The following is a 97070-nucleotide window of genomic DNA, read 5'->3' on the forward strand; positions in this document are numbered from 1 at the left end:
AGTCAAAACTGAAATTACTCACGCAATCTCCTAGTTCCTTTGGTCGTCCACTTCGACGCCATTAGGAATCACAAAGGTAAATCGGTCGGCAGAAGGTTTGCCTACTTTAATGTTGTCAAACGCAAAGGTTCCTTTCTGACCATCTTGCTCAATAACATTAAAGCCATGCACAATACCTTTGCTATCAATATTAATCTGGAACTGCCCCTGTGTTGAATCAACAGCAGTAGGAATCAGAGTAAATACGTCGCCCTTTTGATTGACGTTGTAATTATCCCAGTCACTGGCGCGATTACGAGTTAATAATACAAACGGGGTTTGCTCGGTCGCTTGCTCCTGATTGTAAATACTGACTTGCTCTATAAATGGGCTGTAGTACCACAAGTTGTTGCCATCTGATACCAAGACATTTTCGTCAGGCATGGTTGTCACCCAGCGGAACATGCTAGGACGTGATATTTCAACATTGCCCTCGCCTTCCATCACGACCTCACCTTCAGGGCTAGTAACTTTTTGAGTGAAGGTAGCACTAAATCCGTCGTTTAACTGTAGTCTGTCGCTTAGCTCCTGCTGAGGCGTCGCAGTTGCTAGAGCAGAAAAACCTAGCGTGGAAAAGCTCAAAGCGGCGAGCGTTAACCATTTCTTCATGTAGTCTCCTCAGAGCTTATCAATCATCATTAATCTTTAGGTGGCGGCGGTGCGAGTACCTCGCGATTACCATTATGGCCTGGCGCACTAACAATGCCTTGCGCCTCAAGTTGCTCTACGATGCGAGCGGCACGGTTGTAGCCAATCTTAAATCGTCTTTGTACGCCTGATACCGAGCCTCGACGAGACTGAACAACATGCTCGACTACTTGGTCGAACAACGGATCCATCTCTTCATCACCTTCCATTTTTTCACCTGGAAGTAGAGTTTCTGGTGATTGTTCACCGCTGGTAATCTCTTCAATGTAGTTAGGTTTACCACGAGCTTTCCAGTTATTCACCACCGCATGCACATCATCATCTGATGCAAATGCGCCGTGAACACGCGTGGTATGACTTGAACCAGGAGGCAAATACAACATGTCACCCATACCTAATAGCGATTCCGCGCCGCCTTGATCGAGAATGGTTCGTGAGTCTGTTTTCGTCGATACCGTAAAGGCCACACGTGTTGGGATGTTCGCCTTAATAAGACCAGTGATAACATCAACAGAAGGTCGCTGCGTCGCAAGAATAAGGTGTACACCTGCCGCACGTGCTTTTTGCGCCAAACGAGCAATCAATTCTTCAACCTTCTTGCCAACTACCATCATCAAGTCAGCAAATTCATCGACGATAACGACGATGTAAGGCAGTTTCTCGAGTAATGGCGGCTCAGGATCCATACTGTCCCCAGCTTGCCACAATGGATCATGAATTGGATGTCCAGCCTCAGCAGCCATCTTAAGTTTGTCATTAAAGCCTTTAATGTTACGCACACCTAATGCCGACATTAACTTGTAGCGACGCTCCATTTCTCCTACACACCAACGTAGTGCATTGGAGGCGTCTTTCATATCCGTCACAACTTCAGATAATAGATGAGGGATACCCTCATAGACCGATAGCTCAAGCATTTTTGGGTCGATCATAATAAAGCGAACGTCTTCTGGTGTCGCTTTATATAGCATACTCAGAATCATAACGTTCACACCGACCGACTTACCCGAACCGGTTGTACCTGCCACCAGTACATGAGGCATCTTCGACAAGTCTGCAACGACGGCATCACCTGCGATGTCTTGACCAAGTACGACTGTAGTAGGAGATTTCGCTTCAATGAACGCTTGACTGCCCACTACGTCAGAGAAGAAGACAGTTTGACGAGACATGTTCGGCAGCTCTAGTCCAACATATGGTTTACCAGGGATAACCTCCACCACACGAACTGCCATTGCTGACAGTGAACGCGCTAAGTCCATCGACAGACCTGAAATACGACTCACTTTAACGCCCGGAGCAAGATCAAGCTCAAAACGGGTGATAACTGGACCTGGGAAGATGTCCACCACTTCGGCTTTTATCTTGTAGTCAGCCAATTTCGATTCAACCAAACGAGCGATGTTTTCTAATGCCTCGCGGTCAATGAAATTCTCACGCTTCTCTGGATGGTAAAGAAGTTCCAAGGTCGGCATTGGCTCTGCTGGCTTAGGAAGATTCTGCTCTTGCTGTACTAAGAACGGATTCATCTTAGCCACTTGTGCTTTTTGAGCATCTGCGACTAAGTTCTGGAACGCAGCGGAATCTGGGTCGACCGCTTCAGGTTCAGGCTCATTACTTTCTTGAGGCACTGAAGCGTGCGACGTTTCCTCTTGCTCGAGCGCATCAATATCGAATGTAGGCTCTACATGGGTACGAGACGGTTCAACTTCAAGTTCCTCAAAATTCCCCAACTCGCTACTTGCTTTAGGCACCGGCTCTGATGGAGTAATGTTAGTCGCCTCATCAACAAGATTTGTGTCCACCGATATAGCTTGCGTTGTCGGCTCACTCACTTCCCATGGCATGGTATCGATATTGACACTCTCAGTCGCAGTTTCAGCCTGAGCGGAGGTAGACGATAACGCTGCTGCTCCAATGGCCGTAGAGGTTAGTGGTATAGAGGCATCCAATTCCGGCTCATCATTATCTTGTGCAGCAAAGTCATCACTAGAGCGCGCCGCCATCTCGAGTTCTTCGATGGTAGCGCCCAATTGACGAGTTCGTTCAACCTGAGGTTCGTTGCTGGTCTCAGAATGAACCGATGGCTGCTCTTGTACTGGGGCGTCAAATACAGACGTGATCGGCTCAATAGTCGGTGCTGCATGATGATATTCTGGCTCTGTTTCAACTTCAGACTCAGGGATTGTCATCGTCGGCTCAACACGCTGTGTGTCCGTGTCTAGCTGTTGCCAATCCGAAGAGAACAGTGGGTCGAACTCTTCTTCTTTGTTTGATGCGGGTTGAGCCGCGACAGTGTTAACTGGTTCTGGTACATGGATGTTGTATTGTTTCTTCGCAACCGGCGCCGTATCTACTTGGTCGGTTTCAGACTCATTCGCTTCTGCGGAGAAGTGTGGCATATCCTCAGCCGGCTCTTCTCGCTCAGGCTGCGATAAAACAGGCTCATACACTTCTTCTTTGGTACCACGTGCTTTATTAACGACGTTGGAAGACATAGACAGCACAGAATCGCCAATCCATTCGACAATACTAAGCCATGAGACACCGGTTAGCAGCGTAAACCCAGCACCCCATAGAAATAATAGAACAATGGTTGTGCCAAGTACGTTAAGCGTAGGTAGAGAGAGGCTCGTCAGAACATCACCAATTACGCCGCCCGATGAAAAATACCAGATATCATCGAAGTTGATATCTGCAAGACCGCAACTGGTTAAGATGAGTATCACCAGACCGAGGATACGCGTTCCCCAGATCATCAAGTCAATTTCATCGTCTTCATCGCGATTGCGGAAAAAGACCCAGGCACTAAAAGCCACAATGAATGGTATTGGGTATGCCAAAGAACCAAAGACAAAAAATAAGGTATCCGCCAACCACGCTCCGACAATCCCCCCTGCATTTTGAATGTCTCCTCCCCATGAGGTCTGTGACCATGAAGGATCGGCAGGGTTAAAGGTGAATAGCGCTACAGCGAGTAGAATGGACGTAAGCACAGCCAAGATAAAGCAACACTCTCTCAGCCGTTGAAATCCGTTTAGGCGAAGCGCGTCTTGCTCTTCGCTCGTCTTGATAATCGTTTCGACTCTTTTTTTGTCCTGTTTGAACATAACCAACATCTAATTATTGAAAACAGCCCGAGCGGCAAAAGCCGCTCGGTGTATTCATTGATTTAACCACATCAAGGATTAAAACCCAATTTAGGTAGAGAATAAAGCATGGATTTTCATTACTTTAGTCAGCTTCCTGTAAGACTTACTGTAACTACAGTTTAGCGGGTTTTAATCACAAGTTGGTTGGTTTGCTTCACTTCTTCCATTACAACGTAGGTACGAGTGTCATTGACGCCCGGTAGACGAAGTAAGGTATCCCCAAGAAGCTTACGATAAGCACCCATATCCGACACCCTTGTTTTCAAAAGATAGTCGAAATCACCAGAAACTAGGTGACACTCTTGAATGTCATCCAGCTTTTGTACTGCAGTATTAAACTGCTCGAACACATCCGGCGCACCGCGGTTCAGTGTAATCTCCACGAAAACAAGTAGTGACGCATCTAAATATTGAGGGTTAAGAAGAGCAGTATAGCCCGTAATATATCCCTGTCTCTCAAGTCGACGTACACGCTCTAGACACGGAGTAGGAGAAAGCCCCACTCGTTTAGAGAGTTCGACGTTTGAGATTCGACCATCTTTCTGCAACTCATTTAGAATGTTGCGGTCAATTCGGTCTAGTTCCTTGGACGGCTTCTTATAGTTGTCTGCCATTTTTTATTCCACCTTGTTACTTCCTTGCAAAAAAATATACTACAACTCTGTAATATTCAGTATCAAATTTTGTTTATTAGCTTCTATACTAGTACGTAATTCGACAATAACACCCTACAAACAGTTAATACAACCACAATATAATGAGGAGTCAGGATGATAATTGGCGTACCTAAGGAAATTAAAAACCACGAATACCGTGTTGGTATGGTTCCAGCAAGCGTTCGAGAACTAATCTCAAACGGCCACGATGTTTACGTTGAAACTAACGCTGGCGTTGGTATCGGTTTTTCAGACGATGATTACATCGCTGTAGGCGCATCCATTCTTCCTACCGCTGCTGACGTTTTCGCGAAAGCAGAGATGATTGTAAAGGTCAAAGAACCTCAAGCTGTCGAGCGTGCTATGTTACGCGAAGGACAAATATTATTCACTTATCTTCACCTAGCACCAGATTTTCCACAAACTGAAGAGCTAATCAAGAGCAAAGCTGTCTGCATTGCTTATGAGACTGTAACAGATAATATGGGTCGCTTGCCACTATTAGCACCAATGTCTGAAGTCGCTGGGCGAATGTCTATACAGGCTGGTGCACAAACACTCGAAAAGTCCAATGGTGGACGTGGTCTACTCCTAGGTGGCGTACCTGGTGTAGAACCAGCGAAGGTCGTCGTCGTTGGCGGTGGCGTAGTGGGTTCTAACGCTGCACGCATGGCTGTTGGTATGCGTGCAGACGTCACAATCCTCGACCGCAATATTGATACATTACGCGTTTTGGACGAAGAATTCCAGGGTCGCGCAAAAGTCGTTTATTCTACTGAAGATGCTTTAGAGAAGCATGTTCTAGAAGCTGATCTTGTCATTGGTGCTGTTTTAGTACCTGGTGCTGCTGCACCTAAGCTAGTCACCAAAGAACATATCGCTAAGATGAAGCCTGGTGCGGCAGTCGTTGACGTTGCTATCGACCAAGGTGGTTGTTTCGAGACATCGCACGCAACCACTCATGCGGACCCAACTTACATTGTCGATGATGTGGTTCACTACTGTGTCGCAAACATGCCTGGCGCAGTTGCACGCACATCAACCTTCGCACTGAATAACGCAACTCTGCCTTACATCATCAAATTGGCGAACAAAGGCTATCAACAAGCGCTGACTGAAGACAAAGGCTTCCTAGATGGCTTGAACGTTATTCACGGTAAAGTGACTTGTAAAGAAGTAGCAGAGAGCTTCGATCTAGAATACGTAGAACCAGCAACTGCTATTGCGATGTTTAACTAATCGCAAATCTACTTTGAACGTTATGTTCTAAACCTCTAAAAGTTAAAAACGGGCGTCATGCCCGTTTTTTAATGCGCTCTCTTCGCGTGAATCAGAATATTTCTTGGCGTCACACTGGACTCACAAAATGTACTGAGCCCAACATTATACCCCTGCTCTTGTAAATATATGGCTTTGTCCAAAGCTAGCCACACTTCCAATGGTCGCCTGAAAACGCCTTGTACTACGCTTAATGCTTCCATTTGCCAATATCGTCGGTGGCCCATTTGTTCAAAATGGCCAAAATCAACATCAGGTAGGTCGAGTTGCTTATTACGAGCCGCCCATTCGCACAATGCTTTAAAACCACTCGATAGCTGCGATTTTTTTATGCTCGGTATAGGTAAGTAGCCTTCACTTAACTTATGACTCTGGCATAAAGCATCAAAGCCTAAACGAAACACCATCTCTTGTTCACGATGACGACGAACACGCTCTCCTCCTGTTACAGTTTCTTGAAGTGGGATTCGCAACTCATGTTTACTTAGTGATAGTTTTGCGGCCTTCCCCTCTTTGGACAATGGCGAGTAATTATCTCCTTGGATAAGGTGATAACAACACGGTGATATCGTCAGTGCGGATAAATGATGCTCTACGGCATGTTTAATAAGAGTAACGTGTAGATCGCCACATGCATGAAGCGCAACAGCATGTTGAGTTGGCTTAAAGACCAATTTAGATTGCGGAGAAAAAGCATCGCCTTGAACAAACCGCATGGGTAACGCGCGTTTATCGGCTTCTTCCTGCCCTACTTTGCAAAGTGCTGATTGAAACTCAAAGCTTGTAACGGACTGCTTCGACTCTGAAGCCAATAACCGCCCTAAAAATCCTTTCCCTGAGCACCACTCTAGCCATTCATTGCCAGCATGGTCATTCAAACACGCCGTTGTCATCTGCTTTATTTGTTCTAGTTTACGGCCAGGAATCCCGGCATCGAGACCTCTTGGCAACACAAGGTCCTCCGCCGAATGCATTGAGCGAAGTTCAATTGCGATATGAGCAGTTCGAACATCGGAAATATACGGCTCTAACGCTTCAATGGCGCACTCAGTCGATGATTTGAGTTTCAGTATCTCTTGCGGGGACAGTGTTTGGAGCCATTCAAACAATTGAGGCGCTGACTCTCGCCATAATACTTGTTCAGAGATCACTTGATGAAAAGGATCATAGCGCCAATAGTTTTGATGACGAAGAAGAAATGAAGTGATGTCTGCAAACGACTGATGCATTTGCGTCCCCCTATTCCCGGTGCAATGCGTTAATCGCACCGATTGTAGGAGGAAGTCTTCAACAACGAAAGGAGTTTATGCTATCGAACGGGTAAGTCGATATCTTTAAACATCTCTTCAATCTCCACATTGGACTTGAGAGAGATGGCTTGTTCAACAACTGGGCGAGTCAAATGAGGAGCAAAACGCTCCATGAAATCATACATATACGAACGCAGGAACGTGCCTTTTCTAAAGCCAATACTGGTAGTACTAGCACCAAATATATGGCTTGCATCAATGGCGACAAGATCGGTGTCTTGCGATTCGTCCATGGCCATACTAGCAATAACACCTACACCAATCCCCATTCTTACATACGTTTTAATGACATCAGCGTCAGTTGCAGTAAAGACTACTTTAGGCGTCAATCCAACCTTGTTAAAAGCAGTATCAAGCTCTGAACGACCCGTAAAGCCAAATACATATGTTACCAATGAATACGCAGCTAAATCTTCAATGGTGATCTGTTGTTTCAGTGCCAAAGGATGGTCTTTTGGTACCACGATAGAGCGATTCCAGTGGTAGCAAGGCAACATGATGGCGTCCTGATAAAGATGCAATGCTTCTGTCGCGATAGCAAAGTTAGCGGTGCCTTTGGCAATCGCCTCTGACATTTGTGACGGTGTACCTTGGTGCATGTGCAGAGACACTTTAGGATAACGAGCCGTAAATCCTTTAATGACTTCAGGAAGCGCATAACGAGCTTGCGTATGGGTAGTCGAGATATTAAGCGTTCCCATTTCAGGGTGAGTATGCTCACCGGCAACCGCTTTTATACTCTCAACTCGAGAAAGGATTTCTTGAGAGATACGAATGATGTCTTCACCAGCCGTAGTCACTTGCGTAAGATGTTTGCCGCTGCGCTCAAAAATCTGAATACCCAACTCGTCTTCTAGTAAGCGAACCTGCTTACTAATACCCGGTTGAGAGGTATAAAGACTCTCTGCCGTGGCAGACACATTCAGGTTATGGTTCACTACTTCGACAATGTATTTTAACTGCTGTAACTTCATCGGCTTCTCATCATCCTTGTTGATATTGCATTGAGCCCATCACAACTCAAAACAAGCATATAATTATTAGTTATAACGAATTACTAGAAAGATTAACAGTTTTTTTGACTACAAAATGCTCATTTGCATTTTTGCTGGATGAAAAGCTATCGAATTCCTTGCTTTATGACCGAATCGACAACTTAGCAGTGTTGATGCTTTTGTCTTTGGTGTATCCTGTTTATCGAATTGTAGGGAAACTCATTGTAGATACAAAACGTTATGAATATTGGTTTAATCATCGCACTGGTTGCACTGTTGCTTGTCCTGATCCTTGGGTACAACATCATGCTGCAGTACAAATTAAAGGCGGAAGCGACACGACGTCAAGAATCCGCTCGCTACGTAGCCTTAATTGATGCTACTGAAGAACTGATAAGCGGTGCTAGTTACCTCCCTTACAGCAAAGAATTGATGCTTTGCCTTCATAATCGCATTCTCGATGCTCTAATGAACATGTATGAGCTCGATCCTAAGAATAATCACCTTGCCCAAAGAGTTGAGTCTGCCAAAGGTCAAGTTCAGCAGATTCAAGACAGTTATGAAGGTAACGACGCTACATCGTTTAAAGTACCAACAAGCGATAAGCAAGCCATTATCATGCTTAAACTGGTTAAGCGCCTACGAGACACTGTTCGCACTGAACACAATAAAGGCCGGATGGATACCCAGTCGTATATGGTTGAGAATGCTCGACTCGAAACCATTCAGATTCGAATCAATATCGAAAATGTGGTTAAACGCGCTCACGAATCTATCGCAAAAGGTCAACCAGGTACCGCCGCTCAACTGCTTAAAAAAGGCATTGATGCGCTAAGCACAAAAAATGACAACTACTCGATGCAAGCCAAAGAGAAGCTGTCTGAAATGCTAGAGCAACTTCAAAATAGCCGACAAGCTAAAGCCGAAGAAAAACAACAACAAACCAACAGGGAGCGTGATGACGACATCAATGCACTGTTTGGTGAAAAGAAAAAATGGTAATCTTTACCGGTTCAAAAAAGGTCGCTTTGGCGGCCTTTTTCAATTAGTTCAACGAAAAATATTATGATTACTTCATCTCAAATAGACGCGATTCTTTCTCCGATTAATCAGTTCCTACAATGTTCAACGCCTCACGAGTGGGTTGAAGAAGCAAAAAAGCCCGACAACCTACCTACCATACTTATCGACCACTTACTGTGTGAGTTGAAAGCTGGTCAGTCAGCAATGTTCCTGATTCGCAAATACGCGGTAGATAAACAAAGCGCCGCTGTGTTGTTTGATTGGTTTAAGCCTTATGAAGAGTTTGCATATCGCCGTATTGGTAATATGGAATCACTGCGTGGTAAGAGCAATATTTCTAAGTCCATTATCGCCAAGTCCGACTCACCTTATAGCCAAGACTTAATTGATAAAATGGTGCTACTGATTAAGGAAGAGCTGCATCACTTCTATCAGGTATTGGAAATCATGGAACAGCGTGGTATCGCTTATGAACCAATACCCGCAAGCCGATATGCGAAAGGATTACTATCGAAAATGGCAACTTATGAGCCTAATACCTTAGTAGACAAGCTCATTATTGGTGCCTATATCGAAGCTCGATCGTGCGAACGTTTTGCTAAGTTGGCACCTCACATGGACGACGATATCGCAAAATTCTACATATCACTATTGCGTTCGGAAGCACGCCACTACCAAGACTACTTAACGTTGGCAGAGCAGGTAGCCGGCGAGGATATCAGTAAACGAGTAGCTTACTTTGGTAAGATCGAGGCGGAGCTAATTTCGTCTCCAGATAATGACTTTAAATTCCATAGTGGAATACCAGCTTAAGTCTATTTAGTAAGCAACATAAAAAAGAGCCAACATCTTATCGACATTGGCTCTTTTCTTTTTAATGGCTTAGCAATTTGGTTTAACGCAAAGACGCATTGATGTCTGCTAGAACCTGAGCTGGGTTTTCTGCTTGAGTAATTGGGCGACCAATCACAAGATAATCAGAGCCCGCCTGAATCGCCATATCTGGTGTCATGATACGTTTTTGGTCACCAACTGCAGCACCTGCTGGACGAATACCTGGAGTAACGAGTTTAAACTCTTTGCCAAGTTGTGCTTTTAGCATGCTAGACTCTTGAGCAGAACAAACCACCCCATCCAAACCAGCATCTTTGGTTAAGTTAGCCAAACGAAGAACGTGCTCCTGAGGCTCAACATTAATACCGATACCCGCGAGATCTGACTGCTCCATACTCGTCAGTACAGTCACACCAATAAGCAGCGGTCGGTCTTTACCATAAGGTTCTAGAATCTCACGAGATGCCGCCATCATACGCTCACCACCGCCAGCATGGACGTTTACCATCCAAACGCCCAACTCTGCTGCAGCTCGTACTGCTTTCGAGCAAGTATTAGGAATGTCATGAAACTTAAGATCTAGAAATACAGAGAAGCCTCGTTTATGAAGCTCTCGAACGAACTCAGGACCAAATAGTGTGAACATCTCTTTGCCCACTTTTAGTCGGCAAGAGCTTGGGTCAATTCTATCGACAAAAGCTAATGCATCGGCTTGGTTATCATAGTCCAGTGCAACAATCACTTTTTGGTCAATCATTTTCGCTCCTCGTTGAAAGTTGAGTTTTACTCAAAAAAAGCAGCACATAAGTGCTGCATTAAAAATTCTGTGTCGGAGGCTACTCGCCATCCAGTCCTCGTATAGGCTTGATCGTACCCCATCCTTTACATGAAGGACAATGCCAATATAACGAATGCGTTGAAAAGCCACATTTACGGCATCGATAGTGCGGCTTAGTTTTTAATTGCTCACCCACCAGTGATTGCAAGGTCGTTAAACTCTCCTTCGCTCGACCCTCTTCCGCATTCGCAAGATGATAGTCCATCAGGCGGTAGAAACCCTTCATGGTTGGGCTACGAACCAGCTGCCGAGTAAGCAACGCCTGTGCGGCCTCCGTTCCTTCGTGGTTTGCAACTAGCTGCGCCAACATCAACTCAGCAGAAACACCGGCACCTTTTTCAATACTGGCTCTCAGAAATTCAACCAAACCCTGTTCTTGCCCTAAGTGGTGATAACACTCAGCCAAGGTAGGGAGAACTTCACTGATAAAGTCTTTATCTTGTTCTAGCACTGACTCAAGGTAGGACACGGTTTTAGCGTAATCTTCATCTTCCAGATAAAGTTTACCTAATGAAATGCTGGCACGAGCACACCTAGGGTCAACGGCAAGGGCCTTTTTAAAGTTTTGGATCGCCTTATTGGTATTACCGTCGGCCTTTTCGATCATAGCCAACTCACACCAAAAATGAGCGATGCTGTTCTTCACTCGCTTCTTGCCCATCTTTTGTAATGCTGTAGCGTACTCAATCGCTTTATGCCACTCACTGGTTTGCTGATAGATTGCCAGTAATTGCGTTAGAGCAGCTTCACGATGTTCAGGTTCATCAACCAACTGAACAAAAATCTTTTCTGCACGATCAAGAAAACCTGACACCATATAGTCTTTGGCAAGCTGTTGCAGAGCGAGGTTTTTCTGATCGATGGTTAACCCAGAACGGGAGATAAGGTTTTGGTGAATTCGAATGGCTCGGTCTACTTCTCCGCGTGAACGAAATAAGTTACCCAAAGCTAGGTGAGTATCAATAGTCTCATTATCGACTTGTAGCAGTTCGATAAAATGATCAACCGCTTTATCCGATTGATCAGAAAGCAATAGGTTAAGGCCCGTCATATATTGACGAGATATCTGATGCGATTGCTCCTGTCGATCATGCTTCACGCTGCGCTGTCCCATGTACCAACCATAGGCCGCAGCTATCGGAAGAAGCAGGAATAATAGCTCAAGCATTTAGTAAATAGACCCTAACCCTTTTGTTTGATTAGCTATTCGCGCTAACCACTTCTTTAGATTCTGATGGTTTCTGTTTCGCTAACTGTTTCTTCAACTTGCGTACCGTCAATTGAGACTTAAGGTGTAAGCTGCCAAAAATAACCCAAGAGATAACAAAACCTATGACAAACACACTGCCCAGCAAGGTCGATAGATGGAAATCACCTTGGGCCAGCAAATAATTAAAAGTAACCACTTCTTGGTTCTGTGAGCCAAGAGCTAAAGTCACTAAAAAAAGTACTATCAGTAAAACTATTTTTATAATCTTCATGCGTTTTTACCACAGTTATTGGATAGCTACGATTATGCAGGAAATTGGATTCACACACCATGCCCTCTAACAATAATCTTGTTAATCGTGGCTAAAATTAGAGTATATAGACTATTCTGTATGCACCTTTGGTGATAATTAAACGACTATGCGCACTCGACCACAAAACAAAACGGCACACTAATAAGTATGCCGTTTTATCGATTAACGAGTATTTATAGACTGTCGTTCACGCGCTCACGTAACTCTTTACCTGGTTTGAAGTGTGGTACGTATTTACCATCAAGTTCCACTTTATCACCAGTTTTAGGGTTGCGACCTACACGAGGTTCACGGTAGTGAAGAGAAAAGCTACCAAAACCGCGGATTTCAATACGGTCACCGCTCTCTAACGTATTGGCCATATGTTCTAGAATATCTTTTACCGCATCTTCAATTTCCTTTGCGGACAAATGAGTTTGCTCCGCGCAGAGTCTTTCTATCAGTTCAGACTTAGTCATAGGTAGGTACCCTCGTTACTCTTTATCTTTAGTATCTTTATATTCAGTGAATAGTGGTCTATTTGTCATTTTACAACAACAGTGCACTAACTGCCTGTATAAATTGATAATAGTCTATATTTTGAAAAGATAAAAACAAAAAAAAGGAGCCTTACGGCTCCTTTTTCACTAATGGCGTAAATTATTCGCCTTTAGCAGCTTTGAATGCATCAGCCATAGCATTACCGAACGCGCCTTCTTCTTGCTTGTTCAGTGAAGCCATTGCTTCTTGCTCTTCAGCTTCATCTTTAGCTTTAACAGATAGGTTGATTACGCGGTTCTTACGGTCAACACCTGTGAACTTCGCTTCAACGCTGTCGCCAACGCTTAGGATTAGAGACGCATCTTCAACGCGGTCACGTGATACTTCAGAAGCACGGATGTAGCCTTCTACACCTTCTTCTAGTTCGATAGTAGCACCTTTAGCGTCAACTGCAGTAACAGTACCGTTTACTAGAGTACCTTTCTTAGTGTCTGCAACGTAAGCATTGAATGGGTCATTTTCCATTTGCTTAACGCCTAGAGAGATACGCTCACGCTCAGCGTCTACTGCTAGAACAACTGCAGAGATCTCGTCACCTTTCTTGTACTCACGAACTGCTTCTTCACCAGCAACATTCCAAGAAATGTCAGATAGGTGAACTAGACCGTCGATGCCGCCTTCTAGACCGATGAAGATACCAAAGTCAGTGATAGACTTGATCTTACCAGTAACTTTGTCGCCCTTAGCTTGCATTTCAGCGAATGACTGCCATGGGTTAGCTTTACACTGTTTCAGACCTAGAGAGATACGACGACGTTCTTCGTCGATATCAAGAACCATAACCTCAACTTCGTCGCCAACATTAACAACTTTAGATGGGTGAATGTTCTTGTTAGTCCAATCCATTTCTGAAACGTGTACTAGACCTTCAACGCCTTCTTCGATTTCAACGAAGCAGCCGTAGTCAGTTAGGTTAGTAACACGACCAGTTAGCTTGTGACCTTCTGGGTAACGCTTAGCGATTGCTACCCATGGATCTTCGCCTAGCTGCTTAAGACCTAGTGATACGCGAGTACGCTCACGGTCGAACTTAAGAACTTTAACTAGGATCTCGTCACCAACGTTAACGATCTCAGATGGGTGCTTAACACGCTTCCACGCCATATCAGTGATGTGTAGAAGACCGTCAACACCGCCAAGGTCAACGAATGCACCGTAGTCAGTAAGGTTCTTAACGATACCTTTAACTTCAGTACCTTCTTGTAGAGTCTCAAGAAGTTCGTCACGCTCAACGCTGTTTTCAGATTCGATAACAGCACGACGAGAAACAACAACGTTGTTACGCTTCTGGTCTAGCTTGATAACTTTGAACTCTAGCTCTTTGTTTTCTAGGTGAGCAGTGTCACGGATTGGACGCACGTCAACAAGAGAACCAGGAAGGAAAGCACGGATACCGTTTAGTTCAACAGTGAAACCGCCTTTAACTTTACCGTTGATGATACCAACAACAGTTTCAGCTTCTTCGTAAGCTTTCTCAAGAACGATCCAAGCTTCGTGACGCTTCGCTTTCTCACGAGAAAGTTGAGTTTCACCGAAACCGTCTTCAACAGCGTCTAGAGCTACGTCTACTTCAGCACCAACTTCAACTTCAAGTTCGCCAGCAGCGTTCTTGAACTGTTCAGCAGGGATAGCAGACTCAGACTTAAGGCCAGCGTCAACAAGAACGAAACCGTTCTCGATAGCAACTACAGTACCTTTAACGATACTACCTTGTTGGAATTCTGTTTCGTTTAGAAACTCTTCAAAGAGTTGAGCAAAAGATTCAGTCATTATTTAATCTTCAATAAGTAAACGTCCATGGGCATCCTACCGCATGGGGTTGATAATTTAGTCGGTCATCATCCTTGCAACCAACGGCTCAAAGCTCACCAAGTCTATGCCTAATAGAGGCTACTTCGTGAGTTTAGATTCGATATATTGTAGCGCTTTTTCCAACACTTGCTCGATGTTTAGCGAAGTTGAATCTAGCACTAGAGCGTCATCTGCAGGACGAAGAGGTGCAACCGCACGGTTACGATCTCGGTAGTCTCGTTCTTCGATCTCGCTCAAAAGGTCGTCAAATCTAACATCTAAACCCTTTAGTTGCAACTGCTTAAAACGCCTTTGCGCTCTTTCTTCTGCACTTGCATCTAGAAAGATTTTTACTGGTGCTTCAGGGAAAACAACAGTTCCCATATCACGACCATCGGCCACCAAACCAGGCTCGACATTAAATGCTCTCTGACGACGTAGCAGAGCTTCTCTTACGCGAGGCAGCGCTGCGATTTTTGATGCCGCATTGCCAGTTTCTTCTTTACGAAGTTCACCTGACACATCTTCACCTTCAAGGATCACTTTAACCAGTTCTCCTTCAGCGACAAACTGCACATCTAGGTGCATCGCCAATGGGACTAGCGCGTCTTCAGACTCAAGATCCACGCCATGATGAATTGCAGCTAACGCTAAAACGCGGTAAATCGCCCCAGAATCCAGTAAGTGATAGCCTAATTTCTCAGCTAGCAACATACACAGTGTGCCTTTGCCAGCACCACTTGGTCCATCCACAGTAATCACTGGTGTGTTTGAGGACATGTTTTACTCCACGTTGTTTTTTCATAAGCTCGACTTTGAAGGTCCAACTCATTTTTGTTCTTAATTTTACGGCGCAGAATTATATACCCAATAGCCTCAAGATGCCATTTTCTTTACCTTCAAACATAAAAAAGCGCCAACAAATAACCTTGTTGGCGCTCTATTCATTAAATGTATTTATACTATTGGTTTTTGGCCGCGGCTAATCAGTTTTAGTAGCACGTTATCGGCAGCCTCGCCCGCTACACCTGCCAGTTTATCGGTGATCTTCTTCTTTTGAACATAGTGGATAGACAACACGGTTTTGTCCTTACACGCTTCGATAACAATATCATCCGATGCTTTAATTTCATCCACTAGCCCTAGCTCTTTGGCTTGAGTACCAAACCAGTGCTCACCCGTCGCAACTTTATCCAAGTCGAGAGCCGGACGATGTTCGCGAATAAAGTCTTTAAACAGACCGTGCGTTTCTTCTAGTTCTTGTTTGAACTTGTCACGAGCTTTATCCGTGTTTTCGCCAAACATTGTCAGCGTGCGCTTGTACTCACCCGCTGTAAGCTGTTCAAATTCGATATCATTTTTCTTCAATAACTTATTGAAGTTCGGCAATTGTGCAATCACGCCAATAGAACCAACAACAGCAAATGGCGCTGAGACAATCTTGTCAGCAATACACGCCATCATATAACCACCACTTGCTGCCACCTTGTCTACAGCGATAGTCAAAGGTAATTTCGCCGCTTTAATACGGTCAAGCTGTGAAGATGCCAAACCATACGCATGAACCATACCGCCACCGGATTCAAGGCGTACTAGTACTTCGTCGCCATCACGCGCTACAGCCAGAATCGCGCTCACTTCTTCACGTAGCGATGCCACTTCTTTCGCATCAATGCTGCCATTAAAGTCGAGAACGAATAGGTGTGGTTCGCGTTTGCTATCAAGCTCACCATCTTTTGACGCTTTTTTAATCTCTTTCTCGCGCTGCTTGGTTTTCTCTTTTTCCGCTTTCTTTTCTGCTTTATCACGAGCTTTGATGAACGCGTCATCGTGTAAGTGGTGTTCTAATTGCTCTACTGTTTGTTTACGTTGTTCAGTTAAGTTAGTGATTTCAAGTTCGCCTTTTGCGCCACCAGAGCGTCCACCAACTGACTTAGCAATAACCAACAACGCGACAATCGCTACGACAACAGTCACGATCTTGGCTAAAAATAATCCGTAGTCTAATAAAAATTCCAATGTGTTAATCCCCTGTACGACGAATTAGTGTATTGTAACCATCTTGTCACGATTACCAAGAATTATTCAAAACTAAGGAAGTGTTCAGTGGAATATTCAACCGCTCCTGAGGCGCTAAAAGGTAAAGTTATTCTAGTCACAGGCGCTGGTGCCGGCATTGGTCGCCAAGCTGCTTTAAGTTATGCCGAACATGGCGCAACAGTCATTTTATTGGGTCGTAATGTTAAGAATTTAGAGTACCTCTACGACGAAATTGAGAATGCAGGCTACCCACAACCCGCTATCATCCCGTTAGATCTAAAGGGTGCAACTAAGCAGAATTACATCGATATGGCGGAAACGATTGAAGGACAATTTGGAAAACTCGATGGCATTCTCCACAACGCCAGCGTCTTGGGCACATTAAGCCCTTTCGATCAAATTGACGAAGAGACCTTCGACGACGTGATGAAAATTAACGTCAAGTCTGAGTTTCTGATGACGCAAGCCTTGCTGCCTGCACTGAAAAAAGCAGAGGCAGGACGAGTAATCTTCACTTCCTCTACCGTTGGCCATTCAGGTCGTGCTTTCTGGGGCACTTATGCGATTTCTAAGTTTGCAACAGAAGGCATGATGCAAATTTTAGCGGATGAACTTAGTGATACTGAAATCAGAGTCAATGCCATCAACCCAGGTGCTACACGTACTCGTATGCGTGAAAAAGCGTATCCAGGAGAAGACGCCAATACGCTCAAAACACCGAAAGATATTATGCCATTGTATCTACACCTGATGGACCCTAGTGTCACCGACGTTAATGGTCAGTGCATTGACGCTCAGCCAAAGCGAGTGGTTAGCTAATATTTTTCCATGAATCCGTCATTCTCAGTAGATCTAAGAATGACGGGTATTCACCATTTGCATCAACGACTCACATTATGATGCTCTGACAGAAACTCCCCTGCCATTGCAAAACCGTGCTCATAATCTTCCATTATTTGGTCTTTCTGGCTCAGCAACCCTTTTGACGATAATTCATGTTTCGGTTGAATGTGCCATAGGTTTACATCCTCCGGTGGTGATAACAGAAACTGCTCCACTTCCGCATGATTAGCATAGTGAGACACCAACATATCCAAATGACTTGTACCGCTGCGACTGAAAGGTACACGCTTGTTTTGAATGTCGATCAGTCGGCTAAGCTTTTCTTTGTCTTGGATCCAATTAGATAACTTAAGTTTATCGGCCGCTTTGAGTTTGTTCTGCTCTCGGTATGATTCCAAGCGTGGTCCTGTTAAGCGTTGATAATCCGCTTTAATGCTCTCTAACTTCTCAGAAAAGTTCTTATGGAATTCTGACAACTTTTCCTTAGTTCCAGAGATTTTTAAGTGGTTAATGTGAGTATCCAACCCTGCTTCAAGTTCTTTCTTCCACTTATCTAGTGAATCTTTTACTGACGCAGTCACCGCATGTTGCTGTTTCGGCTGCGGAATGGTACTGATGACCACCATGTTGTTTATCCCTCGACGGTAAGACTCTTCTACTGGGATAGTCGCTGAGACGCCACCATCGACCCATTTTTTGCCATCAAATTCAATGTCATGATAATAGAGCATTGGAATGGCACAGGTTGCTCTTAGTACATCAAACCAATTCTCCGCAAAAATCGGATAGTAGTAATCTTTAAGCTCTTCAACATCGGTAATACAAGCGAGTGCGATTCTATCCTCACCAAGGTACTGCTCACCCTTAGCAAGATCCAAAGGAAATTCACCACTGTTTACAAACTCAAACGCCCAGTCCAAATCCATTGGCTGCTGTTTTTGTAGGAACTTATTGAAGTCGAAAAATCGGTCTCGGGTGGTGTAATTCATAATGAAATCTAGCCCTAGACCACGTTGCTTAGTAACAAAAGAAGAGACATTCAATGCCCCTGCCGATGTGCCAATATAGAGTGAGAATGGGTCAAAATTCACATCGATAAATTTATCAAGTACACCCGCAGCAAACGCCCCTTTTTGGCCGCCTCCTTGTACAATCAACGAGTATTTTTCATTTTGTTTGAACACGACCACTTCTCCTATCCGAACCGACGATGGTGCAATCTTCCTTTGAGATTAAAATATTTGCTCTAGTCTGAACACTGCTTTTTTCGTGTTTTTTGTTACCACTAAATTCGGCTAACGCTTTGTTTATGTTAACTGTCTCCTAATATTCGTGTACCTCCCGATAATACAAGGCTTGCAGCCGTTAAGAATTATTATATACTGTACGTATATACAGGTATTTATTATGCATGAATTGATTAGCGAATTACAAAGTAAACAATTGATTTGGAAAGGGGCAAGAGCTGAGTCTTTCAGTGAGTGTCATTCAACAGGGTTTGCTGAATTAGATCATCGTTTAGGTGGAGGCTTCCCAATTTCTGGTGTTATTGATATTCAATCACCCCTTGGTATCGGTGAACTGAGACTATTGATGCCCTACGCACAAGCACAAACAACAGAACGACTTCTAGTGTTCATCAACCCGCCTGGTTATCTATGCGCGGAATACCTATACGCTCAAGGAATTGATCCTGCCAAGATCTTGCTGATTTACCCTGAGTCAGGGAAACACGCACTCTGGGCAGCAGAGCAATGCTTAAAGAGTGGCGCATGTTGTGGTGTCTGTTTATGGCAAGATGGGCTCGAAATCCATCAAGCAAAGCGCTTACAAGTAGCTAGTGAAGTCGGACACTGCTTACAGTTCTTATTTAAGCCAGCCTTATCCGGAAGCACATCACAAGTATTCTCACTACCCGTCTCCTTGAGTTTGAATTTGACTCCTCATGAAACAGGGCTTTCCATCTCTATCACTAAACGTAAAGGCGGCTTTGTTCGAGACAGTTTTGTTATTGATATGAGCACTTATTGGCCTGAGTTAACACTTTCTACAAAACCTCATACTTCTACCGTGATTCCTTTCCCAATGCAGCAACAAGGATAAGTGGAACAACGATGTTACTGTGGTTATATTTGCATTTCCCGACTCTGCAACTCGACACTCTATTTCATAATAAAGACAGCAACCATGATGCTGATGTCGCTGTTGCTATCGTCGATGGTCGCCGCCATGAAGTCATTCAAGCCAACCAGTATGCCCTTGAACAAGGTGTTAAATTAGGAATGGGGCTTGGTAGTGCAGCCGCACTTTGCCAGGATCTTCAAGTACACCCATACGACCCAGAAATGGAAGCCAATCGGTTGAGTGATATCGCTCAATGGTTGTATATGATCACCTCTGATATTTGCCTATTTCCGCCTAATGGATTGTTAATCAAAGTAACTAATATGCTTTCACTCTATGATGGCATCGACAATTATTGGTCGACTCTATACGCACACCTTAGCCATCTTGAGGTTCAAACGTTTTACTCTACAGGCCAGTCACCTTTCAGTGCGATGTTAATGGCAAAACAAGGTAAAAACTGGATTGAGCCACAGCTCACTCATCTGAAACAAGCCATCCTGAGCTACCCCTTAACATGTACTGAGCTACCGAATAAACAAGTAGAGAAATTACAACGAGTCGGCATTCAGACCATCGACGATTTACTAATACTACCTTTACCCGAAGTAGCAAAACGTTTTGATATCGACCTCGTCAACTATGTAGGAAGACTGACTGGTCAATTTAAGCACCCTGTGGAATTTTATCACCCTGCAGAACACTTCAGCCAATATCTGGAGTTGCTGTTTGATATTGAAAATATTGACTGGCTGCAAAAACCGTTGACGCGATTATTCAAGCAATTAGAGGTATTTTTGAAGCTTCGTGACAAGGTCGCGTTTGAATTACAGCTCACGTTACATCAACGAGATCATGGCGATCAGCCTGTGACTTTTCATTCAGCTCAAGGCGATTACCTTGCCACGAAATGGCAAGCACTTTCTAAGTTAACTTTGGAGAATATCCAGCTTGATGGTCCCGTAAATGGCTTAACGCTTTCTATCGTTCGAGCTGAAGAAACCCATGTAAATGAACACGATCTCTTTGACGGTGTGAAAGGAAGTCAAACTAGCCTTGAGCTCATATCGACCTTACAAGCCAAGCTTGGCTTACAAGCGGTCACATCCCTCAAGCTCACTGACGATCCAAGACCTGAATTTGCCACCCAACCTATGATGCCAACAGCCAATGATAAAGCCGAGGTAAATACCTACTTACTCAAAAAGCTTCGCCCTAGCTTGCTCTACCCTAAGCCAGTTTTATTAGAGCAGCGTGTTTCTGTCATTTTAGGGCCTGAGAGAATCATCAGCGGTTGGTGGGATGGTAATGACATTAAACGTGATTACTACGTTGCTCGTAACGAACAAGGACAATGGTTGTGGTTGTTTCGAACCGAAGATAAACAGTGGTTTATTCATGGGTTATTCAGTTAGTCCGGAAAAGTAAAACAGATATGAAATACGCCGAATTATTTTGCCAAAGCAACTTTTCGTTTTTAACCGGTGCTTCTCACGCCGAAGAACTAGTATTGCAAGCAGAGTTCTTACAGTATTCCGCTATTGCTATTACGGATGAATGCTCCATCGCAGGTGCAGTGCGGGCTCATACCGCCATTAAGCAGCATGGTCTATCGCTAAAACAAATCGTCGGTAGCATGTTTTGGCTCAATGATGAGTGTCAGTTCATTTTACTTAGTCCAACACGGGAAGCCTACGCTGAACTCTGCCGTATTATCACGAATGCTAGACGGCGCTGCGAGAAAGGTGATTACCAACTATCAGAATGGGACATCATGTCATTGCGTCATTGTCTTATTCTATGGCTACCGACAGGCAGAGAGTCTGATGTGAGATGGGGGCGTTGGTTGGTACAGTATCACCACCAGCGTCTTTGGATTGGCTTGCAACGTCACCTAACTTCCAATGAACATCGCTATATACAACATTGCGAGACACTGTCTGTTGATTTGCAGCTCCCCATTACCGCTTGTGGTGGCGTTTTGATGCACACCGCAACTCGGCTTCCGCTGCAACACACATTAACCGCGATAAAACTCAATACCTCTATCGAAAAAGTATGCAGTCACTTACTGGTTAATACCGAGCGAAGCTTAAGACCCAAAACTAAATTGGAGAAACTGTATCGCTCTGAGTGGTTAAACGAGAGTGTATATATTGCAAGCTTATGTGAGTTTAAGCTCAGCAAACTTCGTTACGAATATCCTAGTGAGCTTATCCCTAACGGCAAAACACCAATGGGGTATCTCAGAGAGTTAGTCGAGCGTGGTAAAGCACAGCGATTCCCCGAAGGACTGCCTTCACATGTGGAGCAAACCATTAATAAAGAATTAGCCTTGATTGAGGAACTGGATTATCCGTTTTTCTTTCTCACTATTCATGACATCGTCATGTTTGCCAAACAACAAGGCATTCTTTACCAAGGACGAGGTTCAGCCGCGAACTCTATCGTCTGTTACTGCTTAGAAATAACCGCCGTTGATCCGAGACAAATCTCGGTCCTGTTTGAGCGTTTCATTAGTAAAGAACGTAACGAGCCGCCCGATATCGACGTTGATTTTGAACATGAGCGCCGCGAGGAGGTAATACAGTACATCTATCAAAAGTATGGACGAGAGCGTGCTGCCCTTGCGGCGACCGTGATCTCTTATCGTTTTAAAAGTGCTGTGCGTGATGTAGGTAAAGCCTTAGGGGTTAGCGACACTCAACTCGATTATTTCATCAAGAACATCAACCGCCGTGATCGCTCACAAGGTTGGCAAGCTCAACTTATCGAGCTTGGGCTGAAGCCTGATTCACTGAAAGGTCAGCAGTTTATTGAGCTCGTCAATGAGATCACAGGTTTTCCACGACACCTCTCGCAACATGTGGGTGGATTTGTCATTTCATCAGGGCCACTTTATGAATTGGTTCCAGTAGAAAATGCTGCTATGGCTGAACGTACTGTCATTCAATGGGATAAGGATGATCTTGAGAGTCTTGGTTTACTCAAAGTCGATGTCCTTGCCTTGGGAATGCTAACCGCGATCCGCAAATGTTTTCAGCTGATCAATAAACACTACGGTCGAACACTGACCATTGCAGACATCACCCGCCGACAAGATGATCCTAATGTGTATGCCATGATTCAACGCGCCGACACTATTGGCGTATTCCAAATCGAATCACGAGCACAAATGAGCATGTTGCCACGTTTAAAGCCCGCTACGTATTACGATTTGGTCATTCAGATTGCCATTGTGAGGCCCGGGCCGATACAAGGGGATATGGTTCATCCCTTTTTGAAACGTAGAAACGGAGAAGAAGCCATCTCTTACCCTTCCAAAGAAGTCGAATCTGTCCTTTCTCGCACTCTAGGGGTGCCTATTTTTCAAGAACAGGTCATCAAGCTTGCGATGGTTGCAGCAGGGTTCACTGGCGGTGAAGCGGATCAACTACGCAGAGCCATGGCAGCTTGGAAGAAAAATGGCGATTTATTTAAGTTTCGCTCTAAATTGATTCAAGGTATGCAGGCCAAAGGCTATGAGACCGAATTTGCCGAGCGACTATTTGAGCAAATATGTGGATTCGGTGAGTATGGCTTTCCGGAAAGTCACTCGGCCTCTTTTGCCGTGCTTGCTTATTGCAGCGCTTGGCTTAAACACTATTACCCAGATGCTTTTTATACCGCGTTACTCAATAGTCTGCCTATGGGCTTTTACAGCTCATCACAACTGCTCCAAGACGCTAAACGGCATCATGTTTCTATTGCCCCGGTGTGCGTCAATTACTCGCAATACCATCACTATTTAAGATCGACACCACAAGGCTTAGTACTACAACTTGGCTTTAGACAAGTTAACGGGCTCAGTGAATCGAGTATGCAACGCTTGCTACAACATAGGCCTCGCGAGGGCTTCACGACAGCGACGCAAATTAAACAGCTTGGACTGAATCGTCGTGAGTTAGAAATACTCGCTTCAGCCAACGCTCTGAAAGCCATATCAGGGCATCGTTACGCTACACGATGGGCGATGATGGATAATTTACAGGATTTACCCTTGTTTAAAGCGGAGAAGAGTGATGATTCGTCACTCCCCCACCAGCCATCGCCAATTGAAGATATGTTAGAGGATTTCTCTGCAATGAACGTGTCCCTCAATCAACATCCCATCACCCTCTTGGACCAAGCTGGCAAGTTAGGACGCTTTACTCGTATGCGGGACCTTACTTTGAAGCCACACAAGTCTTTGGTCACCGTAGTGGGTACTGTCACTGGAAAACAGTCACCAGGCACCGCAGCAGGCGTGACCTTTTTTACACTCGAAGATGATACCGGCAATATTAATGTTGTTGTTTGGCAAGCCACCGCAAGAGCTCAGAAAAAACAGTACCTCACCGCTAAAATCCTTAAGGTGAAAGGGATTTTAGAACGTGAGGGGCAAGTCATCCACGTAATAGCTGGACGCTTGATCGATATGACCGAGCAACTTTCTGATCTTAAGATACAGTCAAGAGAGTTCCACTGATTGCAAATCATAAAACGAAAAAACGGGAGCTATTGCTCCCGTTTTAAATCATATTGAATCATAGATCCGCTTCGACTGCCGCTTCCGTACGTCTTTTCTTCCATTCCTTGAAAATGAGTAAACTTAACGTCATTAAGACCTTAGAAGTTAACCAAATCATTCTGATGGAACAACCTTTAGCTGGTAGTTAAAATTTATTTATGACTCTTATGGCTTTTGACCATAATACAACCAAATTATAGCTTATTTTTAACGTACAGCGTAATTTATTTTGCGATGCGAAACAATTACAATGTCTCTCGCATACGGTCTTGCACAACTTCAACCAGTAAATCAGGTTGAAACTTAGAAATAAAACGGTCACAACCGACTTTCTCTACCATCGCATCATTAAAGCTACCACTGAGCGAAGTATTTAAAGTAATAAACAAATCTCGCATTCTAGGATCACTTCTAACTTCATGCGTCAGTTTGTAGCCGTCCATTTCCGGCATTTCTGCATCTGTAATCATCATCAACAGTTCATTACATACATCAATCCCCTCATCACACCACTGCTTGAGAAGGTTGAAAGCCATCGCACCATCGAAGCACTCAATGATCTCGACGCCAAGCTGATCCAATGTGCCTTTCACTTGATTACGAGCCGTGGAAGAGTCATCAACGATAAGAATTTTTTTACCTGACAAGTGAGGTAATAAGCTGCGGTCAAGGGTATGCTCAGAAATCGACACATCGTAGTCGATGATCTCTGCTAGTACTTTTTCAACATCAATGATTTCAACTAGATTGACTTGCTGATTCTCTTCAACCTTAGTGATCGCAGTTAAGTAGTTTGCACGACCGACTGTACGAGGCGGAGGTTGAATCTCTGTCCAAGCAGTATTAACGATATTCTTCACTTCACCAACTAAAAAGCCCTGAACAGATCGATTGTACTCAGTGATAATCAGGTTTTGGTCACCATCGTCTTTAGCTGGTGGAAAACCGATAGCGCGACGTAAATCAATCACAGGAACGGACTCACCACGCAGAGAAGCTACACCGCGAATACTAGAATGAGAGCCAGGAAGTTGAGTTAATGCAGGAAGCTTTAGCACTTCCTTTACTTTGAATACGTTGATAGCGAAAGTTTGACGGCTGTTAAGCGTAAACATTAACAGCTCTAATCTATTTTCTCCCACTAACTGGGTACGCTGATCTACTGAACTTAAAACGCTCGACATGAGGCTTCCTTGGCAAAACACGAACTAAAACTCTTATCTCATGTAATCGGCAGGAAGCACAAGAAGTTTACTGACTTTGTATAGAAAAGTATGACCGTCTACAAAAATGGTGAAAAGCCTTATCCTTCAATCACTTTCATCAGCAGCAAGCCATCATATAGTGCTTGTTTCACCAAAGCGGCTCCCGGCATTGTTGCTTGTTTATAAAAACGAGACTCCACAAGTTGTAGATCTTGAGTATAAACAGGGAGGCTTTGCTCTGCGATACAACGCTCAATGGCGGGATATAAAATCGATTTCGCTTGGTTGATAACGCCACCAATCAGTACCTTTTCAGGATTGAAGAGGTTGATGACAATAGCAATTGCAGAACCTAAATGTTCACCTAGTTTCTCTATCACCCCGATCGCCAAAGCGTCACCATTCGCCGCCGCTTCACAAATAGCTTCGACTGTAATGTCTTCGCATTCAGAAAGAACCGACGCTTCGCCTTTCGCTAATCTCTTAGAGACTTCATCCCTGATAGCTTGTGAACTAGCAACAGTTTCAAGGCAGCCTCTGTTGCCACAGTGACAAGGTGCGCCGTTGCGATCGATCTGGATATGCCCTAACTCACCAATATTACCGTGACGACCTTGTAATACACGACCATCTAATATGATTCCGGCACCTAGCCCGTGGTGAATTGAGATTAACACTGAGTTATCACAATCTTGAGAATGCCCAAAGAGATTTTCCGCTAATGCCCACGCACGGGTATCATTCGCTACGAAAACAGGCAATCCTGTTGCTTTAAAAATTTCCTCGCCAATGTTTAAGTTCTTTACATTGTAATGAGGCATTTGCAACACAATGCCTTGATCGGAATTCACCAAACCGGGCAACGTCAACGCAATACTGGTGACACGATCAAGTTGCTCATTGTAACTTTCAAAGAAGTCATCAATTTCATAAAGCAGTCTCGCCAGTACATCTTCCTGATCCACTTCATGAATTTCTATTTTGGTATCGATAAGAACGTCGCCGCCAAGCTCGTGCAACGCGATAGATAGGTAGCCTCGCCCCAACCGCATGGAAAGGAACTGCCAACCTTGATTGTTGGTTTGCAATCCAACAGCTGGACGACCTCGACTGGTCGCCTCCTGAACGGTGGTTTCGTGTATTAGGTGTGCATCAATAAGTTCACGAGTGATTTTAGTAATACTAGCCGGAGCCAAACTACTGAGTTTTGATAAATCGATTCGCGAAATAGGCCCAAATTGGTCTATCAGTTTATACACACGACCAGCATTGATCTGCTTGATATGATCAATGTGCCCGGGTTGAGCCATGTACATTTTGCACTCCAAAAAACAACAACCTATTAATTTTTTTACTTTGCGAAGTAATTGTGAAGCAGTTTAATGGATTGCCGTGACAAATATCACGCATATAGATGAATCTTTGGGGCTCAAATCACCATACGACATTGATTGGCAAAGGCATCAATAAAATCTGACGTATAAAAAACAATCAATAGATGATTAAAGAGCTGTTAACAATATCAGCGCTTTTTTCACGACGAACAATAACTAACCTGTTTGAGATGGCAGCCAAAGGTCAGACGTTTCTGAAGCGTTTACTTGAGTGATACTTGCAAGATTATAACGCTCGACAAAACGGAATCCAGCATCGAGCCCAAGTTGATAGTCATGTAGAATATCTTCAGGATCACTCATTAAAGAAGCGGTTTTTAAAGCAACTTCTGGAGCAATTTGTAGCACGAAGCAGTCATCAGGAGGGGTTTTCAAGAACTCTTGAGTTAACGCATATGTTTGGTAATGCACCATGAGCATATCGGCTAACCCAGAATCAAACTTTTCTCCGAATAAATGACTGAGACGGTAAATATCTGCAGCGCCGAACAGCCATCGACCACCGTTAATTAGGTTGAGATGTTGTGCATGCTTACTTTCCTGAGCTTTTAATATTTGGTTATCAAAGAAGCCATTCCAATCATTAGACCAACTTTGTATTTTTTCTTGCCACTGTAGCTGTAAGCCGTTAAGTGACTCCCTGAACCAAGTTGGTGGTTCGGTGGCAACGGGTTGATCATCCACCACTGGAGTATCTTCACCTCCACACTCTTCTGTTCGAATTACGACGATCGTACGGTTCTCTTGTCGCCATGCTTCTTGAACGGGTATTGACGCAGACACCCCTCCATCGATGAATGCTTGTTGATTCAATGTTACCGAACCCTCAAATAAATTGGGAATCGCACTTGTGGCCATCAGCACTTGATACCAATTATCTTGCAACATTGGGAAATAGTGATCTTTGAGAGTCGAAACATCAGTGACCGCTGCGAATGCTCTTCGCTGACCAATGACCCTTCGCCCCATGTCGATATCTAGCTTATACGGATACTCACAAATTCTGTCGAGCGCCCATTCTAAGTTGAGATACTGTTTGCGACGAATAAAACTAAACAGATTAAAAAACTGTGGATCGGTGGTAAGGTCGAGAATAAAAGATTTGCCTAGGCCGGCTTGTCTAGAAAGGTAGGCGCAAATGTTTAAAGCGCCAGCTGAAGTCCCATAAAACTCATCAAATGGGTCAAAATTAGACAACAAAAAGGCGTCTAGCACACCGGATGTGAAGATACCTCGCTGGCCTCCTCCCTGTGCAACTAACGCCGTTTTACCGCCAATATATTTTTGTAACTGAGCATCATCTATGACGGTTCGGGTATTGGTAATTAACCCAAGATTCGCCATATAAATCTTATGCAGTTAGGATCGCGATAAGTCCAAACGCAACAATGGTGCTGAACGCAACCGTCGTGATCGTCAGAGCTAGTTTAAGATCGTATTCCATAACACCTCCAGTTGTAACATTTTAATTACTATTGTGACATACAATTACAATATACAGGTAACCACTTCAAATTTATGACGTTAATGTCACACTATAATTAAAACTAGTACATCCCAGACGTGAATTGTAGCCAATCAGTTCTTATTTATAGGAATGCAAAAATGACATACAGGTTCTTACTGCTCCCCCTTGCCACAACACTCTTAAGCTTTTCCAGTTGTGCCAATGTCATTGTGACACCGTTTATTGGTTACTCGATGGGAGGTGCTGCCGAAAACGGCAATGGTGAGAGTTATGATATTTCTCCATCGGCAAATGCAGCATTAGCAATTGAGTTTCCGTTCCGCAATGGACGAATGGGTGTCTTATACTCTCAGCAAGACTCTTCATTAGATACCTTAAACTTAGACTCTCGAATTCAATACCTCCAGTTTCAAAGTAGCGCCGAGTATCGAGTTAACGACCAAACCTCTACATATATCGGAGCAGGGCTTGGTGCCTCTCATACTTCTGGGGAGTGGGCTAAGTCACATACTGGATTTGCGGCAAGTATATTTGGTGGAATGGAGTACCATCTAACCAAGAACCTCGCTTTAAATGGGCAAATCCGTTGGCAAGGAACTGCGGTGAGCAACGAAACTATATCTATTTGTAACTTGCCGACAGAAGATCAAAGCTGTCTTATCGGTTTTAAAACCAAATGGATGAATCAGTTTCAAACTAACTTTGGCATCAGTTTCAGATTCTAACATTTCCGTTAACAACTTTAATACATTGCGAGAACTTTTATGCTACACAGCAACGTGTAACAAGATAAAATCACAGGAAATTATTAAGAATATTTCGCTGTATTTTATAAAAGATAAAAGAAGTAGAGAACGCAATATTCCCACTACTTTAGTATATAAAGCTAACATAACACCATTCCACAATACTAACCACCAAGAACTAATCCAAACCAGAACAGTGAAATCTATTGCGATCAAGTAATAACGGCGTTACTCTGATTTTAATTTGTAGCTAAATGTTTCACTAGCAAGCATTAGAAAGCACAAAATCCAGTCGTATCATCTATTTTAATTGGCATGTGCCGAGTAATATTCAAAATAAGAACCATATTATAAAATATATTGTTTGAATATTTATTAATAAGCAAAAATTTCCATTACAGAATAATAATTGGATTTGAGTATAGATGAGGCCATGTAGAAGATTCACTAAAAGGAGTTAATTATGAAACGTGAACAGTGGGGATCTCGAGCGGGATTCATACTTGCAGCGGTAGGTTCAGCCATTGGACTTGGTAATATCTGGCGTTTCCCTTATATGGCTTATGAAAATGGCGGTGGCGCGTTCTTTGTTCCCTATTTGTTCGCCATGATTACCGCCGGTATCCCCTTTATGATCTTAGAGTTCAGTATGGGTCAAAAGTATCGCGGCTCTGCGCCAGCAACCTTGGCTAAAATCAACAGCAAGTTTGAATGGCTAGGTTGGTTTCAAGTGGGTGTCGCCGCGACCATCGCCGTTTACTATGTGGCGGTTATTGGATGGGCTATTTCATACTTCGGTATGTCTTTCACGCAAAGTTGGGGAACTGATACCAATGCATTTTTCTTCAGTGAATACTTGCAGCTTGGTGACAACTCTCCGAGTAACCTTGGTGATATTCAATGGAAAATAGCAGGGTCGATGCTTATCGCTTGGGCCATTACATATGCGGCAATTGCAGGAGGCGTTAAATCTGGTATTGAGCGCGCAGCGAAAATCATGATGCCTGTACTGTTTATCATGGTATTACTGCTGATCGGTCGTATGATTTTCCTTCCAGGCGCGCTGGATGGTGTCAATTATATGTTTGAACCTGACTTCAGCAAGATTTGGGATGTAAAAGTTTGGGCTGCCGCCTATGGGCAGATCTTCTTCACGTTGAGCATTGGCTTTGCCATCATGCTCGCCTACTCCAGTTACTTACCCGAGAAGTCAGATATCACCAATAACGCATTTATGACAGTCCTTATTAATTGCGGCTTCTCAATACTAGCGGGTATCATGATTTTCTCTGTTTTGGGCTATATGGCACAAGAACAGGGTAAACCTTTGACTGAAGTCGTTACCGCAGGGGTTGGTCTTGCTTTTGTAACTTTACCAGCAGCGATTAACTTACTACCAGCTCCATATATCCTAGGGCCACTTTTCTTCTTCGCACTTGTCATTGCAGGTTTAAGCTCACACATTTCTATTATGGAAGCCGTGACATCTGCCGTCATCGACAAGCTAAAGTGGCGTAGAAATAAAGCGGCAAGCGTTATCTGTGGCGCAGGCTTAGTTATCTCTATGGCCTTTGCCACTAACGGAGGCTTACTACTACTTGACCTTGTCGACCATTTCGCAAATAACGTTGGTATCGTAGCAAGCTGCCTAATCGAAATTATACTTATGGCTTGGTTGCTAAAAATTGCTGATGTACGAGACTATGTCAATCAAATATCTGACTTCACTATTGGTACTTGGTTCGACGTATGTCTTCGATTCATTACTCCTGTCATCCTAGCAATTATCGTCGCCACGAAGTTTAAGACTCTCTTTACCGAAGGCTACGGTGGTTACGACCAATCGGATCTGCTTTTGTTAGGATGGGGGCTCATGGGGCTACTCGTTGTGGTCGGAATTGTGATTAATTTAACCAGTAAGAAAGAGGCTTAATATGACAGTCAGCGCAATCTTTATGATGGTTTTAGGGCTTGGTATCACATGGGGTGGTGCATCCTACTGCATTAAGAAAGCCATGGATAAATAACCCAAAATTTATTTTTAAACAAAAATGCCAGCATCTAAATGCTGGCATTTTTTATGAATCAATTTAGAAGCTGTACCTAACACCGATACCCGCCCCAATACCTAACTTCAAATCACTATTATCAAACATCAGATTTGGGGTTAATTGAGCGTAAGCGTCCCAACTACGTGCAAAAGGGAGTTCTACGCCAAGTGCCACGCGCGGTCCAAATTTATCAGAACGTTGAATTTGACCACCGACGCCAGCAAACCAGCTAAACGGTACGTCTCCACCAAATTGTCCACGACTAAAGATATAGTCAGCAGCAACGCCATCGTTACCCACGGCAAAGTTAACGGTATTATTGATTTGGCCAACAATACTTAATCCTTGATCCAACCCCATACCGATCTTGAAGCCAGAGTTACCGCTGCTGCGCGATGAGCTTCTAGACTGATTAGATTTTTGATTACTTTGAGCCGGTTTACTTGTCGCAGGAGTTGCAGTTTGATTTTCTTCAACAATTTGCCATTGCTCTTCACCGCCAGCAGTATTGCTTGCAAACGTTGCGAATGACGAAATGGTAGCCATAGTAAATACCACTACCAAAGGGAATTTTATTTTCATAGGTTTGCTCTCTGATTGATCATGCCTGCTCTTCTGTTTAACTGAGAGCTTGTGTCTTCTGGCATGTAAGTTGGAATAACGGCATTCTAGAGAGGCAAGTAGTCCGAATGTCATGACAAGGAAAACAGAGAGCAAGAATTTCCACTCCATACGATCAAAAAAAGGGAAGCAAATGCTTCCCTTTTCAATTTTTATTGGACGTGTTGATTAGCCGTGGTTACGAATCCACTCGTCCATATCTGTTTTCAGGTTATCTGACTTAGTACCGAAGATAGCTTGAACACCACCTGATACTACAACCACACCTGCTGCACCAAGTTGCTTAAGCTTGTCTTGGTCAACGATTTCAGTGTCAGCTACCGCTACACGTAGACGAGTAATACATGCGTCTAAGCCTGTGATGTTAGCTTTACCACCGAATGCCGCAACTAGTTCACCAGCCATTTCGTTACCAGAAACTGCTGCAGCTGCATCTTCAGACTCGTCTTCACGACCTGGAGTCTTAAGGTCCATTGCAGTGATAACGGTACGGAATACAAAGTAGTAGATTGCCGCGTAAACTAGACCAACACCAATCATCAGACCCATCTTCTGAGCGTGGCCAGAAAGAACTAGGAAGTCGATTAGACCGTGTGAGAATGAAGTACCGTGTACAAAGCCTAGAGTGTTAGCAACAACGTATGCAGAACCAGCTAGTAGAGCGTGGATTGCGTATAGTACTGGAGCAACGAATAGGAATGAGAATTCGATTGGCTCAGTAATACCTGTTAGGAACGATGTTAGTGCTGCAGAAGCCATGATACCCATAACTTTTGCGCGGTTCTCTGGTTTAGCACAGTGTGCAATAGCGATTGCAGCAGCTGGTAGACCGAACATCTTGAACATGTAACCACCCGCTAGCTGACCGAAGCCATTACCAGCAGCACGAGATGCATCGTCTGCAACTAGGTAACAAGTTAGTACGCCGTTTTGAGTTTCGCCCGCTGCGTTTACACAAGTACCTGCTTCGAAGAAGAATGGTACGTTCCAAACGTGGTGTAGACCGAATGGGATTAGAGAACGCTCAACAACACCGTAGATACCGAATGCTAGTTGTGGGTTTTGCTCAGCAGCCCAGTGAGAGAATGCACCGATTGCAGAGCCGATTGGTGGCCATACGATAGACAGTACGATACCTAGTGCGATTGCAGTGAAACCAGTGATGATTGGCACAGCACGCTTACCAGCGAAGAAGCCAAGGTATTCTGGAAGCTGAATTTTGAAGAAACGGTTAAATGCCCAAGCAGCCACACCACCGACAAGGATACCACCTAGTACACCTGTATCGATTTTTTCAACACCCATTACGCCAGCCATAACGCTTAACGTAGCAGTCATGATGCCGTAACCAACGATTGCAGCAAGACCTGCAACACCATCGTTGTTAGTGAAGCCTAGTGCAACACCCACAGCGAATAGAAGAGCCATTTGGCCAAATACCGAACCACCAGCTTGTTCCATAAGATTAGAAACAACATCTGGGATGAAGCCAAGGTTGGCAGCACCTACCCCAAGTAGAATACCTGCAACTGGTAGTACCGATACTGGTAGCATCAGAGACTTACCAACTTTTTGCAGGTTAGCAAAAAGGTTCTTAAACATGTTTATGCTCCTGATAAAGTTATTAGTTTATGGGCTCTAACGGCACACCCCCGTAGCCTTAAATGTTAGCACCCATAGAAAATGTAACCACGAATTGAATTATATTTTCTGCCTCTAAATATATATTGATGCTCCTCATGGTTTCTACACACTTACGAAATTTAGTTTCAAAACTACGCTTAGATCACAGTTCATCGGCCAAAATGTAATGCTTTACAACTGCCATAAGACATTGTTTTTATTGATATTAATATTAGCATCAATTAATTTTACGCAGTGAATAAAATACACACTTAAGTTATTTTACGTAACATAATTACAGTTTGTGCAGACTAACTACTTTTTTCTCAACAGATTTGGTGAACATTAACTTTTTTTGACTTTTTCAATTTTTGAAAACAAAAAAGACGCATATTGCGTCTTTTTTAATCACTCCTAGCAAGAAACTTAATTTTTATCGCAAAAATAGATCGTGATAGTTTTGGGTTGTTTTTTCACCGACTTCTTTAAGTGAAACCCCTTTTAGCTGTGCTATGTATGCTGCAACTTCAACTACATAAGCTGGTTGATTCTCTTTCCCTCGATGAGGAACTGGAGCTAGGTAAGGCGAATCCGTTTCAATAAGCAGTCGCTCTAAAGGTAGCTGTTTAACCACCTCTTTCAGCTCTTTGGCTTGTCTAAAAGTGACAATTCCAGAGATAGAGATGTAGAAGCCTAACTCCATCGCAGCCTGAGCAAATGGCAAATCTTCTGTAAAACAATGTATGACACCACCACACTTTTCAGCCGAACCATTTTTCAGAATAGCTAGAGTGTCTTCACGTGCGTTTCTAGTATGAATAATCAGAGGTTTATTAACCTCAACCGCTACCTCTACCTGTTGCTCAAACCGGGTTTTCTGAAGGGCGGCTGTTTCAGGTTGATAGTGGTAATCCAGCCCTGTTTCACCAATAGCAACCACTCGGTTATGCGAGGCATATTGCTTAAACAGTTCAAGAGAGAAGTCACTCTCAACGTCTAATGGATGGACACCACAAGAGGCCATAACCTCTGGATACGGTTCGATTAATTCCAACATCTTTGGAAATGAACCTAATGTCACACCCACTGATAACAACTTCTCGACATTCGCTGCTTTAGCTTTCTGAATAACATCTTGAATGTCCAAATGGACATCGTCATAGTCGAGTTTGTCTAAGTGGCAGTGGGAATCTACAAACATAATTTTCTAACTTAAATTTGATAATGATGAACGAACTTTAGCATTACCAACCCCGTTCAAAGTAATATAGCGCGATGACTAATTCTAGACTTAGTTCAACCCATAAAGCCAATCGGCCACGAGTAATTCAGTGTTAAGGCCAGGGAAAGAACGTAATTGCTCGCTTAGGGCCTGTAGAGACTGAGAATGCGTATATAGGCTTTCGTAACCGTATACTTCAGCAATTTGGCTCGCTTCAGGTAAAGACGTTCGAATATCAATACCTAAGGAAGATTTTTGAGCACAGCTGAGAAGTAGCCACAACCAATTGAGCTGGGTAGAGAGCTCGCTACTATTCTTCATTAGCGTTGTAATAAATTCATTAGTATCTAAACCATCACTACGAATAAAACCGATGAAGGCTCCAATTAACGCTTGATACTCTTTATCTTGTCCCGACTCTACAAACTGACGCGTTGAAATAGGTTCAAAATGGCAAAGTAGTGCCGAATGACGAGGAACGGACTTTCCTATCTCTTGGCTAACCCAGTCAATACACATTTGTTCGGAAGGCGATGAAACATGCCAAACTTCACAACGACTTCTGATCGTTGGCAGCAATAACTTGGTGTTCTCAGTCGACAAAATAAATAAACATTGCGCCGGTGGCTCTTCGAGTGTTTTTAACAACGCATTAGCGGCCGAGGCATTCATACGATCGGCTTGAGGAATAACAATAACTCGATAATGACCAAACTGAGAAGACTCTAATGCCCACTTGTTTGCTTGTCGTATCTGCTCAACGGATAATGATTTCTTATCTTTCTCGGGAAGCACATAGTGAACGTCAGGATGTCCACTAGCCTTAAGTAAATCGCAACAATGGCAGAAACCGCAAGGTTCAGACTTGTCGTTTTGACACATCAACCCTGCAACGTATCGTTCAATCATTGACTCCGGAGCTAAGCCTACCTTAGCTTGAATCAACATCGCTCCGGGCACTTGCTGTCGTTCAAGGTTATCCTTAAGCTTCGACCAAGTTGGTACTAACCATGGATAGACTTGCATAGATTACCCTTTTTGCTTTGCTAACCAAGTACGCACAGCTTGCTGGATCGAGTGCTGTACGTCTTCAATCTTCTGGCTTGCGTCAATAATGGCAACTGACTCATCATTGTTCGCCATTTCAAGATAGCGCTCACGGGTACGCTCAAAGAAACTAATGTCCATTTTTTCGATTCGGTCGAGTTCACCTCGTCCACGTGCACGCTCAAGACCTAGACGTGGGTCGATGTCCAGATACAAAGTAAAATCGGGCTTGAATTCACCAATGGCAATATGCTTTAGGGAAGTCATCACAGCCTGGTCAATTTCACGACCACCGCCTTGGTATGCTTGTGAAGACATGTCATGTCTATCACCAATTACCCAAGCACCTTTTGCTAACGCCGGCTTGATCACTGTCTCAACCAACTGAATACGTGATGCATACATCAACAGTAACTCAGCGCGGTCTTGCAGCGGCTCGCCTTCGTGTTCTTCTTTGACCAAGGCTCGCATTTTTTCTGCTAGGACAGTCCCTCCAGGTTCGCGTGTATTAACGATGTCCTGAATGCCAGCTGCATCCAACTCAGCTCGCAACGTACTGATCGCAGTGCTTTTCCCTGCACCTTCTAGTCCTTCAATAACGATAAATTTTGCTTGGCTCATTTTTTACTTCTTAATTGTCTTAAGTATTGTTGGACCGCTCTATTGTGGTCTCGTAGATTTTTAGAAAATACATGTCCACCTGTACCGCTCGCAACAAAGTACAAGTAATTACTATCTTCTGGATTTACTGCAGCTAAGATAGACGCTTTGCCTGGCATAGCAATTGGCGTAGGTGGCAAGCCATTGATGACATAAGTGTTATATGGCGTTGCTTCTCGGAGGTCTTTCTTTCTAATATTGCCATCATAACGATCGCCCATTCCGTAAATAACGGTAGGATCGGTTTGAAGTCGCATACGCTTATTGAGTCGATTCACGAAGACGGACGCCACTCGCTCTCTTTCTGATGGTACCGACGTTTCTTTTTCAATGATTGAAGCGAGTATTAGCGCCTCATAGCTATTCTTTAGGGGTAATTTTTCTTGTCGAGTGTCCCAACTCTGCTCTAGGATAACACTCAGCTTTCGATGAGCACGCTTCAAGATGTCTAAATCGCTATCACCAACAGAATAATGATAGGTCTCAGCGAGAAAAAGCCCTTCTAGCTTTTCACGTTCAATACCCAATTGCTGCGCAATTTCAGCTTCTGTTAACGTATCAGTCTTATGCTCAAGATATTCTGCTTGTTTGAACTGCTCTCGCCACTCTTTGAAAGTAGACCCTTCGATAAAAGTGATAGCGAGTTGATATTCTTTGCCATCAATGATCGCGTTGAGTGCTTGCTCAAAAGTCATCCCAGGTAGGACTTCGAAGGTACCCACTTTTATTTGAGTCAGGTTCGGATGAAAACGACGAACAAGAGATGAAAATTGAGTAGGCTTAATCCATTGGTCTTCTACAAATGTTGAGATGACCGTATTGAGATTATTACCACGCTCCACGGTAACAAGATGTGGTTGTTCAATATTCAACGGCTGAGCGATAAATTCGTTTACACTCTGTTTAATATATAAAAAGCCACCTAAAGCAATTGCTCCTAAGACAACCACTGCAAACAAAAACTTCTTTATCACTGACCTAACTTCTCCTGAATACGTCTTGTCATATTTCCAATAGGGAATTGAGCATCCTGAATTTTGGTTACGGGTGCAACCCCTAAAATACAATTGCTAACGAATATCTCATCTGCGGACATCAATGTGTTGAGCTTAAACGAGTCGATTAAGATTGGTAGCTCGTCTTGATTTGCAACTCGTAAAACTTCTTCACGCATAACACCTTCTACTCCGGCCATATCAAGACTTGGCGTGTGAAGCACACCATCCCTAAACCAAAAGATATTCGCCATTGTGGTTTCGATTACGTTACCGTTAATATCCAATACGATTCCGTCGAGACGGCCACTACGTTCAACTTCTTCCTTTGCAAGGATTTGCTCCAGACGATTGTTATGCTTTAATCCCGCCAGCAACGGGTTTAACCCCAATACGATATCGCAAAGTGACAGTTCAAGACCGACCTGACGTAATTCGATATAACCAACAGGGAAATCGAACTGGCTTAGAGTAATCAAGGGGCCTCGATTTACACTAGGGCTATAACCTCGCCCTCCTTCACCACGGCTTACATGTATTTTGATGCCGGCCAGTGCTTTGCGTGACACAACTCGCTCAAGTTCAACCTTCATCTGCTGCCAATCTACGGGTGCCATCTTCAGACGCAGTAGAGCCCGTTCCATTCGCTTCACATGCTGCTCCCACAACTGCAGTTTGCCTGACTTAGTCAGAATCGTTGTAAAGCAACCGTCACCATATTGAAAACTTCTGTCCGTAACTGAAACATGGTCGACTTGATTTCCATCACGCCAAAACATAGTTCTTCCTTTAAAAACAAAACGGCTTAATGCTAAGCATCAAGCCGTTTGAATACAAGTGTCTTGTACGATTACCGCGGGTTACATCTTTTTGAAAATCAATGAACCGTTAGTACCGCCAAATCCAAATGAGTTACAAAGTGCATATTCCATGTCAACTTTGCGTGCAGTATGTGGAACTAGGTCTACATCGCACTCAGGGTCTGGATTATCTAGGTTAATCGTTGGTGGGACAATTTGATCTACCAAAGACATTATAGTGATGATCGCTTCCGCTGAACCAGCTGCGCCTAGCAAGTGGCCTGTCATCGATTTTGTCGATGATACTAGCACTTTCTTCGCACCTTCTTCGCCAAGAGCACGTTTAATGCCTTTGATCTCAGCAACGTCACCAGCTGGTGTTGAGGTACCGTGAGCGTTCACATAACCGATTTGTTCACCAGTAATGCCTGCATCACGAAGTGCAGCTTCCATAGCCAAAGCGCCACCAGAACCATCTTCACTTGGTGAAGTCATATGGTAAGCGTCGCCACTCATACCAAAACCAACAAGCTCGGCATAAATTTTCGCACCACGTGCTTTAGCATGCTCATACTCTTCAAGAACGATCATGCCTGCACCGTCACCCAATACGAAGCCATCGCGGTCAACATCCCAAGGACGTGACGCTTTTTGTGGTTCATCGTTACGAGTAGATAGCGCTTTAGCTGCACCAAAGCCTGCCATACCAAGTGGAGTTGAAGCTTTTTCTGCACCACCAGCTACCATTGCTTCAGCGTCACCATATGCAATCATACGTGCAGCATGACCGATATTGTGAAGGCCAGTCGTACATGCAGTAGAGATTGCGATGTTAGGACCACGAAGACCAGCAAGAATAGAAAGTTGGCCAGCAACCATGTTTACGATAGTCGAAGGTACAAAGAAAGGGCTTACACGACGAGGGCCTTTAGTTACCAACGCTTGATGTCCCGCTTCGATTAGGTCAAGACCACCAATACCAGAACCAATAGCTACACCGACACGGTGTTGGTTTTCTGGTGTGACTTCTAGACCAGAGTCTTTGAGAGCGTGCATGCCTGCTACGATGCCGTATTGGATAAACAAATCCATTTTCTTAGCATCTTTTTTAGACACGTATTCACTACCATCAAAGTCTTTTACTAAGCCAGCGAAACGAGTTGAAAAATCGGTTGTATCGAAATGTTCAATATTTACGATACCACTCTTACCCTCCAAAAGGGCTTTCCATGAAGATTCTACGGTGTTGCCTACCGGTGACAACATACCCATGCCAGTGACAACAACACGACGCTTGGACACGATTTTATTCTCCGGGATATTTGTGATTCTATTTGAAAGGATAGAAGACGTTTAAAAAAACACAGGCGGCCAGAAGGCCGCCTGGAAAGAGATATTACTGAGCGCTGTTTACGTAGTCGATAGCAGCTTGAACAGTAGTGATCTTCTCAGCTTCTTCATCAGGAATCTCAGTGTCGAATTCCTCTTCTAGAGCCATTACTAGCTCAACTGTATCTAGAGAATCTGCACCTAGATCGTCAACGAAAGAAGCTTCGTTCTTAACTTCTGCTTCGTCTACACCTAGCTGTTCAACAATGATTTTCTTTACGCGTTCTTCGATGTTGCTCATTTTTCTTTTCCTTTACAGATTTCGCTTTATGCGATGTTTCCGTAGTTTATTCGAACTATTGAAAGTTGCAAGGGGGTCCTTGCTGGTCAAACCACAATTTTAGCGAATTTAACCGAAATTCAGCACATTTTTGACTTAAATCATGCACAAATGTTGCACAGATCAAACCATGTACATGCCACCATTTACGTGAAGTGTCTCACCTGTGATGTATGCCGCTTCTGGCGATGCAAGGAATGCAACAGCAGATGCAATTTCACGAGGGTCACCTAAACGACCAGCAGGTACGTTGGCTAGTGTAGCAGCTCGTTGCTCATCATTCAGTGCTTTTGTCATATCTGTTTCGATAAAACCTGGTGCAACTGTGTTCACGGTCACACCGCGAGATGCAACTTCACGTGCCATTGACTTAGTAAAACCAATTACGCCTGCTTTCGCTGCCGCGTAGTTCGTTTGACCTGCGTTACCCATAGTACCAACAACAGAACCTACGTTGATGATGCGACCTTGACGCTTCTTCATCATACCGCGTAGTACGGCTTTAGACAGACGGAAGATAGACGTTAGGTTAGTGTCCATGATATCTGTCCACTCGTCGTCCTTCATACGCATAAGAAGGTTGTCGCGTGTGATACCAGCGTTGTTTACAAGAATGTCGATCGCACCAAAATCAGCGTTGATCTGCTTTAGTACTGCTTCGATTGAGTCGGTATCTGTCACGTTTAGTGCCAAACCTTTACCATTCTCACCTAAATACTCGCTGATCGCCGCAGCACCACTTTCAGATGTTGCTGTACCGATTACTGTTGCACCGCGCTCTACCAATAGCTCAGCAATTGAGCGACCGATACCACGGCTAGCACCTGTTACTAAGGCAATTTTGCCTTCAAGGTTCATCATTATCGCGTTCCTTTTATTTTACCGCTTCAAGTGACGCAGCATCGTTAACTGCTGCAGCACTCAATGTCTTAACGATTCGCTTCGTTAGACCTGTTAGTACTTTACCAGGACCAAGTTCCAGCAATTTCTCTACGCCTTGTTCGCTCATTTTCTCAACACCTTCAGTCCAACGAACTGGGCTGTAAAGTTGACGAACTAATGCATCTTTGATTTTCGCAGGGTCAGTTTCAGCGGCAACATCAACATTGTTAATCACTGATATTTCTGGCGTATTAAATTCAAGCGAGTCTAGAGCAACTGCGAGTTTATCGGCAGCAGGCTTCATCAGTGCGCAGTGAGATGGTACTGACACAGGTAAAGGCAGAGCACGCTTTGCACCTGCTTCTTTACAAAGTGCACCAGCACGTTCTACTGCCGCTTTATTACCGGCGATAACTACTTGACCTGGAGAATTAAAGTTAACTGGAGAAACAACTTCACCTTGAGCAGCTTCTTCGCAAGCCTTCGCAATAGACTCATCATCAAGACCGATGATTGCATACATTGCACCAACACCTGCTGGTACTGCTTCTTGCATTAATTGACCACGAAGCTCAACCAATTTGATCGCTTCTTTAAAATCGATTACACCAGCACAAACTAATGCAGAGTACTCACCAAGACTGTGACCTGCCAAAAGAGCTGGCTGTTCTAGTCCTTGCTCCTGCCATACACGCCAAATAGCAACTGAAGAGGCTAACAATGCTGGCTGTGTACGGTGAGTTTGGTTTAGATCTTCAGCAGGGCCATTCTGAACAAGTGCCCATAAGTCATAACCTAGCGCCTCAGATGCTTCAGCAAATGTTGCTTTAACTACATCATATTGCTCGCCCAGTTCTGCAAGCATTCCAACTGTTTGTGAACCCTGACCAGGGAACACGATTGCAAAATTACTCATCGTTATTTCCTTAAACAACGCAATCTAAATTAGTATTGGTTTGGATTTTGCTGGGATTAGAAGCGAACAAGCGCCGATCCCCAAGTAAATCCACCACCAAAGGCTTCTAGCAACAGGTTTTGTCCACGTTTAATGCGACCATCGCGTACTGCTTCATCTAGTGCAGTAGGAACTGTTGCCGCAGAAGTATTACCGTGACGATCAAGGGTAACCACCACTTGATCCATCGACATACCAAGCTTTTTAGCTGTTGCTGAAATAATTCGATAGTTCGCTTGATGTGGAACTAGCCAGTCTAGTTCTGACTTATCCATATCATTTGCCGCTAATGTGTCTTTGACCAGCTTTGACAATTGTGTCACCGCAACCTTAAAGACTTCATTGCCTGACATATTTAGCCATTTATCAAGTTCACCACCGCGTACTGGCATCTCAAGACTTAACAAGTCTCCAAATCGACCATCAGCGTATAGGTGAGTAGAAATAATGCCAGGTTCTTCGCTAGCACCCAGTACGACTGCGCCTGCAGCGTCGCCGAACAGAATAATAGTAGAACGATCAATATCTTCAACTGTCTTCGATAAGCAATCAGAACCGATAACTAAAACATTTTTAGCCATACCAGAACGAATATGCTGATCGGCGACTGACAGTGCATAAACGAAACCAGTACATGCTGCCGCCATATCAAATGCGGGACAACCTTTAATACCAAGTTTTGCTTGAACTTGACATGCGGATGATGGGAAAGCATGGCTACTGCTGGTCGTTGCTACGATAATGAGATCAATGTCATCTTTATCGATACCAGCCATTTCGATAGCTTTTACCGAAGCTTCGTAGCCCATATCTGCAACAGTTTCGTCTTCTGCGGCAATTCGTCGCTCTTTGATACCTGTGCGAGTTACGATCCATTCATCTGTCGTATCTACCATTTTCTCTAGATCCGCGTTAGTACGAACCTGAGATGGCAGGTAGCTGCCTGTACCTAAAATTTTGCTATACATGAAGACTAATACTGCCTCTCGAGTAACACTGCTTCTAGACGATCGCTGATTTGGTTCGGGACTTGGCGTTTAACCTCGTGAACCGCTTCGCCTATTGCATGAACAAGTGCTGAAATATCAGCACTTCCGTGGCTTTTTATGACAATGCCGCGCAATCCTAACAAACTTGCCCCGTTATACTGGTCGGGGTTCAGTGTTTTCACCTCAGTTATGAGATCGGAAAACAATATTCTTGCTATCCATCCTTTCCATGTAGAGGCGGTTAGTTTTGCTTTTAGTTTATCTAAAATGAGTTGAGCCGTTCCTTCGCACGCTTTCAATGCTGTGTTTCCAACAAATCCATCGCAAACAACAACATCGGCAGCGTCGTGTAACAACTCGTTACCTTCGACGAAACCAATATAGTTTATAGATTGCGTTTGGGTAAGCATTTCAGCGCAACGTTTCACAAGATCGTTGCCTTTTATTTCTTCAGCGCCAATGTTTAGAATGGCAACTTTTGGTTTTCTGCCTAAATGCTGTTCTGCTAATGCACTGCCCATGACCGCAAACTGAAAGAGAGAATCTGCATCGACCGATGCATTGGCACCTAAGTCGAGCATCCACGTTTTGCTGCCCGATACCGTCGGCAACGCAGTGACTAAAGCAGGCCTATCAATACCTGGTAATAGTTTCAGTCTGAAGCGAGATAACGCCATTAATGCGCCAGTATTACCGCTGCTTACGCAAGCATCAGCGTTTTCTGACTCAACGAGATCAATCGCAATACGCATTGAGGTATCGTGACTGTTTCTAAGCGCAAAGGAAGGCTTTTCTGAGTTCGAGATGACTCGGTCACTATGCATTACCTCTAAACGGGTACTGCGTTGGTAACCTAGTTGATTGAGTTGTGTATTTATCGACGGTTCGTCGCCGACAAGAACCACTTTTAGCTCTGGGAAAAGCGACAGTGCCTGCACGGCGGCAGGCACTGTTACGGAAGGACCGAAATCCCCGCCCATTGCATCAAGTGCAACGGTTATATTATGCAAAGGTCAACCTTACTTGTTGATAACCTTTTTGCCACGGTAGTAACCGTCAGCAGTCACATTGTGACGTAGGTGAGTTTCACCTGAAGTTGCGTCTACAGATAGTGCAGCTGAAGTTAGCGCATCATGTGAACGACGCATGCCACGCATAGAACGTGACTTCTTGCTTTTTTGTACGGCCATGGACCCTACTCCTATGTTAGTAATTTAAACGTCAGTAACTGTGTTACTCACGCTTTAAGCTCTTTAAAACATCAAATGGATTTGGCTTATCTTCTGGAACCTCTTCCGGAATATCTCCAAAAACCATGTTGTTTGAGTCAACGCTACAATCTGCTATATCGTGCATTGCGACTTGAGGCAGGTTTAAGATGAACTCGTCTTCAACTAATTGTATGAGATCGACCTCACCGTACTCATTAAGATCTACCAAATCGTAATCTTCCGGTGCATCCTCTTCACTTTTCTCACTATAGTAAGGAGTGTAAGTGAATTGGACTTCACACAGGTGTGTGAAAATCTCATTACAACGCTGACATTCCAAATCAACTTCGATGTTAGCTTTACCAGAGATAACAACGAGTCGCTGTTCATCATGCCCAAAGGACAATGTCACTTCAGCATCGCGTTTTACGCTACTAACTGACTCGCTCAGACGCTTAAAAAGACTTACTTGGATGATGCCATCAAAGTCCAATCTTTTCTGTGCTGTCTTACCCGGGTCAACAGTTCGCGGTATTTTTACCTTTTGCATAGGGCGCGAATATTATCTTCCAAAACGGATTTAGTCAAAGAAAAAGGCTAAAAAGTTGTACTTTTTTTGCCTACAGATTAAGAATCTAACATTATGTCTAGAATCTGCAATTATGATAAGAAAAACTGTCCCAAAATGAAAACAATTCGACTCATTTTAGCCTCAACGTCTCCGTACCGTGCGGAGCTTCTATCCAAATTAGGTATCGACTTTGAAGCCATTGCCCCAAACGTTGAAGAAACTGCACAAGAGCACGAAACGGCAACAGAGCTCGTTCAGCGGCTTGCATTGGAAAAAGCGAGTGCACTAAGGAACGAAAAAGACGCCGTCATTATCGGCAGCGATCAAGTTTGCGTCATCGATGGCAATATCATCGGCAAACCGTTGACTCGCAGCAATGCGATACGCCAGCTCCAGCAGCAAAGTGGAAAAACTGTTCGATTCTATACTGGACTGGCAGTCTACAACACCAAGACTCAGCAATCGGAGTCCGTTATTGATACCTTTGATGTGACGTTTCGAAAGTTAACGACCACCCAAATCGAGCATTATGTCGATATGGAACAACCACTATACTGTGCCGGAAGTTTTAAGAGCGAAGGGCTCGGTATCACGTTATTTAGTCAACTCAATGGTAAAGATCCAAATACTTTAGTCGGACTACCTCTCATTGACCTTGTCACTCTCTTAGCGAAACAAGGCATTTCTCCACTAGCTTAAAAACAAAAACGGAGTGCATCTGGATCGAAGCACTCCGTTTTAGTTACAGCTGTCAAGCTACACGCCTGCTTTTAGTTTTTTAATCGCTTGCTGCAACTTTGGTTCCATCTCAGCATGTATTTCCATTTTTTCATCATTCGCTGGGTGCGTGAAGACAATGTTTGCCGCATGCAGGAACAAACGGTCTAGACCCACTTTCGCTGTATAAGCATCAAATCGGCGATCACCATAGCGATCATCCCATGCTATCGGATGGCCTGTGTACTGTGTATGGACTCGAATTTGATGAGTACGCCCAGTAATTGGGCTTGCTTGAATCAGTGTTGCCTGCTCAAACGACTCTAGTACCTTGAAGCGAGTTTCTGAAGGTTTACCATTAGGGTTAACCCTAACAATACTATTCACTTCATTCTTTAGCAGCGGCGCTTTTACTACTCGACAACTAGGCTTCCATTTGCCCATTACTAGGGCAAAGTAATACTTCTGTACCGTTTTCTCACGAAACTGAGCTTGCAAATGACGCAAAGCAGATCGCTTCTTCGCAACTAAAAGAATACCTGAAGTATCGCGATCTATACGGTGAACTAATTCTAAGAAGCGTGCTTGTGGCCGTAATGCTCTTAGAGCTTCAATCGCACCAAACTTCAAACCACTACCACCATGAACCGCTATTCCAGATGGCTTATTTAAGATCAGCATGTGGTCGTCTTCATAGATAATTTGTGACTCAAGCTCTACCACTTTATTCAATTTTGTGCTGATTGGTGCTTCTTCTTGCTTCTCTTCTATTGTAACAGGAGGTATACGTACGCTATCCCCTGCTTGAAGCTTGTATTCCGCTTTGACACGCTTTTTGTTTACACGTACCTCACCCTTGCGCACGATTCGGTACACAACACTCTTAGGGATGTTTTTCAATTGGTTGCGCAAAAAGTTATCGATGCGCTGACCAGCCATATCGTCGTCAATATCGACAAATTGGACTTTAGTTCTAATTTCACTCATTTCGCTATTATAACATTCAAAGCTGCAAGAAAATAACGCTTTCTATTGGTAATTTTGTCGATGAGATAGTGGAAAAACCATCAACAACACGCTCTTAGCCATTGTCTGAACAAGCTGTGGATAGAAATCAACCAGTTTGAACCAGCTTTTACACGCCCTGAGATATTATTGCTTAAAATCAGCACATTAAACGTACATTGACTAGGCATAATCAGAATTTTTTCTGTGGTTTATACTAAAGCTGATTGCTGATAATTCGCTGCGCTGCTATAGTTCACAGCTGCAATAGGTAATTAAAATCGATTTATGATTTGTCGATATTATCTTTGAGCAATTTTAACTATGAGTAGAACGCTTAGTTTTGAGACGCAGCAACTGGCATAAGACGTTGATCGCTAAGACTTCCTTGTCACCTACTCACGTAATCGTGTTGAGTATCACCGCCACATATGCGGAGCACACAGCGAAAGTTCTGTGTGAAGACTGTAGTGCCCAAGAGCATCCCTTCCAGCCGGGAGGCTGCATTTTACAAAGCCATGGGATCCGGCACCACGACTTACGAAAACTGTGACAAGAGCAATGATGAAAACAAAGAAAATACAACGAGAATTTCTGTAATGAAAAGAATGTTAATCAACGCAACTCAAAAAGAAGAGTTGCGTGTCGCTTTGGTCGATGGCCAGCGACTATTCGATCTTGATATCGAAAGTCCAGGTCACGAATCTAAAAAAGCGAATATCTACAAAGGACGTATCACTCGAGTTGAGCCTAGCCTAGAGGCCGCTTTTGTTGACTACGGTGCCGAACGCCACGGTTTCCTCCCTCTCAAAGAAATTGCACGCGAATACTTCCCTGAAGGCTACACCTACCAAGGTCGCCCAAGCATCAAAGATGTCTTGAGCGAAGGCCAAGAAGTGATCGTGCAAGTTGAGAAAGAAGAACGCGGTAGCAAAGGTGCTGCATTGACAACCTTTATCTCTCTAGCAGGTAGCTACTTAGTACTAATGCCTAACAACCCTCGCGCTGGCGGTATTTCTCGCCGCATTGAAGGTGAAGAGCGTACAGAACTAAAAGCCGCGCTGAGCACTCTAGAACTACCGCAAGGTATGGGCCTAATCGTTCGTACTGCGGGCGTAGGCAAAAGTGCCGAAGAGCTTGAGTGGGATTTGCGTTTCCTCCTAAACAACTGGGAAAACATTAAGGGTGCAGCAGACCAAAACCCTGCCCCGTTCTTAATCCATCAAGAAAGTAACGTTATCGTTCGTGCACTTCGTGACTACCTACGTCGCGATATCGGCGAGATCTTGATTGATAGCAACACCATCTACGAGCGTGCTCGCCAGCACATTCAATTGGTTCGCCCAGACTTTGTGAACCGAGTGAAGAAATACGAAGGTGAAGTACCGCTATTTAGTCACTATCAGATTGAAAGCCAGATCGAGTCAGCGTTCCAGCGAGAAGTGAGGCTTCCATCTGGTGGATCTATCGTTATTGACCCAACTGAAGCACTTACTTCTATCGATATCAACTCTGCCCGCGCTACCAAAGGCAGCGATATCGAAGAAACTGCACTGAATACTAACCTTGAAGCAGCAGATGAAATTGCTCGTCAGCTGCGTCTTCGCGACCTAGGTGGCTTAGTTGTTATCGACTTTATTGATATGACTCCTGTACGTCACCAACGTGAGGTTGAGAACCGTCTGCGCGAGGCAGTACGAATTGATCGCGCCCGTGTCCAAATAGGTCGTATTTCTCGTTTTGGTCTACTAGAAATGTCTCGTCAACGCTTGAGCCCATCTTTGGCTGAAGCAAGTCATCACATTTGCCCGCGTTGTACTGGTACTGGTGTGGTGCGTGATAACGAGTCATTAGCGCTATCAGTACTTCGTCTCATCGAAGAAGAAGCCTTAAAAGACAACACGTCTCAAGCTCTTGCCATCGTGCCAGTGCCAATTGCTTCTTACCTACTAAACGAAAAGCGTCGCTCCATTAACCACATTGAGCGCGTACAAGAAGTTAAGATCACTATTGTTCCTGATTCTGATATGGAAACGCCTCATTTTGAGGTAATTCGTGTTCGTGAAGGTGAGGAACAAGACCTGTTGTCATACTTGCTACCTAAAAAGCTAGAAGCACTCAAAGAGGCTGAAGCTAAGGAAGCCGAAGTCGAAGCTAAGCCGCGTAAGATTGAGCAACCTGCACTGCAAGGTTTTGCGACACCTACTCAAAACGCCCCGACTCCAGCGCCTAAGCCTAGTAAGCCTGCCAAGGTAGAAGTGAAAAAAGAAGAGAAGCAGCCTGGTCTGATTTCTCGCATCCTTTCTGCTATTGGTTCACTTTTCTCTTCAAATGAAGAGCCTAAGAAAGAACCAGAGAAGAAAGAAGAAGCACCTAAGAATCGCAACGGCAGACAGCGTCGTAATCGAAACAACGACCAACGTCGCCGTAATAGTAAAGATTCTCGCGATAATGATCGTAACAAGAATCGCCGTAACAAACCTGCTCGTGACGAAGAGAAAGAGTCTAAAGACAATACTCAAGAATCGCGCAAACAGCAGAATCGTCGCGGTAAGCAGCAAGACCGTCGTAATAAAAAACGCGATGAAGAAAGCGGCAAATCAAAAGTAGAAGAGCAAGGTCAACAAATCGCAGCTGATGTTCAAGCTGAGAAAAAAGCACCTCGTTCTGAAGAAAAAGCGGCGAAAGTTAAAGAGCGTCGTCAGCGTCGTAAGCTTTCTAAGCAAGTGCGCGTAAAAGATCAAAAAGCACAACAAGAAGAGCAAGCAACTCAGGTTGCGTCTGTTGAGACAGCTCAAACTGCAGTAGAAAAGCCTCAAGCACCTGAAGCAGCAACAGAAGCTCCAGCGAAAGAGGAAGGCAAACAACGTCGTAACCGTCGCTCTCCTCGTCACTTACGTGCAAGTGGTCAACGTCGTCGTCGTGGTCGCGATCGTCGCCCTAACCCATTCCGCCTACGCAAGGGTGGTGTAGCTTCTCCTGAAATGGCAATGGGTAAAGTAATGCCGAGCTATGGCATTGTGAAACCTAAGGCGAAAGCGAAACCTGAAGCGGAAGTTAAAGAGCTAGTCACAACCACAGGTGTTGCTATGCCGGAGATGGCAATGGGTAAGGTTATCGTAATGCGTAAGCCAGAAGCTATTGAAGCACCTGTTGTAACAGAACCAAAGGTTGAGCAAACGGTCGTTGAAGCTGTAGTTGAGCCAGTTCAAGTTGTTGCAGAACTAGTTGCAGAAGTTGCAGAACCAGTTGCAGAAGTTGCAACAGCAATCGTTGAGCCAGCTACAGAAGCCGTTGTTGAAACCGAGCCTATGGTTGAAATCTCAGTAGCTGAAAATGCAGTGGTTGAAGAGCAACCTACTATCGTGGAACCTACTCCAGTAACCCCTGTTGTAGAGAAAGCGGTTGTTAGCTTCAAAGGCCACGCGAGTGCACCAATGGCTAAAGCTGAGGGCAAGCAAGAACTTGGTGAAATTATCATCAACGCTGCGCCTGTTAAAGCTGAGCGCTACCAACAGAAAGGTGCGGGCAGCCAAGTTGCCACTAACTCTGCGTCAGCAGTAATGACAAAACCTAACTACTAATACGTAGAAAGGAAAACTTTAAAAGGCTGCGAATATCGCAGCCTTTTTTATTATTAGAGAATCGTTGGCGAAAATCGTAGGCATAAAGATGCCACTTAGTATCGAAACACTTTCTTTCAATATTGAAGTTTTGTTCACATTTCGGTAGCATGCCGAGCTTTGATTATTTCATCAACAATGCGCCATATCTATGTCATATAGAAAATGGATAATGACGACGAATCATTTTCACCTATGCTATTCATATAGTAATTCTACACTTTGAACGTCTCAATTTGCGCTGAATGAAATCCATATAAATCCAACAACATAAGTAAGCACAATTACATGTTTGAATTTCCACAGTTTTCCAAGCACTCGGTAAAAAACGATGTTCTATCCGGCCTTACAGTTGCATTGGCATTAGTGCCAGAAGCGGTTGCTTTTGCGTTCGTTGCCGGTGTTGACCCAATGGTTGGCCTATACGCCGCCTTTATCGTCGGTTTAGTCACTTCTATCTTCGGTGGCCGTCCTGGCATGATCTCTGGCGCTACAGGCGCAATGGCTGTAGTAATGGTCAGTCTGGTAGCGACTCACGGAGTACAATATCTCTTTGCCGCTATTATGCTTGCAGGCCTGTTACAAATCAGTGCAGGTTTATTTAAATTGGGGAAATTCATTCGCATGGTACCCCACCCTGTTATGATCGGCTTCGTTAACGGCCTTGCGATCGTTATCTTCTTAGCACAGCTTGGACAATTTAAAGCCCCTGACCTTTCAGGTGCCTTAACTTGGCTACCCCAAGATCAAATGATACTGATGCTTGGATTAGTTGCGTTGACTATGGGTATTATTCACTTTCTACCTAAACTAACTACCGCTGTTCCATCATCGTTAGTTGCTATCGTGACTGTTACCTTATTGGTTCAGGGTCTTGGTTTGGATACACGCACTGTTGTCGATTTTCTGCGCTCTATGTCAGGTGATATGAACGCAACGTTGGCGGGCTCTCTACCAGAGTTCTCCATCCCAGCGGTTCCATTGACGCTTGAAACCCTACAGATCATTCTGCCATACGCTATTATTTTGGCCGCAATCGGCTTAATCGAGTCACTATTAACACTGACCGTACTTGATGAAATGACCAATACACGTGGTCAATCTAACCGTGAATGTGTAGGTCAAGGTCTAGCAAACGTAACCTGTTCGGTGTTTGGCGCGATGGGTGGCTGTGCCATGATCGGCCAGTCAATGATCAACGTGAACTCTGGTGGTCGTGGCCGCTTGTCAGGTATCGTTGCAGCCGTTGCACTACTAATGTTTATTCTTTTTGCAGCAGCACTTATCGAAATGATTCCGTTAGCCGCACTAGTAGGCGTAATGTTTATGGTTGTGATTGGGACGTTCGAATGGGCGACCTTTAAGCTTGCACGCCGTGTACCTAAACAAGATTTCTTTGTCATTGTGCTGGTTACGGTAGTTACCGTTCTTACTGACCTTGCTGTAGCGGTTGCTGTGGGTGTTGTAGTCTCTGCGCTTATGTTCGCTTGGGAACACGCGAAACACATCTACGCAAGTAGCAGCGTTAATGCTGAAGGCTCTAAAGAGTACCAAGTTAACGGACCTATCTTCTTCGGCTCTGCTGCGAACTTCCTAGAGTTGTTTGATGCGAAGAACGACCCAGCCGATGTCATCGTTGATTTTGCCAACTCGCGCGTTACAGACCACTCAGCTATAGAAGCTATCGAGACGTTAGCGGAACGTTATGCAGCAGTGGGTAAAACGCTTCACTTGAGACACTTAAGTCCTGACTGCCGCGCACTATTACAAAAGGCGGGCAGCTTAGTCGAAATCAATGTGAAAGAAGATCCGAGCTACAAAGTTGCAACTGACGTACTTGCTGGATAACAGAAAGCAAAATAAAAAGGGGCTCATCGCCCCTTTTTTTATTCGTTGCTCACTTTAACTCTCATTATGTCTTGCTGTTCTGCACTGAACTGTTTTTTTAGCTCTGCTTTGCTTTTGAAGCTAATTTCGCCCCCTGCGGCGACCGACATATGCTGAGGGTCTACGTTATGCTTCGATTGATAAAGCATTACCGCTTGCATACAAGAGTCTCTTTGATCTTGAGATAATCTACTACCTTCTGGCCAGCGACCAGTTTCAGTGGCATACAGAAGTCTCTCATAAACATCCGGAGTCATGGCTTCTAAGAGTTGTTCTACGTCCATAATGAACCTTCTTTTTGCTTGAACTTTCAGACCTGCTAAATTTCGGTTCTGAGAGGTTAATTCGTTACTCGAACCATAACGTGATGATACACTGAGTCAAGTTGAGTACGACAAATCAGTGTAATTGATCACAAGTAGTAGAATGAAATTACCTTATCTCCTATCCGCCTTAGTAGCCACTTCACTTTTATCCGGCTGTTTTGAAACTCGCAAGAACACAGATCAGCTCTGCGAAAGCGAACCCAGTTTGAACTGTTCTTCATTAAACATAAACGATGGTCAATGCCGAATCGCGAGAACAGACCTTATTTGGCATCGCTATGAGATGCTTGACGACCCTAGTGAAAAGAATCAAGTCAAAGACTATCACCTGCTCAAGGAATATCGAAAGTGTCTAGAGTTAGCATCGCAAATTCAGCCAATTGAACAGGCCGACCTCAAAACAAAAAGATTTAATGCTCTAATGTATTCGATAGAAGAACAAGAACGAATCACTCGAGATTTAGCGAGCTCTACTTCGCCAGAAACGCTCTATTTTCTATGGAGCGAAACGGGAAGCCAAGCAGCAAAACGTCGCTTTTTAGCCATGGAAAATACCGGCGTACTTGACACCTCTTCCATGCAATATGCTCTCGCCACCTATTATATTTCACGGGATAAGCAAAAAACCTATCAACTATTAAATCGCTCTCTAGAGCTTTCGGCAGGTGGAAAATACGTCAACAAAGAAGTGATTAAGTCTTTAGCAAGCGTGACTCAAAACCTAGACCTCCCAAAGCAATCCTATCTTTGGGCGATGGTTGGCAAAGAGTTTGACGTCCCCATCGCTTCAGACAACGAACTTAGATTGCTTTTTGGGTTAGCAGAAGAAGACTATCGCTCTCTCAACGAGCAAGCAAAAATTGTCGCGAAAGCCATTGATAACGGAAGCTATACGAGAGACTTGGTGCTTCAATAGTTTACTAAATTATTGAAAATAAAAACGGGCTCCACAATGGCGCCCGTTTTTATCTCTACAAAATGAAAGAATGGTACATAGAATCAGTCAGATACATCACTACTTTCACTTTTGTTGAAAATTAACGACACAGAATTGACACAATACCTTTGCCCCGTTGTTTTAGGACCATCTTCAAAAACATGGCCTAAATGGCTATCACATGCCTTACATCTAATCTCTATTCGCTGCATACCATGACTTAGATCTTCTAAAAATCGAATGGCTTCTTGATCGACCGGTGCATCAAAACTAGGCCATCCACAGCCTGAATCATACTTGCTTTCAGAATGAAAAAGTGGCGCTGAACAGCAAGTACAATGGTATAAGCCAGTATCACGGTTGTGTAGTAGAGTACCACTAAAAGGCGCTTCAGTACCCTGCTGTCGGCACACACGGTACTGTTCATCATTTAGGGTCTCACGCCAGTAATCATCGGGCTTCATCGCGTTTTTATTTTCACCACTCACGACCTTTACACTCCCTTTTTTATTGTCTACATTTTATACACGCTATATATCATACGTATAGCAAACTTGGTTGTAGCACATTGTTGTCAATTTCCAACCAAGCTGTATCAGTTATGTTAACTTACCTTGCTTACAAGGTTAAATACATAACTAAAACTATTACAGAGTCTCTATCAAAGTTCAAAAAAACGTCATTTAATACCGAATGTTAAGAAAAGCGACACTTTTTTTTGACTTTAAACAAATTAATTCCGATTATCTATTGAAGTTAGTGACTGGATTCTGTAATTTTACTACCAGTTATCTTTAAACAGAAATTAAGTTGTGGAGCAACTATAATGACTATCAAAGTAGGTATTAACGGTTTTGGCCGTATCGGTCGTTTCGTATTTCGTGCAGCGCAAGAGCGCAACGACATCGAAGTAGTAGGTATCAACGATCTAATCGACGTTGAGTACATGGCATACATGCTTAAGTACGATTCAACTCACGGCCGTTTCAACGGTACTGTTGAAGTTGAAGGCGGTAACCTAATCGTTAACGGCAAAACTGTACGTGTAACTGCAGAGCGCAACCCAGAAGATCTAAAATGGGATGCTATCGATGTTGACGTAGTAGCAGAAGCAACTGGTCTTTTCCTAACTGACGAGACTGCACGTAAGCACATCACTGCTGGCGCGAAGAAAGTTGTTCTAACTGGTCCTTCTAAAGACGCTACTCCAATGTTCGTAATGGGTGTTAACCAAGACACTTACGCTGGTCAAGACATCGTTTCTAACGCTTCTTGTACTACTAACTGTCTAGCGCCTATCGCTAAAGTTCTTAACGACGAGTTCGGTATCGAATCTGGTCTTATGACTACAGTTCACGCTACTACAGCTACTCAAAAAACTGTAGACGGTCCTTCTGCTAAAGACTGGCGCGGTGGTCGTGGTGCTTCTCAGAACATCATCCCATCTTCAACTGGTGCTGCTAAAGCTGTAGGCGTTGTTCTTCCAGAACTAAACGGCAAACTAACTGGTATGGCTTTCCGCGTACCAACTGCTAACGTTTCTGTAGTTGACCTAACTGTTAACCTTAAGAACGGTGCATCTTACGAAGCTATCTGTGCAGCTATGAAAGCAGCATCTGAAGGCGCTCTTAAAGGTGTTCTAGGTTACACTGAAGACCAAGTTGTTTCTCAAGACTTCATCGGTGAAGTTCAAACTTCAGTATTCGATGCTAAAGCTGGTATCGCTCTAACTGACAACTTCGTTAAAGTAGTATCTTGGTACGACAACGAAATCGGTTACTCAAACAAAGTTCTAGACCTAATCGCTCACATCTCTAAGTAATGTAAGTTTTTAGCTGAATATTTGTATTAAGGCGACTCATTGGGTCGCCTTTTTTGTATCTGTTTCTGGGTTCAATATCACCTGGGAATGTCAAACATTACCCTCCCCTAGGAACCAGAAACTCTCACCTAGGAGTTACAATCTATGGACTTGTCTACGCTACCAGCTTTAACTGTACTTTCTGACTACGTAACGACTGCTAAGCTAGGCGACAATACGATCGTTCGCATCAACCACCCTAAAGCAAATGCTGCGATTTCCCTTCATGGCGGTCATATCATCTCGTTTAAGCCCTCCAATCAAGAAGAGTTGATTTGGATGAGCAAAGACGCAGTCTACGATAACAAAGCTGCACTGCGAGGTGGTATACCTATTTGCTGGCCCTGGTTTGGCCGTGTTGCCACCCCTGCTCATGGCTTTGCGCGCAACAGCACTTGGACGCTAATCGAGCACCGAGAAAACGACGCTGGTGTTATTGTTAGCTTGGGGCTATCTGACAACGACCAAACACGAGAAATTTGGCCACACCGCTTCCAACTCGTTTTAAACGTAGAAGTATCTGAAACACTCACTGCTACTCTCAATGTTACCAACACCGACTCGGCTGCATGGAAGTTCTCAGGTGCACTGCATACTTACCTAAACATCGGTGACATTCATAACATGGAAGTCACTGGGATGGGTCCAACTTATATTGACGGCCTACAAGAAGGTAAAGTGTGTCAGGGTGGCGAAATCCTGTCTCTAACCGACACTATCGATCGTGTTTACACCGAGCCAAACAAAGAAATTGTGCTTCACGATAATGCATTCAATCGACAACTCTCCATCGTTAATGACGGTGACAATTCTGCAGTCCTTTGGAATCCTTGGGAAGCAGGTGCGAAGTCGATGGGCGACATGAACGATGATGGCTACTTAACTATGTTCTGTATAGAGTCCACATTACACGCTAAGACACTAGAAGCAGGACAGGAACTTAACCCTGGTGACACTTACCAGCTCGCAACCACTCTTTCGGTAAAGTAAATCGCCCGAGCTAATTGCTTCCAACCCATGATATGGTTAGACTTACGAAAATTTTCGTCGAGTCTAACCTATGTCCTATCAATGCCCGCTCTGTCAGCAATCGTTATCCCTTAATGAGCGTAGTTTTCGCTGCGAAAACAACCACCAGTTCGACTTGGCAAAAGAAGGTTATGTCAATCTCATGCCTGTGCAGCACAAACGCTCAAAAGATCCTGGCGACAATAAAGAAATGATGCAGGCACGACGTACTTTTCTTGAGCACGATTTATACGCACCTATGCGTCAACAAGTTGCGGAGACTCTAGCCAATCTCGTAAACCAAGGCACAGTTCTCGATATCGGCTGTGGAGAAGGTTATTACACTAGCTTTTTTCAGCAATACCTAGCAGAAAAGAACAAAAAGTTAGATTTTCATGGACTGGATATTTCCAAAGTAGCGGTTCGATACGGCGCAAAACGCTATCCAAACGTCAACTTTTGTGTTGCCTCAAGCCATAAGCTGCCCTTCTCTGAAAACAGTCTAGCTGCGGTGATTCGAATTTACGCACCTTGTAAACACGATGAGTTACTTCGCTGTATTGAAGATCAAGGGATCATGCTAACCGTAACGCCAGGCAGTCACCATCTATATGAACTTAGAGCGTTGATCTATCAAGATGTTCGTTTACATGATGAAACGGCAGAGCAAATTGAAGGCTTCGAACTTTTGTCTGAATCTAAACTAGACTATGAAATGAACCTTAGTGGCCAACAAGCGTATGACTTGTTGCAAATGACACCATTTGCTTGGAAAGCGACAGACGAAGTAAGGTCGAACCTCAAGTCACAACAAGAGTTTCAATGTAACGCCGACTTCTTGATTCGAGCCTACCGTAAAATGTAATGAGATTTATTTTCAATTAGATCGAGTCCACGTTCAATCTCTATTACCATTACGGTTCCAAGATAGCCTTCCGATGAAGGCTATTTTTATAGAGAGAACAGACTATGAAAGCATTACCCATTCTCATATCACTCGCCCTTCTATCGGGTTGTGCCACGACAAAAAACTCACCTGAATACCAAGCTTCGAAACCAGAAAGTATCGCTTCATTTTACGATTACCAATTGGCCAGCCCTACTGGTGAATCAATCAGCCTAAGCGCTTTACCTAAGGCGATATTGGACGCCGATGTTATCTTAGTTGGGGAATGGCATACCCATGCGGGCATTCATCGATTTCAAACCGATCTTCTGAAAGAACTCATTAACAAAAATCCGGACACTGCGCTTTCTATGGAACAGTTTACCCGTGACAAACAGCCTGTGGTTGATGCCTATCTCGCTTCACAAATTGGTGAGCAGATCTTAATTAAACAAGGAGGAGCTTGGCCAAATTACGAAAGCGACTACCGCCCACTCGTTGAGTTAGCCAAGAATTCAGATATCGACATTATTGCCAGCAACGCACCAAAATCAATCGTCCGCTGTATTGGGCGTCAAGGGGTTGGCTACTTAGATAAACTGGATGAGCAAGAACGTTCTCTGGTCGCAGCAACGATAGACACATCAGGTTCGCCATACAAAGAAAAATTCATGGCCTCCATGCATCACGGTGACATTGAACAAACGAAGAAACAATACGCTGCTCAACTCGCCTGGGATGCGACTATGGCAGAAAGTATTGTTAACTATATGGCAGCACACCCTGACTCTCAGGTCATGCACATCGCAGGTAAATTTCATACCGAGCAAGCATTAGGAACCGCTGCGCAGATCCAGCAATTGAACCCGGACTTGAGTATCGTCGTGATTACGCCAGTGAGTGACATTGTTAGTGCGAGTGATGACTACCAATTGGAAGTGCTACCACCACCAAAACGTTACGTTAAAAATGAGAACCGAATGAAGGCGTATAAGAGCTTAAAAATGCGTAACGACTCACTGGTTTGTAAATAACTCATCAACACAAGTTATGATTGGCGCACAAATTGCTTAGTCCATGTTAATAGCATCGATCAATCTCTCATTTATAGAAGCTTTTATAAAGTTTTTGCCACATTGGACGATGTATTGATTGATAGCGCTAATGGAGATAGTTATGCAAAGCGTCAATTCAAACCTAATGAGCCATACAAACGCGCCTGTTGCGACGGCCACTAAGACAGTAGCAGAAGGTGCCACTGCTAACGGCAACACTTTGCCTACAGGCAATGGAGATAGTGTATCCATCTCACCTCAAGCTAAAGCAATGCTAGAAAAGGAAGTGAGCAAAGACGCCAATAAAGAGAATATCTCAAAAGACGATGATGATAGTTTGGGTAAATCTGTCACCTCCTTTGCTCATGGCGCATTAGGTATGGATCATCCAGATGACTTAGAGAAACAAGAAGATAGTTCTTACTCTGCGGGTCAGTATGTCTCCGCAGCAGTGACCATTGGTGCTTTGATATTAGCCTTGGCATAACGGTATTTATCCTAACGACAAATAATCCTGTTTGAGGTGGAAACCGCATTCACTTGATAATCGATCATCTTTAACTGCATGATCACAATTTATGAATCGACACTTCAAGCTGATTGATAAGCCAACTTTCTTTGGCGCAATCACATTGCTCCTGAGCGTTATCATTCCCTTGATAATGTTCCCTGAACAAGGTGCAAAAATCATCGGGCAAGCCAAGCTCATTATGACCGACAAGTTTGGCTTCCTATACCTCGCCCTTGGCCTCGCTGCCCTCTTTTTTATGATATTCATCATTTTTAGCGATATCGGCCAGATTAAACTAGGCGAACCTGACGAAGCGCCAGAGTTTGCAACGTCTTCTTGGGCCGCTATGCTGTTTTGCGGCGGTATCGGTGCCAGTATTCTCTACTGGGGGTGTATTGAGTGGGCTTATTATTATCAAGCGCCACCATTTCAGCTAGAAGCAGGAAGTGAAGAAGCGGTTCGCTGGGCGGCAACATATGGCATTTTCCACTGGGGACCGATTGCATGGGCCATCTATCTGATCCCTGCATTACCTATCGCTTATTTCTTCTACGTACGTAAGCAACCTGCACTGAAAGTATCCAGCGCATTGATTCCAGTCATCGGCGAGAAACACACAAATGGTGCTCTCGGAAAACTGATTGATGTACTTTTCATCTTCGGCCTATTAGGTGGTGCAGCGACGACATTAGGACTTGCAGCCCCGCTTATCAGCGAGGGCTTGAGCGTCTTATTCGGGCTACCACAAAACACCTATTCACAAATCGGAGTATTGGCCATCTGTACTGCGATTTTCGCCTACTCTTCATTTGCGGGGATGGAAAAAGGCATTAAGATCCTCAGTAACATCAACTTCTGGGGGGCGATGCTACTTCTTGCTCTAGTGTTAGTTTTGGGTCCAACTATTTTTATACTGGAGACGGGTCTAGATTCCATCGGTCGAATGATGTCTAATTTCTTTGTGATGGCGACATGGGCGGAACCATTCGGTGGCTACGGTACATTTGACAACACTCACTTCCCACAAGATTGGACCATTTTCTACTGGGCGTGGTGGTTAGTGTTCGCGCCAAGTATGGGCTTGTTTGTTGCACGCATTTCTCGCGGTCGCACAATTAAACAGATGGTCGCAGGTTCATTGTTCTTTGGTTCATGTGGTTGCTTCCTGTTTTTTATCATCTTAGGAAACTACGGTCTATCACTACAACTATCTGGGCAGCTTGATATTGTCGCAATTTTGAACGAGTTTGGTGCAACAAAAGCCATCTTCTCTATGTTGTCAGAGCTACCATTTGCTTGGTTTATCATTCTTTTGTTTACATTGCTGTGTATCATCTTTACAGCAACAACATTCGACTCAATTTCCTACATCTTGGCGTCTGTGGTTCAAAAAGACGTAACGCAGGAACCAATGCGCTGGAACCGCTTATTTTGGGCCTTCACTTTGAGCTTTATGCCTGCTGTTCTCATGTTCTTAGGTGGTTTGAGTACACTACAAACAGCCGCAATCGTTGGCGGTCTACCCCTACTCGGTATCGCAGTTATGCTGATGATTTCCGCGGTCAAAGCCACCACGCTGGATATTCGTCACCAAGAAGATTATGTAGAGCCAACCATTAACATTGAAGAACTTCCAGAGTTTGATCCTTGGTCAAATGAAGGGGTTGCACTAGCTAATTTTGAAAAGTGTCGTGACGCTGCGCAAATTGCCGCAGATGAAGAACGTACCGCGCTGCATGCCCTGTTCAAAGTTAAGAAAAAGATTCGCGCTTATGCGTTAGAGCATGCCGATGACACCAGTAAAGCGATTCCACAAGAATTGTTGGATGATTTAGAGGCGAAGCTTCAATTACTCACAGATGCTCAGAACGCGAAAGAGCAGTCCTCACAAGCTGCACAAGATGCGAGAATAAGGTTTACTGAGGTTTGTTCCGCAAGCTAATAGCATCAAAAAAGCAGGCTCTAAGCCTGCTTTTTTGTTAACGATTCGGATGGTTGATGATGTGATCTTCCCAATCCACCACATTAATTTCATACACAACTTTATTGCGAACACTTTCCCCTGCAGCGTGCATAGCGGACTTAGAGCCCGTGATCAATGGATGCCATTCTGGAAGGGGTTTGCCTTCTGATAGAACACGGTATGAGCACGTTTCTGGGAGCCAATTAAACTCGTGGATTTTTTCACGGGTTAGCTTTAAACATTCTTCACCCGATTGGAATCGATTTGGATAATCCTTACACGAACAAGTTTTGCTGTTCAGCCAACTACAAGCCACATTGGTGTAATAAACCTCATCCGAGTCCTCATCCATAAGTTTGTGTAGGCAACATTTACCACAACCATCACACAATGATTCCCATTGCTGTTCACTCATTTGCTCTAATGGTGTTGTTTCCCAAAATGGACTGGTCATGTGGCATTACCTTCTAAATCTGTGGAGGCGTTTTATACCGCTAGTCGATACAAACTGCAAGTACTCTGTTCTTTCTGGATGCTGTAGCTGTGATTCAATTATGTACAACACCTTTATTTTTGGTAAACTCAGCGCCCTTCAATTTTAAGGCTGCAAAAGATGGATTGTCGATTAGGTTGTGGGGCATGTTGTATCGCCCCAAGTATTTCTTCCCCTATTCCTGGAATGCCAAACGGCAAACCCAGCGGCGTTCGCTGCATACAGCTTGATGAGCGCAATCTTTGTAAGTTGTTTGGTCAGCCAGAGCGACCTAAAGTGTGCCATGCCTTTAAAGCCTGTCCAGACGTGTGTGGCGATACTAATGCTAAAGCACTGGCAAACATCCTAGAGCTTGAACGAATTACCTAACATCTAACGCTAAACTGGCAGTATCAAACCAATAAGCTATGTTGTTAAGACGCACAACTTTAAGAATGGTGTTTCTTATGAACAGATATTTGGCTGAGGTATTTGGTACATTCTGGCTTGTACTCGGAGGTTGCGGTTCCGCTGTGTTAGCTGCAGCATTTCCAGATGTAGGTATTGGCTTATTAGGTGTGGCGTTTGCCTTTGGTTTGACTGTGCTCACAATGGCATTTGCTATTGGCCACATTTCTGGGTGCCATTTAAATCCAGCCGTTAGTATCGGCCTTTGGGCCGGTGGTCGCTTCGACGCCAAAGAGCTACTTCCTTATATTGTTGCTCAAGTCATCGGTGGCTTACTTGCTGGTGGCGTGCTCTATATTATAGCCTCCGGACAAGCCGGGTTTGACGCCGCCGCGTCTGGCTTTGCCTCTAATGGTTATGGAGAACACTCCCCTGGGAAGTACTCGTTAACCGCGGCCTTGGTCTGCGAAGTCGTCATGACAGCAATGTTTTTACTGGTCATCATGGGAGCCACTGACAAAAGAGCACCTCAAGGCTTCGCTCCTATAGCGATCGGCTTGTGTTTGACTTTGATTCACCTAATCAGTATTCCTGTAACCAACACGTCAGTAAATCCAGCACGCAGTACAGGGGTCGCGCTCTACGTTGGCGATTGGGCTGTCGCACAATTGTGGTTGTTCTGGTTGGCACCTATTATTGGTGCAATCATTGGGGCTTGGGTGTATCGCTCATTGCTAAGCAGTGATAGTGACTAAAGCTAATTTTGAACATAAAAAAGGCGCTAAATGCGCCTTTTCACTATCAATCTTATTTAGCAATCTACTTTAGATTTTTTGTCTGCCCAACAGAGAGTGAGACAACGTCGTTCCATCGACCAGTTCTAACTCACCGCCCACCGGAACGCCATGAGCGATACGACTTGCTGATACCTTGTGCTCATGACACAGTTCAGCTATGTAGTGCGCGGTTGCTTCACCTTCCACTGTTGGGTTAGTCGCTAGAATGACTTCACCGATGTCGCCTTGGCGCAGTCTATAATCGAGAACATCCAATCCAATATCGCTAGGACCGATGCCATCTAATGGCGACAAGTGCCCCATTAGAACAAAATAGCGACCCGAGAATTGCCCCGTAGCTTCTACAGCAGCAATATCAGCAGGACTCTCTACCACACAAAGTTGGCCATTCTCTTTGCGCTTAGGATTGCTACAGATATGACAAACTTCTTCTTCGGTAAAGGTACGGCATTCCTGACAGTGACCAATTTCAGTCATTGCACTTGAAAGTGCATCCGCCAGCTGAATACCGCCTTTTCTATCGCGCTGTAACAGATGAAAGGCCATGCGTTGTGCTGACTTGGGACCAACCCCAGGTAGACATCGCAAGGCCTCCATCAAATGCTCCAGCATATGGCTAGTACGCATTAATTGTTCTCTAATCCTTCAATTAGAAAGGCATTTTCATGCCTGGTGGTAGCTGCATTCCACCAGTTACTGACGCCATTTTCTCTTTTTGAGTTTCCTCTACACGACGAGCCGCGTCATTGAACGCCGCTGCAATCAAGTCTTCTAGCATCTCTTTGTCGTCTTCCATAAGGCTTTCATCGATTTCAACACGACGAGTGCTGTGGCTACCTGTGATGGTTACTTTAACAAGGCCAGCACCAGACTCACCTGTTACTTCCATGTTAGCGATTTCTTCTTGAAGCTTTTGCATCTGCTCTTGCATTTGCTGGGCTTGCTTCATCAGGTTGCCCATACCACCTTTACCAAACATAGGGTTCTCTCGGTTTATTCATGTTTCAACTAATAACATGGGGACGCATTCAAAGATTGCAACCCCGCTTCCTAGCTGTTTACCTCGAGCAAACAACCGGGAAAGTAACTTTATAAAGGTCGAATACTCTCTTCGTCTAGCTCTGCCGCAAACCTTGTAACAATAAACTGAATGTTAGGATCCGCTTGCAAGCTCTTGGCCGCATCAGAAAGCTTGCCTTGATATAACTGCTCACGAAGTTCGAGCGGTGTCGTCCCCTCCTCGGAGAGCTCTACCGTCAAATGACACTCTTCTCCCAATAAGACATTAAGCCCTGCAAGTAGTTCTGACTGATTTTTGTCAGAATTTAGATGCGCATGTGTAGCACGCAGTCCCAGTTGAATGGATGATCCATCTTTTTTGAAGACTGAATTAAGCGCTAATTGTTGCACCAGTTTGCCAATATCAAGACGTTCAATCAGTTCAGCCCATGTGTCTTGCTGAGCAGCTTCTTGCGTCAGTCGCTGCGCCATTTCTGGCGTTTTGATATGTTCAAGAGCCTTTTTAAGCGTAGACGGTTTGACGACTGGCTTCACTTCTTGAGCGACAACATTACCTGTTGGCCGCCATCGATAAGGCTCGTTATCTTTAACCTGCTCGGTATTTGATTTAGCGGCATCTAAACCATTTGACGCACTTGGCGTGCGACCTTGGGTTCTCTGAGCAACGCGCTCTAATACAGAGGCAGATTCAGATGACGCTTTAGGCTTTTTTACAGGAGAGTTTCCTGAATTCGCTTGATCTTGAGAAGCCGATTGTCGTTTCGAACGCAATTGATGACGTAAACCACCCGCAGGTCTTGCTGGCTCGCTGGCAGGAACTGAGCGCTGTGCCTCACCGCGAACGACATCATTAGATCCGCTATTTGGAACGGGCTGAATTTGCGAAGGCGGTGTTTGCGAATACTGCTCTTGATTTGATGGAGGTGCTTGCCATTCACTTTGCGCATTTGGCCGATGTTCGGCCTGTACTGGTTGGTTACCCATCGGTATAGCAGAGGTATCAATATACGGTTCACGCGTACTATCAAATTGTGGCGTCGGCGTGGCATAAGTTTGAGCATTAGTATCACTCGATACCTGCTGTGTTGCCATGCTTTGTGACGATGACAACGTAGGCTTAGCCACTGCACTTTGATTCGCGACAGTGATTTCATTAGCGCTGAGCTGAGTGCTTGGTCTAAATGCCAACATACGCAGTAGCGTCATCTCAACGGCGACACGTTGCGATGGAGCGAAGGGCAGATCTTGTCGGCCTTTCAGAGCAATTTGATAGTACAGCTGTACATCCGTTGCTTGTAGTGTACGCGCAAGGTGCTGGATTTTTTCGCTGTCGGCAATTGCGGCATCGATACTAGATGGTAATGCTTGAGTCATCGCTATTCTATGTAACTGCAATGCGAGCTCAGAAAGCAATGTATCCCAATCCACACCATTTTCCGCCAAGTGCTCAAGCTTGGTCATAACTTGATGTGCATCACCCGTAGTCAATGATTCCAGTATTTGAATCGCTTGAGCCGTATCTAGCGTACCCAACATCTGACTGACGACTGGTGTCGATACATTGCCATTTCCAAGCGCGATCGCTTGATCGGTCAAGCTCAATGCATCACGCATACTGCCGTCAGCAGCATGAGCAAGCAGAGCAAGCGCTCGGCTTTCAGACTGAACTTGTTCCTTCTCAAGAATATGATCTAGCTGTTGCTGGATATTCTCGACAGTGATCGGCTTGAGGTGGAACTGCAAGCAGCGCGACAGAATGGTCATCGGCAGCTTTTGAGGATCCGTCGTCGCCAGTAAGAACTTCACATACTCTGGTGGCTCTTCAAGCGTTTTAAGCAACGCATTGAAGCTATGACGCGAGAGCATATGTACTTCATCGATCAGGTAAACCTTAAAGCGGTTTCTCGCTGGCTTATATTGAACGTTATCTAGAAGCTCGCGAGTATCTTCAACCTTTGTACGAGACGCCGCATCAATCTCAAGTAAGTCAACGCTTCGGCCTTCATCAATCTCGATACAAGTCGAACATGTACCACAAGGTGTCGAGGTGATGCCCGTTTCACAGTTTAAACCTTTTGCGAACAAGCGACCGATGGACGTCTTACCCACACCACGTGTTCCACTGAACAAATAAGCATGATGCAATCTGTTCTGGTCTAGTGCATTCTCAAGTGCAGTTAGGACATGGGTTTGTCCAACTACCTCTGAAAATTTTCTTGGTCGCCATTTCCTAGCTAACGCGAGATAACTCATTAAGGTGTCCTGATTAGTGACCTTCAAATTCACACAAGCTATATACTTCAATACCCAGTGCTTCTAAGCGCTTATCTCCACCAATTTCTGGCAGATTGATTACAAATGCAGCGTGAGATACTTCACCACCTAGTTGGCGAATAAGTTTCGTTGTGGCTTCAATCGTACCTCCAGTTGCTAACAGGTCATCAACCATCAGTACTTTATCACCTTCCACAATAGCATCTGTGTGGATTTCTAGAGTATCAGTGCCATATTCAAGTTCATATGATTGTGCGACAGTTTCACGTGGCAGCTTACCTGGTTTACGAACTGGAACAAATCCCAGACCTAGCTCAAGTGCTAGAGGTGCACCAAACAAAAAGCCACGAGCTTCAGTACCAACAATTTTAGTGAAGCCCTGATCTTTGTATTTGTCTACAAGCATCTCTATCGTTGCTTTGTAAGCTGCTGCGTCTTCCATAAGACTCGTTACATCACGAAATAGAATGCCTGGCTTTGGGTAATCTGGAATGCTTTTGATGCTTGCTTTGATCTGGGAGATTTTATCGATTGTCATAGTATTGGTCTCTGGAAAGGTCTTTATACGCCTGACGATCAGAGTACGCTGTCGCGAATAGTCACGAGTACGTTCATTCTGTAGGTATAAATTAAAACGCCCACATTAAGCGTGGGCACACAACCTTCACATGTTAGTGATTTTCATCGTGGTCGGCAACGGGCTGTTTCACAGGAATTCGCAAAAAGAAGGTAAAAACGCCGATAAACAGAATAAATAGCACAACTTTTAACCATGCTGGTTGGACAATCAATATGGAAATGGCAAAACTCAAAACAATGAAGATTGCGCCTTTGGTTCTGACCGAACGTTTAATGCAGCGATCGTTTTCCCAGTCAGAGATGATGGGACCAAGTTTATGATGAGAAAGTAACCAATCATGAAACTGAGGGCTACCTCGAAAAAAACTCGCACTAGCAAGAAGTAGGAAAGGTGTGGTGGGTAGAAGCGGAAGTACGATGCCTACCACACCCAGTATTACTGAAATAACGCCTAACGTATTCCAAAAGAAACGTTTAACTGGACTTATTGTATTGGTCAAAAACCCGCATATCCGTTCATTACTCTAATCCACGTCAGAGTAGCGGGAAGCGTTGGAATTAGCAATGCGGCAATGAAGCCTAAAAAGTAAAAAATGTTGTATGGTTCTTTGAATTCTGTATCAGACATGACTTTGCTCTTGGGTATAGTTGTTTTAGACATCAAAATGGGAAGCTTTCGCCTCCCATTTTTGTTAACACTTTGACTATATCTCAATTACATTCAATCAAAAACAGACTAATTGTGTGGTTATTTTTGAAGAGCGCTTCAGCAACGCTGTTTTAGCCAGGCAGAGCAAGTTTTACCTCCCAGCTGAAGCTACTTGAACCGACTCGACTTAAGGACAACTTACCCCCTTCTAAAACAGCAAGGTCTTTAGTCATAAAATTACTTAAACAGTTCTCACCCAAACGATTTGACCCAGAGATGTTGAAATGAGCTTGAGAATTCTCCCAGCGACAATCCAATCCCGCCGGCAAGACAGATATGGTCCCCTCCGATAAGTCAATCACTCCAAACACAGCCTCGACAGGATATGCAGCGCACGAGCATTGCATGCCTTTTTCTATATTTCTCGCAAGATCTTTAAGGTCTACACTGTTGTGATGCAAACGGCGTACATAATCATCAAACAGTGTCCGTACCAACAACGTACTAGCCACGCCACCATGGTCACTTGATGAAGCATCGACCAGATAAAATGCCATCTGACCGCTCATAAGCCATGTGTAATCGAACACGAGAGGTAATGTGTTGGCCGATTGCAAAAGCCGGTAACTACTTCTCCACGCCCCTAACGCAGAATCTTTTTCAGGTAACAGTGCCGTAAGTAACTCTCTCGCTGCGTTAGGATTTTGCTGAAGATATTGTAGGTGCCAATGCAATTCTTGTTCTTCTTGCGAACCGTCTTCTTCTGACTCTTCAATACGAAACCATCGACTAACAAAGTCAGATTGTTCACAACTGCTTGAACTCTCTTCTAAGACGACATTAATAGATTCCGTAAGATGTTTATAGTCACCAATAGGTTTGGTTAAGAAGTCTTTCACTCCCATACGTAACGCTTTAGCAACGTCCGCCATGTCACCCGTCGCCGAAATTACAATAACCGGTAGTGACGGGTACTCTACGCGCACCTCTTCGGTAAACTCCATGCCTGTAAGAAGTGGCATAGCTAAATCACAAAGCACTAAGTCAGGCTCTGTGATACTCAGTAGTTTTAAAGCCTCTAATCCATCCCCAGCTTCTGTTACTTGGTGGCCCGTTGCCTCAAGAAAGTTTCGGGTAACGGTTCGAAATACGGGATCATCATCAACAACCATAATCCGCGCACTGTGTTGCTGATGAGGTATAGCCACAGCAGCCTGACTGTCGGTATTAGACATAAAATTACGCCTCACAAAATTGATTGAGCTTGTTGTTATTATTTTTTGGTTTACATTAAACGTCGTACCGTAGGACACGTTACAATAATGCATTTATATGTATATGCAGGCAGCAGAACAAACTGCTCCTGAGTATTTTAACTGTAGGCAGAAATTCGTTTTTATACAAATGTACCCTTGGGAGAGTTTTTTTAATACAATAGCTAAAGTTGAAAAAATCAAACAACCCTTTGATATCAAGTTAGTTTGCTTGAGAGCACTTGTGTTATTTAGCAACAACGCTTGAAATTAACCACGCCAGCTTGACAAGGTGTAAGCTATACTAAAAGCCAATTAATACAAATAGTTGAATATATGAAACTTGACGATTTAAATCTGTTCCGACTTGTTGTGGAAAATGGGAGTTATACAGCAACTTCTCGTAAGACAATGATCCCTGTTGCAACAATTACTCGACGTATACAGGCTCTAGAGGATTCTTTGAATCTTCGTTTACTGAATCGTCACGCGCGAAAACTGTCTTTAACTGAAGCGGGTGAACGCTTCTATAATGAGTGCTCTCCTCTTCTCCAGCGTCTTACTAGCACTACCGAAGATATCGCAGATGAATGCAAAGGTGCGTCTGGTAAACTAAAAATATCGTCACCTTCTAATTTGACTAAGCGCATGATGATGCCGATGTTCAACGACTTTATGTCTAAATACCCTGACATCAGTCTTGAGCTAACGATGAGCAATCATGCCGATCAACTAGACCCAACGGAATGGGACGTTATTTTCCGCGTCGGTCCTCAACGCGATTCAAGTTTAATCGCTCGTAAGATCAGTACAGTCAAAGATATCCTTGTTGCGCATCCTGACTATCTGTCATTAAACGGCGAGCCTAAGCATGCTGAAGAATTATCAACACACCGCCTATTAAAAGGCGCACCGTTAATTAAATGGCAACTGAAAAATACCAGTGGCGAGTCCATTATTAACAACACGAAAGGCCGTTTCGAAGCCAATAGCTTAAATGTGGTTCGCAGAGCATGTTCTGCGGGTTTGGGTATTACCTTGATGCCCGATGTCATGCTAAAAGAGTACATAAACAACGGCGAACTAGTTCGAGTGCTACCAGAGTGGAGTGCCAACCCTCGCGATATTTATATGCTTTATAACCATAAAGATCATCTTCCTGAAAAAGTCCGTCTGTTCATCGACTTTGTTATCGATTACTCACTTCATTGATATTTCAGTAGCAACGGCTTCAAAATTTAGACACAAAAAAACCAGAGCTTGCTCTGGTTTTTTCTTTTCATCGTTCGCTTATTCGTTATGCAGTTCTAGATTTGCTAGATCCGCTTGAATATCACGTTGCGTCTTTGCATCATCGCTACGTAGCGAGTCAAGGAAGTCAAGATACGTTTGGTCAATATCGCCAGTTACATATTCACCGTTGAATACAGACGCCTCAAACAATTTCACATCGGGGTTTCCAAGACCAACAGCTTCTATTAAGTCAGGAATGGTTTGATAAATCAGTGCGTCCGCACCAATTTGCTTACAGATAGCATCGTTGTCACGGCCGTGAGCAATAAGTTCATTGGCACTCGGCATATCAATACCGTAAACGTTAGGGAAGCGAACTTCCGGCGCAGCAGAGACCATAAATACTTTGTTAGCACCTGAGTCGCGTGCCATCTCAATGATTTGCTCTGACGTTGTACCTCGAACAATAGAATCATCCACCAACAGAACGTTCTTACCTTTAAACTCTGAGCGAATGGCGTTCAGTTTACGGCGAACCGACTTCTTACGCTGCTGCTGCCCTGGCATAATGAAGGTACGACCTACATAACGGTTTTTAACAAAACCTTGGCGGTATGGCTTATCGATAGCCTGAGCGATTTGCAATGCGATATCGCATGACGTTTCAGGGATTGGGATAACCACATCAATGTCTAGATCTGAGTATTCTTGCTGAATGCGCTCACCCAACTTCTTACCCATTTCAACACGCGCGCTGTAAACAGAAATCTTGTCGATGAATGAATCAGGACGAGCAAAGTAAACAAACTCAAAAATACAAGGGTTTAGGCTTGGGTTGTCAGCACATTGACGAGTGAATAGCTCACCGTCAAACGTTACATAAATCGCTTCACCAGGAGCAACATCGCGAACAAAGTCAAAACCCACTGCATCAAGAGCTACTGACTCAGAGGCCACCATGTACTCGGTTTTGCCTTCAACATCACGTTTGCCTAAACATAGCGGTCGGATACCGTTAGGGTCACGAAATGCAATCATACCGTGACCGATAATCATAGCAGCTACTGCGTAAGCCCCTTTGATAGTGCGATGCACATTAGTAACAGCTCTGAAGACATCATCCGATGTTACATTGCCTTTTACAGTATCAATTTCATGAGCTAACACATTCAGCAATACTTCAGAATCGGACGTAGTGTTCACATGACGACGGTCTTTTTCAAACAACTTCTCACGAACTTCGTGAGCGTTAGTCAAGTTACCATTGTGAGCCAGTGTGATACCGAACGGTGAGTTTACGTAGAAAGGTTGAGCTTCTGAAGCGCTTGAGCTGCCTGCTGTAGGGTAACGAACATGTCCAATACCAACACAACCCTGGAGGCGTTGCATATGCTTCGCTTCAAATACGTCTTTTACTAGACCATTCGCCTTACGCAGACGAAAACGATTGCTTTCTATGGTAACAATACCAGCGGCATCTTGGCCACGGTGCTGTAAAACGGTCAAAGCGTCATAGATAGACTGATTCACAGGCGTTGAGCCAACGATTCCAACAATACCACACATGTCCTAATCCTCGATTTGCGACATTAGCTGGCGCCATTAGGCGCCAGACAGGAAACTAGAAGTTGCTTCGATGTGTTCAAAAAACGGCTGTATCACAAGTTTAAATTGCGGAACAAGTTGGGAAGACTCCCACCACTCACTGCTATTTAGTGTCGTGAAGGTATCAACAAAGAACAATACCGCAGAAACAATTAACACACCTCTAAGCGCGCCAAATACGATACCTAATACTCTGTCAGTACCCGATAGACCCGTTTTTTGCACTAACTGCCCTAAAACATAATTAATTAACGCCCCAACAATCAGTGTGGCAACAAATAGGGCAGCAATTGCGGCACCATTTCGGAACATCTCATCTTCGATATTGGTAAAGTACACCGCAAGTTTTGCGTAGTACTGGCTGGCAATAAAAAATGCGCCGAACCATATCACTAAAGACATTGCCTCTTTGGCAAATCCGCGAACTAAACTGATTAAAGCTGAAAGCCCAATCACACCCAAAATGACAAAATCTAACCAATTCATGAATTCTTCATCTCAAGTTGGCGCGCATTTTAACAGAAAAATCCGCGACGCAAACGTTTTCTTATGGATTTAGTGGTTTAAATTTGAGCAATTGACCTTTTGAACCGGTAATTTTCTCCAATTCTAGCAATTGCTTCTCAAGTTTACTTTTTGAAACATCTGGACCTATGATGACACGCGTAAAGGTGGCTTCCTGTTTTACATGTGCTTGATAGCCGCGTTTTTGTAGGTCGGCAACAAGACCGCGAGCATTATCTGCATTCTTAAGAGCCATAAGCTGAATAATCCATGCACTATCAGCATACTCATTACGCTCAGGCACTTCTTTCACTGCAACATCCACGACATCACGCTTATCTTGTTCGGCCTGCTGCTCAGGTGTTGCAGCCAGCTCTTCCCCTACTGTTGCTTGAACAGGCGAGTCAGGTAACACCGATGTGTCTTCTTCTGGCTCTAGTACCTCAAAGCTTTCTACTTGAGCGCTGATTTCAGGCTTAAGCGGAATACTGGCAAACTCTTCTTTGTAATGAAGCTTTTTACCATCAAGTAGGTCAGGCAAAATGATGACACCAACTGCGACCAATACTATGGTACCCACCAAGCGGCTTTGAAATTTACTCGCCATTGATACTCCTTAATTACTTTATTGCTCTTGAGCGTCTAACTTTTCACAATGCTCAAGAACTTCGCCAACGGTATGGAAGGATCCTACGACCAAAATCATATCGTCTGACTTTGCTTCACTTTTCGCGGCTTGATATGCACTTACTGGGTTGTCATATCGATTTAGAGCATTGCCAGACATTAAATGCTGGCACAGTTCGTCTGCACTCGCCGCTCTTGGCCCTGATAATGACGCCGGATACCAATCTTCAGTTAATGGGTTTAACACTCGAATGGTCTCTTCGATATCCTTATCATGCAACATGCCAATCACGACTTTAAATCTGCGATTTGGGTAATGCTTAGAAAGCTGTGCAACCAGATACTCTGCTGAATGAGGGTTATGAGCTACATCGAGAATGGTTACTGGCGATCCGGTTAGCATCTGCATACGACCCGGAAGACGCGCTTGCTTAAGTCCATTCACGATATTGACGTCGGAAATGTCTAATTCAGCCGCCCCTAAAGCCATCAACGCAGTGTTGGCGTTCATTAGCGGCAAAACTGGTACGGGCAAATCCTCGAGCATGAAGGTGCCATGTTGCCATGCCCATGTATGTTCTGACGTCAGTTTGTAGTCAAATTGAATACCCGTTTGGTAGAAATTTGCCTTAATATCATCAGCATGCGCAGGTACAGTTGCAGGAGGTTTGGGCTGACCACATATCGCAGGTTTTCCAGCTCTAAAGATTCCTGCTTTCTCGAACCCAATGACATTGATGTCGTCACCCAGCCAATCAACATGATCTACTGCAAGGCTAGTAATGACCGAAACGTCGTGATCAACCACATTGGTTGCATCAAGACGCCCACCCAGGCCCACTTCCAGTAGAACCACTTCCACTTTGTTTTCCTGAAACTGTCGCAATGCGGCAAGCGTCGCGTACTCGAAAAAGCTAAGGCTGACTTCGCCGCGTAGCTTTTCGATATAGTCAAACGCACGAGTGTGTGATTCATCAGGAAGATCGCTACCATTAACGCGAACACGTTCGTTGTAACGGATAAGGTGTGGGGAACTATAAACGCCGACTGAATAACCTGCATCTAGCAAGATTGCTTCCATAAGCGCGCAGGTGGAGCCTTTACCGTTAGTGCCAGCGACGGTAATGACTGTTGGGGCAGGTTTGGTCAATTGACCTTTTTGGGCGACTACCGAAACTCGATCTAAACCTAGGTCGATAGCACTAGTATGAATACTATTTAAGTAATCAAGCCACACCTGTAAAGAAGATGTGGCTTGTGGAATGGATTGTGAACTCATTTAGCCGTCAATATCTTAACGTTTGATAACTTAGTGAGTACTTTACCCTTTTTCGTCCGCTTCTGGTACTTCATATGTAGGTTCTTCTGGAGAATCTTCAACAGAGACCACTAAAGGAGACGCTTTATTTGTCATTTTAGCAAGCAGGCTACCTACGCGTTGACGCATTTCACGGCGGTCAACAATCATATCAATCGCACCGTGCTCAAGTAAGAACTCACTACGTTGGAAGCCTTCTGGTAAGTCTTCACGAACCGTTTGCTCGATAACACGACGACCAGCAAAACCGATCAGTGCCTTTGGTTCACCGATATTGATATCACCCAGCATTGCTAAACTCGCCGATACACCACCCATAGTTGGGTCAGTCATAACAGAAACGAACGGTAGACCTTTTTGAGATAGGCGCTCAAGTGCAGCACTGGTTTTCGCCATTTGCATTAGAGACATTAGTGCCTCTTGCATACGTGCACCGCCACTGGCAGAGAAACACACTAAACCACAGTTGTTTTCTATAGCGGCTTCTACTGCACGAACAAAACGAGCACCAACCACAGAGCCCATAGAGCCCCCCATGAAGGAGAACTCAAATGCACATGCGATGACTGGGTTACCTAGTAGTTCACCTTGCATGACAACGAGTGCATCTTTCTCACCACTGTTTTTTTGAGCAGCAGAGATGCGCTCTTTATAGCGCTTTGAATCTTTAAACTTCAGCTTGTCCTGTGGCTCAAGCTCTGTACCAAGTTCAACACGATTGCCTTCATCTAGGAATGTTTCTAGACGACGACGCGCTTTCATTCGCATGTGGTGGTCACACTTAGGACACACCTCTAGATTACGCTCTAATTCAGCATGATAAAGTACTTGCTCACAGGAAGTACATTTAGTCCAGATACCTTCTGGGATAGACGCTTTGCGCGAGCTAACGATGTTGCTTTTTTCTAAAATTTTTTCAAGCCAACTCATGGAAGACCTTTTCTCTTGTGACCCCCGCCTAATGGCGAGAGATTGAAATTCTAATTAATGCCGTTGGATTAAACCATATTACAGGCTAACTGTAGATAAAAAACTGGTTGTACCTATCCTTGTGACATTGCCATAAATATTTGTAACACCGAAAGTCTCTACTAATTTTCGAGTACAATTACCAACCAGAGTTCAAATCATTCGGCAAAAATAGTGGACCAATTGGTGCTTCTGGGAGCTGGTACTCACTTGGGTAATCCACATCTACCAAATACAGGCCTTCGGCTTTAGCCGTTGCGCCAGCTAGCTTGCGATCTTTCTGCTGCAATAGCCATTCAATCCACTCTGGTGGCTGATCTCCTTTACCCACCACAATCAAGCTGCCAGTGATATTACGCACCATATGATGAACAAAGGCATTCGCTTTGATATCAATTACCACATACGGTCCATGGCGAGAAACATTGAGGTGCATGATGTTACGCCATGGGCTTCGAGACTGACAGTGAACCGCTCTAAATGAGGTAAAGTCGTTTTCGCCCAGCAAATATTGACCTGCCTGGTGCATTTTTTCTGCATCAATTTCGCCATGATAATGACTAATACCAGAAGACAAAATGCCAGGTCGCAACGCGTGGTTAAAGATCACATAACGATAGCGTCGAGCGGTCGCTGAAAAACGAGCATGAAACTCTTCAGGGACTTCTTTTGCCCAACGCACAGCGATATCCTTAGGAAGATTCGCATTCACGCCCATGGTCCAGGCAGCTGGCTTACGAATGACAGAAGACTCAAAATGAACCACTTGCCCAGTGCCATGTACACCAGCATCTGTTCGACCAGCACACTGTACTTCTACCGGTTGATTTGCAACGATCGATAGCGCTTTCTCCAGTTCTTCTTGCACACTAGAGACGTCTCTTTGTCTTTGCCAACCGTAGTAGTTTGCACCGTTATATTCGATACCTAATGCAACTTTCATCGTTTTCTCTGTCTATCTGTCAATTTTCAAAGGGGGCAAAGTATATACCCAACTCATAAAGGTATAAACCCGCGTGTGGTGAATCCTTTGTCATCAAAGCGTAAAAGCAAAAACGGCGGTCATTCAACCGCCGTTTTACATCACTTTTACTTACTGGTATTCGGAAAGCTTAGCCAGCAAGGCCTTTGCTTCTGATTGAATATTGCCACTACCTTCTAGTAGCGCTTTCTCAAGTAATTTCACCGCACCTTCAAAATCGTTCATTTCGATATAGATCTTAGCAAGGTCAAGGTTACCTGCGGCTTCGGAATCCGAATCAACATCGACTTCAGTAATAGGACCAATGACATCAGGGAACTCATCCAATCCCACATCTAATTTCAACTCTTCTTCCTCATCAGCGGAAGCATTGTCGTCGACCTGTGCCATCAGCTCATCAATCGTCATAAATTGATCTGCGCTGTCCTCAAAGTCGGCAACAGGGTCTTGGGAAGCCCAGTCCTCTTCACTGGCATCAACTAAAGATCCAGCATGAGTATTGTTCCAAATTTCCTGTTCTTCATCTGGGATTTGGTGATCGATCGATGCTCGCTGCTCATCAGTCAATGAGAAACCATTCCAGTCTTCTCCACCTTCTTGGTCTGGAGAGTCTTGCAGCATCACACCTAAATCCATCCCAGCACTATCCGCCGTGGTTTGGTCAACAGGGCTAATATTTGAGAACGCTTGCTCGCCCTCTTGCAGCAGCTCCCCAAGCTGACCTTCTTGCTCTATAGCTGACATGTCTACCATAGAGAAAGCATCTGCTAGAGCATCAATTTCTGAGTGATCTAATGTTTCACCTACCATGTCTTGCTCAACTGCAAAACTCGGCTCGCGTTCAGAAGCGGACGACTCCATATCCGCCGCAGCTTGTGACTCATCGTATTCCGGTAGATCCTCTAACGAAATAGCGCCATCGGTGATCTCATCCTGAACCAAAGGCTCATGAACAAGCTCAGGCTCTGCTTGCTCACTATCCGCATACGCGTCCTCTTCGGTGTAATCAGGAAAATCAAACTCTTCGATCGGTTCTCGTTCCGGCACCGTTTGAGTAGCATCTGATTGAGGGGCAGTTTCAATGTCACTCTCTGTGTTGTGGGCAACTTCTACCTCTTCTGGCAATTCAATGTCATGAAGTACAGCTTCAATCTCCGCTTCGCTAACATCGCTAGGCTCAGACGCCTCTTGCTCTATTGGTTGTCCTGCCAACACATCAGCAAGCGCATCTTCTTCGCTATACTCAGGCAGTTCATCATCGGCCATAGCAAAATCGGCAGCCAGTTCCGAATCCGGCTGTAATGTATCCTCAGCGTCACCCTCTGCATCGGCGAAAGCATTTTCTTCGTTATATTCACTTTGCAAAGCTTTGGCTAAAAAGTCATCGTCAGACTCTTGCTCTTGAGATGATTCCGCCACTTCGGCTTCTAGTGCAGTTGATGGAGTATTTTCATCATCTATCAACCAATCATCATCTTGAGGAATTCCAAACTCATTCGCCATCAAAGCTTCAAGTTCTTTCTGTTCTTGCGAATCATCACGCGGCACTGTGTCCGACTCTCCTACCCCTTCAATTTCAGGAGAGAAGTCGAACTCATCTTCAAATGCAGTACTCGCATTGTCACTGGCTGACGTTTGTTGCTGATGCGCCTCGTGATGTCGCTCGTTCTCTTGCGAAACTTCGCTTTCAAAACTTGACGGTAACGACGGTTCAGCAATGCCTTGTTCATCTGAAATAGAATCAACGTCAGGAACATTATTATCTAAGTCATCTAATGTTGATGGCTCTTCCACTTGAGATTGTGCTTCGCCGGCAGGAGCTTGCGAAGATGAAGACACATCCATCGAATCTAGCTCTTCGATATTGACTTGCTCAGCCTCAGCAGTAGCTGGTAGCAACTCAGCATCTAATGCCAGATCGAGGTCATCCTCTAAGCGCTGCTCTTCAGTTACATTTTGCGCTGCGGCAGCCGTGCTCTCTTCGACCAACTTATCTACATCTGCACGTTCTTCTACATCAGTACTTTCTGCCACAGCCATTACGTCGTCATTCTCAGGCTGTTGTGCTAGTGGAGATTCGGCTTCTACTGTTGAAGGCTCAAGGTTTGATGGCTCAAGGTCAGAAAGTTCAAGTTTGCTGTCTTCGATCTCACTATCTAAATCAATATCTGCGCCGATTAGGTCGTCAGAGGCAAACGGGTCAAGATCAACAGCTTGTTTCTCATCAGAGGTTGAATCGCCTAACGTACTTTCAAACAGTAACTCATCAAGTAAGTCGGTATTGTTTTCATCAAGCTCTAAGTCTTCATCTGCCAGTAAAGTGACGTCATCTAGGCCTAAATTCTCGGAAGATTCAAACTCCTTGTCAGTGGCTTCTTTCTCATCAGCATCGACTATTTCATCGAGCATTAGATCAGAATCATCCAAATCAGACAGCTCAAAATCCTCGTCCAGCATATCGTCTAGAAGTGTGATTTCTTCGTCTTGTGCCAGTTCAGAGGTATTAGACTGTGGCGCTTCAGGCGTTGCGTCTATTTGTGAGAACTGGGCAAAAAGGTCATCAATATCGGCATTGTCAACAGGTTCATCTGCTTGCTCTGGCGTCATCTCTAATGCGGTTTTGTTATCCGTCTCAATATCTAGATCATCCAGATTGAAGTCACCATCACTTTCTAGATCAAAGCTATCACCCGCAAGTAACTCGTCCATATCCGCTTGATTTAGTGAGTTTTCAGGTTCCTCCGAATCAAGGTCAGCCATTTCAGTACTAGACGTGCCGTTAAAATCAGCGAATAGATCGTCGAGCTCTTGTTGAGAAACAGGCTCTGAATCTGTATCAGACAAGTTTAAATCGAGGTCATCTTCTGCATCTGGAACAGCAACATCGTTGAGTGCACGCTCCATTTCTTCAAGACCTAATGCTTTTTCTCCATCTTTAACGCTGATACCGTTATTACTCGCGTCAAGATCAACAAAACCGATATCCAGTTCACCATCTTCATCGATACTGGCAAACGGGTCTTCATCATCATCGTCTAAATTGAAATCAAGATCGCTATCATTCAAATCGGCGAAAATATCATCTTCTGGCTGTTGCTCTACCTCTAATTGGCTACTGTCATCATCTTCCTCAATCCCGGCAAGCAGGTCATCCGAGAACGGGTTATCATCATCCAGAGCATCAACCGCAACAGCTGCAGTAGCAACACCAGCAGTCGCTGCTGCAACATCAGACGACGGGTTTGAGGTATTGGCTTCTTGATTACTAGCAATCTGCGTCTTTTGCTTACGAGATCGTAAAACCATCATTACCAACAAGCCGATCAGCAATGCAGGAACAAATGCTAATAAAGCAACAAACCAAGGCTTAGCTAACCAAGTATCCAACTTGCTCGGCGCAAGCCTTGCCATCTCTGCTTGCTTACGTTTCTCTTCACTGAGCTGTCGCTCAACCTCTGTGCGAATGCGCTCTTCGTTGCTGACTTCAGTTTTTAGAACTTCCACTTCATTTTGGACTTCTGACAGCATCAACCTCAATTGATGATTACGCTCTTCTAGGGAAAGCAATTCACTTTCTGAACGCGTCAACTCTTCCTGAAGCTTTTGAGTTAGCTCTTGTGCTGGCGGCTTAATCTCACCCGACTCAATTAAGCCTTTCGCCGCTGGGATAACTTGCTCTAAACCTGTTTGAGGTTTGATGTCCGAAACTTTTTCTTGCGTGACTTGCGAAGGAACCGATTTGGTTGTCGCCGAAGTTTCAACCGTTGGTTTCACATCAGCAGGTTTTACCTCAGGTTTTGATTCAGCGACCACCTTGGCCTGTCTCTGTGTCGCTGCTGAATTGAGTTTATTTTGATGGGCAGCAAGTACGGCTAAGGCTTCTTGTAAATCGACACGATTGATTTGAGCGTCAGATGGGATGCGTAGCTCGCTGTTAGGTACCAGCTTATGAATATTATTTTGCTCAAATACAGCAGGGTTGAGTTGATAAAAGGCGTAAATCGTTTGTTGTACGGTAGCGTCTGCTGGTTTAAATCGACTTGCAATCGACCAAAGAGTTTCGTTGACTTTAGTGGGCCCATAATAGCGAGCAGGCGTGTCAGAATCTGGAGTAACTTGATTACGAATTGGCTGTGAAAACTGTGGCGCAGCCAGAGCTTCACCGTTAGGACCAGTTAATCGAATAGTATCAGCGCTGATAGAAAAAGAAGTCGTCGCTCCTGCTAGTGCAAGTGTCACCAGCAAAGGCTTTAAAAAATGATGCATGGAAGGCTCAGCTGTCTGCGATAAAAAATACAAATCTAATCTTGGTACTATATCGGATAATCACTGCAAAACTATAGCTCAGCCTTGAAAAAACATGATTCAAGCATGATATTCGTACCAATTTTGTCACACTATACAGAACAAAGGCCTCTAACAAGAGGCCTTTAATTATCAACTTAAATCGAACGTAACGCGTTTAGAAGTAATCACGAATTAACACTTCTGCAATTTGCACCGCATTCGTCGCTGCGCCTTTACGCACGTTGTCTGCCACTACCCATAGGTTGATACCACTGTGGTGACTGATGTCATTGCGAATACGACCAACCATAACGTGGTCTTTGCCACCCGCATCACGAACTTGAGTTGGCATATCTTCACCATGGAATACTTCAATACCGTCCGTTTGTTCTAACAGTTGCGTCACTTCTTCCGCTGAAATTGGTGCACGAGTTTCTAAGTGTACCGCCTCAGCATGTCCGTAGAATACTGGAACTCGAACACACGTTGGGTTCACCATGATGCTCGCATCATTGAAAATCTTCTGAGTTTCCCACACCATTTTCATTTCTTCTTTGGTGTAGCCGTTGTCCATAAACTGGTCAATCTGTGGAATACAGTTAAATGCGATTTGCTGGCTAAATGCTTTATTTTCAACTGGTTTGCCATTTAGTAGCATTGCCGTTTGACCCGCTAGCTCATCAATACCTGTTTTACCCGCGCCAGACACTGACTGATACGTCGTGACATTAATACGGTCAATGCCTACTGCGTCATGAATAGGCTTCAATGCAACCAACATTTGAATAGTTGAACAGTTTGGGTTAGCGATAATGTTACGGTTACGGAACTCAGCAATCGCTTCTGGATTAACTTCCGGAACAACCAAAGGAACATCATACTCATAGCGGAAGTTTGAGGAGTTATCGATAACAACTACACCTTCATCGGCCGCAATTGGTGCCCACTTAGCTGATTGCTCACCACCAGCAGAAAACAGTGCGATGTGAACCTGAGACCAGTCAAAGTTTTCTACATTCTCTACTCGAACGGTTTTGCCATTAATGCGATAAGTTTTACCTTCACTACGCTCGCTAGCCAGCAAGTAAATGTCACCCATTGGAAATTCGCGTTCTTGAAGCACTTCCACCATAGTTTCACCTACAGCGCCGGTTGCTCCAAATACAGCAATATTAAATTGTTGGCTCATTGGTTACCTCGATTTGAAATCCTAGTTCTGCTAAAGGTGCTAAATTGCATGAATCGCTACCCTTAACAAGGATGGCGCCATATTCACGCCTATCCCAATAATTTTTGCGCATTTTATCAAAGCCGCCTTCATTGTGAATTTCACGGCGGAAAATTGCGTCGTCTTTGCGTACATCATAGATGATTTGAGTCATGCTATGCAGTGTCGCTTCATCCCACTCTCTATCTAATGCAATTTGTGGAATGGGTGCAATAGGTAATAAAGCATCTGGGTTAGCACGTTCAGATAGCTGCAAAAATTCGCAATAGCTATTGAAGATCATCGTGGTACCGCGAGCTTTACCCTCTAAACCATAGCCTGCAATATGAGGGGTCGCGAACGTTAACAGAGGAAGTAGGTCGAAATCAACTACTGGTTCAAACTCAAACACATCAAGAACAGCAGTAAACCCATCATTCTTAAGTAGTCGCTGCTTTAGAGCAGCATTATCCACCACAGGACCTCGTGCTGCATTTATTAAGATTTGGTCAGATCTAAAATTGTTTAAACGCGCTTCATCGATTAAATGATGAGTCGGAAATTCACCATCTCGTGTGATTGGCGTGTGCATAGTGATGACATCAGATTGCTCCAACAGTACATCTAGATCGGTAAATTCACGGCTATCGCCTTGCTGCTGCTTAAGAGGGTCGTTGAGCAGAACCTTAATACCAATACCTTGTAAACATTTTTGGAGATAGCTTCCAACTTGACCACAACCAACAATGCCCACTGTTTTATCAAAAATAGAGAAGCCTTGTTGCTGAGCAATAACCATCAAGCTACTGATCACGTATTCCGCAACGCCAACCTTATTGCAACCTGGCGCAGCAGTGAAAAAGATACCACGCTGTTGCAACAATGCTTGATCAACATGATCCATGCCTGCTGTCGCTGTACCGACAAATTTCAATTTGTTCGCTTTTTCTAACAACGATTCATTCACTTTTGTGATCGAACGTATCATCAGCGCGTCAACGTCATAAAGGTCGTCAGCAGTTAGCTCACGTCCTGGTTTCGCTATCACTTCACCTAGCTGCTCGAACAATTCGACAGCATAAGGCATTGCTTCATCAACAATAATCTTCATTGTTTTGTCCAAAGGGTGTTGTCCTTACCTAGGCATGAATTGTGCAAGATCTTCACCACAGTGTCGAGAGAACTCTTTTCAAATTCCCTAGATAGAAAAATGCCCAGCCAATAATGGCTGGGCAATATCCAGAACAAAAGGATTTTAACCCGCTCTCCAGGGGTTAAAACTTGCGTCTGCGACCAATTTTCACTGGTCAGCTCTGGAAATCATAATAACTGATTATCCAGTCTTAGCCTTGATACTTTTTCAATACTAACGTTGCGTTAGTACCGCCAAAGCCAAAGCTGTTTGACATCACTGTATTCAGTTCTTGTTCACGAGTTTCAGTAACAATATCTAGGCCTTGGGCTGCTTCATCCAGTTCTTCAACGTTGATGCTTGGTGCAATAAAGCTGTGATGTAGCATTAGCGCAGAATAAATTGCTTCATGAACACCAGCTGCTCCCAATGCGTGACCTGTCATTGCTTTTGTCGCTGAGATTGCAGGGCTATTGCCACCGAATACTTCTTGAATAGCGCCCAGTTCTTTTACGTCGCCAACAGGAGTTGATGTTCCGTGAGTGTTTACATAATCAATCACTTCTACATCTTGCATCGCCATCTTCATACAACGAACCGCACCTTCGCCAGATGGTGCTACCATGTCGTAGCCATCAGAAGTTGCACCGTAACCTACGATTTCACCGTAGATAGTCGCGCCACGAGCTAGAGCGTGCTCAAGTTCCTCGACAACAACCATACCGCCACCACCAGAGATAACAAAACCGTCACGGTTTGCATCGTAAGTGCGAGAGGCTTTTTCTGGTGTTTCGTTGTATTTAGTAGATAGTGCGCCCATAGCATCAAACATCATAGTTTGAGTCCAATCAAGCTCTTCACCACCACCAGCAAATACGATGTCCTGTTTACCAAGTTGAATCAGTTCCATCGCATGGCCAATACAGTGTGCCGACGTCGCACATGCAGAACTCATCGTGTAGTTCACACCACGGATTTTAAATGGAGTAGCCAAACATGCAGAAACAGTTGAAGACATAGTACGAGGTACCATGTAAGGACCAACACGCTTCACGCCTTTCTCGCGAATAGTGTCTACCGCAAGTGTTTGGTTTAGTGCTGAAGCACCACCAGAACCAGCAACAATACCCGTACGGTCATTTGACACTTGGTCTTCTGTTAGACCCGCATCAGCAATGGCTTGTTCCATAGATAGATAAGCGTATGCCGCAGCATCACCCATAAAGCGCATTTTTTTACGATCAATGTGCTCAGCAGGGTTGATTTTCAGGTCGCCCCACACTTGAGAACGAAGGCCCATCTCTTTGAACTGCTCAGAGGCGTTAATACCAGAACGGCCTGCTTTTAGAGACGCTAAAACTTCTTCTACGTTGTTACCGATGCTCGAAACAATACCCATACCGGTAATTACGACTCGTTTCATGTGACTTTCCTATAAATTCAAAAACTGCTAAATGATAACGAAGATACAGGATATAAGTGGTCAGCTTTCCCATAAATTCGTACAATCCGCACCAATAAATGCTATCGATGCCCTAATAACTGTAGTTGTGATAACTTTCTAGTAACGGGTATAACACAAGTTAAGTGTCAATATTATGACTTCCATCACTCACGCTCAACTCGACTGGAATGAGTCGGGTACTCCAGTTTCAGACCAATTTGACGATGTTTACTTCTCTAATGTCAATGGGTTAGAAGAAACACGTTACGTTTTTTTGAAACAAAATCGCCTTCCGGAGCGTTGGCAGGATTTCGAACAACGACGTTTTGTCATTGCTGAAACCGGATTTGGTACCGGCCTCAATTTCCTCGCAGTATGGCAATGGTTCGAACAGTTCCGAATGAGCAACCCGGATTCGACACTTCAAGAACTGCATTTTATTAGCTTTGAGAAATACCCTCTCTCAAAAACCGATCTAGAAAAAGCGCATCAAGCATGGCCGGAGTTAGCGCCTTATGCCGAACAGTTGCAAGCACATTACCCTATGGCTGTACCGGAATGTCATCGCATTGTCTTAGCGGATGGCGCGATAACGCTGGATCTCTGGTTTGGCGATATAAAAGACTGCATGCCGCTAGTACCCACACCAAACGAAGGTATAGTAGATTGTTGGTTCTTAGATGGTTTTGCGCCAAGTAAGAACCCAGAGATGTGGAATCAAGAGCTGTTTAACGGCATGGTTAAGCTCGGTAAACAAGATTGTACTTGTGCAACGTTCACGGCAGCAGGTTTTGTTCGAAGAGGTTTAATCGAAGCTGGTTTCGATATGCGTAAAGCCAAAGGTTTTGGCACAAAGCGTGACATGATTGTCGGTCAAATCGCGCAGAAAATGCCATTCACAAACTATCACTCACTGTATTATCGACCAAATCTAAATACACCAGAACAAGTAGCCATCATTGGTGGTGGTATTGCCAGTGCTTGCCTAACAAAAGCGTTAGCAAATCGAGGAATTCACAGTCAACTATTTTGCAAAGACAGTGAACCTGCTCAAGGTGCATCCGGAAACAAACAAGGTGCGGTTTACCCACTTCTTAACGGCGAACACAAAGGCGTATCCAGAGTGTTTGCTCCAGCATTTATTTATGCCCGCCAGTTTGCGGAGCAAGCAGCAACCACAATCCCTTACGACCACGACTGGTGCGGTGTCACGCAACTGATGTGGGACGAAAAATCTGCTACTAAACTCGAACGTATGTTGTCAGGAGGCTTTCCGACAGCGCTTATCCATAAGTTGGATGCAGAACAAACCTCAGAGACCATCGGCCTCCCTTCGCCGCATGCGAGCATTCACTACCCTCTTGGAGGTTGGTTATGTCCATTCCAGCTCACTCAAGGTCTAATCCAAAGTAGTGTAAACAATGGAAAAAGTAGTGCTTACTTTAATTTAGAAGTAGCTGAGCTAAAACAAGCGCAGGACGGAAAGTGGCAAGTCATCCTCGTTGACGGCACTATCCATCAAACTAACTTCGACACAGTTATCGTTGCTAATGGCCATAAATTCAGTGCTATAAAACAAACAGAGAAACTTCATCTTACGGCGGTAAAAGGACAAGTCAGCCATATTCAGACGACAGATAAACTCAAATCACTAAAGTCGGTGTTATGTTATGACGGTTACATGACGCCAAACAATCCACAAACAGGCACCCATTGCATCGGCGCAAGCTACGATCGAAAACACATCGATAACCAATTTGATCAACAAGCTCAGTTCGAAAATGCAGAAAAACTCAGACACTGTATTCGAGACGTCGAATGGGTAAATGAGGTAGACACCTCAGATAACCAGTCACGACAGGGGATTCGCACCGTAAGTCGAGATCACTTACCCTTCGTTGGTCAAGTGTGTGATTTTGATAAGCTGGATGCCTCTTATTCCGAGGACGACAACACGTTAAGTGAACTTCCGAATTATGGCGGCTTATATTGTATGCTCGGTTTAGGCTCTAGAGGACTGAGTTCTGCGCCACTTTTGGCTGAGCTATTAGCCTCTGAGATTTGCGGTGATCCTCTTCCGCTACCCGTGGATGTTTTATCACAACTGCATCCCGCAAGGGCTTGGGCAAAACGAATCATAAAATCAAAACCTTTATCCCTATAAGCAAACCCACATCAGCCACGCCCTACCTCGTGGCTGATGTCTTTCATTTCTGCTATCTCAAAACCAAAAAAGCGTTCAAGAAATGAGAAACTCGAATAATCTGCAACAAATTCAAACCAATCCATTCGACTTAATGTGATCTAAATCCCATAATTTTCTCTAACACAGGGAGTGTTAGTATGATTTGGAGATCCATTTGGTTGATATGCTGCTTGCTTATCATTCATAGTCCGTTCGCGTTGAGTGCGAACCAGAACATGACGACAAGAGTTCTATTCGTTAACCCAGGCTTCGCCGATGAGAGCTTCTGGGGAGACGTTGACGGCTACGCTCAAGCAGCGGCATCCTCGCTTGGCTTAACCTTGGAGATACTTCACGGCAATAGAGACCACATTCTGACACAACAGTTGCTTGCAGAACGGATGCAAGTTTTACCCAAGCCCGACTATGTAGTTCTCGTTAACGAAAAAAGCAACGGCCTTGCATTATTGAACATGCTATCTGAATCAAATTGCTTTGTTTCCTTCGTACTTAACGACCTCTCCCCTTCAAGCAAACAAACGCTGCGAACCGATCCAATATGGAATACGCGACTTATGCCTGGCGTATTTCCCAATAACTTTAATATCGGATATCTCACTGCCAAAGATCTGTATCAAAAAGGAAAGGATAAACAAGGCGCCTTCTTAATCCTGTCAGGAGATAAAAACACTCCAGCCTCAAACAATCGCGAAGCAGGTGCTATGGCGTTTGTGATGCAGCAAGAACACACTACGGTTGCGCAGCGAGTTTACGGAGACTGGCGAGAGGATCTGGCTTATGAACAAACCAAAGTCCTGCTTAAACGCCATTCAAAAGTCCGTTACATCTGGACCGCCAACGATCACATGGCATTTGGTGCTCAAAAAGCAATTAGCGAAGCGGGACGCAGTATCGGCAACGACATCTTTATTAGCACGATCAACACCTCACAGTCGGTATTATCGGAACTGAAAGACGGACACATTACTTCTTTGGGCGGTGGACACTTCACAGCAGTCGGCTTGCAAATGGTTAAGATTCATCATCACCAGAAAGACCAGCGTTGGCCACAAAGAACCAAATTCAATCTATTTCAAATCATTCGTTACCCCTCTGAGCTTTTCTCTACGCTTGAGGACAAAGCATGGAGCAACATAGACTTCGAAAATATCGACATTTTTGCCAACCCAATCGACCCTTTTGTTGTCAAAAGTGAGTGAACGATAGATGCAGCGCTTCAATGCTATGTCCATCCGCAACAAAATTATCACTATTTTGATTATCGTCACTGGTACGTTGACACTCTTCAACATCGCTATTCAAGCCTACATTGATTATCGACAAGAAATACACAAAGTGAACAAACATGCTCGAGCGCATGTACATTCGCTCACCTATCCCATTGCAGAATCATTGTGGGATCTAGACCTCTCTCAACTTCAGCAACTTATGCTGAGCATTAGTGAAGATGATTACATTCGTAATATTCGATTAACTGGTGTCGATGGCACCTATTTAGACGCCAATTTATCACCAAACATCAAAACCAGCCCCTCGATATTGGAACTGCGATATAACGGCCGCTACCTAGGCAACATCTCCTACATGATTGACGACAGCATTATCCAAGAAGAGGTGATATCTAAGCTTGCATTGGGGTTGCTACTTAATATTATCGAAGCTGTTATTATTCTTGTCGTTATTCTCTTTATTGTTCGTAAGCTGATCACGACGCCACTCTTAGAACTCTATCGTCTTTCGAAAGATATTAGTCCAAGAACTTCAAGCAAAGTTAAACTGCCCCACAGCTTAACTGAGCGTAAAGATGAGTTAACTTACGTTGCTCACGCCTTGCAAAACCTAAACAACACTTCTCGAAATGCGATTGCGGCACAGAAAAAAACTGAACGCCAGCTATTGCAGCATCAGAGTCAACTTAAACATTCTATTGAACAGCAAACGGAAGCATACAAAACGCAAAGTAAGTTACATCGCATTTTGGCAGATATGTCATTAAACATTCTCACATGTAACGAAGATAATGTTACCGAAGTGATGTATAGCGCGTTTGAACCGATAGGACGAGTTTTAGAAATTGATCGTATTAGCATACTCTCAATCCAAGAACAGATGGCCACGTTTAGCTATTCATGGCGGGCTGATGGTTCAAAAAATCCTTTAGGTGAAGGTTTTAATATCGAAGCCATGACATTACTGCAAAGGCGTTTACTGTCTCTCGACCCCATCATTATTGATGACATCGAATCGATTAAAGACAGTGCACAAACTGAATACGCACTACTCAGAGCCCAGAATGTCAGCTCTATTGCTCTATTTCCTCTTATTGATGGTCAGTCTGTCTTCGGCATATTGAGTGCGTCTAACTTGCATCATCACCAGCAATGGACAGAAACACAGAAAACCATTTTAAGTCGATTATCAACCACCGTTAGTGAACTGCATATTCGCTTGAAAAATCATAACGAGATGACTGCCTTACAAGATGAGCTCATCGAAACAAATCGCAGGTTACATATCGCTGCCGAAACAGATGAACTAACTGGCCTACCCAACCGCCGTCCCTTTATGTCTGAGCTCGCCCACAACACCGAAAGCCTCTTTGTTAGTACCATTACGACTATGATGATAGATGTCGACCACTTTAAGCAATACAACGACACCTATGGTCATGTCCAAGGAGACTTTGCCCTTCGTTATGTGGCGCAAGCACTCAAGCAGGTGTTGTCTCCCTGTGGTCATATGGTGGCAAGAATTGGGGGAGAAGAGTTTTGTGCACTTCTCGTCAATACCTCACAAGAAGAGAGTGTCGTGCTGGCACAGCAAATGCGACAAGAAGTAGAGAAACTCAACATCACGCATTCCGGTAACGACCCTTATGACATTGTGACCATTTCCATTGGTGTCGCGTTTCAGCACTTAGGTGACCATCCAATTACTCCACAAAACATGCTTGAAAATGCGGATGAAGCCCTCTACGCCGCCAAAAAGCGAGGTAGAAACCACGTAGAAATCGCAGCTGGCACGAAATGGTAAACCTCATCAATTCATTGATTTATTATCGTCACCATAAATTCTTGCATTTTTTTGACAAAGCAAGGCTGTGTAAACTGCACACTTTGCCGTTTTTTTGTTCCACATACTGATTTTTGGTTGATTATGAGAAGAATATTATTACTACTTAGTTTAGCTTTTACGTTTGTTCAGCCTAGTTTTGCGGACGTAAACACTGTACCAGTAGGGATAAGACCATGTTGCGCCTTTGGAACAGGCCTAAAAGCAGAGCTAGGAAGCGTTCCCGTCCCTTTCTACTCCATTAAAAACGTACTTAATGTCGAAGACGTTGATGCTCATGTGTTTAATGATGGTTCTTCGAGTGTCATAGGCAGTCTTATCGGCACGTCAGACGAAGTTAACGGTCTGATATTCTCAAATAAAGGTGGCTTCATCGATACCGCGCATGTGAGAGATACTGCAGACTTCACCTTATACCTATATCACAGCATCAAAAATCGCGACAGTGACGAATTTGAATTGGCTCTGACGCCAGAACTTCGTGCTCGAAGAATCGTGTTCAATAATTTAGACCAGCTTGACTCAGCTAACAACGAAGAGGCAAAGCTCGCAGGTTTATTGGCGTTTCGCCTTGCACAGTGGCATGAAATTGCTCAATGGTATGGGTTAGTGTCTGTCGGCGGGTTTAAAGAGTATCCTTCCGCCTTCTCTCCAGAAGATTTGTACTCAAATATGCTAGGTGCGCTAATCGCGATGGAGATCATTAAGATCAACCCTGACATCACTCAAGATGCCTTTGTCGTGTTATTTCCACAATACTTCAGAAAACACCTAAAGATGTTAGATGCCCAAGACGAAGACACCACCATCGCACAGCTTAAAAAGCTGGATGGTATCTGGTGGGATAGTAGCAAACGCTTACCAAATAAATGGGTAGTTAAGACTCGCGATTACCACTACAGCCTAGATTTGGTCCCAAATGGAGTCACTAAAGGTACACCACTTTCCTTGTCATCATTGAACGAGCTTGAACAGTTTGGTCAATTACAGCTCGTTGCTGCTGACAAGATCGCTTCGTTTGATATACTGCCGTCCGCATTAAATGAGAAAGAGATCTGGACTCATGAAGAGTTCCAAATGATCGCCAATATTTCTAAATCGGTCGATGATCAAGATGCGAACAATCGCAACGATGCCCTAATAATGAAGTTGAATTAACACTATGAGTGAAATACAAAAAAACACCGGAATTAAACGTATTATCTATGCCGCCCGATATTCTTGGTCGGGGCTAATAGCAGCATGGAAGAACGAGGCAGCCTTTCGTCAAGAAGTGGTCGCACTGATTGCCGCTGTTATTATTGCTTTGCTCATCGATGTTTCTCTTTTTCAGAAAGTGGCTCTGGTCGGTAGTGTTGTATTTGTCATGATAGTCGAACTGATGAACTCAGCGGTTGAAGCCGTTGTTGATCGAATCGGTTTAGAACGTCATGAGCTTTCAGGCCGCGCAAAAGACCTCGGCTCTGCCGCTGTGTTTCTGGCAATTGGTTTAGCACTTATGATCTGGTCATCCATATTTTGGTCGCATTTCATCGGCTAATTCCGCCACAGCCGTCTAACTTCTAATTTCAACTCAAGGCTTGAACCTAACCTAGGTTCGAGCCTTTGTTTTATCTAGTCCTCATGTTTTGAGCCGCCTTTTGGCACCTCTGATATTGAATTGAACTTCAACAAATTCTTTGCGAAACAACTTATTACCCGATGAGCGAAACCTTGTTTCCCCGAGGTTGCCGAGGCAGCACCGCAAGTTGCGCGCTTTAGCACACACTATGAGGTTCAGCCGAAACAAACTCTGCGTATTGGTGGAAAACTAAAAGCCGCCGACAGTGTGTCTGATCACGACCATTTCCACGGAGATTTTGACCAAGACAGGCAATAAGCCAACTTAGGCTTAATAAATAAGGGTTTCATCAGTTTTCTGATAGAGTCCTTATCGCGTCAAAATCGGTCATTCTCTTCAGGCGCAAGATCCATTACAGTTACAGCGAGCCAGTATGGGAATGGAGTATTTGTGAACTTACGTCAACTAGAAGTGTTTTATGCGATTATGCAAACGGGAACCGTCTCTGGCGCGGCGAAAAACCTCCATGTATCGCAACCTAATGTGACCCGTGTACTCGCTCATACGGAGCTACAGCTTGGCTTTTCTCTGTTCGAGCGCGTCAAAGGTCGTCTGGTTCCCACTCAAGAAGCCAGAACCCTGTTACCAGAAGTAGAGAAAATCTATCTACAACTCGGCCAATTTAAAACCCTCACCAACAAGGTTAAAAAAGGGCATCAACATATTCGAATAGGTGCGCCACCAGTATTAGCTACAAAATTCCTGACACCGGTGATTGCACAGTTTCATCAAGCACATCAATGCTCAATAGAACTGGTCACCGGTAATCGCAGTGAACTGTGCGACGCATTACTCGACAATGCGCTCGATATTGCTGTCGCGTTTGGTGAAGACACTCCTGCCGGTATTTCTCACCAACTTCTGGCCAAGAAATCAATGCAAGTTCTAGTACCAACCTCTGGTTTCACTCGATTGAGCGAAGGCGAGAATAACCCCCCTGTAGTGACGTTAGAAGCTCTGTTGGACGATGAATTAAACATCATCGCCCTAGACAGGCGCGATCCTTTAGGGCAGAAACTCACGCTCGCCCTTGAGCAAATACAGCCTGATTTTGTTCCGTCCCTTACAGTTAGGAATTACAGTTCAGGTGCAGAACTGGCCGCTCTTGGAGCTGGTATTGCGATTGTTGACCCTTGGACTGCCAGCCAATATGCGGCAAGTGAGAACTTACATAGCCTCCAGCTATCCGACGTTATTGACTGTTCCGTCTCACTACTTACCAGCGACTTACATCCTTTTTCGATTGCGACGAGATCTTTTCTTTCGATGTTGAAGAATCACGCGAGCGCTTAGTTACAACATATAGCCACCTATAACCTAATGTTATAGGCGACCAACAAACGAGCATTCGCTATCAGAGTGTTCCCTCCCTATCTTAGATAGCATTAGCCTCGCTGCTAGGAATTTACCTAGCTGTAAAGCGGGCTACTTGTGAATCTCGCTACTTGTGAATAAAGGGACACTATGAACATTTCTCAGCCTTACTTGCTTTTCCTCGGTGACGTCACTGATCCTCTCTCAGCAAAAACCGCGCGCGGTATTGTCAAATGGCGCCCAGATGCCTGTTTAGGGCAACTCAGGCTAACCGAGGATACCGTCTCTTTAGGGCTTACTGAATTAACACTTGAGCAGGCTAAAAAACAAGGCGTAAAAACGCTGGTCATAGGCACCGCCAATGCGGGCGGCTTTATTCCTAGAAACTGGGTAGAGACACTCATTGCTGCAGCAAAGCTAGGGTTAGATATTGCATCGGGAATGCATCAAAGACTGACAGACATCCCAGAGTTAGCCCAAATGGCAGATCAAGGCTTAATCCAGTTGTTTGATGTTAGACACTATGACGAACGCCTTGCAGTAGGTAACGGTAAAAAGCGCTCGGGGAAACGACTACTCACTGTTGGAACAGATTGCTCAGTAGGGAAAATGTTCAGTGCCCTCGCCATCGAACAAACCCTCAAGCAGCTCAATGTTGACGCTAGATTCAAAGCCACAGGGCAAACCGGCATATTAATCGACGGTCAAGGCATTTCAGTGGATGCGGTCGTAGCAGACTTCATTTCTGGTGCCGTAGAAGCTTTAAGTCCTGAGTTTAACGATCATGATTGGGATATCATTGAAGGACAAGGCTCTCTTTTCAACCCATCCTTTGCTGGCGTAAGCTTGGGACTATTGCACGGAGCTCAGCCAGATGCACTTGTTCTTTGTCACGAAGTTGGACGTCAGCACATTCGCCATCTCCCCCACGCGCAATTGCCCACGATTGAGCAAACAATTAACGCTAACCTTTTGGCAGCACGTGTGACTAACCCCAAAGTCCAATTTGCAGGTATCTGTTTAAATACTTCCATATTGGATGAGTCTGACGCCAGAGAACTCTGTCAACAATGGAGTGAACAGTTTGACCTTCCCGTAACGGACCCTGTTCGTTTTGGGGTAGACTCAATCGCTAACAAGCTAAAAACGTTGTGAGAATCTTATGAAGATTGAAGCGCACCATCACTCAATTAAACTCGCGAAGCCCTTCACGATATCCAGAGGCACACGTACTCACTGTGAAGTAGTTCGTGTGTCCATCGAATACCAAGGACAACTTGGACAAGGGGAGTGTACGCCTTATCCGAGATATGGTGAGTCGGTGGAATCAGTCATGGCACAAATCAATGAGTTTAGTGCCGACCTAGTGACCCAAGACCCCTTTGAAGCGCGACTCGCCTTGCAAAACTATCCGGCTGGCGCTGCTCGAAATGCTATTGATTGCGCGTTATGGTCGCTTGAAAGTCAGCTCTCTGATAGCCAGTTCCCATCACCCTATTTTGCGATTGCACCCAGTATCGAAACTGCGATGACGGTGTCTGTTGCTGACCTCAACACCATGACAAGCCAAGCAAAGCAGTATATTGATGAAGGTGCAACGCTGCTGAAGGTCAAACTCGATAACGAGGATATCGTTGAGAAAATAGCCGCTATTCGAGCATTATCGTCTGAAGTGAAGATCGTCATTGACGCTAATGAAGCGTGGGCGTCACTTGATCTTGAGTCCTTGTTCGATCAATTAGCACCGCTAGACATCACCATGATTGAGCAACCCGTTCCTAGTGGCCAAGATGACTTACTCAAGGGTATTCCCCACCCTATCCCACTGTGCGCTGATGAGAGTTGCCATACCAGAGCCGAGCTAGATGAACTCGTCGATTGTTATGAGATGATCAACATTAAGCTTGATAAAACTGGCGGATTAACAGAAGCCTTAGCATTAGAGGGAAGAGCTCGTGAACTGGGACTTAAAATCATGAGCGGTTGTATGCTGGGAACGTCAATGGCAATGAAAGCAGCATTGCCTATAGCTACTAAAGCAGAAGTGGTGGATCTTGATGGTCCAGTGCTACTCGGCAGCGATGTCGAGAATGGCCTTGGCTATAAAAACGGACGATTACTGCTCTAGCAGCTAACGAATAATCAAAAAGCGCGTGACCCTTTCTCAGGTATCACGCGCTTTTACTATTAGCGAGTAGTCATTCCATCAGAAGCTCTATCAGAAGTAATAGGCGGACGCTTTTTAATTACGTGAAGTAAACGCAGCAACATCAATATCGCAGCCACAGTCAGTCCCGTAAGAATGCCGATCCAAAAACCTTTTTCACCCATAGCTGGCACAATATGATCTGTCAGCCCTAGCACTATGCCAAGCGGCAATGCCAATCCCCAATAAGAAGCAATCGCCAACAACATCGGCACTTTCGTGTCTTTATACCCACGGAGCGCACCGTTCGAAGAGGTTTGCAGCGCATCACTAAACTGGTACATGGCTGTAAACACAAGTAGCGTTGCCGCTGTCGCACTCACTGCTGGGTCTGTAGTGTAAAGTCGAATAATCCAATCCGGGAACAACAAGAAAACTGTCACCGATATTAACGACATCAATCCTGCAACCAAGATTCCGATTTTACTGCGTTCAATCGCGCCTATCTCGTCTTTAGCACCTAATGCGTGGCCCACACGAATAGTGATACCAAACGAAATGCTCATTGGAATCACGTAAGTCATGCTGGAGATATTCAAGGCGATCTGCGCAGCCGCAACATTTTCCGCTCCAATACGACCAATCAACAAGGCGATGACAGCAAAAATACTGCCGCAAACCGCAATGTTCATACCGATCGGTAGACCTAACCTAAGCAAATGAATCATCTCTTTTGCTCTTGGTTTAATATCAGTAAACCGAATGATCGTTTTGTAGTGATGATGACCTTTAATGTAGGAATACAATAGTCCCGACATTAACCAATACACCAAACTGGTTGCCCAACCACAACCTACCGCACCGAGTTCAGGAAACCCAAACTTGCCGTAAATTAAGATGTAGTTAACCGGAATGTTTACCAGCAAGCCAATAACTGAAATGATCATCGGCGCTTTAGTATTGTTCATCCCTTCGCAGAAACCATTTAAGGTATAGAACAAAGCAATACCCGGCACACCAAACGCCAAGGCAAACGCATAATCACTAGCAATAGGAATAATTTCTGATGCAACCCCTATCCACTCTAAGATAGGTTTCGCGCTGACCAAGTAAGCCACCAGCAGCGCACTAGAAATCAATGCGAGCCAAACCATTTGAAAGAACTCGACAGAGATGCTCTCAAAGTCACGCGCACCACGGTGATATGCCACTACCGGAGTAAGCGCCATAATCACGCCGCGAAGCAGCAATAAAACTGGAATCCACAGACTAGCACCCAAGGCGATCGCTGCGAGATCGGCAGCACTCACTTGACCAGCCATTGTGGTATCCACAAAACCCATCGCTTGAGTGGCAAGCTGAGTCAGAATAATAGGTATCGACAGATGCATTAATGCACCCGATTCACGAGTAAAACGAGAAAAAGGACGAGTAGTCGTTTGCATGAAAGTTCTAAAACACCAATATAAATGCACCAGTGATGGCAGGATGGCGAATGTGCATTTTAGGGTGTGCCCGTTAGGCGGCGACAATATAAACACCTTACCTACAAATTTCAATAGCGCAAATCGACGAGAATTGTATTGAAGTTCGTCACAAAAGCACGCAGAATAGCGCGCCTTACCCTATCCTTGGGTTTACGGCCTTTTATAACGATAGATTTGCTCTATCCCATGACTGCCACTTTTCTCACTCCACCGACGAGTACCACTATGAGTTTTGAATCTTTAGGTCTTTCGACTCCTATTCTTCGTGCTATCCAAGATCTAGGTTACGAAAAGGCATCACCAATTCAAGAGCAAGCCATTCCTGCAATTATCGAAGGCAAGGATGTTATGGCTGCAGCACAAACCGGCACAGGTAAAACCGCTGGCTTTGCGCTACCGTTACTTGAAAGATTAAACTCAGGTCAGCGAGTGAAAGGCAATCATATTCGCGCGCTTATCCTTACCCCAACGCGTGAGCTTGCTGCACAGGTTCATGAGAGCGTGTTCAAATACAGCACTAACCTTCCACTAACCTCACAGTGCGTGTTCGGTGGCGTGAAGATCAACCCACAAATGCTGAAGCTGCGTAAGGGCTGTGACGTGATGGTTGCTACACCAGGTCGTCTACTTGATCTTTACCAGCAAAACGCCATTAAGTTCTCTCAACTTGAAGTGCTCGTACTTGATGAAGCCGACCGTATGTTAGATATGGGGTTCTTCCGCGATATTAAGAAAATCCTCGATTTATTGCCGAAAAACCGCCAAAACCTACTATTTTCAGCCACTTTCTCCAACGAGATTCGTGATCTGGCTAAAGGGTTGGTGAATAACCCTATTGAAGTATCAGTCACACCGCCAAACTCAACCACAAAACTCGTAGAGCAAAGCTTATACGTGGCAGATAAGAAGCAAAAACCAGCTATGCTGGCCAAGCTAATAGACGATGGTAGCTGGAAGCAAGTCTTAGTCTTTTGTAAGACTAAACACGGCGCAAACCGTCTCGCCCGTTTCCTTGAAGGTAAGAAAATCACAGCACTCGCGATTCATGGTAACAAGAGCCAAGGCGCGCGAACTAAAGCACTTGAGCACTTTAAAACCGGGCAAATTCGCGTACTAGTGGCAACTGACATCGCGGCTCGTGGACTCGATATCCCACAGCTACCTCAAGTGGTCAACTTCGATCTTCCTCATGTCTCTGAAGACTACGTTCACCGAATTGGTCGTACAGGCCGCGCTGGTGAAACTGGTAAAGCGTACTCTTTAGTATGTGCTGATGAAGCAAAAGAGCTATTCGGTATTGAAAGACTGATCGGTAAACTTATTGACCGATTCGAGTTAGAGGGATTCAAACCAGTAAACGCCGTTCCTGAGTCAAAGCTGGACACGCGCCCAATTAAACCGAAGAAGCCGAAGAAACCAAAAAAGCCTAAACAAGAAGGCCAAGAGAAATCGACTGCATCCGGACATGGTCGTGCAGATAAGCCTCGTTCTGAAAAGCCTCGTAAACCAAGAAAGTTCAATACTAAGCGTAATAGCGACGGTGAGTCAGGTAACGCTAATCATCGTAACAGTACGAATAATGCAAACAACGGTGCGAACAAGAAGCGTAAGCCTAGACCAAGCAAACCTCGTGCTAGTAAACCAAAGCAAAACGCTTAGCTAGACAGCAAAAAGCCCACTATTCATAGTGGGCTTTTTAATTTAAAAATCAGATAATTATTCATTAAGAGCTAGCGTAAATAACACTGCCGCCTTTAATCGTATCAATAATTTCTTTAGACAGCTTTTCCGGCAAGGCTGGGCAACCCCAACTACGACCAAGATAGCCGTTTTTCTTCATGAAAGATTCGTTAGCGTAATCTGCTCCATGAACAACAATATATCGGTCACGAGCATTATCATTAACGCCTTTTGTTAGTCCATCCAATCTTAGTGAATAACCATTAGAGCCGTAATAAGTTGTGTCCGTTAAAAATGTCCCCAGTGATGTCTTGCGAGAATTTATAATATTTGAAAACTTAGTCGCCGTCTTTTTACCACTATTAACACCATGAGCTACATACGTATTAAAAACCAAAGACTTTTTCGCCATATCTATGACATAAAAGCGTTTTTCTGTAGAGGGCTTCGAATAATCAATAATAGTTAATAGTGATTTACTGCGATTGGTAGTACTTTCATATGCATTATAGGCATCTTTAAACAACTGAAAGTCGACGATCCCATACAGCTTAGCGCTGTTGTATATGCCTTTAGCCGATGTTGGACTAATCTCCGCTTCACTGCGAGCGCTGTGGGAAAACAGGAAAGCAACAGAAAGCGCTAACACCCACAACGGTGAAAAAATCTTTTTTACCATTATTACAACAAGTTATTCTAATCAGGTTGATAAA

The 97070-nt window shown here is 44.3% G+C and carries 87 protein-coding genes; 32 read left to right on the plus strand and 55 right to left on the minus strand.

The genetic code is table 11. From position 1 onward, the window contains the following. Positions 1-30: 30 nt before the first annotated feature. The 3 genes from lolA to lrp form a co-directional block, all read right to left on the minus strand. Positions 31-648, minus strand: coding sequence for an outer membrane lipoprotein chaperone LolA (gene lolA, locus OH456_RS08965; RefSeq protein ID WP_006074059.1), 618 nt, complete (start codon positions 646-648; stop codon positions 31-33). Positions 649-677: 29 nt separating this feature from the next. Further along, entirely contained in the window at positions 678-3797 is a 3120-nt protein-coding gene (locus tag OH456_RS08970) for a DNA translocase FtsK 4TM domain-containing protein (protein ID WP_270033297.1), read from the minus strand. Between the two features lie 161 nt (positions 3798-3958). Next, on the minus strand, positions 3959-4453 hold the full coding sequence (lrp, locus tag OH456_RS08975) for a leucine-responsive transcriptional regulator Lrp (RefSeq protein ID WP_004734558.1): 495 nt from the start codon (positions 4451-4453) through the stop codon (positions 3959-3961). 156 nt (positions 4454-4609) lie between these two features. Between lrp and ald the strand changes: the two genes are divergently transcribed. Further along, positions 4610-5734, plus strand: coding sequence for an alanine dehydrogenase (gene ald, locus OH456_RS08980; RefSeq protein ID WP_006075567.1), 1125 nt, complete (start codon positions 4610-4612; stop codon positions 5732-5734). A gap of 68 nt (positions 5735-5802) precedes the next feature. On the opposite strand, the gene OH456_RS08985 is transcribed toward ald, so the two are convergent. Further along, positions 5803-7002: a methyltransferase gene (locus tag OH456_RS08985; protein WP_270033298.1), complete on the minus strand. Its 1200-nt coding sequence runs from the start codon at positions 7000-7002 to the stop codon at positions 5803-5805. An 80-nt stretch (positions 7003-7082) separates the two neighbouring features. After that, entirely contained in the window at positions 7083-8057 is a 975-nt protein-coding gene (gene cysB / locus OH456_RS08990; protein ID WP_031496747.1) for an HTH-type transcriptional regulator CysB, read from the minus strand. A gap of 261 nt (positions 8058-8318) precedes the next feature. On the opposite strand from cysB, the gene OH456_RS08995 reads away from it, so the two are divergent. Together OH456_RS08995 and miaE are read left to right on the plus strand one after the other, a co-directional pair. Then, positions 8319-9080 (plus strand): DNA repair protein, encoded by a 762-nt coding sequence (locus OH456_RS08995; RefSeq protein WP_270033299.1) that lies wholly within the window; start codon positions 8319-8321, stop codon positions 9078-9080. A 63-nt stretch (positions 9081-9143) separates the two neighbouring features. Then, a complete protein-coding gene (gene miaE, locus OH456_RS09000) occupies positions 9144-9914 on the plus strand; it encodes a tRNA isopentenyl-2-thiomethyl-A-37 hydroxylase MiaE (RefSeq protein WP_270033300.1) in 771 nt (256 codons plus the stop codon). A gap of 82 nt (positions 9915-9996) precedes the next feature. On the opposite strand, the gene pyrF is transcribed toward miaE, so the two are convergent. The 7 genes from pyrF to sohB all read right to left on the minus strand — a co-directional run bounded on the left by pyrF (position 9997) and on the right by sohB (position 16646). Further along, the gene (gene pyrF / locus OH456_RS09005; RefSeq protein ID WP_006075561.1) at positions 9997-10692 is read right to left on the minus strand and encodes an orotidine-5'-phosphate decarboxylase; all 696 of its coding nucleotides are present in this window, start codon (positions 10690-10692) and stop codon (positions 9997-9999) included. A 79-nt stretch (positions 10693-10771) separates the two neighbouring features. After that, complete coding sequence (lapB, locus tag OH456_RS09010) at positions 10772-11941, minus strand: lipopolysaccharide assembly protein LapB (RefSeq protein ID WP_006075560.1); 1170 nt, start codon at positions 11939-11941, stop codon at positions 10772-10774. A 31-nt stretch (positions 11942-11972) separates the two neighbouring features. Next, complete coding sequence (locus tag OH456_RS09015; RefSeq protein WP_252038844.1) at positions 11973-12254, minus strand: LapA family protein; 282 nt, start codon at positions 12252-12254, stop codon at positions 11973-11975. A 215-nt stretch (positions 12255-12469) separates the two neighbouring features. Further along, positions 12470-12754, minus strand: coding sequence for an integration host factor subunit beta (gene ihfB / locus OH456_RS09020; RefSeq protein WP_088876954.1), 285 nt, complete (start codon positions 12752-12754; stop codon positions 12470-12472). A 181-nt stretch (positions 12755-12935) separates the two neighbouring features. Beyond that, complete coding sequence (gene rpsA, locus OH456_RS09025; RefSeq protein WP_038230008.1) at positions 12936-14606, minus strand: 30S ribosomal protein S1; 1671 nt, start codon at positions 14604-14606, stop codon at positions 12936-12938. 120 nt (positions 14607-14726) lie between these two features. After that, complete coding sequence (gene cmk, locus OH456_RS09030; RefSeq protein ID WP_031496510.1) at positions 14727-15407, minus strand: (d)CMP kinase; 681 nt, start codon at positions 15405-15407, stop codon at positions 14727-14729. A gap of 177 nt (positions 15408-15584) precedes the next feature. After that, entirely contained in the window at positions 15585-16646 is a 1062-nt protein-coding gene (gene sohB / locus OH456_RS09035; RefSeq protein WP_038230006.1) for a protease SohB, read from the minus strand. A gap of 87 nt (positions 16647-16733) precedes the next feature. On the opposite strand from sohB, the gene OH456_RS09040 reads away from it, so the two are divergent. Continuing rightward, a complete protein-coding gene (locus OH456_RS09040) occupies positions 16734-17486 on the plus strand; it encodes a YciK family oxidoreductase (protein WP_006075070.1) in 753 nt (250 codons plus the stop codon). A gap of 62 nt (positions 17487-17548) precedes the next feature. Here the strand turns inward: OH456_RS09040 and OH456_RS09045 are convergent, their stop codons facing one another. Further along, positions 17549-18694 carry a patatin-like phospholipase family protein gene (locus OH456_RS09045; protein WP_006075071.1) on the minus strand — a complete coding sequence of 382 codons (1146 nt, stop codon included), beginning with the start codon at positions 18692-18694 and terminating at the stop codon, positions 17549-17551. Positions 18695-18917: 223 nt separating this feature from the next. On the opposite strand from OH456_RS09045, the gene imuA reads away from it, so the two are divergent. The 3 genes from imuA to OH456_RS09060 are packed head-to-tail and all read left to right on the plus strand — an operon-like array spanning position 18918 to position 24141. After that, positions 18918-19613, plus strand: a complete 696-nt coding sequence (gene imuA, locus OH456_RS09050; RefSeq protein ID WP_239913986.1) for a translesion DNA synthesis-associated protein ImuA — start codon at positions 18918-18920, stop codon at positions 19611-19613. Positions 19614-19624: 11 nt separating this feature from the next. Beyond that, positions 19625-21049 carry a Y-family DNA polymerase gene (locus OH456_RS09055; RefSeq protein WP_270033301.1) on the plus strand — a complete coding sequence of 475 codons (1425 nt, stop codon included), beginning with the start codon at positions 19625-19627 and terminating at the stop codon, positions 21047-21049. 20 nt (positions 21050-21069) lie between these two features. After that, a complete protein-coding gene (locus OH456_RS09060; protein ID WP_198557557.1) occupies positions 21070-24141 on the plus strand; it encodes an error-prone DNA polymerase in 3072 nt (1023 codons plus the stop codon). A gap of 287 nt (positions 24142-24428) precedes the next feature. Here OH456_RS09060 and OH456_RS09065 read toward each other — a convergent pair whose 3' ends face one another. From OH456_RS09065 to cydH, 4 genes are all read right to left on the minus strand, one after another. Further along, a complete protein-coding gene (locus tag OH456_RS09065; RefSeq protein WP_006075075.1) occupies positions 24429-25367 on the minus strand; it encodes a chemotaxis protein CheV in 939 nt (312 codons plus the stop codon). A 119-nt stretch (positions 25368-25486) separates the two neighbouring features. Beyond that, positions 25487-26704 (minus strand): sugar metabolism global transcriptional regulator Mlc, encoded by a 1218-nt coding sequence (gene mlc / locus OH456_RS09070; protein WP_006075076.1) that lies wholly within the window; start codon positions 26702-26704, stop codon positions 25487-25489. A 234-nt stretch (positions 26705-26938) separates the two neighbouring features. Next, positions 26939-28126 carry a patatin-like phospholipase family protein gene (locus tag OH456_RS09075; RefSeq protein WP_062460370.1) on the minus strand — a complete coding sequence of 396 codons (1188 nt, stop codon included), beginning with the start codon at positions 28124-28126 and terminating at the stop codon, positions 26939-26941. Positions 28127-28133: 7 nt separating this feature from the next. Then, positions 28134-28226, minus strand: coding sequence for a cytochrome bd-I oxidase subunit CydH (gene cydH / locus OH456_RS09080; RefSeq protein ID WP_096441502.1), 93 nt, complete (start codon positions 28224-28226; stop codon positions 28134-28136). A 161-nt stretch (positions 28227-28387) separates the two neighbouring features. Between cydH and OH456_RS09085 the strand changes: the two genes are divergently transcribed. The 3 genes from OH456_RS09085 (at position 28388) to OH456_RS09095 (ending at position 31023) form a co-directional block, all read left to right on the plus strand. Next, positions 28388-28975: an outer membrane protein gene (locus OH456_RS09085; RefSeq protein ID WP_270033302.1), complete on the plus strand. Its 588-nt coding sequence runs from the start codon at positions 28388-28390 to the stop codon at positions 28973-28975. A gap of 484 nt (positions 28976-29459) precedes the next feature. Then, positions 29460-30929, plus strand: a complete 1470-nt coding sequence (locus OH456_RS09090) for a sodium-dependent transporter (RefSeq protein WP_270033303.1) — start codon at positions 29460-29462, stop codon at positions 30927-30929. A gap of 1 nt (position 30930) precedes the next feature. Beyond that, entirely contained in the window at positions 30931-31023 is a 93-nt protein-coding gene (locus OH456_RS09095; protein WP_006075081.1) for a MetS family NSS transporter small subunit, read from the plus strand. A 63-nt stretch (positions 31024-31086) separates the two neighbouring features. On the opposite strand, the gene OH456_RS09100 is transcribed toward OH456_RS09095, so the two are convergent. From OH456_RS09100 to yceD, 15 genes are all read right to left on the minus strand, one after another. Further along, positions 31087-31629, minus strand: coding sequence for a hypothetical protein (locus OH456_RS09100; RefSeq protein WP_124940878.1), 543 nt, complete (start codon positions 31627-31629; stop codon positions 31087-31089). Positions 31630-31836: 207 nt separating this feature from the next. After that, a complete protein-coding gene (ptsG, locus tag OH456_RS09105) occupies positions 31837-33270 on the minus strand; it encodes a PTS glucose transporter subunit IIBC (protein ID WP_006075083.1) in 1434 nt (477 codons plus the stop codon). Between the two features lie 454 nt (positions 33271-33724). Beyond that, complete coding sequence (locus OH456_RS09110) at positions 33725-34492, minus strand: TatD family hydrolase (RefSeq protein WP_270033304.1); 768 nt, start codon at positions 34490-34492, stop codon at positions 33725-33727. Between the two features lie 90 nt (positions 34493-34582). Beyond that, positions 34583-35539 (minus strand): DNA polymerase III subunit delta', encoded by a 957-nt coding sequence (gene holB, locus OH456_RS09115; protein WP_270033305.1) that lies wholly within the window; start codon positions 35537-35539, stop codon positions 34583-34585. A 3-nt stretch (positions 35540-35542) separates the two neighbouring features. Further along, positions 35543-36181 carry a dTMP kinase gene (gene tmk, locus OH456_RS09120; protein WP_006075087.1) on the minus strand — a complete coding sequence of 213 codons (639 nt, stop codon included), beginning with the start codon at positions 36179-36181 and terminating at the stop codon, positions 35543-35545. Then, a complete protein-coding gene (mltG, locus tag OH456_RS09125) occupies positions 36178-37194 on the minus strand; it encodes an endolytic transglycosylase MltG (RefSeq protein ID WP_270033306.1) in 1017 nt (338 codons plus the stop codon). Before mltG ends, tmk begins: the two co-directional genes overlap by 4 nt. Next, positions 37191-37994, minus strand: a complete 804-nt coding sequence (gene pabC / locus OH456_RS09130) for an aminodeoxychorismate lyase (RefSeq protein WP_270033307.1) — start codon at positions 37992-37994, stop codon at positions 37191-37193. Before pabC ends, mltG begins: the two co-directional genes overlap by 4 nt. 81 nt (positions 37995-38075) lie before the next feature. Further along, positions 38076-39317 carry a beta-ketoacyl-ACP synthase II gene (gene fabF, locus OH456_RS09135; protein ID WP_006075090.1) on the minus strand — a complete coding sequence of 414 codons (1242 nt, stop codon included), beginning with the start codon at positions 39315-39317 and terminating at the stop codon, positions 38076-38078. Positions 39318-39411: 94 nt separating this feature from the next. Next, positions 39412-39645: an acyl carrier protein gene (gene acpP / locus OH456_RS09140; RefSeq protein WP_004406112.1), complete on the minus strand. Its 234-nt coding sequence runs from the start codon at positions 39643-39645 to the stop codon at positions 39412-39414. A gap of 162 nt (positions 39646-39807) precedes the next feature. Continuing rightward, a complete protein-coding gene (fabG, locus tag OH456_RS09145) occupies positions 39808-40542 on the minus strand; it encodes a 3-oxoacyl-ACP reductase FabG (protein WP_038230175.1) in 735 nt (244 codons plus the stop codon). Positions 40543-40558: 16 nt separating this feature from the next. After that, complete coding sequence (gene fabD, locus OH456_RS09150) at positions 40559-41482, minus strand: ACP S-malonyltransferase (RefSeq protein WP_270033308.1); 924 nt, start codon at positions 41480-41482, stop codon at positions 40559-40561. A gap of 56 nt (positions 41483-41538) precedes the next feature. Then, positions 41539-42489, minus strand: coding sequence for a beta-ketoacyl-ACP synthase III (locus OH456_RS09155; RefSeq protein WP_124940871.1), 951 nt, complete (start codon positions 42487-42489; stop codon positions 41539-41541). Between the two features lie 5 nt (positions 42490-42494). Continuing rightward, positions 42495-43520 (minus strand): phosphate acyltransferase PlsX, encoded by a 1026-nt coding sequence (plsX, locus tag OH456_RS09160; protein ID WP_031493498.1) that lies wholly within the window; start codon positions 43518-43520, stop codon positions 42495-42497. 9 nt (positions 43521-43529) lie between these two features. Further along, a complete protein-coding gene (gene rpmF / locus OH456_RS09165) occupies positions 43530-43700 on the minus strand; it encodes a 50S ribosomal protein L32 (RefSeq protein ID WP_031493499.1) in 171 nt (56 codons plus the stop codon). 43 nt (positions 43701-43743) lie between these two features. Beyond that, positions 43744-44271 (minus strand): 23S rRNA accumulation protein YceD, encoded by a 528-nt coding sequence (gene yceD, locus OH456_RS09170; RefSeq protein WP_031493500.1) that lies wholly within the window; start codon positions 44269-44271, stop codon positions 43744-43746. A 135-nt stretch (positions 44272-44406) separates the two neighbouring features. Between yceD and OH456_RS09175 the strand changes: the two genes are divergently transcribed. Further along, entirely contained in the window at positions 44407-44991 is a 585-nt protein-coding gene (locus OH456_RS09175) for a Maf family protein (protein WP_268666653.1), read from the plus strand. A gap of 57 nt (positions 44992-45048) precedes the next feature. Here the strand turns inward: OH456_RS09175 and rluC are convergent, their stop codons facing one another. Beyond that, positions 45049-45996 (minus strand): 23S rRNA pseudouridine(955/2504/2580) synthase RluC, encoded by a 948-nt coding sequence (gene rluC, locus OH456_RS09180; RefSeq protein WP_252038836.1) that lies wholly within the window; start codon positions 45994-45996, stop codon positions 45049-45051. Between the two features lie 617 nt (positions 45997-46613). Here rluC and rne point away from each other — a divergent pair. Together rne and OH456_RS09190 are read left to right on the plus strand one after the other, a co-directional pair. Next, positions 46614-49598 (plus strand): ribonuclease E, encoded by a 2985-nt coding sequence (gene rne / locus OH456_RS09185; protein WP_270033309.1) that lies wholly within the window; start codon positions 46614-46616, stop codon positions 49596-49598. Positions 49599-49925: 327 nt separating this feature from the next. Further along, positions 49926-51485 carry a SulP family inorganic anion transporter gene (locus OH456_RS09190; protein ID WP_270033310.1) on the plus strand — a complete coding sequence of 520 codons (1560 nt, stop codon included), beginning with the start codon at positions 49926-49928 and terminating at the stop codon, positions 51483-51485. 38 nt (positions 51486-51523) lie between these two features. Here OH456_RS09190 and OH456_RS09195 read toward each other — a convergent pair whose 3' ends face one another. Continuing rightward, positions 51524-51808 carry a YeaC family protein gene (locus tag OH456_RS09195; protein ID WP_031494478.1) on the minus strand — a complete coding sequence of 95 codons (285 nt, stop codon included), beginning with the start codon at positions 51806-51808 and terminating at the stop codon, positions 51524-51526. A gap of 142 nt (positions 51809-51950) precedes the next feature. On the opposite strand from OH456_RS09195, the gene OH456_RS09200 reads away from it, so the two are divergent. After that, complete coding sequence (locus OH456_RS09200; protein ID WP_270033311.1) at positions 51951-52766, plus strand: DUF2989 domain-containing protein; 816 nt, start codon at positions 51951-51953, stop codon at positions 52764-52766. A gap of 83 nt (positions 52767-52849) precedes the next feature. Here OH456_RS09200 and msrB read toward each other — a convergent pair whose 3' ends face one another. Beyond that, positions 52850-53251 carry a peptide-methionine (R)-S-oxide reductase MsrB gene (gene msrB / locus OH456_RS09205; RefSeq protein WP_443088628.1) on the minus strand — a complete coding sequence of 134 codons (402 nt, stop codon included), beginning with the start codon at positions 53249-53251 and terminating at the stop codon, positions 52850-52852. 362 nt (positions 53252-53613) lie between these two features. Here msrB and gap point away from each other — a divergent pair, with 362 nt between their 5' ends. From gap to OH456_RS09235, 6 genes are all read left to right on the plus strand, one after another. Then, the gene (gap, locus tag OH456_RS09210; protein ID WP_004748683.1) at positions 53614-54609 is read left to right on the plus strand and encodes a type I glyceraldehyde-3-phosphate dehydrogenase; all 996 of its coding nucleotides are present in this window, start codon (positions 53614-53616) and stop codon (positions 54607-54609) included. A 144-nt stretch (positions 54610-54753) separates the two neighbouring features. Next, the gene (locus OH456_RS09215) at positions 54754-55638 is read left to right on the plus strand and encodes a D-hexose-6-phosphate mutarotase (RefSeq protein WP_270033313.1); all 885 of its coding nucleotides are present in this window, start codon (positions 54754-54756) and stop codon (positions 55636-55638) included. A gap of 70 nt (positions 55639-55708) precedes the next feature. After that, on the plus strand, positions 55709-56521 hold the full coding sequence (gene rlmA, locus OH456_RS09220) for a 23S rRNA (guanine(745)-N(1))-methyltransferase (RefSeq protein WP_006071308.1): 813 nt from the start codon (positions 55709-55711) through the stop codon (positions 56519-56521). Between the two features lie 104 nt (positions 56522-56625). Further along, positions 56626-57576 carry a ChaN family lipoprotein gene (locus OH456_RS09225; RefSeq protein ID WP_270033314.1) on the plus strand — a complete coding sequence of 317 codons (951 nt, stop codon included), beginning with the start codon at positions 56626-56628 and terminating at the stop codon, positions 57574-57576. A gap of 142 nt (positions 57577-57718) precedes the next feature. Further along, positions 57719-58084, plus strand: coding sequence for a hypothetical protein (locus tag OH456_RS09230; RefSeq protein ID WP_006071310.1), 366 nt, complete (start codon positions 57719-57721; stop codon positions 58082-58084). A gap of 91 nt (positions 58085-58175) precedes the next feature. Further along, complete coding sequence (locus OH456_RS09235; RefSeq protein WP_006071311.1) at positions 58176-60050, plus strand: BCCT family transporter; 1875 nt, start codon at positions 58176-58178, stop codon at positions 60048-60050. A gap of 37 nt (positions 60051-60087) precedes the next feature. On the opposite strand, the gene OH456_RS09240 is transcribed toward OH456_RS09235, so the two are convergent. Continuing rightward, positions 60088-60525: a YcgN family cysteine cluster protein gene (locus OH456_RS09240; protein ID WP_270033315.1), complete on the minus strand. Its 438-nt coding sequence runs from the start codon at positions 60523-60525 to the stop codon at positions 60088-60090. 159 nt (positions 60526-60684) lie between these two features. Between OH456_RS09240 and OH456_RS09245 the strand changes: the two genes are divergently transcribed. After that, entirely contained in the window at positions 60685-60933 is a 249-nt protein-coding gene (locus tag OH456_RS09245) for a YkgJ family cysteine cluster protein (protein WP_031493115.1), read from the plus strand. Between the two features lie 77 nt (positions 60934-61010). Continuing rightward, on the plus strand, positions 61011-61706 hold the full coding sequence (gene aqpZ / locus OH456_RS09250; protein ID WP_270033316.1) for an aquaporin Z: 696 nt from the start codon (positions 61011-61013) through the stop codon (positions 61704-61706). Between the two features lie 69 nt (positions 61707-61775). On the opposite strand, the gene recR is transcribed toward aqpZ, so the two are convergent. The 7 genes from recR to OH456_RS09285 form a co-directional block, all read right to left on the minus strand. Further along, positions 61776-62375 (minus strand): recombination mediator RecR, encoded by a 600-nt coding sequence (gene recR, locus OH456_RS09255; RefSeq protein ID WP_006071315.1) that lies wholly within the window; start codon positions 62373-62375, stop codon positions 61776-61778. A 22-nt stretch (positions 62376-62397) separates the two neighbouring features. Next, positions 62398-62727 carry a YbaB/EbfC family nucleoid-associated protein gene (locus tag OH456_RS09260; protein WP_006071316.1) on the minus strand — a complete coding sequence of 110 codons (330 nt, stop codon included), beginning with the start codon at positions 62725-62727 and terminating at the stop codon, positions 62398-62400. Positions 62728-62837: 110 nt separating this feature from the next. Further along, positions 62838-65021, minus strand: a complete 2184-nt coding sequence (dnaX, locus tag OH456_RS09265) for a DNA polymerase III subunit gamma/tau (protein ID WP_270033317.1) — start codon at positions 65019-65021, stop codon at positions 62838-62840. A gap of 13 nt (positions 65022-65034) precedes the next feature. Continuing rightward, positions 65035-65580 (minus strand): adenine phosphoribosyltransferase, encoded by a 546-nt coding sequence (gene apt / locus OH456_RS09270; protein ID WP_006071318.1) that lies wholly within the window; start codon positions 65578-65580, stop codon positions 65035-65037. 133 nt (positions 65581-65713) lie between these two features. Beyond that, complete coding sequence (locus OH456_RS09275; RefSeq protein WP_270033318.1) at positions 65714-66121, minus strand: YbaN family protein; 408 nt, start codon at positions 66119-66121, stop codon at positions 65714-65716. Further along, positions 66118-66249, minus strand: coding sequence for a hypothetical protein (locus OH456_RS09280; RefSeq protein ID WP_038222320.1), 132 nt, complete (start codon positions 66247-66249; stop codon positions 66118-66120). Before OH456_RS09280 ends, OH456_RS09275 begins: the two co-directional genes overlap by 4 nt. A gap of 152 nt (positions 66250-66401) precedes the next feature. Continuing rightward, positions 66402-67505: a response regulator gene (locus OH456_RS09285; protein ID WP_270033319.1), complete on the minus strand. Its 1104-nt coding sequence runs from the start codon at positions 67503-67505 to the stop codon at positions 66402-66404. 354 nt (positions 67506-67859) lie between these two features. Between OH456_RS09285 and OH456_RS09290 the strand changes: the two genes are divergently transcribed. Further along, positions 67860-68735 (plus strand): LysR family transcriptional regulator, encoded by an 876-nt coding sequence (locus tag OH456_RS09290; RefSeq protein ID WP_006071322.1) that lies wholly within the window; start codon positions 67860-67862, stop codon positions 68733-68735. Positions 68736-68813: 78 nt separating this feature from the next. On the opposite strand, the gene purF is transcribed toward OH456_RS09290, so the two are convergent. From purF to fabB, 10 genes are all read right to left on the minus strand, one after another. Next, complete coding sequence (gene purF, locus OH456_RS09295; RefSeq protein WP_006071323.1) at positions 68814-70322, minus strand: amidophosphoribosyltransferase; 1509 nt, start codon at positions 70320-70322, stop codon at positions 68814-68816. A 36-nt stretch (positions 70323-70358) separates the two neighbouring features. Next, positions 70359-70847: a CvpA family protein gene (locus tag OH456_RS09300; protein ID WP_006071324.1), complete on the minus strand. Its 489-nt coding sequence runs from the start codon at positions 70845-70847 to the stop codon at positions 70359-70361. A gap of 61 nt (positions 70848-70908) precedes the next feature. Then, complete coding sequence (locus OH456_RS09305) at positions 70909-71472, minus strand: SPOR domain-containing protein (RefSeq protein WP_038229946.1); 564 nt, start codon at positions 71470-71472, stop codon at positions 70909-70911. Between the two features lie 18 nt (positions 71473-71490). After that, positions 71491-72771 (minus strand): bifunctional tetrahydrofolate synthase/dihydrofolate synthase, encoded by a 1281-nt coding sequence (gene folC, locus OH456_RS09310; RefSeq protein WP_270033320.1) that lies wholly within the window; start codon positions 72769-72771, stop codon positions 71491-71493. 42 nt (positions 72772-72813) lie between these two features. Further along, complete coding sequence (gene accD, locus OH456_RS09315; protein ID WP_006071327.1) at positions 72814-73740, minus strand: acetyl-CoA carboxylase, carboxyltransferase subunit beta; 927 nt, start codon at positions 73738-73740, stop codon at positions 72814-72816. Between the two features lie 178 nt (positions 73741-73918). After that, positions 73919-74722 carry a tRNA pseudouridine(38-40) synthase TruA gene (gene truA, locus OH456_RS09320; RefSeq protein WP_124940824.1) on the minus strand — a complete coding sequence of 268 codons (804 nt, stop codon included), beginning with the start codon at positions 74720-74722 and terminating at the stop codon, positions 73919-73921. A 150-nt stretch (positions 74723-74872) separates the two neighbouring features. After that, positions 74873-79027, minus strand: a complete 4155-nt coding sequence (locus tag OH456_RS09325) for a FimV/HubP family polar landmark protein (RefSeq protein WP_270033321.1) — start codon at positions 79025-79027, stop codon at positions 74873-74875. Between the two features lie 196 nt (positions 79028-79223). Then, entirely contained in the window at positions 79224-80237 is a 1014-nt protein-coding gene (locus tag OH456_RS09330; protein WP_088876921.1) for an aspartate-semialdehyde dehydrogenase, read from the minus strand. Then, on the minus strand, positions 80221-81366 hold the full coding sequence (locus OH456_RS09335; protein WP_270033322.1) for a 4-phosphoerythronate dehydrogenase: 1146 nt from the start codon (positions 81364-81366) through the stop codon (positions 80221-80223). Before OH456_RS09335 ends, OH456_RS09330 begins: the two co-directional genes overlap by 17 nt. Before the next feature lie 232 nt (positions 81367-81598). Then, complete coding sequence (gene fabB, locus OH456_RS09340) at positions 81599-82810, minus strand: beta-ketoacyl-ACP synthase I (protein ID WP_006071332.1); 1212 nt, start codon at positions 82808-82810, stop codon at positions 81599-81601. A 175-nt stretch (positions 82811-82985) separates the two neighbouring features. On the opposite strand from fabB, the gene mnmC reads away from it, so the two are divergent. From mnmC to dgcA, 8 genes are all read left to right on the plus strand, one after another. After that, positions 82986-84995 (plus strand): bifunctional tRNA (5-methylaminomethyl-2-thiouridine)(34)-methyltransferase MnmD/FAD-dependent 5-carboxymethylaminomethyl-2-thiouridine(34) oxidoreductase MnmC, encoded by a 2010-nt coding sequence (gene mnmC / locus OH456_RS09345; RefSeq protein WP_270033323.1) that lies wholly within the window; start codon positions 82986-82988, stop codon positions 84993-84995. 179 nt (positions 84996-85174) lie between these two features. After that, entirely contained in the window at positions 85175-86236 is a 1062-nt protein-coding gene (locus OH456_RS09350; RefSeq protein ID WP_124940819.1) for an ABC transporter substrate-binding protein, read from the plus strand. A 7-nt stretch (positions 86237-86243) separates the two neighbouring features. Then, positions 86244-88070 carry a GGDEF domain-containing protein gene (locus OH456_RS09355; RefSeq protein WP_198557534.1) on the plus strand — a complete coding sequence of 609 codons (1827 nt, stop codon included), beginning with the start codon at positions 86244-86246 and terminating at the stop codon, positions 88068-88070. 123 nt (positions 88071-88193) lie between these two features. Then, positions 88194-89267, plus strand: a complete 1074-nt coding sequence (locus tag OH456_RS09360; protein WP_198557533.1) for a DUF4056 domain-containing protein — start codon at positions 88194-88196, stop codon at positions 89265-89267. 4 nt (positions 89268-89271) lie between these two features. After that, positions 89272-89649 carry a diacylglycerol kinase gene (locus tag OH456_RS09365; RefSeq protein ID WP_006071338.1) on the plus strand — a complete coding sequence of 126 codons (378 nt, stop codon included), beginning with the start codon at positions 89272-89274 and terminating at the stop codon, positions 89647-89649. Between the two features lie 471 nt (positions 89650-90120). Further along, positions 90121-91023, plus strand: a complete 903-nt coding sequence (locus OH456_RS09370; protein WP_198557532.1) for a LysR family transcriptional regulator — start codon at positions 90121-90123, stop codon at positions 91021-91023. 171 nt (positions 91024-91194) lie between these two features. Next, positions 91195-92199, plus strand: coding sequence for an N-acetyltransferase DgcN (gene dgcN / locus OH456_RS09375; protein WP_270033325.1), 1005 nt, complete (start codon positions 91195-91197; stop codon positions 92197-92199). Positions 92200-92206: 7 nt separating this feature from the next. Further along, a complete protein-coding gene (dgcA, locus tag OH456_RS09380; protein ID WP_171389289.1) occupies positions 92207-93172 on the plus strand; it encodes an N-acetyl-D-Glu racemase DgcA in 966 nt (321 codons plus the stop codon). A gap of 59 nt (positions 93173-93231) precedes the next feature. Here the strand turns inward: dgcA and OH456_RS09385 are convergent, their stop codons facing one another. Continuing rightward, positions 93232-94635, minus strand: coding sequence for an MATE family efflux transporter (locus OH456_RS09385; protein WP_270033326.1), 1404 nt, complete (start codon positions 94633-94635; stop codon positions 93232-93234). 267 nt (positions 94636-94902) lie between these two features. Between OH456_RS09385 and OH456_RS09390 the strand changes: the two genes are divergently transcribed. Continuing rightward, positions 94903-96336 (plus strand): DEAD/DEAH box helicase, encoded by a 1434-nt coding sequence (locus OH456_RS09390; RefSeq protein ID WP_038229913.1) that lies wholly within the window; start codon positions 94903-94905, stop codon positions 96334-96336. 64 nt (positions 96337-96400) lie between these two features. On the opposite strand, the gene OH456_RS09395 is transcribed toward OH456_RS09390, so the two are convergent. After that, on the minus strand, positions 96401-97036 hold the full coding sequence (locus OH456_RS09395) for a murein L,D-transpeptidase catalytic domain family protein (protein ID WP_038229911.1): 636 nt from the start codon (positions 97034-97036) through the stop codon (positions 96401-96403). Positions 97037-97070 lie beyond the last annotated feature (34 nt).

Origin of the sequence: Vibrio sp. La 4.2.2, from assembly GCF_027586995.1 — a bacterium.
In the GTDB taxonomy this organism is placed as follows: domain Bacteria; phylum Pseudomonadota; class Gammaproteobacteria; order Enterobacterales; family Vibrionaceae; genus Vibrio; species Vibrio mediterranei.

Coding starts and splice junctions, on each gene's coding strand:
- lolA (WP_006074059.1), bottom strand. CDS start 648: ATGAAGAAATGGTTAACGCTCGCCGCTTTGAGCTTTTCCACGCTAGGT.
- OH456_RS08970 (WP_270033297.1), bottom strand. CDS start 3,797: ATGTTCAAACAGGACAAAAAAAGAGTCGAAACGATTATCAAGACGAGC.
- lrp (WP_004734558.1), bottom strand. CDS start 4,453: ATGGCAGACAACTATAAGAAGCCGTCCAAGGAACTAGACCGAATTGAC.
- ald (WP_006075567.1), top strand. CDS start 4,610: ATGATAATTGGCGTACCTAAGGAAATTAAAAACCACGAATACCGTGTT.
- OH456_RS08985 (WP_270033298.1), bottom strand. CDS start 7,002: ATGCATCAGTCGTTTGCAGACATCACTTCATTTCTTCTTCGTCATCAA.
- cysB (WP_031496747.1), bottom strand. CDS start 8,057: ATGAAGTTACAGCAGTTAAAATACATTGTCGAAGTAGTGAACCATAAC.
- OH456_RS08995 (WP_270033299.1), top strand. CDS start 8,319: ATGAATATTGGTTTAATCATCGCACTGGTTGCACTGTTGCTTGTCCTG.
- miaE (WP_270033300.1), top strand. CDS start 9,144: ATGATTACTTCATCTCAAATAGACGCGATTCTTTCTCCGATTAATCAG.
- pyrF (WP_006075561.1), bottom strand. CDS start 10,692: ATGATTGACCAAAAAGTGATTGTTGCACTGGACTATGATAACCAAGCC.
- lapB (WP_006075560.1), bottom strand. CDS start 11,941: ATGCTTGAGCTATTATTCCTGCTTCTTCCGATAGCTGCGGCCTATGGT.
- OH456_RS09015 (WP_252038844.1), bottom strand. CDS start 12,254: ATGAAGATTATAAAAATAGTTTTACTGATAGTACTTTTTTTAGTGACT.
- ihfB (WP_088876954.1), bottom strand. CDS start 12,754: ATGACTAAGTCTGAACTGATAGAAAGACTCTGCGCGGAGCAAACTCAT.
- rpsA (WP_038230008.1), bottom strand. CDS start 14,606: ATGACTGAATCTTTTGCTCAACTCTTTGAAGAGTTTCTAAACGAAACA.
- cmk (WP_031496510.1), bottom strand. CDS start 15,407: ATGTCCTCAAACACACCAGTGATTACTGTGGATGGACCAAGTGGTGCT.
- imuA (WP_239913986.1), top strand. CDS start 18,918: ATGCATGAATTGATTAGCGAATTACAAAGTAAACAATTGATTTGGAAA.
- OH456_RS09055 (WP_270033301.1), top strand. CDS start 19,625: ATGTTACTGTGGTTATATTTGCATTTCCCGACTCTGCAACTCGACACT.
- OH456_RS09060 (WP_198557557.1), top strand. CDS start 21,070: ATGAAATACGCCGAATTATTTTGCCAAAGCAACTTTTCGTTTTTAACC.
- OH456_RS09065 (WP_006075075.1), bottom strand. CDS start 25,367: ATGTCGAGCGTTTTAAGTTCAGTAGATCAGCGTACCCAGTTAGTGGGA.
- mlc (WP_006075076.1), bottom strand. CDS start 26,704: ATGTACATGGCTCAACCCGGGCACATTGATCATATCAAGCAGATCAAT.
- OH456_RS09075 (WP_062460370.1), bottom strand. CDS start 28,126: ATGGCGAATCTTGGGTTAATTACCAATACCCGAACCGTCATAGATGAT.
- cydH (WP_096441502.1), bottom strand. CDS start 28,226: ATGGAATACGATCTTAAACTAGCTCTGACGATCACGACGGTTGCGTTC.
- OH456_RS09085 (WP_270033302.1), top strand. CDS start 28,388: ATGACATACAGGTTCTTACTGCTCCCCCTTGCCACAACACTCTTAAGC.
- OH456_RS09090 (WP_270033303.1), top strand. CDS start 29,460: ATGAAACGTGAACAGTGGGGATCTCGAGCGGGATTCATACTTGCAGCG.
- OH456_RS09095 (WP_006075081.1), top strand. CDS start 30,931: ATGACAGTCAGCGCAATCTTTATGATGGTTTTAGGGCTTGGTATCACA.
- OH456_RS09100 (WP_124940878.1), bottom strand. CDS start 31,629: ATGAAAATAAAATTCCCTTTGGTAGTGGTATTTACTATGGCTACCATT.
- ptsG (WP_006075083.1), bottom strand. CDS start 33,270: ATGTTTAAGAACCTTTTTGCTAACCTGCAAAAAGTTGGTAAGTCTCTG.
- OH456_RS09110 (WP_270033304.1), bottom strand. CDS start 34,492: ATGTTTGTAGATTCCCACTGCCACTTAGACAAACTCGACTATGACGAT.
- holB (WP_270033305.1), bottom strand. CDS start 35,539: ATGCAAGTCTATCCATGGTTAGTACCAACTTGGTCGAAGCTTAAGGAT.
- tmk (WP_006075087.1), bottom strand. CDS start 36,181: ATGAGCCAAGCAAAATTTATCGTTATTGAAGGACTAGAAGGTGCAGGG.
- pabC (WP_270033307.1), bottom strand. CDS start 37,994: ATGTTTTGGCGTGATGGAAATCAAGTCGACCATGTTTCAGTTACGGAC.
- acpP (WP_004406112.1), bottom strand. CDS start 39,645: ATGAGCAACATCGAAGAACGCGTAAAGAAAATCATTGTTGAACAGCTA.
- fabG (WP_038230175.1), bottom strand. CDS start 40,542: ATGAACCTTGAAGGCAAAATTGCCTTAGTAACAGGTGCTAGCCGTGGT.
- fabD (WP_270033308.1), bottom strand. CDS start 41,482: ATGAGTAATTTTGCAATCGTGTTCCCTGGTCAGGGTTCACAAACAGTT.
- OH456_RS09155 (WP_124940871.1), bottom strand. CDS start 42,489: ATGTATAGCAAAATTTTAGGTACAGGCAGCTACCTGCCATCTCAGGTT.
- rpmF (WP_031493499.1), bottom strand. CDS start 43,700: ATGGCCGTACAAAAAAGCAAGAAGTCACGTTCTATGCGTGGCATGCGT.
- yceD (WP_031493500.1), bottom strand. CDS start 44,271: ATGCAAAAGGTAAAAATACCGCGAACTGTTGACCCGGGTAAGACAGCA.
- OH456_RS09175 (WP_268666653.1), top strand. CDS start 44,407: ATGAAAACAATTCGACTCATTTTAGCCTCAACGTCTCCGTACCGTGCG.
- rluC (WP_252038836.1), bottom strand. CDS start 45,996: ATGAGTGAAATTAGAACTAAAGTCCAATTTGTCGATATTGACGACGAT.
- rne (WP_270033309.1), top strand. CDS start 46,614: ATGAAAAGAATGTTAATCAACGCAACTCAAAAAGAAGAGTTGCGTGTC.
- OH456_RS09190 (WP_270033310.1), top strand. CDS start 49,926: ATGTTTGAATTTCCACAGTTTTCCAAGCACTCGGTAAAAAACGATGTT.
- OH456_RS09195 (WP_031494478.1), bottom strand. CDS start 51,808: ATGGACGTAGAACAACTCTTAGAAGCCATGACTCCGGATGTTTATGAG.
- OH456_RS09200 (WP_270033311.1), top strand. CDS start 51,951: ATGAAATTACCTTATCTCCTATCCGCCTTAGTAGCCACTTCACTTTTA.
- msrB (WP_443088628.1), bottom strand. CDS start 53,251: ATGAAGCCCGATGATTACTGGCGTGAGACCCTAAATGATGAACAGTAC.
- gap (WP_004748683.1), top strand. CDS start 53,614: ATGACTATCAAAGTAGGTATTAACGGTTTTGGCCGTATCGGTCGTTTC.
- OH456_RS09215 (WP_270033313.1), top strand. CDS start 54,754: ATGGACTTGTCTACGCTACCAGCTTTAACTGTACTTTCTGACTACGTA.
- rlmA (WP_006071308.1), top strand. CDS start 55,709: ATGTCCTATCAATGCCCGCTCTGTCAGCAATCGTTATCCCTTAATGAG.
- OH456_RS09225 (WP_270033314.1), top strand. CDS start 56,626: ATGAAAGCATTACCCATTCTCATATCACTCGCCCTTCTATCGGGTTGT.
- OH456_RS09230 (WP_006071310.1), top strand. CDS start 57,719: ATGCAAAGCGTCAATTCAAACCTAATGAGCCATACAAACGCGCCTGTT.
- OH456_RS09235 (WP_006071311.1), top strand. CDS start 58,176: ATGAATCGACACTTCAAGCTGATTGATAAGCCAACTTTCTTTGGCGCA.
- OH456_RS09240 (WP_270033315.1), bottom strand. CDS start 60,525: ATGACCAGTCCATTTTGGGAAACAACACCATTAGAGCAAATGAGTGAA.
- OH456_RS09245 (WP_031493115.1), top strand. CDS start 60,685: ATGGATTGTCGATTAGGTTGTGGGGCATGTTGTATCGCCCCAAGTATT.
- aqpZ (WP_270033316.1), top strand. CDS start 61,011: ATGAACAGATATTTGGCTGAGGTATTTGGTACATTCTGGCTTGTACTC.
- recR (WP_006071315.1), bottom strand. CDS start 62,375: ATGCGTACTAGCCATATGCTGGAGCATTTGATGGAGGCCTTGCGATGT.
- OH456_RS09260 (WP_006071316.1), bottom strand. CDS start 62,727: ATGTTTGGTAAAGGTGGTATGGGCAACCTGATGAAGCAAGCCCAGCAA.
- dnaX (WP_270033317.1), bottom strand. CDS start 65,021: ATGAGTTATCTCGCGTTAGCTAGGAAATGGCGACCAAGAAAATTTTCA.
- apt (WP_006071318.1), bottom strand. CDS start 65,580: ATGACAATCGATAAAATCTCCCAGATCAAAGCAAGCATCAAAAGCATT.
- OH456_RS09280 (WP_038222320.1), bottom strand. CDS start 66,249: ATGTCTGATACAGAATTCAAAGAACCATACAACATTTTTTACTTTTTA.
- OH456_RS09285 (WP_270033319.1), bottom strand. CDS start 67,505: ATGTCTAATACCGACAGTCAGGCTGCTGTGGCTATACCTCATCAGCAA.
- OH456_RS09290 (WP_006071322.1), top strand. CDS start 67,860: ATGAAACTTGACGATTTAAATCTGTTCCGACTTGTTGTGGAAAATGGG.
- purF (WP_006071323.1), bottom strand. CDS start 70,322: ATGTGTGGTATTGTTGGAATCGTTGGCTCAACGCCTGTGAATCAGTCT.
- OH456_RS09300 (WP_006071324.1), bottom strand. CDS start 70,847: ATGAATTGGTTAGATTTTGTCATTTTGGGTGTGATTGGGCTTTCAGCT.
- OH456_RS09305 (WP_038229946.1), bottom strand. CDS start 71,472: ATGGCGAGTAAATTTCAAAGCCGCTTGGTGGGTACCATAGTATTGGTC.
- folC (WP_270033320.1), bottom strand. CDS start 72,771: ATGAGTTCACAATCCATTCCACAAGCCACATCTTCTTTACAGGTGTGG.
- accD (WP_006071327.1), bottom strand. CDS start 73,740: ATGAGTTGGCTTGAAAAAATTTTAGAAAAAAGCAACATCGTTAGCTCG.
- truA (WP_124940824.1), bottom strand. CDS start 74,722: ATGAAAGTTGCATTAGGTATCGAATATAACGGTGCAAACTACTACGGT.
- OH456_RS09325 (WP_270033321.1), bottom strand. CDS start 79,027: ATGCATCATTTTTTAAAGCCTTTGCTGGTGACACTTGCACTAGCAGGA.
- OH456_RS09330 (WP_088876921.1), bottom strand. CDS start 80,237: ATGAGCCAACAATTTAATATTGCTGTATTTGGAGCAACCGGCGCTGTA.
- OH456_RS09335 (WP_270033322.1), bottom strand. CDS start 81,366: ATGAAGATTATTGTTGATGAAGCAATGCCTTATGCTGTCGAATTGTTC.
- fabB (WP_006071332.1), bottom strand. CDS start 82,810: ATGAAACGAGTCGTAATTACCGGTATGGGTATTGTTTCGAGCATCGGT.
- mnmC (WP_270033323.1), top strand. CDS start 82,986: ATGACTTCCATCACTCACGCTCAACTCGACTGGAATGAGTCGGGTACT.
- OH456_RS09350 (WP_124940819.1), top strand. CDS start 85,175: ATGATTTGGAGATCCATTTGGTTGATATGCTGCTTGCTTATCATTCAT.
- OH456_RS09355 (WP_198557534.1), top strand. CDS start 86,244: ATGCAGCGCTTCAATGCTATGTCCATCCGCAACAAAATTATCACTATT.
- OH456_RS09360 (WP_198557533.1), top strand. CDS start 88,194: ATGAGAAGAATATTATTACTACTTAGTTTAGCTTTTACGTTTGTTCAG.
- OH456_RS09365 (WP_006071338.1), top strand. CDS start 89,272: ATGAGTGAAATACAAAAAAACACCGGAATTAAACGTATTATCTATGCC.
- dgcN (WP_270033325.1), top strand. CDS start 91,195: ATGAACATTTCTCAGCCTTACTTGCTTTTCCTCGGTGACGTCACTGAT.
- dgcA (WP_171389289.1), top strand. CDS start 92,207: ATGAAGATTGAAGCGCACCATCACTCAATTAAACTCGCGAAGCCCTTC.
- OH456_RS09385 (WP_270033326.1), bottom strand. CDS start 94,635: ATGCAAACGACTACTCGTCCTTTTTCTCGTTTTACTCGTGAATCGGGT.
- OH456_RS09390 (WP_038229913.1), top strand. CDS start 94,903: ATGAGTTTTGAATCTTTAGGTCTTTCGACTCCTATTCTTCGTGCTATC.
- OH456_RS09395 (WP_038229911.1), bottom strand. CDS start 97,036: ATGGTAAAAAAGATTTTTTCACCGTTGTGGGTGTTAGCGCTTTCTGTT.